Source organism: Streptomyces sp. NPDC093546, from assembly GCF_044765045.1.
Taxonomy (GTDB): domain Bacteria; phylum Actinomycetota; class Actinomycetes; order Streptomycetales; family Streptomycetaceae; genus Streptomyces.
Genome location: NZ_JBIWJG010000013.1, coordinates 1 through 110636, shown reverse-complemented (window position 1 = coordinate 110636; position 110636 = coordinate 1). Strand labels below are relative to the sequence as shown.

At 72.8% G+C, this 110636-nt stretch carries 105 protein-coding genes, 6 pseudogenes and 1 riboswitch; of the genes and pseudogenes, 61 read left to right on the top strand and 50 right to left on the bottom strand.

What is annotated here, in order from left to right:
• Nucleotides 1-128: 128 nt before the first annotated feature.
• Nucleotides 129-1640 carry a hopanoid C-3 methylase HpnR gene (gene hpnR, locus ACIRNI_RS25640; RefSeq protein WP_403554676.1) on the top strand — a complete coding sequence of 504 codons (1512 nt, stop codon included), beginning with the start codon at nt 129-131 and terminating at the stop codon, nt 1638-1640.
• Between the two features lie 23 nt (nt 1641-1663).
• Here the strand turns inward: hpnR and ACIRNI_RS25635 are convergent, their stop codons facing one another.
• The 4 genes from ACIRNI_RS25635 to ACIRNI_RS25620 all read right to left on the bottom strand — a co-directional run bounded on the left by ACIRNI_RS25635 (nt 1664) and on the right by ACIRNI_RS25620 (nt 5351).
• On the bottom strand, nt 1664-2680 hold the full coding sequence (locus ACIRNI_RS25635) for a PEP/pyruvate-binding domain-containing protein (RefSeq protein WP_403554674.1): 1017 nt from the start codon (nt 2678-2680) through the stop codon (nt 1664-1666).
• A gap of 16 nt (nt 2681-2696) precedes the next feature.
• Complete coding sequence (locus tag ACIRNI_RS25630; protein WP_403554672.1) at nt 2697-3512, bottom strand: universal stress protein; 816 nt, start codon at nt 3510-3512, stop codon at nt 2697-2699.
• A gap of 127 nt (nt 3513-3639) precedes the next feature.
• Entirely contained in the window at nt 3640-4269 is a 630-nt protein-coding gene (locus tag ACIRNI_RS25625) for an MBL fold metallo-hydrolase (protein WP_403554670.1), read from the bottom strand.
• Nucleotides 4266-5351 (bottom strand): S-(hydroxymethyl)mycothiol dehydrogenase, encoded by a 1086-nt coding sequence (locus ACIRNI_RS25620; protein WP_403554669.1) that lies wholly within the window; start codon nt 5349-5351, stop codon nt 4266-4268. The genes ACIRNI_RS25625 and ACIRNI_RS25620 overlap by 4 nt, the downstream gene beginning before the upstream one ends.
• Before the next feature lie 259 nt (nt 5352-5610).
• Here ACIRNI_RS25620 and ACIRNI_RS25615 point away from each other — a divergent pair, with 259 nt between their 5' ends.
• Nucleotides 5611-6309 (top strand): alpha/beta fold hydrolase, encoded by a 699-nt coding sequence (locus tag ACIRNI_RS25615; protein WP_403554667.1) that lies wholly within the window; start codon nt 5611-5613, stop codon nt 6307-6309.
• 77 nt (nt 6310-6386) lie between these two features.
• Here the strand turns inward: ACIRNI_RS25615 and ACIRNI_RS25610 are convergent, their stop codons facing one another.
• The 4 genes from ACIRNI_RS25610 to ACIRNI_RS25595 all read right to left on the bottom strand — a co-directional run bounded on the left by ACIRNI_RS25610 (nt 6387) and on the right by ACIRNI_RS25595 (nt 9827).
• Nucleotides 6387-7604: a glycosyltransferase gene (locus ACIRNI_RS25610; protein ID WP_403554665.1), complete on the bottom strand. Its 1218-nt coding sequence runs from the start codon at nt 7602-7604 to the stop codon at nt 6387-6389.
• Nucleotides 7605-7746: 142 nt separating this feature from the next.
• A complete protein-coding gene (locus tag ACIRNI_RS25605; RefSeq protein ID WP_403554818.1) occupies nt 7747-8112 on the bottom strand; it encodes an LUD domain-containing protein in 366 nt (121 codons plus the stop codon).
• Nucleotides 8113-8114: 2 nt separating this feature from the next.
• Nucleotides 8115-8348 carry a hypothetical protein gene (locus tag ACIRNI_RS25600; protein WP_403554663.1) on the bottom strand — a complete coding sequence of 78 codons (234 nt, stop codon included), beginning with the start codon at nt 8346-8348 and terminating at the stop codon, nt 8115-8117.
• A 99-nt stretch (nt 8349-8447) separates the two neighbouring features.
• Nucleotides 8448-9827 (bottom strand): condensation domain-containing protein, encoded by a 1380-nt coding sequence (locus ACIRNI_RS25595; protein ID WP_403554661.1) that lies wholly within the window; start codon nt 9825-9827, stop codon nt 8448-8450.
• A gap of 143 nt (nt 9828-9970) precedes the next feature.
• On the opposite strand from ACIRNI_RS25595, the gene ACIRNI_RS25590 reads away from it, so the two are divergent.
• Nucleotides 9971-10840, top strand: a complete 870-nt coding sequence (locus ACIRNI_RS25590) for an aldo/keto reductase (protein ID WP_403554659.1) — start codon at nt 9971-9973, stop codon at nt 10838-10840.
• A gap of 23 nt (nt 10841-10863) precedes the next feature.
• Here the strand turns inward: ACIRNI_RS25590 and ACIRNI_RS25585 are convergent, their stop codons facing one another.
• Entirely contained in the window at nt 10864-11376 is a 513-nt protein-coding gene (locus ACIRNI_RS25585; RefSeq protein WP_403554817.1) for a DUF2165 domain-containing protein, read from the bottom strand.
• A 197-nt stretch (nt 11377-11573) separates the two neighbouring features.
• On the opposite strand from ACIRNI_RS25585, the gene ACIRNI_RS25580 reads away from it, so the two are divergent.
• Nucleotides 11574-13184, top strand: coding sequence for an FAD-binding oxidoreductase (locus ACIRNI_RS25580; RefSeq protein WP_403554657.1), 1611 nt, complete (start codon nt 11574-11576; stop codon nt 13182-13184).
• Nucleotides 13185-13299: 115 nt separating this feature from the next.
• Complete coding sequence (locus ACIRNI_RS25575) at nt 13300-14094, top strand: VOC family protein (RefSeq protein WP_403554655.1); 795 nt, start codon at nt 13300-13302, stop codon at nt 14092-14094.
• Between the two features lie 54 nt (nt 14095-14148).
• On the opposite strand, the gene ACIRNI_RS25570 is transcribed toward ACIRNI_RS25575, so the two are convergent.
• The gene (locus ACIRNI_RS25570) at nt 14149-14742 is read right to left on the bottom strand and encodes an antibiotic biosynthesis monooxygenase (RefSeq protein WP_403554653.1); all 594 of its coding nucleotides are present in this window, start codon (nt 14740-14742) and stop codon (nt 14149-14151) included.
• A gap of 152 nt (nt 14743-14894) precedes the next feature.
• On the opposite strand from ACIRNI_RS25570, the pseudogene ACIRNI_RS25565 reads away from it, so the two are divergent.
• From ACIRNI_RS25565 to ACIRNI_RS25530, 8 genes and pseudogenes are all read left to right on the top strand, one after another.
• Nucleotides 14895-15224 (top strand): annotated as a pseudogene (locus ACIRNI_RS25565) (amino acid permease); the annotation flags it as partial.
• Nucleotides 15225-15446: 222 nt separating this feature from the next.
• Complete coding sequence (kdpF, locus tag ACIRNI_RS25560; RefSeq protein ID WP_403554815.1) at nt 15447-15536, top strand: K(+)-transporting ATPase subunit F; 90 nt, start codon at nt 15447-15449, stop codon at nt 15534-15536.
• Between the two features lie 8 nt (nt 15537-15544).
• Nucleotides 15545-17239, top strand: coding sequence for a potassium-transporting ATPase subunit KdpA (gene kdpA, locus ACIRNI_RS25555; RefSeq protein WP_403554651.1), 1695 nt, complete (start codon nt 15545-15547; stop codon nt 17237-17239).
• Entirely contained in the window at nt 17236-19383 is a 2148-nt protein-coding gene (gene kdpB / locus ACIRNI_RS25550) for a potassium-transporting ATPase subunit KdpB (RefSeq protein WP_403554649.1), read from the top strand. Before kdpA ends, kdpB begins: the two co-directional genes overlap by 4 nt.
• 8 nt (nt 19384-19391) lie before the next feature.
• Entirely contained in the window at nt 19392-20063 is a 672-nt protein-coding gene (locus ACIRNI_RS25545) for a potassium-transporting ATPase subunit C (RefSeq protein WP_403554647.1), read from the top strand.
• A 121-nt stretch (nt 20064-20184) separates the two neighbouring features.
• Nucleotides 20185-20868: a response regulator gene (locus ACIRNI_RS25540; RefSeq protein ID WP_403554645.1), complete on the top strand. Its 684-nt coding sequence runs from the start codon at nt 20185-20187 to the stop codon at nt 20866-20868.
• A gap of 31 nt (nt 20869-20899) precedes the next feature.
• Nucleotides 20900-21586, top strand: coding sequence for a response regulator (locus ACIRNI_RS25535; protein WP_403554644.1), 687 nt, complete (start codon nt 20900-20902; stop codon nt 21584-21586).
• 45 nt (nt 21587-21631) lie between these two features.
• Nucleotides 21632-24178 carry a DUF4118 domain-containing protein gene (locus tag ACIRNI_RS25530; RefSeq protein ID WP_403554643.1) on the top strand — a complete coding sequence of 849 codons (2547 nt, stop codon included), beginning with the start codon at nt 21632-21634 and terminating at the stop codon, nt 24176-24178.
• A gap of 189 nt (nt 24179-24367) precedes the next feature.
• Here ACIRNI_RS25530 and ACIRNI_RS25525 read toward each other — a convergent pair.
• Together ACIRNI_RS25525 and ACIRNI_RS25520 are read right to left on the bottom strand one after the other, a co-directional pair.
• A pseudogene (locus tag ACIRNI_RS25525) lies at nt 24368-24556 on the bottom strand (ATP-binding cassette domain-containing protein); the annotation flags it as partial.
• Between the two features lie 311 nt (nt 24557-24867).
• Entirely contained in the window at nt 24868-25179 is a 312-nt protein-coding gene (locus tag ACIRNI_RS25520; RefSeq protein ID WP_403554813.1) for a hypothetical protein, read from the bottom strand.
• Here ACIRNI_RS25520 and rpsA point away from each other — a divergent pair.
• The 3 pseudogenes from rpsA to ACIRNI_RS25505 all read left to right on the top strand — a co-directional run.
• Nucleotides 25132-25311, top strand: a pseudogene (gene rpsA, locus ACIRNI_RS25515) (30S ribosomal protein S1); the annotation flags it as partial. The gene ACIRNI_RS25520 and the pseudogene rpsA overlap by 48 nt on opposite strands.
• Before the next feature lie 32 nt (nt 25312-25343).
• A pseudogene (locus ACIRNI_RS25510) lies at nt 25344-25681 on the top strand (Imm21 family immunity protein); the annotation flags it as partial.
• Between the two features lie 46 nt (nt 25682-25727).
• Nucleotides 25728-25801: pseudogene (locus ACIRNI_RS25505) on the top strand (deaminase); the annotation flags it as partial.
• Between the two features lie 83 nt (nt 25802-25884).
• On the opposite strand, the pseudogene ACIRNI_RS25500 reads toward ACIRNI_RS25505, so the two are convergent.
• From ACIRNI_RS25500 to ACIRNI_RS25485, 4 genes and pseudogenes are all read right to left on the bottom strand, one after another.
• Nucleotides 25885-26028: pseudogene (locus tag ACIRNI_RS25500) on the bottom strand (AAA family ATPase); the annotation flags it as partial.
• Between the two features lie 29 nt (nt 26029-26057).
• Nucleotides 26058-26750: a DUF3618 domain-containing protein gene (locus tag ACIRNI_RS25495; protein WP_403554641.1), complete on the bottom strand. Its 693-nt coding sequence runs from the start codon at nt 26748-26750 to the stop codon at nt 26058-26060.
• A complete protein-coding gene (locus ACIRNI_RS25490; RefSeq protein ID WP_403554639.1) occupies nt 26726-27175 on the bottom strand; it encodes a phage holin family protein in 450 nt (149 codons plus the stop codon). The genes ACIRNI_RS25495 and ACIRNI_RS25490 overlap by 25 nt, the downstream gene beginning before the upstream one ends.
• A 3-nt stretch (nt 27176-27178) precedes the next feature.
• Complete coding sequence (locus tag ACIRNI_RS25485; protein WP_403554637.1) at nt 27179-27895, bottom strand: hypothetical protein; 717 nt, start codon at nt 27893-27895, stop codon at nt 27179-27181.
• Between the two features lie 1377 nt (nt 27896-29272).
• Here ACIRNI_RS25485 and dhaK point away from each other — a divergent pair.
• The 7 genes from dhaK (at nt 29273) to ACIRNI_RS25450 (ending at nt 34264) form a co-directional block, all read left to right on the top strand.
• Nucleotides 29273-30265, top strand: a complete 993-nt coding sequence (dhaK, locus tag ACIRNI_RS25480; protein ID WP_403554635.1) for a dihydroxyacetone kinase subunit DhaK — start codon at nt 29273-29275, stop codon at nt 30263-30265.
• Nucleotides 30253-30900 (top strand): dihydroxyacetone kinase subunit DhaL, encoded by a 648-nt coding sequence (gene dhaL, locus ACIRNI_RS25475; RefSeq protein ID WP_403554633.1) that lies wholly within the window; start codon nt 30253-30255, stop codon nt 30898-30900. Before dhaK ends, dhaL begins: the two co-directional genes overlap by 13 nt.
• On the top strand, nt 30897-31319 hold the full coding sequence (locus ACIRNI_RS25470; RefSeq protein ID WP_403554631.1) for a PTS-dependent dihydroxyacetone kinase phosphotransferase subunit DhaM: 423 nt from the start codon (nt 30897-30899) through the stop codon (nt 31317-31319). Before dhaL ends, ACIRNI_RS25470 begins: the two co-directional genes overlap by 4 nt.
• Nucleotides 31320-31330: 11 nt before the next feature.
• Nucleotides 31331-31567: riboswitch (cobalamin riboswitch) on the top strand.
• Nucleotides 31568-31596: 29 nt separating this feature from the next.
• Nucleotides 31597-32289 carry an energy-coupling factor ABC transporter permease gene (locus ACIRNI_RS25465; RefSeq protein ID WP_403554629.1) on the top strand — a complete coding sequence of 231 codons (693 nt, stop codon included), beginning with the start codon at nt 31597-31599 and terminating at the stop codon, nt 32287-32289.
• Entirely contained in the window at nt 32286-32666 is a 381-nt protein-coding gene (locus ACIRNI_RS25460) for an energy-coupling factor ABC transporter substrate-binding protein (RefSeq protein ID WP_403554627.1), read from the top strand. Before ACIRNI_RS25465 ends, ACIRNI_RS25460 begins: the two co-directional genes overlap by 4 nt.
• Nucleotides 32667-32672: 6 nt before the next feature.
• Nucleotides 32673-33422 carry a cobalt ECF transporter T component CbiQ gene (gene cbiQ, locus ACIRNI_RS25455; RefSeq protein WP_403554625.1) on the top strand — a complete coding sequence of 250 codons (750 nt, stop codon included), beginning with the start codon at nt 32673-32675 and terminating at the stop codon, nt 33420-33422.
• Nucleotides 33419-34264 (top strand): ATP-binding cassette domain-containing protein, encoded by an 846-nt coding sequence (locus tag ACIRNI_RS25450; protein ID WP_403554623.1) that lies wholly within the window; start codon nt 33419-33421, stop codon nt 34262-34264. The genes cbiQ and ACIRNI_RS25450 overlap by 4 nt, the downstream gene beginning before the upstream one ends.
• Nucleotides 34265-34316: 52 nt before the next feature.
• On the opposite strand, the gene ACIRNI_RS25445 is transcribed toward ACIRNI_RS25450, so the two are convergent.
• Nucleotides 34317-35183 carry an MBL fold metallo-hydrolase gene (locus ACIRNI_RS25445; RefSeq protein ID WP_403554621.1) on the bottom strand — a complete coding sequence of 289 codons (867 nt, stop codon included), beginning with the start codon at nt 35181-35183 and terminating at the stop codon, nt 34317-34319.
• Nucleotides 35184-35343: 160 nt separating this feature from the next.
• Between ACIRNI_RS25445 and ACIRNI_RS25440 the strand changes: the two genes are divergently transcribed.
• The 4 genes from ACIRNI_RS25440 (at nt 35344) to ACIRNI_RS25425 (ending at nt 39404) form a co-directional block, all read left to right on the top strand.
• Nucleotides 35344-37365, top strand: coding sequence for an FAD-dependent oxidoreductase (locus ACIRNI_RS25440; RefSeq protein ID WP_403554619.1), 2022 nt, complete (start codon nt 35344-35346; stop codon nt 37363-37365).
• A gap of 22 nt (nt 37366-37387) precedes the next feature.
• The gene (locus tag ACIRNI_RS25435; protein WP_403554617.1) at nt 37388-37927 is read left to right on the top strand and encodes a PadR family transcriptional regulator; all 540 of its coding nucleotides are present in this window, start codon (nt 37388-37390) and stop codon (nt 37925-37927) included.
• Between the two features lie 83 nt (nt 37928-38010).
• The gene (gene rpmF / locus ACIRNI_RS25430) at nt 38011-38181 is read left to right on the top strand and encodes a 50S ribosomal protein L32 (protein WP_355359412.1); all 171 of its coding nucleotides are present in this window, start codon (nt 38011-38013) and stop codon (nt 38179-38181) included.
• A 5-nt stretch (nt 38182-38186) separates the two neighbouring features.
• Complete coding sequence (locus tag ACIRNI_RS25425; RefSeq protein WP_403554615.1) at nt 38187-39404, top strand: GTP-binding protein; 1218 nt, start codon at nt 38187-38189, stop codon at nt 39402-39404.
• On the opposite strand, the gene ACIRNI_RS25420 is transcribed toward ACIRNI_RS25425, so the two are convergent.
• Entirely contained in the window at nt 39401-42658 is a 3258-nt protein-coding gene (locus ACIRNI_RS25420; RefSeq protein WP_403554613.1) for a BTAD domain-containing putative transcriptional regulator, read from the bottom strand. The genes ACIRNI_RS25425 and ACIRNI_RS25420 overlap by 4 nt on opposite strands.
• Before the next feature lie 75 nt (nt 42659-42733).
• On the opposite strand from ACIRNI_RS25420, the gene ACIRNI_RS25415 reads away from it, so the two are divergent.
• Nucleotides 42734-43651, top strand: a complete 918-nt coding sequence (locus ACIRNI_RS25415; RefSeq protein ID WP_403554611.1) for an NAD(P)-dependent oxidoreductase — start codon at nt 42734-42736, stop codon at nt 43649-43651.
• Between the two features lie 54 nt (nt 43652-43705).
• On the opposite strand, the gene ACIRNI_RS25410 is transcribed toward ACIRNI_RS25415, so the two are convergent.
• On the bottom strand, nt 43706-44068 hold the full coding sequence (locus tag ACIRNI_RS25410) for a YybH family protein (protein ID WP_403554609.1): 363 nt from the start codon (nt 44066-44068) through the stop codon (nt 43706-43708).
• A gap of 111 nt (nt 44069-44179) precedes the next feature.
• Between ACIRNI_RS25410 and ACIRNI_RS25405 the strand changes: the two genes are divergently transcribed.
• Nucleotides 44180-45079, top strand: coding sequence for a LysR family transcriptional regulator (locus ACIRNI_RS25405; protein WP_403554607.1), 900 nt, complete (start codon nt 44180-44182; stop codon nt 45077-45079).
• 9 nt (nt 45080-45088) lie between these two features.
• On the opposite strand, the gene ACIRNI_RS25400 is transcribed toward ACIRNI_RS25405, so the two are convergent.
• Together ACIRNI_RS25400 and ACIRNI_RS25395 are read right to left on the bottom strand one after the other, a co-directional pair.
• Nucleotides 45089-45325 (bottom strand): hypothetical protein, encoded by a 237-nt coding sequence (locus ACIRNI_RS25400; protein WP_403554605.1) that lies wholly within the window; start codon nt 45323-45325, stop codon nt 45089-45091.
• 45 nt (nt 45326-45370) lie between these two features.
• A complete protein-coding gene (locus ACIRNI_RS25395) occupies nt 45371-47347 on the bottom strand; it encodes a heavy metal translocating P-type ATPase (protein ID WP_403554603.1) in 1977 nt (658 codons plus the stop codon).
• A 119-nt stretch (nt 47348-47466) separates the two neighbouring features.
• On the opposite strand from ACIRNI_RS25395, the gene ACIRNI_RS25390 reads away from it, so the two are divergent.
• Together ACIRNI_RS25390 and ACIRNI_RS25385 are read left to right on the top strand one after the other, a co-directional pair.
• Nucleotides 47467-47844 carry an ArsR/SmtB family transcription factor gene (locus ACIRNI_RS25390; protein ID WP_403554601.1) on the top strand — a complete coding sequence of 126 codons (378 nt, stop codon included), beginning with the start codon at nt 47467-47469 and terminating at the stop codon, nt 47842-47844.
• Nucleotides 47845-47867: 23 nt separating this feature from the next.
• Nucleotides 47868-49283: an FAD-dependent oxidoreductase gene (locus tag ACIRNI_RS25385; protein WP_403554599.1), complete on the top strand. Its 1416-nt coding sequence runs from the start codon at nt 47868-47870 to the stop codon at nt 49281-49283.
• Between the two features lie 7 nt (nt 49284-49290).
• Here ACIRNI_RS25385 and ACIRNI_RS25380 read toward each other — a convergent pair whose 3' ends face one another.
• Nucleotides 49291-50481 (bottom strand): zinc-dependent alcohol dehydrogenase, encoded by a 1191-nt coding sequence (locus tag ACIRNI_RS25380; RefSeq protein WP_403554597.1) that lies wholly within the window; start codon nt 50479-50481, stop codon nt 49291-49293.
• 194 nt (nt 50482-50675) lie between these two features.
• Here ACIRNI_RS25380 and ACIRNI_RS25375 point away from each other — a divergent pair, with 194 nt between their 5' ends.
• Entirely contained in the window at nt 50676-51485 is an 810-nt protein-coding gene (locus ACIRNI_RS25375; protein WP_403554595.1) for a GntR family transcriptional regulator, read from the top strand.
• Nucleotides 51486-51507: 22 nt separating this feature from the next.
• Here ACIRNI_RS25375 and ACIRNI_RS25370 read toward each other — a convergent pair whose 3' ends face one another.
• Both ACIRNI_RS25370 and ACIRNI_RS25365 read right to left on the bottom strand, forming a co-directional pair.
• Nucleotides 51508-53034: an amino acid permease gene (locus tag ACIRNI_RS25370; protein ID WP_355359448.1), complete on the bottom strand. Its 1527-nt coding sequence runs from the start codon at nt 53032-53034 to the stop codon at nt 51508-51510.
• Nucleotides 53035-53125: 91 nt separating this feature from the next.
• A complete protein-coding gene (locus ACIRNI_RS25365; protein ID WP_403554593.1) occupies nt 53126-54124 on the bottom strand; it encodes a hypothetical protein in 999 nt (332 codons plus the stop codon).
• A 300-nt stretch (nt 54125-54424) separates the two neighbouring features.
• Between ACIRNI_RS25365 and ACIRNI_RS25360 the strand changes: the two genes are divergently transcribed.
• The 3 genes from ACIRNI_RS25360 to ACIRNI_RS25350 are packed head-to-tail and all read left to right on the top strand — an operon-like array spanning nt 54425 to nt 58490.
• Nucleotides 54425-55879, top strand: coding sequence for an FGGY family carbohydrate kinase (locus ACIRNI_RS25360; protein WP_403554591.1), 1455 nt, complete (start codon nt 54425-54427; stop codon nt 55877-55879).
• The gene (locus ACIRNI_RS25355) at nt 55876-57306 is read left to right on the top strand and encodes an FAD-dependent oxidoreductase (protein ID WP_403554589.1); all 1431 of its coding nucleotides are present in this window, start codon (nt 55876-55878) and stop codon (nt 57304-57306) included. Before ACIRNI_RS25360 ends, ACIRNI_RS25355 begins: the two co-directional genes overlap by 4 nt.
• Nucleotides 57303-58490 carry an oxidoreductase gene (locus ACIRNI_RS25350; RefSeq protein ID WP_403554587.1) on the top strand — a complete coding sequence of 396 codons (1188 nt, stop codon included), beginning with the start codon at nt 57303-57305 and terminating at the stop codon, nt 58488-58490. The genes ACIRNI_RS25355 and ACIRNI_RS25350 overlap by 4 nt, the downstream gene beginning before the upstream one ends.
• Here ACIRNI_RS25350 and ACIRNI_RS25345 read toward each other — a convergent pair.
• Nucleotides 58429-59184: a uracil-DNA glycosylase gene (locus ACIRNI_RS25345; RefSeq protein ID WP_403554585.1), complete on the bottom strand. Its 756-nt coding sequence runs from the start codon at nt 59182-59184 to the stop codon at nt 58429-58431. The genes ACIRNI_RS25350 and ACIRNI_RS25345 overlap by 62 nt on opposite strands.
• Nucleotides 59185-59284: 100 nt before the next feature.
• Here ACIRNI_RS25345 and ACIRNI_RS25340 point away from each other — a divergent pair, with 100 nt between their 5' ends.
• Nucleotides 59285-59755 (top strand): NUDIX domain-containing protein, encoded by a 471-nt coding sequence (locus tag ACIRNI_RS25340; RefSeq protein WP_403554583.1) that lies wholly within the window; start codon nt 59285-59287, stop codon nt 59753-59755.
• Between the two features lie 55 nt (nt 59756-59810).
• A complete protein-coding gene (locus ACIRNI_RS25335; protein WP_355359469.1) occupies nt 59811-60056 on the top strand; it encodes a hypothetical protein in 246 nt (81 codons plus the stop codon).
• A gap of 35 nt (nt 60057-60091) precedes the next feature.
• Here the strand turns inward: ACIRNI_RS25335 and ACIRNI_RS25330 are convergent, their stop codons facing one another.
• The 3 genes from ACIRNI_RS25330 to ACIRNI_RS25320 all read right to left on the bottom strand — a co-directional run bounded on the left by ACIRNI_RS25330 (nt 60092) and on the right by ACIRNI_RS25320 (nt 61270).
• A complete protein-coding gene (locus ACIRNI_RS25330) occupies nt 60092-60523 on the bottom strand; it encodes a cold-shock protein (RefSeq protein ID WP_403554812.1) in 432 nt (143 codons plus the stop codon).
• A gap of 186 nt (nt 60524-60709) precedes the next feature.
• Nucleotides 60710-60859 carry a hypothetical protein gene (locus ACIRNI_RS25325; protein WP_403554581.1) on the bottom strand — a complete coding sequence of 50 codons (150 nt, stop codon included), beginning with the start codon at nt 60857-60859 and terminating at the stop codon, nt 60710-60712.
• A 42-nt stretch (nt 60860-60901) separates the two neighbouring features.
• A complete protein-coding gene (locus ACIRNI_RS25320) occupies nt 60902-61270 on the bottom strand; it encodes an ATP-binding protein (protein WP_403554579.1) in 369 nt (122 codons plus the stop codon).
• 290 nt (nt 61271-61560) lie between these two features.
• Here ACIRNI_RS25320 and ACIRNI_RS25315 point away from each other — a divergent pair, with 290 nt between their 5' ends.
• The 3 genes from ACIRNI_RS25315 to ACIRNI_RS25305 are packed head-to-tail and all read left to right on the top strand — an operon-like array spanning nt 61561 to nt 63981.
• Entirely contained in the window at nt 61561-62403 is an 843-nt protein-coding gene (locus ACIRNI_RS25315; RefSeq protein WP_403554577.1) for an ABC transporter substrate-binding protein, read from the top strand.
• Nucleotides 62370-63200, top strand: coding sequence for an amino acid ABC transporter permease (locus ACIRNI_RS25310; protein WP_355359475.1), 831 nt, complete (start codon nt 62370-62372; stop codon nt 63198-63200). Before ACIRNI_RS25315 ends, ACIRNI_RS25310 begins: the two co-directional genes overlap by 34 nt.
• A gap of 10 nt (nt 63201-63210) precedes the next feature.
• Nucleotides 63211-63981 (top strand): amino acid ABC transporter ATP-binding protein, encoded by a 771-nt coding sequence (locus ACIRNI_RS25305; protein WP_403554574.1) that lies wholly within the window; start codon nt 63211-63213, stop codon nt 63979-63981.
• On the opposite strand, the gene ACIRNI_RS25300 is transcribed toward ACIRNI_RS25305, so the two are convergent.
• Entirely contained in the window at nt 63978-64589 is a 612-nt protein-coding gene (locus ACIRNI_RS25300) for a DUF6629 family protein (RefSeq protein WP_403554572.1), read from the bottom strand. The genes ACIRNI_RS25305 and ACIRNI_RS25300 overlap by 4 nt on opposite strands.
• Before the next feature lie 199 nt (nt 64590-64788).
• Between ACIRNI_RS25300 and ACIRNI_RS25295 the strand changes: the two genes are divergently transcribed.
• The 5 genes from ACIRNI_RS25295 to ACIRNI_RS25275 all read left to right on the top strand — a co-directional run bounded on the left by ACIRNI_RS25295 (nt 64789) and on the right by ACIRNI_RS25275 (nt 71789).
• On the top strand, nt 64789-68007 hold the full coding sequence (locus ACIRNI_RS25295; protein ID WP_403554570.1) for an NACHT domain-containing protein: 3219 nt from the start codon (nt 64789-64791) through the stop codon (nt 68005-68007).
• 72 nt (nt 68008-68079) lie between these two features.
• Entirely contained in the window at nt 68080-68835 is a 756-nt protein-coding gene (locus ACIRNI_RS25290) for a nucleotidyltransferase family protein (RefSeq protein ID WP_403554568.1), read from the top strand.
• Nucleotides 68832-69086, top strand: a complete 255-nt coding sequence (locus ACIRNI_RS25285) for a hypothetical protein (RefSeq protein WP_403554566.1) — start codon at nt 68832-68834, stop codon at nt 69084-69086. Before ACIRNI_RS25290 ends, ACIRNI_RS25285 begins: the two co-directional genes overlap by 4 nt.
• On the top strand, nt 69083-69862 hold the full coding sequence (locus ACIRNI_RS25280) for a metallophosphoesterase (protein WP_403554564.1): 780 nt from the start codon (nt 69083-69085) through the stop codon (nt 69860-69862). Before ACIRNI_RS25285 ends, ACIRNI_RS25280 begins: the two co-directional genes overlap by 4 nt.
• A gap of 268 nt (nt 69863-70130) precedes the next feature.
• Nucleotides 70131-71789 carry a catalase gene (locus tag ACIRNI_RS25275; RefSeq protein WP_403554562.1) on the top strand — a complete coding sequence of 553 codons (1659 nt, stop codon included), beginning with the start codon at nt 70131-70133 and terminating at the stop codon, nt 71787-71789.
• A gap of 108 nt (nt 71790-71897) precedes the next feature.
• On the opposite strand, the gene ACIRNI_RS25270 is transcribed toward ACIRNI_RS25275, so the two are convergent.
• The gene (locus tag ACIRNI_RS25270) at nt 71898-72716 is read right to left on the bottom strand and encodes an SDR family oxidoreductase (protein WP_403554560.1); all 819 of its coding nucleotides are present in this window, start codon (nt 72714-72716) and stop codon (nt 71898-71900) included.
• Nucleotides 72717-72866: 150 nt separating this feature from the next.
• On the opposite strand from ACIRNI_RS25270, the gene ACIRNI_RS25265 reads away from it, so the two are divergent.
• The 3 genes from ACIRNI_RS25265 (at nt 72867) to ACIRNI_RS25255 (ending at nt 76698) form a co-directional block, all read left to right on the top strand.
• Nucleotides 72867-74102 carry an aromatic acid exporter family protein gene (locus tag ACIRNI_RS25265; protein ID WP_403554558.1) on the top strand — a complete coding sequence of 412 codons (1236 nt, stop codon included), beginning with the start codon at nt 72867-72869 and terminating at the stop codon, nt 74100-74102.
• Between the two features lie 94 nt (nt 74103-74196).
• Nucleotides 74197-75396, top strand: coding sequence for a spore photoproduct lyase family protein (locus ACIRNI_RS25260; RefSeq protein WP_403554557.1), 1200 nt, complete (start codon nt 74197-74199; stop codon nt 75394-75396).
• Nucleotides 75397-75498: 102 nt separating this feature from the next.
• Complete coding sequence (locus tag ACIRNI_RS25255) at nt 75499-76698, top strand: amidohydrolase (RefSeq protein WP_403554555.1); 1200 nt, start codon at nt 75499-75501, stop codon at nt 76696-76698.
• 27 nt (nt 76699-76725) lie between these two features.
• On the opposite strand, the gene ACIRNI_RS25250 is transcribed toward ACIRNI_RS25255, so the two are convergent.
• The 4 genes from ACIRNI_RS25250 to ACIRNI_RS25235 all read right to left on the bottom strand — a co-directional run bounded on the left by ACIRNI_RS25250 (nt 76726) and on the right by ACIRNI_RS25235 (nt 80747).
• Nucleotides 76726-78192 carry an aminotransferase class I/II-fold pyridoxal phosphate-dependent enzyme gene (locus ACIRNI_RS25250; RefSeq protein WP_403554553.1) on the bottom strand — a complete coding sequence of 489 codons (1467 nt, stop codon included), beginning with the start codon at nt 78190-78192 and terminating at the stop codon, nt 76726-76728.
• Between the two features lie 52 nt (nt 78193-78244).
• Nucleotides 78245-78556, bottom strand: a complete 312-nt coding sequence (locus ACIRNI_RS25245; protein WP_403554551.1) for a hypothetical protein — start codon at nt 78554-78556, stop codon at nt 78245-78247.
• Nucleotides 78557-78563: 7 nt separating this feature from the next.
• On the bottom strand, nt 78564-78977 hold the full coding sequence (locus ACIRNI_RS25240; RefSeq protein WP_355359517.1) for an SRPBCC family protein: 414 nt from the start codon (nt 78975-78977) through the stop codon (nt 78564-78566).
• 264 nt (nt 78978-79241) lie between these two features.
• Nucleotides 79242-80747: an MFS transporter gene (locus tag ACIRNI_RS25235; protein ID WP_403554549.1), complete on the bottom strand. Its 1506-nt coding sequence runs from the start codon at nt 80745-80747 to the stop codon at nt 79242-79244.
• A gap of 98 nt (nt 80748-80845) precedes the next feature.
• Here ACIRNI_RS25235 and ACIRNI_RS25230 point away from each other — a divergent pair, with 98 nt between their 5' ends.
• Nucleotides 80846-81643, top strand: a complete 798-nt coding sequence (locus tag ACIRNI_RS25230; RefSeq protein WP_403554547.1) for an SDR family NAD(P)-dependent oxidoreductase — start codon at nt 80846-80848, stop codon at nt 81641-81643.
• A gap of 11 nt (nt 81644-81654) precedes the next feature.
• Here the strand turns inward: ACIRNI_RS25230 and ACIRNI_RS25225 are convergent, their stop codons facing one another.
• Nucleotides 81655-82395: an NIPSNAP family protein gene (locus ACIRNI_RS25225; RefSeq protein WP_403554545.1), complete on the bottom strand. Its 741-nt coding sequence runs from the start codon at nt 82393-82395 to the stop codon at nt 81655-81657.
• A gap of 136 nt (nt 82396-82531) precedes the next feature.
• Here ACIRNI_RS25225 and ACIRNI_RS25220 point away from each other — a divergent pair, with 136 nt between their 5' ends.
• Nucleotides 82532-83512, top strand: a complete 981-nt coding sequence (locus tag ACIRNI_RS25220) for a helix-turn-helix transcriptional regulator (RefSeq protein WP_403554543.1) — start codon at nt 82532-82534, stop codon at nt 83510-83512.
• Nucleotides 83513-83535: 23 nt separating this feature from the next.
• Here the strand turns inward: ACIRNI_RS25220 and ACIRNI_RS25215 are convergent, their stop codons facing one another.
• Nucleotides 83536-84024, bottom strand: coding sequence for a hypothetical protein (locus ACIRNI_RS25215; RefSeq protein ID WP_403554541.1), 489 nt, complete (start codon nt 84022-84024; stop codon nt 83536-83538).
• 12 nt (nt 84025-84036) lie between these two features.
• A complete protein-coding gene (locus ACIRNI_RS25210; protein WP_403554540.1) occupies nt 84037-84498 on the bottom strand; it encodes a YybH family protein in 462 nt (153 codons plus the stop codon).
• Nucleotides 84499-84678: 180 nt separating this feature from the next.
• On the opposite strand from ACIRNI_RS25210, the gene sigJ reads away from it, so the two are divergent.
• Nucleotides 84679-85623 (top strand): RNA polymerase sigma factor SigJ, encoded by a 945-nt coding sequence (gene sigJ, locus ACIRNI_RS25205; protein ID WP_403554538.1) that lies wholly within the window; start codon nt 84679-84681, stop codon nt 85621-85623.
• Between the two features lie 10 nt (nt 85624-85633).
• On the opposite strand, the gene ACIRNI_RS25200 is transcribed toward sigJ, so the two are convergent.
• Genes ACIRNI_RS25200 through ACIRNI_RS25185 form a run of 4 tightly spaced genes read right to left on the bottom strand, consistent with a single transcriptional unit; the run spans nt 85634 to nt 90322 of the window.
• A complete protein-coding gene (locus ACIRNI_RS25200; RefSeq protein ID WP_403554536.1) occupies nt 85634-86677 on the bottom strand; it encodes a 2-hydroxyacid dehydrogenase in 1044 nt (347 codons plus the stop codon).
• A gap of 21 nt (nt 86678-86698) precedes the next feature.
• Nucleotides 86699-87337: a histidine phosphatase family protein gene (locus ACIRNI_RS25195; RefSeq protein ID WP_403554534.1), complete on the bottom strand. Its 639-nt coding sequence runs from the start codon at nt 87335-87337 to the stop codon at nt 86699-86701.
• Nucleotides 87334-88818 (bottom strand): FGGY-family carbohydrate kinase, encoded by a 1485-nt coding sequence (locus ACIRNI_RS25190; protein WP_403554532.1) that lies wholly within the window; start codon nt 88816-88818, stop codon nt 87334-87336. The genes ACIRNI_RS25195 and ACIRNI_RS25190 overlap by 4 nt, the downstream gene beginning before the upstream one ends.
• A complete protein-coding gene (locus tag ACIRNI_RS25185; protein WP_403554530.1) occupies nt 88811-90322 on the bottom strand; it encodes an FGGY-family carbohydrate kinase in 1512 nt (503 codons plus the stop codon). The genes ACIRNI_RS25190 and ACIRNI_RS25185 overlap by 8 nt, the downstream gene beginning before the upstream one ends.
• Before the next feature lie 247 nt (nt 90323-90569).
• Between ACIRNI_RS25185 and ACIRNI_RS25180 the strand changes: the two genes are divergently transcribed.
• From ACIRNI_RS25180 to ACIRNI_RS25170, 3 genes are all read left to right on the top strand, one after another.
• Entirely contained in the window at nt 90570-91361 is a 792-nt protein-coding gene (locus ACIRNI_RS25180) for a DeoR/GlpR family DNA-binding transcription regulator (protein ID WP_403554528.1), read from the top strand.
• Between the two features lie 264 nt (nt 91362-91625).
• A complete protein-coding gene (locus ACIRNI_RS25175; RefSeq protein WP_403554526.1) occupies nt 91626-92990 on the top strand; it encodes an MFS transporter in 1365 nt (454 codons plus the stop codon).
• 2 nt (nt 92991-92992) lie between these two features.
• Nucleotides 92993-93169, top strand: coding sequence for a hypothetical protein (locus ACIRNI_RS25170; protein ID WP_403554524.1), 177 nt, complete (start codon nt 92993-92995; stop codon nt 93167-93169).
• Nucleotides 93170-93239: 70 nt separating this feature from the next.
• Here ACIRNI_RS25170 and ACIRNI_RS25165 read toward each other — a convergent pair whose 3' ends face one another.
• The 4 genes from ACIRNI_RS25165 to ACIRNI_RS25150 all read right to left on the bottom strand — a co-directional run bounded on the left by ACIRNI_RS25165 (nt 93240) and on the right by ACIRNI_RS25150 (nt 98353).
• Complete coding sequence (locus ACIRNI_RS25165; protein ID WP_403554522.1) at nt 93240-94520, bottom strand: JmjC domain-containing protein; 1281 nt, start codon at nt 94518-94520, stop codon at nt 93240-93242.
• On the bottom strand, nt 94517-95749 hold the full coding sequence (locus ACIRNI_RS25160) for a hypothetical protein (RefSeq protein ID WP_403554520.1): 1233 nt from the start codon (nt 95747-95749) through the stop codon (nt 94517-94519). Before ACIRNI_RS25160 ends, ACIRNI_RS25165 begins: the two co-directional genes overlap by 4 nt.
• Nucleotides 95746-98097 carry a DUF4135 domain-containing protein gene (locus tag ACIRNI_RS25155; RefSeq protein WP_403554518.1) on the bottom strand — a complete coding sequence of 784 codons (2352 nt, stop codon included), beginning with the start codon at nt 98095-98097 and terminating at the stop codon, nt 95746-95748. The genes ACIRNI_RS25160 and ACIRNI_RS25155 overlap by 4 nt, the downstream gene beginning before the upstream one ends.
• A 100-nt stretch (nt 98098-98197) precedes the next feature.
• Complete coding sequence (locus tag ACIRNI_RS25150) at nt 98198-98353, bottom strand: hypothetical protein (protein WP_403554516.1); 156 nt, start codon at nt 98351-98353, stop codon at nt 98198-98200.
• A 426-nt stretch (nt 98354-98779) separates the two neighbouring features.
• Between ACIRNI_RS25150 and ACIRNI_RS25145 the strand changes: the two genes are divergently transcribed.
• Nucleotides 98780-99217, top strand: a complete 438-nt coding sequence (locus ACIRNI_RS25145) for a cytidine deaminase (protein ID WP_403554514.1) — start codon at nt 98780-98782, stop codon at nt 99215-99217.
• Nucleotides 99218-99305: 88 nt separating this feature from the next.
• On the top strand, nt 99306-99716 hold the full coding sequence (locus ACIRNI_RS25140; RefSeq protein ID WP_403554809.1) for a hypothetical protein: 411 nt from the start codon (nt 99306-99308) through the stop codon (nt 99714-99716).
• Nucleotides 99717-99743: 27 nt separating this feature from the next.
• Here the strand turns inward: ACIRNI_RS25140 and ACIRNI_RS25135 are convergent, their stop codons facing one another.
• Nucleotides 99744-100655, bottom strand: a complete 912-nt coding sequence (locus tag ACIRNI_RS25135; protein ID WP_403554512.1) for a PaaX family transcriptional regulator C-terminal domain-containing protein — start codon at nt 100653-100655, stop codon at nt 99744-99746.
• Between ACIRNI_RS25135 and ACIRNI_RS25130 the strand changes: the two genes are divergently transcribed.
• A complete protein-coding gene (locus tag ACIRNI_RS25130; RefSeq protein ID WP_403554510.1) occupies nt 100654-101082 on the top strand; it encodes a hypothetical protein in 429 nt (142 codons plus the stop codon). The two genes, ACIRNI_RS25135 and ACIRNI_RS25130, sit on opposite strands and share 2 nt — an antisense overlap.
• A 136-nt stretch (nt 101083-101218) precedes the next feature.
• Here the strand turns inward: ACIRNI_RS25130 and ACIRNI_RS25125 are convergent, their stop codons facing one another.
• From ACIRNI_RS25125 to ACIRNI_RS25115, 3 genes are all read right to left on the bottom strand, one after another.
• Nucleotides 101219-101650 (bottom strand): hypothetical protein, encoded by a 432-nt coding sequence (locus ACIRNI_RS25125; protein ID WP_403554508.1) that lies wholly within the window; start codon nt 101648-101650, stop codon nt 101219-101221.
• Between the two features lie 154 nt (nt 101651-101804).
• Nucleotides 101805-103376 (bottom strand): arabinogalactan endo-beta-1,4-galactanase, encoded by a 1572-nt coding sequence (locus ACIRNI_RS25120; protein ID WP_403554506.1) that lies wholly within the window; start codon nt 103374-103376, stop codon nt 101805-101807.
• A 55-nt stretch (nt 103377-103431) separates the two neighbouring features.
• Complete coding sequence (locus tag ACIRNI_RS25115) at nt 103432-105474, bottom strand: beta-galactosidase (RefSeq protein WP_403554504.1); 2043 nt, start codon at nt 105472-105474, stop codon at nt 103432-103434.
• A gap of 220 nt (nt 105475-105694) precedes the next feature.
• On the opposite strand from ACIRNI_RS25115, the gene ACIRNI_RS25110 reads away from it, so the two are divergent.
• The 4 genes from ACIRNI_RS25110 to ACIRNI_RS25095 are packed head-to-tail and all read left to right on the top strand — an operon-like array spanning nt 105695 to nt 109869.
• Nucleotides 105695-107014 (top strand): ABC transporter substrate-binding protein, encoded by a 1320-nt coding sequence (locus tag ACIRNI_RS25110; RefSeq protein ID WP_403554502.1) that lies wholly within the window; start codon nt 105695-105697, stop codon nt 107012-107014.
• Nucleotides 107011-107949 carry a carbohydrate ABC transporter permease gene (locus ACIRNI_RS25105; RefSeq protein WP_403554501.1) on the top strand — a complete coding sequence of 313 codons (939 nt, stop codon included), beginning with the start codon at nt 107011-107013 and terminating at the stop codon, nt 107947-107949. The genes ACIRNI_RS25110 and ACIRNI_RS25105 overlap by 4 nt, the downstream gene beginning before the upstream one ends.
• Entirely contained in the window at nt 107946-108809 is an 864-nt protein-coding gene (locus tag ACIRNI_RS25100) for a carbohydrate ABC transporter permease (protein ID WP_403554499.1), read from the top strand. Before ACIRNI_RS25105 ends, ACIRNI_RS25100 begins: the two co-directional genes overlap by 4 nt.
• 28 nt (nt 108810-108837) lie before the next feature.
• The gene (locus ACIRNI_RS25095) at nt 108838-109869 is read left to right on the top strand and encodes a LacI family DNA-binding transcriptional regulator (protein WP_355359579.1); all 1032 of its coding nucleotides are present in this window, start codon (nt 108838-108840) and stop codon (nt 109867-109869) included.
• A 55-nt stretch (nt 109870-109924) separates the two neighbouring features.
• Here ACIRNI_RS25095 and ACIRNI_RS25090 read toward each other — a convergent pair whose 3' ends face one another.
• On the bottom strand, nt 109925-110530 hold the full coding sequence (locus tag ACIRNI_RS25090; protein WP_403554496.1) for a hypothetical protein: 606 nt from the start codon (nt 110528-110530) through the stop codon (nt 109925-109927).
• Nucleotides 110531-110636 lie beyond the last annotated feature (106 nt).

The following is a 110636-nucleotide window of genomic DNA, read 5'->3' as shown; positions in this document are numbered from 1 at the left end:
CCGGGCCGCGTGCCTGCGGCGTGCCTCCCGGGAGAAGGCGGGCCGACAAGGCAGAAATGTTCCAGGGAAACCAGCGGAAACCAGCAGAACCAGCTGAAACCTTCCATTGCCGGCGGCCGGAGATCCAGATGCGCGTCATGCTTGTCCATCCGAGTGCCCTCATGTACTCCGAGATCTTCCTGCGACTGGAGCCGTTGGGGCTGGAGCGGGTGGCGGCGGCGGCCCGGGAGGACGGTCACGAGGTGCGCGTGGTGGATCTCCAGGTCCTTTCCCGTGCGCTGCTCGACCGCGAGATGGTCTCGTTCGCACCGGAGGCGCTGGGAATCTCGCTGAATTATCTGGCCAACATTCCCGAGGCCATCGAGATCGCCCGGCAGGCGAAGGCCGCCTCTCCGGGATGTTTCGTCTTCCTCGGCGGCCACAGCGTCTCGTTCATCGCGGAGCACGTGCTGGAGCAGGCCGGTGGCGCGGTGGACGCGATCGTCCGCGGCGAGGGCGAGCCGGCCGTCGCCCCGCTGCTCGCGGCCGTCCGCGACGGCGGGCTCGGCACGGTCCCCGGCGTGGTGTCCGCGGACGGCCGCGGACCGGCCCCGCGGCTGCTGGACAGCCTGGACCGGCCGCGCCCGGCCCGTGATCTCATGCGCAAGCGCCACCGCTACTTCATCGGCGAGCTCGATCCGTGCGCGTCGATCGAGTTCACCCGCGGCTGTCCGTGGGACTGCTCGTTCTGTTCCGCGTGGACGTTCTACGGACGCAGTTACCGCAAGGCGACCCCGGAAGGGGCGGCCGAGGAAATGGCGTCGATCCGGGAACCGAATGTGTTCATCGTCGACGACGTGGCGTTCATCCGGCCGGAACACGGCGACGGAATCGCCGCCGAGCTGGAGCGGCGGAAAATCCGCAAGCGCTATTACCTCGAAACGCGCAGTGACGTCCTGCTGCGCAACCGGGAGGTGTTCGAGCGCTGGACCCGGCTCGGGCTGCGCTACATGTTCCTGGGTATGGAGGCGATCGACGCCGAGGGGCTGGACCTCTACCGGAAACGCGTGAGCCCGGACGACAATTTCCGGGCGCTGGAAGTGGCCCGCGAGATGGGGATCATGGTGGCGATCAACCTGATCGTCGACCCCGCCTGGGACAAGGAGCGATTCCGCGTCGTCCGGGAATTCGCCCTGGCGGTGCCGGAGATCGTGCACCTGACCGTGATGACGCCGTACCCCGGCACCGAGATCTGGCACACCGAGGCCCGCCAGCTGACGACACGCGACTACCGCCTCTTCGACATCCAGCACGCGGTCGTGCCGACGAAGCTGCCCTTGGAGGAGTTCTACCGCGAGCTCGTCCGCACCCAGGCGGTCATCAACCGCAAGCACCTGGGGTTGAGCAACGCCATCGGGGCCATGGGCGTGCTCGGCCGGAACCTGGCGCGCGGCCAGACCAACTTCGCCCGCATGCTGTGGAAGTTCGGCCGGGTCTACAACGCCGGCCGCCAGCTCGCCGACCACCGGCGCCCGGTGGAGTTCGAGCTGCCGCTCCCCCAGCGCCGGACGGCGCCGCCCGGGCACCAGGATCTGTTCATCCACACCCGGGCCCAGACGCACCCGGCCCGCCGACCGGACCCGGAGCCGGACGGGGTCTGAGCGGGACGGGGTCTGAGCACCCGCTACGGCAGGGGGCGTGCGCCGAGCAGCCACAGCGTGCCGCGCTCGATGGTGAACTGCACCTCGCACGGTCCCCCGTGGTGCGCCGCCAGCCGGTGCAGGCAGGCGGTCAGCCGGGCGTACGACGGCGGGTCGAGCTCCGCGAGCTCGCGCAGCGGCAGGGCCCGGCGGGCGCCCGAGACGACGTCCCGGCCCTGGGCGTTGGGCAGGTAGCGGCCCTCGAACTCGGCGCCCTCATCCCGCCGAGGCGCCGCGACGCCGCTGCCGGAGTCGGGGCCGAGGTTGCCGAACACCATGGTCTGAACGGTGACGGCGACACCGGGACTGCCGGGACTGCCGGGGCTACCAGGACTGCCGGGACTGCCGGGGCCTTCCTGGAGGCGCGCGAAGGCGGCGCGGACGGCGCGGCGGAGTTGTTCGGCGGGGTCATGGGGGAACTCCCGCCCCGTGGTCTCGGCGATGACGTCCTTGAAGGTCTCCACGGTCCGGATGAGGTCGCAGGCGTCCAGCCGGCTGTCGTCGGCCACCTGGTGCTGCCGCTCGATGCCGGTGAGGACGCGCGCGAAGCGGGCGGGGTCCACGCCCATCACGGTCGTACCGAACATCTGGACGAGGCGGCGGTAGGAGTCCCAGGCGAAGCGTTCGCGGTCGGCGGTCTTGCCCAGGCCCAGGACGGCGTAGTCGTTCAGCCCGAGGTCGAGGACGGTCTCCATCAGCCCCGCCGCGGGACGCTCGGCGCCGGCCCGGACCGAGAGCAGCAGCGGATCGTCGACCCGTCCGAGCCTCTTCCCGGTGGTCCGCTCCAGGGCGGCGAGGTGCTCGCCGATCTCCCGGTCCAGGCCGGGCGGCGGCTCGCCCGTGGCGAGGAAGACGCGGCAGGCTTCCGTGGTGACGGTGAAGCCGGGCGGGACGGGCAGGCCCATACGGGTCAGCTCGGCGAGCTCGGCGCCCTTCTCCCCGAGCAGCCCGGCCCCCTGCCGGCCGTCTTCGGTGAAGTCGTACACGTACCTGGTCGTCATTCGCCGCCTCCCCCGGTCAGCGGTGCGGGATGACGGCGACGGGGGCCGCCGCGTCGTGCAGCAGCGCGTGCAGGGCGGGGCCGAGGTGCGCGCGCCACCGCAGCCGACGCCTGCGCAGGCCCAGCACGACCAGCCGGGCGCCCCGCGACGCCTCGGCGAGGGTCCGGCCGGGCCGCCCCGGCCCGTACTCCCGCGCGACCGGCACGGCCGGGTACGTCCGCCTCCACGCCGCGAGGACGTCGTCGAGCACGTGCTCCCGCTCCTCCAGCTCCGCGACGTCGGTGACGAGCCGCAGCCCGCAGCCGTACCGGACGGCGCAGTCGAAGGCGAAGGCGGCCACGTCGTCGCGCGGCCGGTCGAGGCCCAGCCCGAGCACGACGTCACCGGCCGGGTCCCCCGCCCACCGCGCCGGCCGCCCTTCGGTGCGCACCAGGACCACAGGGCGGCGTACGCGGACGAGCACGGCCTGCGACACCGACCCGGCGACGAAGCCGGTCACGGTCCCGAGGCGACGCGAGCCGAGCACCAGCAGCTCCGCGTCCTCGCTCGCGTCGCACAGCCGGTCGACGGGGCTGCCGCTGAACGGCGCGGTTTCCACCGCCACCTCCGGATGGCGGCGGTGGACGTGTCCGGCGACGGCGTGCAGCAGCCGCTCGGCACCGCGGCGCCCGCTCCCCCGGTCCGGCACCGGCGTGACGGCGTCGGTGGCGGGGCTCCACACGTGCACGAGGCGCAGGGGGCGCCCCCGGGTCAGCGCCTCACCGGCGGCCCAGTCGGCCGCCACCATGCTCTCGCGCGTCTCGTCGACACCGACGGTGACGGTGCGCGCCATCTCGCCTCCTCCGGCGTCCGGTCGTCGTCCCCCGTACCTCCACTGTGCTGCATGAACACGGCGCGGCGGCGGCTGACGGGGGCCGGACGTGCACGGCGGGCGCGCGGCGGGCCCCGGTGGTGGCCGCTCAGTGGCCCCGCCTGATCCACTCCTCCAGGTGGGGCGCCTCGGCGCCGATCGTGGTGGGGTCGCCGTGGCCGGTGCGCACGACGGTGTCGGGCGGCAGGGTGAGCAGCCGGCCGCGGATCGACTCGATGATCGTCGGGAAGTGGGAGAAGGACCGGCCCGTGGCCCCGGGGCCGCCCGCGAACAGTGTGTCGCCGGTGAAGACGGTTCCCAGGCCGGGCGCGTACAGGCAGACGGCGCCGGGGGCGTGGCCCGGCGTGTGCAGGACGGTCAGGTCCGTGCCCGCGACGGTCAGGACCTGGCCGTCGCGCAGTTCGCCGTCCGGCTCGACGTCGGGGTGGGTCCGCTTCCACAGCGGCAGGTCGTCGGGGTGGAGCAGGACCGGCGCGCCGGTGGCGGCGGCGAGCGCGGGGGCGGCGCCGATGTGGTCGTCGTGGGCGTGGGTGCACACCACGGCCCGCAGGGTGCGGCCGTCGAGGGCGGTCAGGATGGCGTCGGCGTCGTGGGCGGCGTCGATGACGATCGCCTCCGAGCCGTCACCCACGATCCACACGTTGTTGTCGACGTCCCACGTACCGCCGTCGAGCGAGAAGGTGCCGGAGGTGACGAGGCGGTCGATGCGCGCGCTCACAGGACCACCACCGAGCGCAGCACGTCACCCTCGTGCATCCGGGCGAAGGCCTTCTCGACGTCGCCCAGGCCGATGGTCTCGGTGACGAACGCGCCGAGGTCGATACGGCCCTGCTGGTGCAGGTCGATGAGCATGGGGAAGTCCCGCGAGGGCAGGCAGTCGCCGTACCAGGACGACTTGAGCGCGCCGCCGCGCCCGAAGATGTCGAGCAGCGGCAGCTCCAGCTTCATCTCCGGGGTGGGTACGCCGACGAGGACCACCGTGCCGGCCAGATCGCGGGCGTAGAACGCCTGCTGGTACGTCTCGGGGCGGCCGACCGCCTCGATGACGACGTCCGCGCCGAAGCCGCCGGTGAGCTCCCGGATCGCCTCGACCGGGTCGGTGGAGCGGGAGTTGACGGTGTGCGTGGCTCCCATCGACGTCGCCGTCTCCAGCTTGCGGTCGTCGATGTCGACGGCGATGATCTTCGCCGCGCCGGCCAGCCGCGCGCCGACGATCGCCGCGTCACCGACGCCGCCGCAGCCGATGACGGCGACCGAGTCACCCCGTGAGACCTGTCCGGTATTGATCGCCGCGCCGATGCCGGCCATCACCCCGCAGCCCAGCAGCCCGGCGACCGCCGGGGCGACGGCCGGGTCGACCTTGGTGCACTGGCCCGCCGCCACCAGGGTCTTCTCGGCGAAGGCGCCGATGCCGAGCGCCGGCGCCAGCTCTCTGCCGTCGGCCAGGGTCATCCTCTGCCGGGCGTTGTGGGTGTCGAAGCAGTACCAGGGCCGGCCGCGCAGACACGCCCGGCACTTGCCGCACACCGCCCGCCAGTTGAGGATCACGAAGTCTCCGGCGGCCACCTCGGTGACGCCGTCGCCCACCGATTCGACGACGCCCGACGCCTCGTGGCCGAGGAGGAAGGGGAAGTCGTCGTTGATCCCGCCCTGCTTGTAGTGCAGGTCGGTGTGGCAGACCCCGCACGCCTGGATCCTGACGACCGCCTCGCCGGGGCCGGGGTCGGGGATGGTGATGGTCTCGACCCGCACGGGCTCGTTCCGCCCGGGGGCGACGACCCCCTGTACCTGCTGCGCCATGGTGACAGTCCTGTCCGCTGAAGTGAAGGGACGCGTTCTCGGTACCAGTTTCGGTACGGGGTCGCTCGGGAGGGCGATGGAACAGATCATTTCGGCCAGCGCGTCGGCGCCGCAGTCCGTCCGCCGGCCTGCTCGGCCGGGCTGATGGCGGCCTTCGACCTGGACCACCTGCACCGTGTCCACGACCTGGTCCAGCACCTTCTGCCCTTATCGAACGACCTTTCGGGTTGTTGTCAGACCCCTCCGCTACCGTGCGGCCATGTCGAACTTCGTACTGGTCGCAGGCGCGTGGCTCGGATCGTGGGCGTGGGACGAGGTGGTGCCCGCACTGCGGGAGGCGGGCCACGGCGCTCGCCCGTTGACGCTGTCGGGCCTCGCCGACAAGCAGTCCGTGCCCGCGGGGCGGCAGAGTCACGTGCGGGACATCGTCGAGGAGGTGGAGCGCCTCGATCTGCGCGATGTCGTGCTGGTCGGGCACAGTTACTCGGGCATCCCGGTCGGTCAGGCCGCCGGGCGGATCGGGGATCGGCTGGCCCATGTGGTCTTCGTCGACTCCAGCGTTCCCGCCGCCGGCGAGTCGTTCGTCTCCACCTGGTGGGAGGGCCCGGCGAAGCTGGAGGCCGCCCTCGCCGAGAACGGCGGCTTCTGGGCGCCGCCGGCCGCGGCGGACTTCGGCGGCCAGGGCCTCACCGATGAGCAGATCGCCCGGTTCGTGGCCGGAGCGACGCCGCACCCGGGTGTCTCGCTCGCCGATCCGGCGGTACTGGTCCGGCCGCTCGGCGAGCTTCCGGCGACGTACGTCAAGTGCCTGCTCGACGGCGCCGAGCCGACCGACGACGTGGCCGCCCTGTTGACCGGCGAGCGGTGGCGGCTGGTCGAGATGGGCACCGGCCACTGGCCGATGTTCTCCCAGCCGGGCGAACTGGCGCGGATCCTCCTCGAAGCCGCCGGGCGGTAACCGACTCGCCTCAGCACCGCACTGGCCCTGACGGGACGAGCCCGCGCGGTTCGCGCGGACTCGCCTCCCGGCCTTGCTCAGCCGGCGGTGTCGAGCAGCAGCTTCGCGGCCGCCATCGCCCCGTCGGTGCGGACCGCGCCGGCCACGGCCTTCGCCCGGGCGCCGGTTTCCGGGTCCAGCGCCGTCTTGAACGCGGCCGACAGGGACGCGACGGTCGGCACCGGACCGTCGTGGGCCACACCGATGCCCAAATCGGCCACCCGGCCGGCCCAGTACGGCTGGTCCGCCAACTGGGGCACCACCACCTGAGGAGCGCCGGCCCGAGCGGCCGTCGTCGTCGTACCCGCGCCGCCGTGGTGCACGACGGCCGCCACCCGTCCGAACAACTCCTGGTGGTTGACCTCGCCGACGGCGAAGCAGTCGTCCCGGTCGTCGATGAGCCCCAGATCCGCCCAGCCGCGCCCCACGAGCACCCGGCGGCCGCATCCGCGAACCGCCTCGATGGCCACCCGGGCCGCATCCTCCCCCGCACGCACGGCCATGCTGCCAAAGCCCACGTACACCGGCGGCGCGCCGGCGTCCAGGAAGGCCACCAGCTCGGCCGGGAGCGGCCGCTCGTCGGGCAGCACCCACGCGCCGGTCTGCACGACGTCGAGGTCCGGTGTCTGCAGCCACGGGTCCAGCACCGGGTCCGTCGCCAGCCACGGCCGCTCCCCGAAGGCGTAGTCGCGGACGTTGTCCACCGGCGGCAGCCCGATCGACGCCCGGTTGGTGTTGAGCGCCTCACCGAACAGCGCGTTGATGCTCTGGGCGTCCAAATCCCACAGCGCCCGGTTGTCGGTCACCTCCGGCGGGAACGGCCGCCCCGGGTACGCCAGCGGCGGGCGCTGCGGCGAGGGCAGGGTCAGCTGCTGGAAGATCGCCGACACGTAGCGGATGCCCAGCTTCTCGGCCACCGACCGCGCCCCCGCGATGGCCGGCATCGCGCCCGTCGCCACCAGCACGTCGCACCCCTCGGCCACCGCCGGTATCACCTCGAACTGACCGGCGATCAGATCGGCCGCGCGCCGCGGCAGATTGGCCTTCGACGGCGGCGGCGCCCCAGTCATCAGCGCGCGCGCCGACTGCCCCACCCCCACCACCGACACGCCCACCCCGGCCAGCCGCTCCGCGAAGACCTCGTCCGGCGGCGCACACACCCGCACCTCCGCACCCAGCTCCCGCAACCGCACCGCGAGACCCACCAGCGGTTCGACATCCCCGCGCGACCCATACGTCGACAACAACACACGCACTTCGTAAATCCCCCATGTCCGTTGATGCGCGGCCGGGCCGGCCCTTCCGGGGTACGGCCCGGTTCCCTACGCCGACCGCCTGGTCCTGCGGACGGAATGCGAGAAGATCTCCTCCGCGCTCTGGCCGTCACGGTACGGGAAGTCAGAATCCGGTGGCCTCGCGCAGCAACAGGACCGTGCCACGCCCGGGCTGTGGGTCGGCGTTGAGGACGAGCAGACGGTTGACCGCGCTCGGATGCCCGTAGATCGCCTGGGCGCGCACCGTCTCCAGCGGGAGGACGTGCTCCTCGACACGACGCAGTGCGGTGCTCAGGTCGGGTACCACCTTCTGCGCCCCGACGACCCAGATCGCCCGTGCGGCGCCGCCGGCGGAGGCGGGCAGTTGGCTGCCGCTGCCCGAGGCGATGACGAGCGACCCGGTCTCGGTGACGGCCGCGGCGCTGGCGAGGAACACGTCGGGGGCCGCTGTCAGCCGGCGGATCCGGTCGGAATCGGTGGCGCGGTCCATCTTCAGCACGCGCGGTCGGACGGCCTCGTAGCGGTCACTCGCCTCGATGTCTTCCCTGATGCCGGCGAGCCGAAGCGTCTCGCTGGCTCGACCGGGATGTTGGGCATGTGCAGGGCGCCGTCGGGGGTGAACAGCGCGGCGAGGCGGGCGCAGTCGCGCATCATCACCGCGTCGGTGAACTCGGCGCGCAGCGCCTCGATCTCGACGCGGTCGGCGGTCTTCTGGAAGTCGTTCATGCTGGGCGTCCCGTCCTGTGGGGATGGTGTGGGTGTCCTCACCAGTCCGACGACGCAGCCCCGTCGCATGTGAGGCCACCAAGCCCCTGGACCACCGGGTCACTGAAGGGTCGTGGTCACGGTGTGGGTGAGGGCCCGGAGAAGACCCGCGTGGGTGGTACGGGCCTGCGGGGTGTCGACGTGGATGGTGTTGACGTGGAGCCCGTCGTCGGCCTGGTGGAACCAGTGCAGGATTCCGTTGCACCCGGACACCCACACGTGCATCCGGGCCTGCTGGCCGGCGTGGTGCGCGGCGCCGGGCATCCGCCGGAAGTCGATGTAGGAGTAGAAGTTCACCGCGTGGGGCCAGTAATGCAGCCGGGAGTATTCGGCTGGGGCAAGCAGGCGCCAGGCTTGTACGAAGTGCACCTCCCGGTGGGCCTGCAGGTGCGCGTACGCGGTGTGGGCGGCGGCCAGAGTGCCGGCGAAGCTCTCGGCTCCGCCCACGGCGAACTCGATGGGGAGGGTGTTGATGAACCAGCCCATGGACTGCTCGTAGACGCCCTTGCCCCGTTCGTTGATCGGCATGAGACCTCGGTACACCGCAGGCCCTCCCTCCTCCCGTACGGCGGTGGCCAGCGCGGCGAGCAGCCCCATCGACAGCCTCCCGCCGAGGTCCCTGCACGCCGTTTCGAAGGCTTCGACGCCCCGTGCGTCCAGGAGCCGCTCGGTGGTGGTGACCGGCGCGTACAACCGGCCGGGCAAGGTGCCGAGATCGAGGGGGAAGCGGGGGAACAGGCCGCCGTTGCGCCGGGTGAAACCGCGCCAGTAGTCCAGTCGCGGGTCGTCGGAGTGCAGGTCCTGGTTTCTGCGGCGCTGGCTCCGGCTGAACTCCAGATAGCTGCCCGCCTCCGCCACCGGGAGGGCCTCGCCGGCTGTGAGAGCCCGGTACGCTCCGGCGATGTCGTTGACGGCGATGGCCGTGGACAGTCCGTCGGTGACCAGATGGTCGCATGAGAACCACACCGTGGCCGAGTCGCCCCGGACCACCGCGCCCATGGCGATGAGCGGCCAGGAGAGGGTCTCGACCTCCCTGACCGCCTGGTGGAGGTAGGCACCGGCCTGCTCCGAGGTGTCCAACTGGTCCGACTCGACATGCTTGAGGGCGACCTCGCCAGGTGCGAGGACCTTGCAGGAGAGGTCCTCGCCGAGCGGCTCGTAGAACGCGCGCAGCACCTCGTGGCGGCGTACCAGATGCAGCAGGGCCTCGCCCAGAGCGTCCAGGTCCACCGGACCGGTGATCTCGAACGTCGCGGCGACATAGGAGCGGACCGGCTCGTTCACGGTCCGTGCGTGCCGGGCGACTGCGAAGTGTTTCGCCTGGTTGTAGCCCGCCATCCGCGGCACGGCCGGCGGTCCGTCACCGGACACCGGCACGAGATGCCACCGGTGCGCCTTCCCGGGCCGGATCTTCGTGTCCTTCACCGAGACCTGCAGCATGCCGTCCTCTCCCGCCGTCCACCATCAACACGCCTCCTGTCAACGCCACCGCACCGTGAACGGCAACGGTGTCCTTCCTGGCGGTCCGTGCCGGCGCCGGCGATGGCACGCCCGGGTATCGTCGGGCGGCAAGGGGGAAACCGATGACTTCACGCACTTCGAACGCTCCGGACGTGGCAGGCACGTTCTCCATAGGAGCGGAATTCCCGGTACGCCGACTCGGGTTCGGCGCCATGCGCCTGCCGACCGGGCCGGGCTCCGAGCGGGATGGCGCCATCGCGGTGGCCCGGCGCGCTGTCGAACTGGGCGTCACGTTGATGGACACCGCCCATCTGTACGGATGGGGGGCCAACGAGGAACTCCTCGCCGAAGCCCTCCATCCGTACCCGAGTGACCTGCTGATCGCCACCAAGGTCGGTGTCACCCGGTCCGGGCCGGAGGGATGGGCGTACGACGGACGGCCGGAGAGCCTGCGCGAGCAGGTGGAGCAGAGCCTGCGCCGGCTGCGGACCGAGCGCGTCGGCCTCCTGCAGCTGCACCGGTTGGACCCGAAGGTTTCCGTCGCCGATCAGGTCGGCGCGCTCCGCGAGCTCCAGCTCGAAGGGAAGATCGGGCACATCGGACTGTCGGAAGTCACCACCGCGCAGCTCGCCGAGGCCCGGCAGACCGCTGAGATCGCGAGCGTGCAGAATCGCTACAGCCTTCTCGACCGGGACTACGAGCCGGTTCTGGAGGTATGTGAGGCCGACGGCATCGCCTTTCTTCCCTGGCGTCCCATCGGGGCGGAAACCGACTCGGGTCAGGCGGCCGTGCTCGCCACCGTCGCCACCGAACTCGGGGCCACCGTCCCGCAGGTGCTGCTCGCCTGGCTGCTCGCCCGGTCCCCGGTCGTCCTGCCGATCCCCGGAACCGGCTCGCTCGCCCATCTGGAGGAGAACCTCGCCGCGGCGGACCTCCGGCTCACCGACTCGCAGCGGCAGCGCCTCGACCGTACGGCCCTCCGCGTGGGGTAGTCCCGGACCGGCGAACCGGAGCGCTACCGCCTGTGGGGTGCTGCCGGGAGGTGGACCACGACGAGGGCGAAGGCCGCCAGGACGACGTAACGCAGGGCCGAGTCCAGGCCGTTCCAGTCGGAGGACTGCCACATGGCGAACCACTCTCCACCGATACCGAAGAAACCGCCCCCGAACAGCAGCAGCACCATCACCAGGCCGACGGTGCTCGCCCGGCGGGCACGGTCGTAGGTCTTACGGCGCAGCCCCACCGCCCAGAGCCAGGTGGCGAGCACCAGGGCGCCCGCGGTGAGGACCTCCCAGACGATGATGGCGAGGTACGCCGCGTTCTGGAGGGCGGGCGAGGTGATCGCCCGCCACATCAACTGCGAGTCCTTGAAGGTGGTGTCCATGGCCAGGACGTGCTGGACGAACTGCTGGTTGGTCCCGAAGTCGGTGATGTTACCGAAGGCCACCAGGACCATGGACAGGGCGACGGTCCCCGTCAGAGCGGCCGCCGCGCCGGGCAGGGTGCCCAGCCGGAGGAACCGGTCCAGCGGGGTGCCGGCGCGGCCGGTCGGTTCGGTGCGCTCGGTCGGTTCCGTGCGTTCGGTCGGTTCGGTGCGCTCGGCGCGTTCGGCCTTGCCTGTCACGTTGCATCCCCCTCAACACCCTGACGGTTGCGGGCAACCTCACTCCGCTTCCTTTCATCATCCCTCCTGCGACAGGTCAACACAGCAGTGGGGAACGGACGATGAACCAGACGACGACACCCGGAAGCGGCACGCGAGCGGAAGCGGGCCGTGGGCCGAGCCGGCGGCGCCTGTTGGGCGCGGGCGCCGCCGCTGCCGTGTCCGGGGCGTTCCTGACCGGCGTCGCCGGCACGCGCGCGTCCGGGGCGGGAGCGGGCGGGGCGGGCAAGGCACCGAAGGCGCCGCGCGCCGCGGACTGGGCGGCGCTGGCCAAGGGGCTGGACGGGACGCTGGTCCGGCCGGGCGATCGGGACTACGACACGGCCCGTACGCTGTTCAACCCCCGCTTCGACGCCGTGCGCCCGGCCGGGATCGCGTACTGCGCGCGGCCCGAGGACGTCCGCGGCTGCCTGGCGTTCGCCCGCCGTCACGGGGTGCCGGTCGCGGTGCGCAGCGGTGGCCACTCGTACGCGGGCTGGTCGTCCGGGCCGGGGCTGATCGTCGACGTACAGAGGATGGCGTCCGTCTCGCTGAGCGGCGGCACCGCGACGATCGGGGCGGGGGCGAAACTCATCGACGTCTACGACCGGTTGACCGCCCGCGGCCGGACGGTGCCGGCCGGGTCCTGCCCGACCGTGGGCGTGGCGGGTCTGGCGCTCGGCGGGGGCATCGGCGTCGTCACCCGTGCCTACGGGCTGACCAGCGACAGCGTGACGGGAGCCAGGATCGTGACGGCCGACGGCCGGATACGCGACGTCGACGCCAAGCGTGACGCCGACCTGTTCTGGGCGCTGCGCGGTGGCGGCAACGCGCAGTTCGGTGTCGTCACGGAGCTGCGCATGCGGACGCACGCGGCTCCGGAGTGCACGACGTTCTTCCTGAGCTGGCCCTGGTCGCGTGCCGCCGCCGTGGTGCGCGAGTGGCAGCGCTGGGCTCCGACCGCGCCGGACGAGATCTGGGCGAACCTGCACCTGGCGGCTCCGGTGGGCGGACGGCCCGGGTCGGTCCGGGTCGGCGGGCTCGCCCTCTCGGGCCGGGCGGACCTGGAGAACCGGCTGGACCGGCTGGCCGACGCCATCGGCGCGGCGCCCAAGTCCGCGTCGATCCGTACCCGTCCGTTCATGGACGCGATGAAGGTGATGGGCGGGGTGTCCGGCTGGACCATCGCGCAGGCCCATCAGAAGGGGTCCCTGCCGGGCCGCAACCCGCAGGGCCGGGTGGCGCGCGAGTCGTACACCGCGCGCTCCGACTTCTACACGCGCCCCATCCCGGCCGCGGGCATCAAGGCGCTGATCGCCCGGGTGGAGCAGCTGGCGCGGCTCAGCGGCGGCGGGGCGGGCAGCATCGCGCTGGACGCGATGGGCGGCGCGGCCAACCGGGTACGGGCCGCCGACACCGCGTTCGTCCACCGTGACGCGCTCTTCCTCGCCCAGTACATCGTCTCCTGGCCCGACCGGGCCCCCGCCGCCACGGTGGCACGGCACCGGGCCTGGCTGGACGCCACGCACGACGTGATGCGGCCGTGGGCGAGCGGCCAGGCGTACCAGAACTACACCGATCCGGCCCTGCGGGACTGGCGTCGCGCCTACTACGGCGGGAACATCGACCGCCTGGTGAAGGTGAAGGCGGCGTACGATCCCGGCCGGCTCTTCCGCCACCCGCAGACCTTCTGAGGCCGGCCCGGCCGCCGTCACCGGTTCGTCCCTTCCGGAGGGCGGATGTCAGTGGTGGGTGTCACGCTTCTGCCGTACGCGATCGCCGTGACACCCGCGAAACGAGGCATGTGCCGTGATCACCACCGACTTCGTCCCCGGTTCCCCCTGCTGGCTCGACCTCGGCGCACCCGACATCCCGGCGGCGGTCGATTTCTACGGCGCGGTGTTCGGCTGGGAGTTCCAGCCGTTCAGCCCCGAGGAAGGGGACTACGGCTCCTTCAAGCTGGACGGCAAGACGGTCGCCGGGCTCGGGAAGCTCACCGAGGAGGGTGCCCGTTCGGCCTGGATGATCTACTTCAGCACGCCGGACGCCGATGCCACCACCGAGGCCGTGCAGCGGTCGGGCGGTACGGTCCGGGTCGCCCCGATGGACGCCGACGGCGAGGGCCGGATGGCCCAGTACACCGACCCGCAGGGGGGCCAGTTCGCCGTGTGGCAGCCGGGGTCGTACAAGGGTGTGGAGGCGGTGGACGGGCCGGGGAGCCTGGGGTGGATCGAGCTGTACACGACGGACGCGGCCGCTGCCAAGGAGTTCTACGGGAACCTGTTCGGCTGGCAGACGCAGGACATGGACCTCCCGGGCGGTGGCGGGACGTATGCGCTGATCACCCCGTCCGGGCAGCCTCCCGAGCGCATGCACGGCGGTCTGATGCAGCTCCCGGCCGACGCGCTCACGCTGACCGGCGGCCGCGCCTACTGGCATCCGGTCTTCGGTTCGACCGACTGCGACGCGACGGTCGCCAAGGTCAGGGAGAAGGGCGGCACCGTCCAGATGGGTCCCGAGGACGCGGAGGGCGTCGGCCGGCTCGCCGTCTGCGTCGACCCGTCCGGCGCGGACTTCGTGGTCCTCACCCCTGTCGAGGGGTGAACCGGCCCCCGGACCGAGCGGTCGGGGGCGCGGGCCGCCGCGGGCCAGGCCGGTCTACCGTCCGCCCTTGCCCCGCTGACCGCTGAGCCACCCGCGCAGCAGCCGGCTCACCGCCGGCATCGCCGCATACGTCATCAGGACGTTGTACACCCCGGCGATGACGACGCTGGAGAGGACCACCGGCAGCATGGTCAGGTGCGGCACCAGCAGGTAGCTGCCGAGCAGCGTGATCGGATAGATCGCCAGGGTGGCGCTGATCGCCATCTTCCACCGTGGGGGCGCGGGGCGTGTCGATCCGGGCTTGGCGAACCAGGTCTCCATGCCGGTCAGCGTCCGCCGGGCGATCTCCGTGTGGTGGTGCCCTTCGCAGTTCGCGAACCATGCCGCCCGTTCCGGCGACTCCTGCCATGCCCTGCACGCCTCCGCGTCACGGAAGCGGTGCACGAGGAACCAGGGTGCCCCGTCCCCGGAGGACCGGAACAGCCCGTAGCCGAGATGGCCCGGAAAGCGGGACGCACTGTCCAGAATGCCTCTCGCCCACTGCTCGAAAACGGCCTCGTGGCCCGGCTCGACCTGGCGGGCTATCAGCAGCGTCACCTCACCGGCGTCGGCGGGGACAGTCGCATGCTCAAGGCTCGGCGCAGTCACTCGTTGCTCCTCGTCATCGCGCCGCGCCCACACCCACCATACGGGCCTCCGCAACCGAGCCCGGATCCGGGCCGCTGGATCAGGGGCGTCATCCGCCGGTGCCGCCACCGCCAGGCACCCGGGTCGGCGATGTCGGCCCGCCGCCGGGCGCTGGGAGTTTTGCCGCCGCCGTTGAGGTGCCCCCGCTGCCCGTCTTCTCCGGCGGTGACACCAACACCCTGGTCGCACTCTTCGCGATCACCGTCTTCGTCGGCTTCGCGCTTGCCCAGGCCGGGATGGTCCTCCACTGGTGCGAGGCGAAGGGTCCCGGGTGGCGCGGCAAGGCGGCGCTGGGCGGCCTGGGCGCCGTGCTCACCGGCGTCAGCGCGGTCGTCGTCACGGCCACCGAGTTCCACGACGGGGCCTGGCTGATCGTCGTCGCTCTGCCGCTGCTGGTCGCGGCCCTCGGCGTGACGTCGGGCGTCGGCCGCCGCCCACGGCCGGGGTCCGCCCGCGAAGCGTTAGGAAGTCGTCAAAGACAGGCTTGCGGGCGTAAGAGAGGCGTCAACAGAAGGCAGTACCTGGCCAGAGACGCGTTTTCCTCTAGAAGTCCGACTTTCATCCGAACCTCTTCAGGAGCTCTCGATGGCCGACGTGGCCTTCGTTGTCACCACGGTCGCGGTCTTCGCGCTGGTGGCGTTCATCGCCAAGGGGGTGGCGAAGCTGTGACTGCCGAGAACATCGTCGGTCTTATCGTGGCCGTCGCCCTGCTGGGTTACCTCATCCTCGCCCTCGTCAAGCCGGAGAGGTTCTGAGCACCAGTATGAGCCCCCTCCTCGCGGCTGTACTCCAGCTGCTCGCTTTGATCGCCGCGCTCGCCCTCGCGTACCGCCCGCTCGGCGACTACATGGCCCGCGTCTACTCCTCCGACCGCCATCTGCGGGTCGAGAAGTGGATCTACAAGGCCATCGGCGCCCACCCCGGCGTCGGGATGCGCTGGCCGGCTTATCTGCGCGGCGTCCTGGTCTTCTCGGCGGTGAGCGTCCTCTTCCTGTACGCCTTGCAGCGGCTCCAGGGCTCGCTGCCCGGCTCTCTCGGCTTCGCCTCCATCGATCCGGACCAGGCGTTCAACACGGCCGCGTCGTTCGTGTCGAACACCAACTGGCAGTCGTACTACGGCGAACAGGCCATGGGCCACGTCGTCCAGACCGGCGGCCTGGCGGTGCAGAACTTCGTCTCCGCCGCCGTCGGCATGGCTGTCGCGGTGGCGCTCGTACGGGGCTTCGCCCTCCCCCGAGCTCTTCGAGCAGGGGGCACCCCCACCCGCACCGGTGAGCTGGGCAACTTCTGGGCCGACCTGGTCCGAGGCGTGGTCCGGATCCTGCTGCCCCTCGCCGTCGTCGGCGCGATCATCCTGGTGGCCTGCGGCGCGATCCAGAACTTCTCCGGCATCCACGAGGTCGGCCGGTTCACGGGCGGCACACAGCAGTGGAACGGCGGTGCGGTGGCCTCCCAGGAGGTCATCAAGGAGCTGGGGACGAACGGCGGCGGCTACTTCAACGCCAACTCCGCCCACCCCTTCGAGAACCCCAACGCCTTCACCAACCTCTTCGAGGTCTTCCTGATCCTGCTGATCCCGTTCTCGCTGACCAGGACGTTCGGCCGGATGGTCGGGAGCGTGAAGCAGGGGTACGCGATCCTCGGCACGATGGCGACCGTCTGGGTCGGGTTCGTGTTGCTGATGTGGGCCACGGAATTCGCCGGTCACGGCCCGGCGTTCGAGGCCGCGGGCGGCGCGATGGAGGGCAAGGAGGTCCGCTTCGGGATCGGCGCCTCCTCGATCTTCGCGGTGTCGACCACCCTCACGTCGACCGGCGCGGTGGACTCCTTCCACTCCTCGTACACGGGGCTGGGCGGCGGCATCACCCTGCTCGGCATGATGCTGGGCGAGATCGCGCCCGGCGGCGTCGGCTCCGGCCTGTACGGCATGCTGATCATGGCGGTCATCGCGGTGTTCATCGCGGGCCTCATGGTCGGCCGGACCCCCGAGTACCTGGGCAAGAAGATCTCCACCCGGGAGATCAAGTTCGCCGCCTGCTACATCCTGGTCACCCCGGCGCTGGTGCTCTGCTTCACCGCCGCCGCGATGGCGCTGGACGGCACCGCGGACTCCATGACCAACAGCGGTGCGCATGGCTTCTCCGAGGTCCTGTACGCCTACACCTCCGGTGCCAACAACAACGGCTCCGCCTTCGCGGGCCTCAACGCCGACACCCCGTGGTTCAACACCACCATCGGCCTGGCGATGCTCCTCGGCCGGTTCGTCCCGATGGCGTTCGTCCTGGCGCTCGCCGGCTCGCTCGCCGAGCAGACGCCGGTCCCGGAGACCGCCGGCACGCTCCGTACCGACAAGCCGCTCTACGCGGGCCTGCTGATCGGCACCATCGTGATCATCACCGGGCTGACCTACTTCCCGGCGCTCGCGCTGGGCCCGCTCGCCGAAGGGCTGGCGTCATGACCGTCAACGTGAACAAGCAAGAGGACGCCGTGTCCACCGCCACCTCGACCAAGGCGCCGCACAGCGATCTGCCGCCCCGGCACAAGCCCGACGCGGGGCGTGTCACCGGGGGGCTGTTCGACCCCCGGCAGCTGATCAAGTCGCTCCCGGACGCGGTCCGCAAGCTCGACCCGCGCGTGATGATCACGTCGCCGGTCATGTTCGTGGTGCTCGTCGGCTCGGTGGCCACCACCGTGCTGGCGCTGAACGATCCGACGGACTGGTTCGGCTGGGCCATCACCGGGTGGCTGTGGCTGACCACGATCTTCGCCAACCTGGCGGAGGCCGTGGCCGAGGGCCGCGGCAAGGCGCAGGCCGACACCCTGCGCAAGGCGAAGACCGACACGGTCGCCCGGCGGCTGGCCAAGGAGGGGACGTGCGAGGAGCGGGTGCCGGGCACGGAGCTGCGGATCGGAGACCTCGTGGTCTGCGAGGCCGGCGACATCATCCCCGGCGACGGGGATGTGGTGGAAGGCGTGGCGTCGGTGGACGAGTCCGCCATCACCGGCGAGTCCGCGCCGGTCATCCGCGAGTCCGGCGGCGACCGATCGGCCGTCACCGGCGGTACGAAGGTGCTCTCCGACCGGATCGTCGTGAAGATCACGACGAAGCCCGGGGAGACGTTCATCGACCGGATGATCAACCTCGTGGAGGGCGCGGCGCGGCAGAAGACGCCCAACGAGACCGCCCTCAACATCCTGCTCGCCTCGCTCACCATTGTCTTCCTGCTCGCCGTCGTGACGCTGAAGCCGTTCGCCCTCTACGCGGGTGCCGATGAGCAGACGTCGATGATCGTCCTGGTCGCGCTGCTGGTCTGCCTGATCCCGACCACGATCGGCGCGCTGCTCTCCGCGATCGGCATCGCGGGCATGGACCGCCTCGTCCAGCGCAACGTGCTCGCCATGTCGGGGCGCGCGGTGGAGGCGGCGGGTGACGTCTCCACGCTGCTGCTGGACAAGACCGGCACCATCACCCTCGGCAACCGGCAGGCCGCCGAGTTCGTCCCCGTCAAGGGCACGACATCCGCCGAGGTCGCGGACGCCGCCCAGCTCTCCTCGCTCGCCGACGAGACGCCCGAGGGACGCTCCATCGTCGTCCTCGCGAAGGAGGAGTACGGGCTGCGCGAACGCCACCAGGGCGAACTGGCCCACGCCGAGTGGGTGCCCTTCACGGCCCAGACCCGCATGTCGGGCGTGGACGTCGACGGACGCAAGGTCCGCAAGGGTGCGACGGCCTCGGTCATCGCGTGGGTGAAGGAGCGCGGCGGCCAGGTGGCCCAGGACGCCGACGAGATCGCGCACCGCATCTCGGGGGCCGGTGGTACGCCGCTCCTCGTCGCCGTCGAGGACGACAAGGGCGCCCGGATCCTGGGCGTCATCCACCTCAAGGACGTGGTGAAGGAGGGCATGCGGGAGCGGTTCGAGGAGCTGCGCCGCATGGGCATCAAGACCGTCATGATCACGGGCGACAACCCGCTCACGGCCAAGGCCATCGCGGACGAAGCCGGCGTGGACGACTTCCTCGCCGAGGCCACGCCCGAGGACAAGATGGCGCTCATCAAGCGGGAGCAGGCGGGCGGCAAGCTCGTCGCGATGACCGGCGACGGTACGAACGACGCCCCCGCCCTGGCACAGGCGGACGTGGGGGTGGCGATGAACACCGGCACCTCGGCCGCCAAGGAGGCCGGGAACATGGTGGACCTCGACTCCAACCCGACCAAGCTCATCGAGATCGTCGAGATCGGCAAACAGCTCCTCATCACCCGCGGCGCGTTGACGACCTTCTCGATCGCCAACGACGTGGCCAAGTACTTCGCCATCATCCCGGCGATGTTCGCGGTCGCCTATCCGGGCCTGGACAAGCTCAACATCATGGGTCTGGCATCTCCCGAGTCCGCGATCCTGTCCGCCGTCGTCTTCAACGCGCTGATCATCGTCGCGCTCGTGCCGCTCGCCCTGAAGGGCGTGCAGTACCGACCGATGAACGCGGACAGGATGCTCCGCCGCAACCTCGGCGTCTACGGGCTCGGCGGTCTCGTCGCCCCGTTCATCGGCATCAAGCTCATCGACCTGCTCCTCTCCCTCCTCATCCCTGGCATCGGGTGACGACCACCATGACCAACTCCGTACGCAACACCGTCCGACTCGTCGGTGCGGGCCTGCGGGCCCTGCTCGTCCTGACCGTCGTCTGCGGGGTGCTCTACCCGCTCGCCGTGACCGGCGTCGCCCAGGGGCTGTTCCCCGACAAGGCGAACGGCTCCGAGACCACCGACCACGACGGCAAGGCCGTCGGCTCCGAACTCATCGGCCAGCGCTACGACCTGCCTCTGAAGAAGGGCGAGGAAACCCCGGCACCGGACCTGAAGTGGTTCCAGCCGCGCCCCGCCAACGGCCTCGGTACCAACACCGTCAACACCCAGTACACGCTGATCCTGTCCGGCGCTACCAACCGCTCCGGCGACAACGCCGAGCTGGTCACGTGGGTCGAGGACGCCAAGGCCGCCGTCGTCAGGGACAACTCCACCGCCGACCACAAGGTGCAGCCGTCGGACGTGCCGGCCGACGCCGTCACCTCCTCCGGCTCCGGTCTGGACCCGCACATCTCACCCGAGTACGCCAGGCTCCAGGTCCATCGGGTCGCCGCCCGGAACGACCTCCCCGTCGATCAGGTGGAGAATCTGGTCGACGCACACACGGACGGCCGGATCCTCGGCTTCATGGGTGAGCCCCGGGTGAACGTCCTCAAGCTCAACATCGCGCTCAAGGAACTGATCGAGAAGGACTGATGGCTTTACCGACAGCAGCCGGGAGCCGACGAGCCGTGGAATCCCCGCGGCCCGGCGGCTCCCGCTGCCCCGACCACAGCAAGCGCACTGACCGCATATCCGACAGGAAGGCCGCACACCGATGACTCGGGTGCTGGTGGTGGAGGACGATCCGCAGCTCGTCCGGGCCCTCGTGCTCAATCTGCAGGCGCGCGCGTACGGGGCGGACGCCGCGCCCGACGGGGCCACCGCTCTGAGGCTCGCGGCCACCCGCCGACCGGACGTGGTCGTGCTCGACCTCGGACTGCCCGACATGGACGGCCTGGAGGTGATCAAGGGCCTGCGCGGCTGGACCCGCGTACCGATCATCGTGCTCTCCGCCCGCCACACCTCCGACGAGAAGGTCGAGGCGCTGGACGCCGGCGCCGACGACTTCATCACCAAGCCGTTCAGCATGGACGAACTCATGGCCCGTCTCCGGGCAGCGGTACGCCGTACGGAACCCGCACCCCCCGCCGACGACACACCGCTGGTCACGACGGACGACTTCGCCATCGACCTCGTCGCCAGGAAGGTCACCCGTGGCGGGCGCACCGTACGGCTGACTCCGACAGAATGGCATCTGCTGGAAATCCTGATCAGCAACCCCGGCCGGCTCGTCACGCAGAAGCAGTTGCTGCACGACGTATGGGGCCCGTCCTCCGGCGACAGGACGAACTACCTCCGGGTCTACATGGCGCAGCTGCGGCGCAAACTCGAGTCGGACCCCTCCCATCCCCGCTACCTGATCACCGAGCCCGGCATGGGATACCGCTTTGAGGCATGACGACCGACCGATACACAGAAGGCAGGAGCTCATGACGCGGGTTCTGGTGGTGGAGGACGAGCCGCAGATCGTGCGCGCCCTCGTGATCAACCTGAAGGCGCGCAAGTACGAGGTCGACGCCGCGCCCGACGGTGCCACGGCGCTCGACCTGGCCGCCGCGCGCCACCCCGACGTGGTCGTCCTCGACCTGGGACTGCCGGACATGGACGGCGTCGACGTCATCAAGGGCCTGCGCGGCTGGACCCGCGTACCGATCATCGTGCTCTCCGCCCGCCATACCTCCGACGAGAAGGTCGGGGCGCTGGACGCCGGGGCGGACGACTACGTCACCAAGCCCTTCGGCATGGACGAGCTCCTGGCGCGGCTGCGCGCCGCCGTCCGCAGAGCGGAGCCGGCCGCTCCCGGGCTGGACGACGTGGTGGTGGTCGAGTCCGCCGCGTTCACCATCGACCTGGCGGCGAAGAAGGTCAACCGCGACGGCCGGGACGTCCGGCTCACCCCGACGGAATGGCACCTGCTGGAAGTGCTCGTACGCAACAAGGGCCGGCTCGTGACCCAGAAGCAGCTCCTCCAGGAGGTCTGGGGCCCGTCGTACGGCACGGAGACCAACTACCTGCGGGTCTACATGGCGCAGCTGCGCCGCAAGCTGGAGCCGGATCCCTCCCATCCGCGGCACTTCACCACGGAGCCTGGTATGGGCTACCGCTTCGAGGCGTAAGCACGCGAACGATCCGTATCGGTCATCAAACGTAAAGTCGGAATCATGGGACGCGGGAAACTACGGATCTACCTCGGCGCGGCGCCGGGCGTCGGCAAGACGTACGCCATGCTCTCCGAGGGCCACCGCCGGGTGGAGCGGGGCACGGACTGCGTGGTGGCCTTCGTGGAGCACCACGGCCGGCCGCGTACCGAGGTGATGCTGCACGGGCTGGAGCAGGTGCCGCGCCGGGAGATCGAGTACCGCGGCACCGTCTTCCCCGAGATGGACGTGGAAGCCGTGCTGGAGCGCCGGCCCGCCGTCGCTCTGGTGGACGAGCTCGCGCACACGAACGTCCCCGGGTCGCGCAACGCGAAGCGCTGGCAGGACGTGGAGGAGCTCCTCGCCGCCGGCATCAACGTCATATCCACGGTCAACATCCAGCACCTGGAGTCCTTGGGTGACGTCGTGGAGTCCATCACCGGCGTACGGCAGCGGGAGACCGTTCCCGACGAGGTGGTGCGCCGCGCCGACCAGATCGAGCTGGTCGACATGTCCCCGCAGGCGCTGCGCCGCCGTATGGCGCACGGCAACATCTACCGGCCGGACAAGGTCGACGCCGCCCTGTCGAACTACTTCCGGCCCGGCAACCTGACCGCCCTGCGCGAGCTGGCGCTGCTGTGGACGGCCGACCGGGTCGACGAATACCTCCAGGAGTACCGGACGGAGCACCGGGTCTCGAAGATCTGGGGGTCCCGCGAACGCGTCGTCGTCGGTCTGACCGGCGGGCCCGAGGGGCGTACGCTCATCCGCCGGGCGGCCCGTCTGGCGGAGAAGGGGGCGGGCGGCGAGGTCCTCGCCGTCTACATCGCCCGCAGTGACGGTCTGACCTCCGCCTCCCCGAAGGAGCTGGCAGTCCAGCGCACCCTGGTCGAGGACCTCGGGGGTACCTTCCACCACGTCATAGGCGACGACGTGCCCTCCTCGCTGCTGGCGTTCGCGCGCGGCGTGAACGCCACTCAGATCGTGCTGGGGGTCAGCCGCCGGCGCTCGTGGCAGAACGTCTTCGGGCCGGGCGTCAGCGCGACCGTCGCCCGGGAGTCAGGACCCGACCTCGACGTCCACATCGTCACCCACGATGAGGCGGCCAAGGGGCGCCGGCTTCCCGTGTCCGGCCGCGCGCGGCTCGGCCGGTCCCGCCTTGTCTGGGGCTGGACCGTCGGTGTCGCCGGACCCGCCCTGCTCACTTTTCTCCTCAGCAGGGTGCTGCCGGACGTCGGCCTCGCCAACGACATGCTGCTGTTCCTGTGCCTGACGGTGGCGGCGGCTCTGCTCGGCGGGCTGTTCCCGGCCCTCGCCTCGGCCGCGGCCGGCTCCTTCCTGCTGAACTGGTTCTTCACCCCGCCCTTCCACACGCTCACCATCTCCGACCCCAGGAACATCGTGGCGATGGCGGTCTTCTTCGCCGTGGCCGTCTCGGTGGCGTCGGTGGTGGATGTGGCGGCGCGCCGCACCCACCAGGCGGCCCGGCTGCGGGCCGAGTCCGAGATCCTCTCCTTCCTGGCCGGCAGCGTGCTGCGCGGGGAGACCGCGCTCGACGCCCTGCTGGAACGCGTCCGCGAAACGTTCGCCATGGAGTCGGTGGCGCTGCTGGAGCGGGCGAGCGATGTGGACCCGTGGACGTGTGCGGGCAGCGTCGGCCCCACGCCGGTGGCCCGTCCCGAGGAGGCCGATGTGGACATGCCCGTAGGCGACCACATGGCCCTCGCCCTCACCGGCCGGCCGCTGCCGGCCGAGGACCGCCGGGTGCTGGGCGCCTTCGCCGCCCAGGCCGCCGTCGTACTGGACCGCCAGCGCCTGGTCGGTCAGGCCGAGGAGGCCCGCAAGCTCGCCGAGGGCAACAAGATCCGCACCTCGCTGCTGGCGGCCGTCAGCCACGACCTGCGCACCCCCCTCGCCGGCATCAAGGCCGCCGTCACCTCCCTGCGCGCCGACGACGTCGAATGGTCGGAGGAGGACCAGGCGGAGCTTCTCGCCGGCATCGAGGAGGGCGCGGACCGCCTCGACCACCTCGTCGGCAACCTCCTGGACATGTCCCGCCTCCAGACCGGCACGGTCACCCCGCTCATCCGGCCCGTCGACCTCGACGAGGTCATCCCGATGGCGCTGCGCGGAATCCCGGACGGCAGCGTCGAGCTGGACATCCCCGAAACCCTTCCGATGGTGGCTGTCGACAAGGGGCTGCTGGAGCGGGCCGTCGCCAACGTCGTCGAGAACGCCGTCAAGTACAGCCCTGACACCGCACCGGTGCTCGTGTCGGCCAGCGCGCTCGGCGACCGCGTCGAGGTGCGCGTCATCGACCGCGGACCCGGCGTCCCCGACGAAGCGAAGGACCGCATCTTCGAGCCCTTCCAGCGCTACGGCGACGCACCCCGCGGTGCGGGCGTCGGTCTCGGTCTCGCGGTCGCCCGCGGCTTCGTCGAGTCGATGGCCGGCATCCTCACCGCCGAGGACACCCCCGGCGGCGGCCTCACCATGGTCCTCACCCTCAAGACCGCCGCGACTGTCTCCGCTCCCCTCGGCCCCGGACTCCCCGCCTGCGCGACCTCGTAGTGGGGCGAGGCGTTCAGCCGCCGACGTGGATGCCCGGCCGGCGGCCGGGGTCGGGTTCTTGTTTCCGGACGATCTCGCGGGTGACGGGTGCGGTGTCGCCGCGGCCGACTAGGAAGTAGCGGAACATGTGCTTCAGCGGACTGCCCTCGGCCCGGGCGAAGTAGCAGTGCGGTTGGACACCGGTGGTGTGCCGCCGACCGTCACCGTTCCGATCACCAGCCGGTGCAGTCCAAGCACGGCGCGCAGCAGTGTGGTCTTCCCCGAGCCATTGGTCCCGCTCAGCGCGACACACTCACCGGCGGCGATCTCCAGATCCACCCCGGCCACGGCCTCGAACCCGGCCGTGCCGCCCCGCAGGCGCACATCCAGCCCGCCCATCACACGCCCTTCGCGCTCCCAGGTCACCACGAGCAGAAAGCCCGCTCGCGCTTACAGGGCAGTAGTCGGGCGGCGGGGCGAGTGATTCCCGCGGCCGCGAGACTCACCCCTGCGGCTCGGTTCCGTGGAGCGGAGTCACTCCGGAGGGAAGGCGGAGGGCCCTGGTGTGTCCACGAGCGGGTGCTGGGGGCCGAAGGCTACACGGGGCTGAAGAGCCTGCCGGCCGGGTGGCTCATCACCGACTTCGTCCGGTTCGACCGGGGCTCCCCGGCCCACCGCCTGCCGACCGGAACCGGAGGGGTGGCGAGGGTTCACGTCGTGCCGATGGACGCGAGGATGCCAACCGGTAGCAGCAGCATCCGCTGCGGGAGCTGGAGGAGCGGCCGTGGCCAGTCGGCGGCCCGAGCGACGACGAGGAACACCACCGCGTACGTGACGTATTGGCCGGCGATGAACAGCACGAGCGCGGTACTGGGTGCGGCCGCGAAGGCGCGGGACAGCAAGACGATGGAGCTGAGCAGCAGGTCGGCGGTGACCATGTGCCACACGACGTGCAGGGTGCGCTTGGGCTCGGCGGCTTCGACCCGGAGACCAACGACTGGCTGCCGGGCTACGAGGCCCAGCGCGAGGCGTGGGAGACCCAGTACGCCGAGGCGCAGCAGCGCTTCGAGCAGCACCAGGCCCAGGTCATCGAGTCCCGCGAGGCCGACGAGGCCGCCGCCGAGGGGGGAGCACGCCAGGGGGCAGCACCGGCCATCTTTGACGCGGGAACACCCCCGCGTCGCTTATGGCGGGAGACGCCACCGCCCCGGACGACTGTGACCGGGCCTGCGCGGTGGACGATCTGGCCGGCGCGATCCCCGTCGACGAGAACGGAGCGCAGGCGCTGGTGCTGGCGGACAAGCCGGCGACCAGCTGCTACCTGCCCCAGCACCGAGCGTTCCTGCGATGGCTCGCCGCCGAACCGAGGCCGGGCTGAGCGCCGCAGCAGATGCTGTCCTCGCAGACCCGGCCACGGTGTGGGAGAAGTGCGGTACCTGGGTCTCGGACGGTCCGGCGGTGCTCATGGACTCCGCCGAAGCGGGTTCCGGCTCGGGCATCGAGTACCCCGAAGGCGGGATGGCTACCGAGGCATCGGTCCCGCTGCCCGCCGACCGCTGGAGGGTCCGCGCTCGACCGGTTCCACCTGGAGGGGTCGTGCCCAGCCCGAGCGGCGTGACGCACCACCTGTTCTGGCGCAAGTGACCGGACCTCAGGGCTGGCCCCAGCCGGCTGTTCTGCCTCCCGGGGCTGCCCTGAGGCGGGCCGTCGAGTCGCGCCTCGGGCGGTCAGCCGGCCTTGGCGGATTCCTCGGCTCGTGCCCGGGTGGAGGCGAGCCGGTGGGAGTCGGTGCCGGTCTCGATGACCGCGCCGTTGAACGTCAGGCGGTCGACGACAGCCGCGCAGAGGCGGGGATCGGTGAACGTCTTCGTCCGTAAGACACCCGTGGATGACCGGTATGTCACGTATTCGGTTGTCCTGGGCGGCCGGTCTGGTCACGCACCTCGTGCGCGGCGTCCCGGCCCACCTCGCGCAGCCCCTGCGCAGTGTCCTGCCCGGCACTCTGAGCCTGTTCCTTCGTAGTCTGCGCCGCGTCCTGAGCCGTGGACTTCACGGCTTCCACCGCTTCGGCAGCCGGCTGGCGCAGCTCTTCCTTGACGTCCTGTGCTGCGTGAATGGCCTGCTGCTTCACGGGTTCGACAAGCTCCTGGGAGTGTTCGCGCAGCTGCTGGCCGGCCCGTTCCTCCGCCTTGGTGGTCGGCAGGAGGGCGGCGGTCAGCATGCCGGCACCGAAGGCGATGAGACCGGCCGCGAGCGGGCTGCCCTGGGTCTGCTGTTTGACCTGGGAGGGCGCCTGCTGGATGGCTTCGCCGACCTGACCGGTCGTTTCCCTGGCGGATTCGGCAAGGCTCCCTGCCGCCTGGCCTGCGGAGTCCGCGACCCCGCGCGCGGTGTCCGTCATTCCCCCGGTGGTGTCGCGGGCCGTGCCCATCACACGCTCCTTGATGCCGGTAAGCCGGTTACGGGCCGCGCCCGCTTTCCGCTGGGCCACCCGGCGGGGGGTGACCTTGTCGGCCAGGAGGTCGACGTTGCGAGCGAGGTGGGCGCGGCGGTATTCCACGTCGGTCCTCAGCTCGTCGGGTGTCGTGCCCATTGGGCGTCCTCCTTCAGGGTTTCCACGGTCTGTTCGGGCTTGAGATTGACGGTGCGCAGGCGTTTGCGGCCAGTGCTGTACAACACCGCTGCGGCCACGGCCCACACGGCGGTGACGATCAGTGCGGCCCAGGCGATGTCCATGACGTTGGCAAGGGCGAAGATGACGGTCAGGCTGCCCAGGAGCAGGACGAGGTGGCCGGCGTAGCCGGCTCCGCCCAGCATGCCGACGGCCTTGCCGGCCTTCGTCGACTCCTGCTTGATCTCCGCCTTGGCCAGTTCGATCTCGTCGCGGACCAGCTGCGACAGGTCGGTGCTGATTTCGCTGAGCAGATCACCGATCGATGGGTCCCCTGACTTCGGGGAGCGCGGGGTCGGCGGATGCTGGGCGCCCGTCTCGGCGGGTTCGGAGAACTGCGTGGCCACCGCTCAGCTCCCCTGGGTCGGGGCCTGGCCCGGGTAGGGCGGTGGGGCCGCGGGCGCTGGCGGCGGAGGCGCCGTAGGGGGCGCTGCCGCAGGGGGCTGCCCGTAACCAGGCGCGACAGGCGGCTGGAACTGAGCCTGGGTCTCATACCCTGCCTGCGAACTTGAGGGAATCTGGTGCTGCCCGCCCTCAGCTCCCGAACCGGAGGTTGCCGACGAGCCCGCAGCGCTGATTCCCTTTCCGGCCCGCGCGACGACGAACCCCGCCAGCGCCGCCCCCGCCAGGAATACTCCCGGTCGGCGCCGCGCGAAGTCCTGCAGATCACTGATGAGGCCGTCCGGCCCGCGCTGCTCCAGACGGGAAGCCACCTGATGACCGCCGTCGGCTATCTGGCGCACCACGCCCGAGGCGCTGGAATCCGGCTTGCCGCTCTCGCTCATTTCCCGCAGTTCGTCCGCCAGTCGGCGCACGTTCTCCGCCAGACGGTGTGTCTGGGACTGCGCTTGGCCTTGGAGTTGGTCACGCAGCTCTCCCATCAGGTCGCGGGCCTGGGTAGTGGCCTGATGAGCGACTTCTGCTGCGTGTTCCTTCGCGGTGCCGACCACCTCGGTGGCCTTCTCGCCCACCAGCCCGGCACCCTCACTCGCTTTGTCCTGAGCCGTTTTCGCTACTGCCGCAGACCTGTCCTGGCCCGAGCTGCTCGTACCCTGGAAGTCGCTCAAAGCTCCTCCTGGTCATTCGAAGCGATCGGTTGTCTGGCACCCGTCGCGTACCCCGATCCAAGCCACGCACCGCTCTGGACTGTGCGGGAGGACCACTGATCACATCACCGGGGCCGTGCAGCAGCAGGCCCGCCCGGTCACGGTGCAACCTCTCTTGGCAGGCTTCGCGCAGTGCTCCAGTTCCCACGGTGCCCCAAGCGCGCCACCTGCGCATGTCGGCAGCGGCAGCACGTTGCCCCGAGCAGTCCGCCGGCAGTGTGATCACCACTGCCCCGGGTAGCCGGGGGCGCATGTTCACACATCGACGTGTACGACTTGCCTGCGTGCTGCTGATCGGCTGGGCAGCGCTGACTGCCGTGGAACGGTGGGCGGAGCAGGCGCCCTGGCTGACAGCGGTGGTGAACGGATTGTTGTGGTCATGTGTGGTGGCGGGCACTTGGTGGTTCGCCGAGATGACGCAGGGGCGTTCGTCACGAGCAGACACGGATCGCGAAGCGGTCAGGCAATCTGGAAGCATCGAACCGAAGAAGAGGCAAAGGTCCACACGTCACCACGATGTGACCGGCCGCCGCTGAGGCCCAGGCCGGGCAGGCCGAGCCGAGGCCGAGACGTTGATCGCGGTTGCGACGAGCTCGCAGAAACCCAGGTCGCGTGATCGGACGACAACCGAGGACGACCCCGCTCTGCACGGCAAGGGCACGAACCGCCGGCCACTCACGGAAGGCTCCTGCCGGGACGGGCCGTCCAGACACGCATGACACGACCGTGCTCCTCCCCCGACACTATGCGTAGCCGCCTTCTCGGAGCCGAGAACTAGCCTTGACCGGGGGCGATGCTCCTACCGAAGCAGTGCCGGCTGGGGAGAATCCGGGGAGAATCAAGCCGCCTCGGGGAGCGTCTGGGCAGAATCGACCGCATGGCGGCGCTCAGCCCCTGCAGCAGAAGCCCGGCGAGTTCGCGCAACGCCAATTGCGCACGTGGGTGGATTTCACTTTCACCCTCATCCCCATGGACACCACCACTTGCCGCTTCGCCGCCGTCCGGCCACCGGCTCGGCGACGTCGACTTGCCCACCAAGGTGAATATTCATCGCATGACGCGTGCAGGATGGCCTGCAGGGCTGCAACCAGCCCTCGGTCGCTGGTGAAGCGGAACCATCACATGCCACACCCGTGACGTCGCACTTCGAGTGGCCCGGCGCCGCTCACACCGACAGCCGACACATCATCAGTAAAGTCGGCATCGAGTCAGCACCAGCCCCGCCGGAAGGCGCCGCAGGGTGCCGTGGAGAGCCAAGGTCGACATCTCGTAGAGCGGCACCTGAGCTGCAAAGAAGCCGCTCGCGAGCCGTCCTGACAACCCGTCTGGGAGAAACCATTGAAAATGCTGATCAATGTGCCCGAGACCGTCGTCTCCGACGCGCTGCGCGGGATCGCGGCCGCGCATCCCGAGCTGACCGTGGACGTGGAGAACCGGATCGTCGTACGGCGTGACGCCCCGGTCGAGGGGAAGGTGGCGCTGGTGTCGGGGGGCGGGTCCGGGCATGAGCCGTTGCATGCCGGGTTCGTCGGGGCGGGGATGCTGGCGGCGGCCGCCGCCGGCGAGGTGTTCACGAGTCCCGTGCCCGAGCAGATGGTGCGGGCCGCGGCGGCCGTGGACAGCGGGCGCGGCGTGCTGTTCGTCGTCAAGAACTACACCGGTGACGTACTGAACTTCGAGATGGCGGCCGAACTCGCCGAGGACGAGGGCGTACAGGTCGCCAAGGTGCTGGTCGACGACGATGTCGCGGTGGCCGACAGTACGTACACGGCCGGGCGGCGCGGGACCGGGGCCACGCTGTTCGTGGAGAAGATCGCGGGCGCGGCCGCCGAGGAGGGGGCGCCGCTGGAGCGTGTGGAGGCGATCGCGCGCCGGGTGAACGCCGCGTCGCGCAGCTTCGGGGTGGCGCTCAGCGCGTGCAGTACGCCGGCGAAGGGCGGGCCCACGTTCGATCTGCCGCCGGGCGAGTTGGAGCTGGGCGTCGGCATCCACGGCGAGCCGGGGCGCGAGCGGCGGGCCATGATGACCTCCCGGGAGATCGCCGACTTCGCCGTCGACGCCGTCCTGGAGGACCTGCGGCCCGGCGGGCCGGTGCTGCTGCTGGTGAACGGCATGGGGGCGACTCCGTTGCTGGAGTTGTACGGGTTCAACGCCGAGGTGCACCGGGTGCTGCGCGAGCGCGGCGTGCCGGTGGCTCGTACCCTCGTCGGGAACTACGTGACGTCGCTGGACATGGCGGGCTGCTCGGTCACGCTGTGCGAGGCCGACGAGGAGATGCTGCGGCTGTGGGACGCGCCGGTGCGGACGGCCGCTCTGCGATGGGGGATGTGAGGACCGTGACGCCCGTGACGCTCGACAGGGACTTCTTCCGGCGCTGGATGGCGGCCGCCGCGGCCGCCGTGGAGCGCGAGGCGGACCGGCTCACCGAACTGGACTCGGCCATCGGCGACGCCGACCACGGGGCCAACCTGCGGCGCGGGTTCGCGGCGGTGGCCGAGGTGCTGGACAAAGAGCCGCCCGCGACTCCCGGCGCGGTGCTCGTGCTCGCCGGGCGGCAGCTGATCTCGACCGTGGGCGGGGCGTCGGGGCCGCTGTACGGGACGCTGCTGCGGCGCGCCGGAAAGGCGCTGGGCGACGCCGCCGAGGTGACTCCCGCCGCGCTGGCCGAGGCGCTGCGCGCGGGCGTGGCCGCGGTGGCGCAGCTCGGCGGGGCGAAGGCCGGGGACAAGACGATGCTCGACGCGCTGGAGCCGGCCGTCGAGGCGCTCGGCGCCGCCCCGCCGGGCGAGGCGTTCGCCGCGGCGGCGCGGGCGGCCGAGGAGGGCGCCCTCGGGACCGTACCGATGCAGGCCCGCAAGGGCAGGGCCAGCTATCTCGGGGAGCGCAGCATCGGGCACCAGGACCCGGGGGCGGCGTCCTCGGCGCTGCTGATCGCGGCGCTGCGGGAAGCGGAGGCCGCCCGGTGAGCGGGGGCGCGGGCGCGGGCGGGCGCGTGGGCATCGTCCTGGTGTCGCACAGCGCGGCGGTCGCGTCGTCGGTGGCCGAGCTGGCGAAGGGCCTCGCGGGCGGCGGCGGGACCGCGCCCGTGGCCGCCGCGGGCGGCACCGCGGACGGCGGGCTCGGCACCAGCGCCGAGCTGATCGCCGAGGCGGCGGCGTCGGTCGACGCCGGGGCGGGCGTGGCCGTCCTGGTCGACCTCGGCAGTGCCGTGCTGACGGTGAAGGCGCTGCTGGCGGAGGGCGACGAGCTTCCCGAGGGCACGCGGCTGGTCGACGCGCCGTTCGTGGAGGGCGCGGTGGCGGTCGTGGTCACCGCCTCGGCGGGCGGCGACCTGGAGGCCGTGGTGGCGGCCGCGTCGGAGGCGTACGGCTATCGCAAGGAGTGACCGCGTGCGGGACGGGTTGTGATGTACCTGGTCAACGCACTAGTGTCGCAGGGCCTTGGTGTACGGGAAACCGGTGCGGTACCGGTGCGGCCCTCGCCACTGTGATCGGGAAGTCCGGCTCCACTTCCGGGGAAACCACCCCGGGAAGCCACTGGAACCCCACGGGAGACCGTGGTGTCCGGGAAGGCGGAGCCGCGGCGTTGCATGACCCGTCAGCCAGGAGACCGGCCAGGGCGCGTTGTCCATCCACGAGGTGCTGGAGAGGGTCTCCCACATCATGCATATCGCCGAGGGGTACCTGCCCCCTGTGCACGCGGTCGCCTGGACCGTCGCCGCCGCCCCTTTCGTCGCCCATGGCGTCCGGGCCCTGACCCGCGAGGTCAAGGCCCATCCCGAATCGACTCTCCTGCTCGGCGCGTCCGGCGCCTTCACCTTCGTCCTGTCCGCCCTGAAGCTGCCCTCCGTGACGGGCAGTTGCTCCCACCCGACCGGGACGGGGCTGGGCGCGATCCTGTTCCGGCCGCCGATCATGGCGGTGCTCGGCACCATCACGCTCCTCTTCCAGGCGCTGCTGCTGGCGCACGGCGGGCTCACCACGCTGGGCGCCAACGCCTTCTCGATGGCGGTCGTCGGGCCGTGGGCCGGTTTCGCGACGTACTGGCTGCTGCGCCGCTTCGACGTGCCGCTGATGGTGAGCGTGTTCTTCGGGGCGTTCGTCGCCGACCTGTCCACGTACTGCGTCACCAGCGTGCAGCTGGCGCTGGCGTTCCCCGACCCGGCGAGCGGCTTCGCCGGGGCGCTGGCGAAGTTCGGCGGGATCTTCGCCGTCACGCAGCTTCCGCTGGCCGTGAGCGAGGGCCTGCTCACCGTGCTGGTGATGCGGCTGCTGACGCAGTCCAGCAAGGGCGATCTGGCCCGCCTCGGTGTGCTGCCGACGCACCCCGTGAAGAAGGAGGCCGTGGCGCGATGAGCCGTAACGCCAGGATCAACACGCTGCTGCTGCTCGTCGTCGTGGCGCTCGCCGTGCTCCCGCTCGCGCTGGGCATGGGCGACCACAAGGAGGAGCCGTTCACGGGCGCGGACGGCCAGGCCGAGACCGCCATCACCGAGCTGAAGCCGGACTACGAGCCGTGGTTCAGCCCGCTGTACGAGCCGCCGTCCGGTGAGATCGAGTCGGCGCTCTTCTCGCTCCAGGCCGCGATCGGCGCGGGCGTGCTGGCGTACTACTTCGGGCTGCGGCGCGGCCGCAGGCAGGGTGAGGCGCGGGCGCTGGACCGGACCGCCGGTACCGCCGACACGGCCCGCACGGCCGAAGACGCCGAAGTCTCCCGGACGACGGTCGAGTAGCCGCCCGTGCTGCCGATCGACGCGGCGGCGCACAGCAGTCGCTGGCGCCGCCGTCACCCGTGCGAGAAGGCCGTGCTCGGCTTCGGTCTGACGGTCCTCGCGATCTGTCTGCCGCCGTGGCCGGGGGCCGTGCTGGTGGCCGCCGCCACCCTCGCCGTGCTGCTGGGCCCGGCCGGTGTCGGCCGCCGGCAGCTGTGGCGGGCGTTCCGCGTGCCGCTGCGCTTCTGCGTCACGGGCGCGGTACCGCTGCTGTTCCAGGTCGGCGGCCCGGAAGGGTGGGTGGCGCTCGCGCCGGACGGTCCCGTGCACGCCGGGCAGCTGCTGCTGCGGACGTCGGCGGCGTCGCTCGGGGTGCTGCTGTTCGCGTTCACGACGCCGGTCTCGGACGTGCTGCCCCGGCTGGTGCGGGCGGGAGTGCCGGCGCCGGTGGTGGATGTGGCGCTGGTGATGTACCGGATCAGTTTCCTGCTGCTGGACGCCGTGCGGCGGATCCGGGAGGCGCAGGCGGCGCGGCTCGGGCTGACCAGCCGGGCGGCCGCCTGGCGGTCGCTGGCGGGGCTCGGCGCGACGGCGTTCGTCCGCGCCTTCGACCGGGCGGCGCGGCTCCAGACCGGGCTGGCCGGGCGTGGTTACGACGGCACGCTGCGCGTGCTGGTGCCGGAGGCGGCGGTCTCCCGGCGGTTCCTGGCCGCGACGGGCGCCCTGCTGGCGGGGCTCGTCGCCGTCACCCTCGTACTCGAAAGGTTCCTGCCATGAAGCGTGACGCCGTCGTGGAACTGGTCGGTGCGGGATTCGCCTACGACCACGGGCCCGCCGTGCTGTCGGGCATCGACTTCGCCGTGCCGGAGCGGCGCGCGATCGCGCTGCTCGGCCGCAACGGCAGCGGCAAGACCACGATGCTGCGGCTGCTGAGCGGCGGCCTGCGGTGTGCGAGCGGGCGGCTGCTGCTGGCGGGCGAGGACGTGTCGTACGACAGGAAGGGGCTGACCCGGCTGCGGACGACCGTGCAGCTGGTGGTGCAGGACCCGGACGACCAGCTGTTCGCGGCGTCGGTGGGGCAGGACGTGTCGTTCGGGCCGATGAACCTGGGCCTGGCGGAGGCGGAGGTGCGCGCCCGGGTGCGCGAGGCCCTGGAGGCGCTGGACATCACGGCGCTGGAGGACCGGCCGACGCATCTGCTGTCGTACGGGCAGCGCAAGCGGGCGGCGATCGCGGGCGCGGTCGCGATGCGCCCCCGGGTGCTGATCCTCGACGAGCCGACGGCGGGCCTGGACCCGCACGGCCAGGAGCGGCTGCTGGAGGTGCTGGACCGGCTGCGGGCGTCCGGGACGACGGTCGTGATGGCCACGCACGACGTGGACCTGGCGCTGCGCTGGGCGGACGACGCGGCGGTGCTCACCCCGGACGGCCTGCGCACCGGCCCGGTGGCCGAGCTCCTCGCGGACGCCGCCCTGCTGGACGCGGCCCGGCTGCGCCGCCCGTGGGGCATGGCGGTGGCCCGGGTGCTCCGGGACCGGGGCCTGCTGGGCGCGGACGCGCCGGGGCCGCGCACGCCGGAGGAGCTGGAGGAGTGGGCGGCGGCGGTACGGGGCGCGTAGGCGGTACGGGCGCGTGGGGGCACGGGGCGCGTAGGCGTCCGGGGCCGCGTGCTCAGGTGGGCGGGCCCGGTACGGGGGTCGCGGCGGCGGCTTCGGCGGGGTCGCCCCGGGCCGCCGCTCCGGACGGCTCGAAGCCCGCGAGCATCCGCTCCAGCGCCTGCTGGTCCGGCCCGATGAACGGGTCCGCGCCCGGTGCGCCGCTGATCGTGTCGATCATCAGGGGGGTGAGTCCGGTCGCCGGCGGCAGGTGCGTGCTGAGCACCACCTCCGGGTCCATCTCCCGCACCGGCCGGATCGTCGCGAGGTACTTGTCGACGTCCAGGTTGTGCACCCAGGGGCTGTCGGCGGTCGCCCACAGCAGCTGCCCGGCGCGCAGGTCCTCGGGGGCGACCGCCTCGGCGGTGCCGCCGTCGGCGAGGTCCGCGTCCGGCATCGGCGCGCCGAAGCAGTCGGACGTGAAGCAGGTGCGCGAGCGGTCGTCGTAGAAGCCCACCGTCACGGGGCTGTCGTAGAGCGGCGGCCGGAACGCCGCGAGCGTGCGGTCGCCGACGTCCAGGGACTGTCCGGGGTTCAGCAGGAAGACCCGGTCGAGGGGCAGCGGGCGCTCGGTGGACATGATCCCCGCACCGACGAAGGTGGTGACGACCCGCGCCCGCGGGGCGGCCTCCAGCAGGGCGAACAGTCCTCCGGTGTGGTCGCGGTCGGGGTGCGTCAGCCAGATCCACCGCACGTCGGCCGGGTCGACGGCCGAGCCGAGCCGCTCCAGGAAATCGCGGTCGGGCAGGCCGAGGCCGGTGTCCACGACGACCGGCTCCTGGGCGTGCAGCACGAACGCGTTGACCGGCAGGAAGCCGATCCCGGGTACTTCGAGGCAGTCCGCGAGGACGGTGACATCGCGGCCGGCTTTCAGATTGGTCATGGCGGAGCTCCGATGCTCCTGGGGTATGGGGCGTCCTCCTTCCATGGTGGTACGCGGGGGTACGTAGCGCAGGTCACGCCCGGAGCCTTATGCAACTTGTTGCACAAGGCGCCCGGCGTCGTCTACAACTGGTGCGACGACACCCCGCCGAGGAGGCCCCATGACCCCGAGCCCGTACCCGCATCTGCTCAGCCCGCTGGACCTCGGGTTCACCACCCTGCCCAACCGCGTCCTCATGGGGTCGATGCACGTCGGCCTGGAGGAGGCGGAGAACGGCTTCGCGCGCATGGCCGCCTTCTACGCGGCCCGCGCGCGCGGGGGCGTCGGGCTGATGGTGACGGGCGGGATCGCGCCGAACGACGCGGGGCGGCCGTACGAGGGCGGGGCCAAGCTCACCACCGAGGAGGAGGCGGCGCAGCACCGGGTCGTGACGGACGCGGTGCACGCGGCCGGCGGGCGCATCGCGATGCAGATCCTGCACTTCGGGCGGTACGCCTACCACCGCGACCTCGTCGCGCCCAGCGCCCTCCAGGCGCCGATCAGCCCCTTCGTGCCGAACGAGCTGACCGACGCCGAGGTCGAGCAGACGATCGAGGACTACGTGCGCGCCGCCGAGCTGGCGAAGTCGGCGGGGTACGACGGCGTCGAGATCATGGGCTCCGAGGGCTACCTGATCAACGAGTTCATCGCCGCCGCGACCAACCACCGCACCGACCGGTGGGGAGGCTCGTACGAGAACCGGGTGCGCTTCCCGCTGGAGATCGTCCGGCGGACGCGCGAGCGGCTCGGCGAGGACTTCATCGTCATCTACCGACTCTCCATGCTGGACCTCGTGCCGGGCGGCTCGTCTCTGGAGGAGGTCGTGGCGCTCGCCAAGGAGATCGAGGCGGCCGGCGCGACGATGATCAACACGGGCATCGGCTGGCACGAGGCCCGGATCCCGACCATCGCCACCTCCGTGCCGCGCGGCGCGTACACCTGGGTGACGCAGAGGCTGATGGGCTCGGTCTCCGTGCCGCTGATCACCAGCAACCGCGTCAACACCCCGGAGGTCGCCGAACGCATCCTGGCGGAGGGGCGCGCGGACATGGTGTCGATGGCCCGGCCCTTCCTCGCCGACCCGGACTTCGTCGCCAAGGCGGCGGAGGGCCGGCCGGAGGCCATCAACACCTGCATCGGCTGCAACCAGGCCTGCCTGGACCACACCTTCAGCGGGAAGATCACGTCCTGCCTGGTCAACCCGCGCGCCTGCCACGAGACCGAGCTGGTCCTCTCCCCCACCCGGCTGCGCAAGCGCGTCGCGGTGGTCGGCGCCGGCCCGGCCGGGCTCGCGTGCGCGGTGAGCGCCGCCGAACGCGGCCACGACGTCACGCTGTTCGACGCCGCGGACGAGATCGGCGGACAGCTCAACATCGCCAAGCGGGTGCCGGGCAAGGAGGAGTTCGACGAGACGCTCCGCTACTTCCGTACGCGGCTGGCCGAGCACGGCGTGGACGTACGCCTGGGCACGTACGCCACCGCCGAGTCGCTCGCCGGTTACGACGACGTCGTCGTCGCGACCGGCGTGACCCCGCGCACGCCCGCCATCGACGGCGTCGACCACGCGTCCGTGGTCAGCTACCTGGACGTGCTGCGCGACGGCGCGCCGGTCGGCGAGCGCGTGGCGATCATCGGGGCGGGCGGCATCGGCTTCGACGTGGCGGAGTTCCTGACGGACGGCGGCGAGGGCGCGAGCCGTGACCCGGAGACGTACTTCCGGCAGTGGGGCGTCGACACGTCGTACGCCGGGCGCGGCGGGCTGCGCGCCCCCGAGCGTCCGAAGCCGCCGCGCACCGTGCACCTGCTGCAGCGCAAGACGTCCAAGGTCGGCGCGGGGCTGGGCAAGACGACCGGCTGGATCCACCGCACCGAGCTCAAGCACCGGGGCGTGACCATGGTCGCGGGCGCCACGTACGAGCGGATCGACGACGAGGGCCTGCACATCACCGTGGACGGCGAGGCCCGTACCGTGCCGGTCGACACGGTCGTGCTGTGCACGGGGCAGGAGCCGCGGCGCGAGCTGTACGAGGAGCTCGTGGCGGCCGGGGTGTCCGCGCACCTGATCGGCGGCGCCGACGTGGCCGCCGAGCTGGACGCCAAGCGCGCGATCGACCAGGGGACGCGGCTGGCGGCCACGCTGTAGCAGCCGTCTCTAGGATGCGGTCATGTCACTCCCGCACGCGATCCTCACCGCTCTGCTCGAGAAGCCGTCCTCGGGTCTGGAGCTGACCCGCCGGTTCGACCGGTCGATCGGCTACTTCTGGTCGGCCACGCACCAGCAGATCTATCGCGAGCTGGGAAAACTGGAGCAGGCGGGGCACATCCGGGCCCTGCCCGCGCAGGCTCCGGCCCGTGGGCAGAAGAAGGAGTACGAGGTCCTGCCCGCGGGCCGCGAGGCGCTGACCGCGTGGGTGCGCAGGAGCGAGGACCCCAAGCCCATCCGGGACGCCCTGCTGCTGCGGCTGCGCGCCGCGGCGGTGGTGGGGACGGAAGGCTTCGCCGACGAGCTGCGCCGCCATCTCGCGCTGCACCAGGCGCAGTTGGAGGAGTACCTCGGGATGGAGGAGCGGCAGTTCCCGCCGGAGCGCCGCGCCGCCGAGGCGGACCGGCTGCGCCATCTGGTGCTGCGCGGGGGCATCGAGCTGGAGCGGTTCTGGACGGCGTGGCTGACGGAGGCGCTGTCCGAGTTCGACCGCGATCACTGACGGGACTCCCGCCGAGTTTGTTAACGGTAATCATTTCCATGTAGCGTGACCGCCACCGTACCGACGATGGAGGTCTCGCAGTCATGGCCGTACCCAAGCGGAAGATGTCCCGCTCCAACACCCGCCACCGCCGCGCCCAGTGGAAGGCGTCGACACCCCAGCTGGTGCCCGTGACGGTCGACGGTTCCGTCTACCAGGTGCCGCAGCGCCTGGTGAAGGCGTACGAGCGCGGCCTGATCCAGCCGGAGGGCTGAGCACGATGACGACGGCCACGGCGACCGCGTCCGACGCCCGCCTGCCGGTCACGGTCCTCTCCGGCTTCCTCGGCGCGGGCAAGACGACGCTGCTCAACCACGTCCTGGGCAACCGGGAGGGCCTGCGGGTCGCCGTGATCGTCAACGACATGAGCGAGGTCAACATCGACGCCGCCCTGGTGCGCGGCGGTGAGGCGGCCCTCTCCCGCACCGAGGAGCGGCTGGTCGAGATGACCAACGGGTGCATCTGCTGCACCCTGCGCGACGACCTCCTGGAGGAAGTGGACCGGCTGGCCCGCGAGGGCCGCTTCGACTACCTCCTCATCGAGTCCAGCGGCATCTCGGAGCCGATGCCCGTCGCCGCGACCTTCGCCTTCCCCCGCGACGACGGCGCCACGCTGGGCGACCTGGCCCGGCTCGACACCATGGTCACGGTCGTCGACGCGGCGAACTTCCTGCCCGAGCTGGCGGGCGGCGACGGGCTCGCCGAGCGGGACCTCGCCCCGTACGAGGACGACGAGCGCACGGTCAGCGATCTGCTGATGGACCAGATCGAGTTCGCGGACGTCATCGTCCTGAACAAGCTGGACCTCGTCGGGGAGGCGGACGCGGCCCGGCTGGTGGCCACGCTCACCCGGCTCAACCCGGCCGCCCGGATCCTGACCGCCGAGCGCGGCCGGGTGGAGCTCAAGGACATCCTCGGCACCGGTCTGTTCGACCTGGAGCGCGCCCAGCAGGCGCCCGGCTGGGTCATGGAGCTCAACGGCGACCACATCCCCGAGACCGAGGAGTACGGCATCTCCTCCACGGTCTTCCGGGCGGACCGCGCCTTCCACCCCGAGCGGCTGTGGCGGTTCGTCACCGAGGGCATGGACAGCGGGGCCTACGGGCACATCCTGCGCTCCAAGGGCTTCTTCCGGCTCGCCGGCCGCGACCACGTGACCGGGCTGTGGTCCCAGGCCGGCGCCGTCGCCCGCTTCGAGCCGTCCGGCGCCCGCGAGGACGGCGCCCCGGGCGGCCAGGAGCTGGTCTTCATCGGGACGGAGCTGCGCGCCGACGCGCTGCACACCGCCCTGGGGGCCTGTCTGGTGACGGAGCGCGAGAGCGGCCCGTGGGAGGACTCGTTCCCCGCGTGGGACGTCCACGGGGCGGACGACGCCTGCGACCTCGACGAAGGCCCCGGGCACCGGCACGACCACCCGCGCGCGGCCGTCGGCGTTTAGGGCATCTCGGGGCCCGCGCACGCGGGGAAGTCCGCCGCGCCCTGCGCGAAGGCGCGATCGTACGCCTCCGGCGCCAGGCCCGCGCGGACGCGATCGGTGATGCGGTCGACGTCGCCGCGCTCCGCCTTGGGCAGCGGCGTGCCGACCGCGTCGCGGGCGGCGGCCGCCGCGCCGAGCAGGCGGGCGGCCCGCACCGGCTCGCCGGCCAGGGCCTCCGCTCCGGCGAGGCCCTCGAAGGCGAGGGCGAGGGCGCGCGGGTCGCCGGTGCGGCGGGCGTGGCCGAGGCCTTCCCGGTGGAGCTCCCGTGCTGCGGCGGCGTCACCGCGCTGTTCGGCGATGAACCCGAGTTCGGCGAGGATGAACGCCACGCCGTGGTCTCCTTCCCACCGGCGGCACCAGTCGAGCCAGGCGTGGAAGTGCGCCGCGGCGTCGTCGAGCCTGCCCTGGCGGCGCGCCACGATCCCCAGCCCCACCTCGGCGAACTCCTCGCCCCGCTGGTAGGCGTGTGCGGCGGCCAGCCGCCTGGCGCGTTCGTGGAGGTCCTCGGCGCGGTCGAGGTCACCGGTGAGCACGGCGGTGCGGCCCAGCCGTGCCAGCATCCTGGACGCGTCGTTCCACAGGTCGAGCGCGCTCGCGAGCCGATGGCCCTCCTCGCGCAGGCGCTCCGCCGCGCCGTAGTCGCCCGCCATCTCGGCCAGGTCCCCGAGGGTGTACGCGGCCTGGAGCCGGCCCCACCCGTCGCCGAGCTCCTCGAAGGCGACCCGCGCCCGCCGGGCGTCGGCCCGCGCCTCGTCCAGCCTGCCCTGGTAGAGGAGCACTTCGGCGCGGACCGCCAGCGCCGCGGCGGCACCCCAGCGATCGCCCACCTCCTCGAACCCGGCATGCGCCCGTTCGGCGAGGTGGCAGGTCACCGCCGCATCACCGAACCCGGTCCTGCTCAACGCGAGGAACCACCGCGCACGGGCCCGGCCCGCCGGGTCGTCGACGGTGTCGTACGACGTCACCGCCGCCTGGTCGTGGGTCTCGTACCGCGTGTCGAGCAGGAGCAGCGACATGCCGGCGCGCCATGCGCGGGCGGCGGCCTTCCGTTCGGGGGCGCCGTCGCCCGACAGCGCGAGGTCGAAGGAGCGCCGCGCCTCGGCGAACCGGCCGCGCAGGAACCAGTACCACGCCATGGAGCCGGCCAGCCGCAGGGCCGCGTCCCCGAGGCCGTGGCGTACCGCGTGGTCGAGCGCGGCGCGGACGTTGGCGGTCTCGGCCTCCAGCCGGCGCAGCCACAGGCGCTGCTCGGGGCCCCGGAGGCGGGCGTCGGCGTGTGCGGCGAACTCGGTGTAGTGGGCGACGTGGCGGTCGCGCGCGCCCCGGACCTCGTCGTCCCCGGCTTCGGCCAGCCGCTCGGCGCAGTAGGCCGCGACCGACTCCAGCAGCCGGTAGCGGCCGTTGTGCCGGGCGACCAGCGAGCGGTCGACCAGCCGGCTCAGCAGGTCGAGGACGTCGGCGCGGCGCACCCGGCCGCCGGCGCAGACCTCCTCGGCGGCCTCCAGCGTGCATCCGTCGGCGCACACCGCCAGGCGGCGCAGCACGATCCGCTCCTGCTCGCCGAGCAGGCCCCAGCTCCAGTCGAGGGCGGCGCGCAGCGTCCGCTGCCGCGTCGGCGCGGAGCGGAGGGTGGCGGTGAGCACCCGGAAGCGGTCGTCGAGCCGGGCGGCGAGCTCGGCCACCGGCATGTGGCGCACTCGGGCGGCGGCCATCTCCAGCGCGAGGGGGATGCCGTCCAGGCGGCGGCAGATGGTGGCGACGGCCTGCGCGTCGCCCGGTTCGAGCCGGAAGTCGGGGGCGGCGGCGGTGGCGCGTGAGACGAAGAGCCGTACGGCGCTGGAGCGGAGCATCCTGTCCGTGTCGGGCTCGTCGGTGCCGTATGCGTCCCGTGCGTCCCGTGCGTCGGGGTGGCCGTACGCGTCGGCGCCGGCGTCCGGGAGGTCCAAGGGCGCCACGGGCCACAGGCGTTCGCCGACGACCGACAGCGGCTCCTGGCTGGTGGCCAGGACCCGCAGGGCGGGCGCGGCCCGCAGGAGCTGTGCGGTCAGCTCGGCGACCGGCTCGACGACGTGTTCGCAGTTGTCCAGAACCAGCAGCGTGTCGCGGCCCCGGAGGGCGTCGGCGAGCTGGTCGGCCACCGGCCGCGCGGGCACGCGGGGGTCGTCCCGCAGGCCGAGTACCGCCGCGACGGCCTCGTGCACCTCCGCGGCGGTGCGTGTCGTGGTGAGCTCCACCAGCCAGGCCCCGTCGGGAAGTTCGCGGGCGCGGCGTGCGGCCGCCTCCAGTGCGAGCCGCGTCTTGCCGACCCCGCCGGCGCCGGTCAGCGTCACCAGCCGCTCGCTCGTCAGCAGCGCCTCGAGCCGCCGTACGTCCTCGTCGCGGCCGATCAGGTCGGTCAGCGGGGCGGGCAGGTTGCCGTGCGGCCGTACCCCGTGCGACGCCGTGGCGGCGGCCGCGGGGGCGAGGCCGGCGTCCTGCCGCAGAATCGCCTCGTGCAGTGCGGCCAGCCGGGGGCCGGGGTCGAGGCCGAGGTCGTCGCGCAGGCGGTCGCGCAGCTCGGCGAGGCTCGCCAGCGCTTCGTCCTGCCGGCCCGCGAGGTAGAGGGCGCGGACGTGGGCGGCCCGCAGCCGCTCGCGCAGCGGGTGCGCGGCGACGAGTTCGCCCAGCTCGCCGGCGAGCAGCGCGTGCTCGCCCAGTTCGAGCCGTGCCTCGGCGAGTTCCTCCAGCGCGGCCAGCCGCTGTTCCTCCAGCCGCCGGGCTTCGGCGCGTACGAAATCGGCGTCGGCGTGGTCGGCGAACGCCGTCTCGCCCCGCCACAGCTCCGCGGCCTCGCGGAGCAGGCGGGCCCTGGCACGCGGGTCGTCGGTGGACGCCTGCGCCCGGCGCAGCAGCGCCTCGAAGCGTCCGGCGTCGACCGCGCCGTCGTCGGCCCGCAGCAGGTAGCCGGGCGGCCGGGACTCGATGAGGTCGCGGCCGCCCGGCTCGGCGTCCTCCAGGGTGCGCCGCAGCAGCGAGACCTTGGACCGCAGGGTGCGCACGTCGTTCGCCGGGGGCGCGTCGCCCCACAGGGCGTCGATGAGCCGGTCGACGGAGACGGCCCGGCCCCGGTGCACCAGGAGCGCGGTCAGCAGGGCGCGGACCCTCGCCTCACGGACCCGTACCGGCCGCCCGTCCGACGTCCGCACCTCCAGGGGACCCAGCACTCCGAAACGCACCCCGTCACGTTACCCGCAACCTCACCGGAACGTTTCCGGAGACGGACCGGAACCCCGCTCGCGCACAGTCGTGCCATGACGAACACACCGAATGCCGTACACACCAATGTTTCTGACGCCGCATCGCACGCCGACCGGGGCGGCGAGGCCGTCACCGTCATCGGCCTGGGTCTGATGGGCAGGGCCCTCGCCGGAGCCTTCCTCGACGCGGGTCACCCGACCACCGTGTGGAACCGGTCCGCGGGCAAGGCGGACGAACTGGTCGCCCGCGGGGCCGTGTTCACGCCTTCCCTCGCCGATGCCCTCCGGGCGAGCTCCCTGGTCGTCGTCTGCCTCAGCGACGCCACCGCGGTACGCGACGCGCTCGGCCCGTACCGGGACGACCTCGCGGGACGTACCCTCGTCAACCTCACCTCCGGGACCTCCGAGGAGGCCCGCGAGCTGGCGGAGTGGACCGCCGACTACGTGGACGGGGCGATCATGGCCATCCCCGAGGTGATCGGCAGCCCGGACGCGTTCCTGCTGTTCAGCGGGGCGCCGGAGGCCTTCGAGAGGCACCGCGAGAGCCTCGGCCGGCTCGGCAAGGCGACCTTCTTCGGCGAGGACCCCGGGCTCGCCTCCCTGTACGACGTGGCGCTCCTCGGTGTCATGTGGGGCACGCTCAACGCGTTCCTGCACGGAGCCGCGCTGCTCGGCGCGGCGAAGGTCGACGCGAGCACGTTCGCGCCCTTCGCCAACCAGTGGGTGGGCAGCGTGACCGGGTTCATCAGCGCGTACGCCGGCCAGATCGACCGCGGCGCCTACCCGGCCGAGGACGCCGCTCTGGAGACCCATCTGGCCACCATGAAGCACCTGGTGCGGGAGAGCGCGGCCGTCGGTGTCGACACGGACTGGCCGGCCCGCATCCAGGCTCTCACCGAGCGCGCCATCGACGCGGGCCACGCCGGTGCGAGCTATGCCGCCCTCGTCGAGGTCTTCCGGGGCCGGGCGTAGCCGCCGGCCTGGAGGCGCCCGGCCGGGACATCCGGCCGGGCGCCTCCCCGTATGTCAGGGCAGCGGGACGAACTCGGGCTGGTCGAGCAGGCGCAGCCAGCTTCCGTCCGGCTGGCGCCTGACCACCTGCGCGCGAGCGCCGGCTCCGTCCTTCGGCGGGGTCGAGGTGAGGGCGATGTCGCCGCTGATCAGCGTCGGGAGGGGCTCTTCCGGCTCGAACCGCGCCCCGCCCGCGAGCACCTTCTCCCACAGGGTGCGGATCGCCTCACGGCCCACCGTCTGCCGGCCGGGGGGATAGGCCAGCACGGCGTCCTCCTCGTAGAGCGCGGCGACTCCGGCCGCGTCGCCGGCGTTGGAGCGTTCGACGAGCAGGCGGGTGATGTCCTCGGGGCGCATGGCCTTCTCGTACTCCGGCATGGATTCCTCCTGGAGGCGGGGTTGGTGTCGGTCTTTCAGCGCTTCCGATCCTCGCGACCTCCCGATCAGAAGTCCAACAGATGGTTCTTCTGAGAACTAGAATCCTCAGTCATGGAATTGAGGCAGCTGGAGTACTTCGTCGCCGTCGCCGAGGAGCGCAACTTCACCCGGGCCGCGGAGCGGGTGCGCATCAGCCAGTCCGGCGTCAGCGCGCAGATCCGGCAGTTGGAACGGGAGCTCGGAGCCGAGCTGTTCGACCGTTCCGCGCGGACCGTCACCCTCACCGTCGCGGGGAAGGCGGCCCTCGAACCGGCCCGCGCCGCTCTCGCCGCCGCCCGGGCCGTCGGCCAGGCGGTGGGCGAGGTGACGGACCTGATCCGCGGCCGCGTGACCGTCGGGATGGTCAGCGGCTGCACCGTCACGCCGCTGTTCGACGCGCTCGCCATGTTCCGCGGAGCGCATCCCGGGGTGGAGCTCTCACTGCTGGAGGACCGCTCCGACCGGCTCGCCGAGGCGGTGCGCGCGGGCACCCTCGATCTGGCCCTGATCGGGGCCGCGGCCGCCGTCCCGGAGGGGCTGGACGCGCTGACCCTCATCGACGAGCGGCTCTGCGTCGCGGTCCCGGCCGGGCACCCCCTGGCGCGGCGCCGGCGCGTCACCCTGCGCGACGCGTGCTCCCACCCGCTGGTCTGCATGCCGCCCGGCACCGGCCTGCGCGCGGTGTTCGACGACGCCTGCGCGGCCCAGGGCGTCCGGCCCCCGATCGCCCTGGAGGCCAGCGCCCCGGACGCCATCGCCGACCTCGCCGCCCGCGGTCTGGGCGTCGCCGTCCTCAGCGATTCGATGGCCCGGCACTACGGCGACCGCCTCACCGCCCTCCCCCTCGACGACATCACGACCCCCGCACTGCTCGCCCTCGTCTGGCGGAGCACGCACAACCCGGCGGTACGCGAGCTGCTGCGGCACTGCCGACGGGCGTTCACCGGCGGGGCGGACGGTCCACGTGCGTGAGGGGCCTGCTCATCGGTCTCCGGCTGCCCGGCTCCGCCCGCTCAGCCGCTCATACCTGCGGCCGGTCCAGCCGACGGCGACCCACGCGGCGAAGAGGACCGCCGCGGCGCCCAAGCCCGCGGCGGTGTCGGTGAAGAGGAGCGTGAGCAGGGCCACGATCAGCGTGATCGTGCCGGGGGTGGAGGTGGTGAAGGCGTCGGCGCGCAGGACGAGGCGCAGGAAGCGGGAGGGTGTGGTGCCGGTCATGCCTCCGCATTCTGCCGAAGGGCCGGTCCTCGGCGCACGCGGGCCTCAGCTGGAGGGCGTGCCCAGTGCCTTCCGCCACGCCGACTCCCGCAGCAGGCGCAGGCCGTTGAGGCCGACGAGGACCGTGGAACCCTCGTGGCCGGCGACGCCGAGCGGGAGCGGCAGGTGGCCGGCGAGGTCCCAGACGACGAGGGCGCCGATGCAGACGCCCGCGATGACGAGGTTCTGCACGACCAGGGTGCGGGCGCGCCGGGAGAGGGCAACGACCGCGGGGACCGTGGCCAGTTCGTCGCGCACGACGACGGCGTCGGCGGTCTCCAGGGCCAGGTCCGAGCCGGCGCGGCCCATCGCGACACCGCTGTGCGCGGCCGCGAGGGCCGGGGCGTCGTTGACGCCGTCGCCGACGACGAGGGTGCGCTGCCCGGCGCTCTCCCACGCGCGGACGGCCGCGACCTTGTCCTCGGGCAGCAGCCCGGCCCGTACGTCGCCGATTCCGGCCTCGGCGGCGACGCGGCGCGCGGCGGCCTCGTTGTCGCCGGTCAGCAGGGCGGGCGCGGTGCCGCTGAGCCGGGCGAGGGCGGCGACGGCGGCCGGGGCGCCGTCGCGCAGCCGGTCGGCGACGCCGAGGACGGCGACGGGGATGGAGTCGACGGTGACGACGACGGCGGTGCGGCCTTCGGCCTCGACCTCGCGCACGGTGTCGGACGGGGCGTCCGGGCGGCCGACCGTGACCTCCCGCCCCTCGACGACGGCCCGGACCCCGACGCCCGGGGTGGAGGCGAAGCCGGTGGCCTCGGGCACCGGCAGGTCGCGCTCGCGCGCGGCCGCGACGACCGCGCGGGCCAGGGGGTGTTCGCTGGGGAGCTCGGCCGCGGCGGCGAGGGACAGGACCTCCGACTCGGTGACGGCGTCGGTGACGGTGTCGTGGTCGGTGAGCAGCCGGATGTCGGTGACGCGCGGCGCCCCCTCGGTGAGGGTGCCGGTCTTGTCCAGGGCCACGCGGTCGACCTGGCCGAGGCGCTCCATCACGACGGCCGACTTGACGAGGACGCCGTGGCGCCCGGCGTTGGCGATGGCGGACAGCAGCGGCGGCATGGTGGCGAGGACGACCGCGCACGGTGAGGCCACGATCATGAAGGTCATGGCCCGCAGCAGCGTTTCGGTGAAGTCCGCGCCGAGGGCGAGCGGCACGGCGAACAGCGCCAGGGTCGCGACGACCACGCCCACCGAGTAGCGCTGCTCGATCTTCTCGATGAACAGCTGGGTCGGGGCCTTCGTCGCGCTGGCCTCCTCGACCATGGCGACGATCCGGGCGATGACCGACTCGGAGGCGTCCTTGTCGACGCGGACGCGCAGGGCGCCGGTGCCGTTCAGGGTGCCCGCGAAGACCTCGTCACCGGGAGCCTTGGCGGCGGGCAGCGGTTCGCCGGTGATGGTGGCCTGGTCGACGTCGCTCGCGCCGTCGAGGACCGTGCCGTCGGCGGGGAGCCGCTCCCCCGGCCGTACGAGGACGAGGTCGCCGACCCGCAGGTCGGCCACGTCCACCGGTTCCTCCCCGGTGTCCGCCAGCCGTACGGCCTTGGCGGGGGCGAGGTCGAGCAGTCCGCGCACCGAGTCGGCGGTACGCCGGGTCGCGAGGGCCTCCAGCGCGCCGGAGACGGCGAAGATGACGATGAGCAGCCCGCCGTCCAGGAACTGGCCGATCGAGGCGGCGCCGAGGGCCGCGACGACCATGAGCAGGTCGACGTCGAGGGACTTCTCGCGCAGCGCCTGGAGTCCGGCCCAGCCCGGCTCCCAGCCGCCGGCGGCGTAGCAGAGGGCGTAGAGCGGGCCCCAGGCCCACGCCGGAGCCCCGGCCAGGTCGAGCGGGAACGCCGCCAGGAAGGCGACGGCGGACAGGGCCGCCCAGCGCACTTCGGGCAGGGCGAGCAGCCGGGTCCGGCGGGCGGGGGGCGCGGGAGCGGCGGCAGGAGCCGCGGACCGGGAAGCGGACCGGTCGGTGTCGAGCACCGGGGAAGCCATCGGGGCACACCTCTCCAGGGGACGCACGGGGCGGGGGACGGGGAGTACGGCCCCACCATACCCGAACACATGAAGAGGTCTTCATTTGTACGTGCGGACACGCGGTTACGATGACCTGCATGGGACACGGAGTGCATGGCGAGACGACCCCCGCAGCCCGCCTCGACGCGGAGTCCGCGGCCACCATCGCCGCCACGCTGCAGGCCCTCGCCACGCCGTCCCGGCTGATGATCCTGACCCGGCTGCGCCAGGGCCCCTGCGGGGTGACAGAGCTCGCGGAGTCGGTCGCCATGGAGCAGTCCGCCGTCTCGCACCAGCTGCGCCTGCTGCGGGCGCTGGGCCTGGTCACCGGCGTCCGCCAGGGCCGCCGGATCGAGTACAGCCTCTACGACAACCACGTGGCCCAACTGCTGGACGAGGCCGTGTACCACATCGAGCACCTTCGGCTGGGCGCGCGTGATCTGCCCCACTCCGCCGTGGATACTGGGCAGTCCTAGACGGACGACCCGAAGGGGCGGGCATGGCCGACGAGTTGGAGACGGCGCACGACGTGCGGCACGCGGTGGTCATCGGCGGAAGTCTCGCCGGACTCCTCGCGGCCCGGGTGCTGGCGGACCACGCGGAGCGCGTGACCATCGTCGAGCGGGACCGCTTCCCCGACGGGCCGGAGCCGCGCGCGGGCGTGCCGCAGGGACGGCACATCCACGTCCTGCTGGACAGCGGCCGGCGAGCCCTGGACGAGCTGCTGCCCGGCGTGGTGGACGAGCTGTGCGCCCAGGGGGCGCCCCGGGTCGGCATGCCCGAGGACCTCGTGCAGTGGCAGGACGGGCACTGGTACCGCCGCACGCCCGCGAGCGCGTACCTGCTCACCGGCTCCCGGCCGCACCTGGAGCACGTCGTGCGCCGCCGCGTGCTGGCCGACCCCAGGATCAGCACCGTCGAGGGCACGGAGGTCGTCGGACTGGTCGGCGACGCCGCGCGCGTGAGGGGCGTACTGCTGCGGGAGCGCGGCGCGGCCCAGGGCGCCGAGCGGGAGGCACGGCCCCTCGCGGCGGACCTGGTCGTGGACGCGTCCGGGCGCGGCTCGCGCGCGCCCGCCTGGCTGTCGGCGATCGGCGCGGAGCCGCCGCACGAGGAGACGCTGGACACGGGCCTCGCCTACGCGACGAGGGTGTACCGCGACGGCTCGGCGGGTGACGGCACCGACGGGCTGGGCCAGTACATCGTCCCCAACCCGCACCAGACGCGCGGCGCCGTGGTGCTTCCCACCGAAGACGGCCGCCACCTGGTGACGCTCTCCGGGCTGCGCGGCGACGAACCGCCCACGGACGCCGAGGCGTTCGAGGAGTACGCGGCCGGCCTGCCGCACCCGCTGGTGAGCGAGTGGCTGGCCAAGGCCGAGCCCGAGGGGCCGGTCCACGGCTTCCGCCGGACGGCGAACGTGCGGCGGCGCTACGACCGTCCGGGCCGCCGCCCGGCCGGGTTCCTCGCCACCGGCGACGCGCTGTGCACGTTCAACCCGATCTACGGGCAGGGCATGTCGGTCGCCGCGCTCGCCGCGGTGGCGCTGCGCGACGCGCTCGCCCACCCGCGGCGTACGCCGACGACCCGGCGTGTGCAGCGCGCGCTGTTCGACGCCTCCCGGCAGGCGTGGGACGTCTCGGCGGGCGCCGACCGGAGCATGCCGGGCGCCCGCGGCGACGCGGCGCGGACGCGGGCCGCCGACCGGGCCGTCGCCTGGTACCTCCAGCGGGTCCAGGCGCGGGCGGTGGGCGATCCGGAGGTGGGCGCGGCCTTCCGCTCCGTCCTGTCGCTGGTGGAGCCGCCGACCGCGCTGTTCGCGCCGCGGATCGCGCGGGCGGTGCTGTTCGGCCCGGTCCGCGAGGCGCCCACCGAGCCGCAGATGTGGCGGGAGTCCACGGGCACGGGCGTCTGACCCGGGGTCAGGGCCGCATGACCACCTTCACGACGCCGTCGTCCTTGTGCTGGAACATCCGGTACGCGTGCGGGGCGTCGGCCAGCGGGAGGTGGTGGGTGGCGAAGCCGTCCACGCCGAGCGGGTCGTCGTCGGTGAGCAGGGGCAGGATGTCGTCGACCCAGCGGCGGACGTTGGCCTGGCCCATGCGCAGCTGGATCTGCTTGTCGAACAGCGTCATCATCGGCAGCGGGTCGGCGGCGCCGCCGTAGACGCCGCTGAGGGAGATCGTGCCGCCGCGCCGCACCAGGTCGATGGCGAGGTACAGGGCGGCGAGCCGGTCGGTTCCGGCCTTCTGATGGAGCCTGGCCGCCCACGACTTGGGCAGCAGACCGGCGGCCTGCTGCTGGGTGCGGGCCAGAGGGCTGCCGTGCGCCTCGGTGCCGACGGCGTCGATGACGGCGTCGGGGCCGCGGCCCCGGGTGTGGGCCTTGACCGCGTCCACCAGCTCCTCCTGGCTGTCGTGGCCGCTCAGGTCGAACACCTCGACCCCGCGCGCCTTCGCGCGCTGGAGGCGGTCCCCCACCAGGTCGACGCCGATGACCTGCGCGGCGCCCTGGTGGAGGGCGATGCGGCAGCACATGTCGCCGATGGGGCCGAGCCCGAGGACGGCGACCGAGCCGCCGGGCGGGATGTCGGCGTACCGCACGGCCTGCCAGGCGGTCGGCAGGACGTCGGAGAGGTAGAGATAGCGGTCGTCGGGCGGGCCCTCGGGGACCTTGATGGGGCCGAACTGCGCCTGCGGCACGCGGAGGTACTCGGCCTGGCCGCCGGGCACGGAGCCGTACAGCCGCGAGTAGCCGAACAGGGCGGCGCCCATGCCCTCCTCCCGCACCTGGGTGGTCTCGCACTGGGTGGGGAGCCCGGAGACGCACATCCAGCAGTGGCCGCAGGCGATCTGGAAGGGGACGACGACCCGGTCACCGGGCTTGAGGTCCGGCACCTCGGCGCCGACCTCCTCCACGATGCCCATCGGCTCGTGCCCGAGGACGTCGCCGGGGGTCATGAACGGCGTGAGCACCTCGTACAGGTGCAGGTCCGAGCCGCACAGCCCGGTGGAGGTGACCTTGATGACCGCGTCCGTCGGATGTTCGATCCTGGGGTCGGGCACCGTCTCCACCCGTACGTCGCGCTTGCCCTGCCATGTCACGGCCCTCATCGTGCGTGTCCCTTCACCGGCTCCTGCGGGGGCGCGCCACGGGTACCCGGGCGCGTCGCCGGTGAATCCGTTTTCGGCCAGAGTGCGGGGGACGGGCCAGACCCCCCTTCCGTGAAGGTTTAGACCAATGATAAGGATTCCTCACGCAAACAGCACGCTCCGCTACGCTGAGCGAAGGAAATTGAGGGTTGAACATGGCTGAGCCTCAGGCCCCCGCACTTCCGCTCTACCTCCAGGTCGCCGCCGCGCTGCGCGACGACCTCATCCACCGCCGGATAGCGCCGGGCACCCGGCTGCCGTCCGAGCGCTCCCTGGTGCAGCGCTTCCGGGTGAACCGCCAGACCGTCCGCAGCGCCCTGCGCCTGCTGCGCGACGAGCGCCTCGTCGTCACCGAGCGGCGCGGCACCTTCGCCGCCACCGGCGGCGGCACGCAGGCGCCCAAGCCGGTCCTCGCGCCCGGGCTGCTCCAGTTCCCCTGCGGGCCGGGAGCCCCGGACGCGCTCGCCGAAGTGGGCCTCGCCTGGGAGCCCGCACCGCCGGAGCTGGCCGAGCGGCTCGGGCTGCTGCCCGGAGAGCCGGCGCTGGTCCACCGCCACCGGGTGCTGGGGGCGGGGACCGGGGGCTCCGCGCCCGTACGGCAGTGGGCCCTGACCCGGTTCTCCCGGTACGCGCTGGCCGAGGTGCCCGAACTGGCCCGCTACCGGCGCCCGCAGGCCCGGCCCGCCAGGCCGGACCTGCGGCTGCTGTACCACTGGATGCACCGGGCCGGGCTGCGGCTGACGCGGCGCGAGTCCATCGGCGTCGACCGCGCGGCGGGCGCCTTCGCGTGCCTGGCCGTGCACCGGGAGGTGAGCGACCAGCACGGGCACGTGCTGGAGGTGACGGACATCCGGTTCGCGCCGGAACCTCCGCGCTCCCCCGAGTCCCAGGAGTCGCAAGAGTCCCCGGAGTCGCGGGAGTCCACCTCCTGGACGTACACCTGGACGTACGAGTTCACCAGCTGAGCCACGGGCGCGCGGGGCGGCGTCAGACGATGCCCTCGGCGATCTCCGCCTGTTCGCGGGCGTTGCCGTACGGCGAGGGCGTGCCGTACGAGCGGCGGGCGACGTACCACCACACGCTCGCCAGGATCAGCACCACGGCGAGCGCGATCACGGCGTAGTTCATCGAATCGATGGTCACCGGTGCCTTCTGGGGCAGGCAGAAGAGCACGGTGACCGCGGCGACCCAGACGACGGCGGTCCATCCGATGGGCTTGGACCAGCGGCCCAGCGACCAGGGCCCCGGCTGGAAGCGGTCTCCCGCGCGCAGCCGCAGGAAGATCGGGATGGCGTAGGCGGGGGTGATCCCGATGACGTTGATGGCGGTGACGGCGCCGTAGGCGGTCGCCGAGTACAGCGAGGGAACGGCGAGCACGCCCGCGACGGCGACCGACAGCCACACCGCGTTGGCCGGGGTCTGCGTGCGGCTGCTGACCTTGCGCCAGAGCGCCGAGCCGGGCAGGGCGTTGTCCCGGCTGAAGGCGAACACCATGCGGCTGGCGGCGGCGACCTCGGCGTTGCCGCAGAAGAGCTGCGCCACGATGACCACCAGGAGCAGGGCGGTGGCGCCGGCGGTGCCCAGCGCGTCGATGAGGATCTGCGCGGGCGGTACGCCGGTCGCGCTGTTCTGCGTGCCCGCGTAGTCCTGGATGGCGAAGGTCAGCCCGGCGAGCAGCGCGAAACCGGCGATCCAGGAGACCCAGATGGCCCGGACGATGCCCTTGGCGGCGGAGACGGACGCGTTGGAGGTCTCCTCGGAGAGGTGGGCCGAGGCGTCGTAGCCGGAGAAGGTGTACTGGGCGAGGAGCAGGCCGATGGCCGCCACGTAGAAGGGGTTGGCCCAGCCCGTGTCGTTGACGAACTCCGTGAAGACGAACTCGACCGACTGGTGGCGGTCGGGCACGAGCGCGAGCGCGCCGACGATGACGGCGACGCCGGTCAGGTGCCACCAGACGCTGATGGAGTTGAGGACGCTGACGAGGCGGACGCCGAAGAGGTTGAGCACGGCGTGCAGCAGCAGGATGCAGAGGAAGATCGCGAAGGTGGAACCGGGGGTGGGCACGAAGCCGAACTGCAGGTTGAGGAACGCGCCGGTGAAGAGGGCGGCGCCGTAGTCGATGCCGGCGATCGCACCGAGCAGTCCGAGCAGGTTGAGCCAGCCGGTGTACCAGCCCCAGCGGCGGCCGCCGAGCCGGTCGGCCATGTAGTACAGCGCCCCGGAGGTGGGGTACGCGCTGGTGACCTCGGCGAGCGCCATGCCGACGCACAGCACGAACAGGCCGACGCCCGCCCAGCCCCAGAGCATCACGGCGGGGCCGCCGGTGCCGAGGCCGAAGCCGTACAGGGTCATGCAGCCGGAGAGGATGGAGATGACGGAGAAGCTGATGGCGAAGTTGCCGAAGCTGCCCATGCGGCGGGCCAGGACCGGCTGGTAGCCGAGCTCTCTGAGCCGCTGCTCGTCGTCCAGGGGCGGAGCCTGCCGCTCCGGGCGGGCCCACAGGGTGCGGGACATGGCGGTACCTCCGAGTGTGGTGGCAGGGGGGCGTCAGGGGTGGCGGTAGGGGCGGGGGCGCCGCGCGGGTCCGGCGGTCCCGGGAGGCGGGTCAGCCGTCGCGGGCCGCGCCGAGGCACCGGGTGCGGGCACGCCGGAACACCTCCTCGGCGAGCGCCCGGTCGCCCGGGGCGTCCGTGCGGTACGCCCACGGATGCGGCGTGTAGTACGGCCCGAGGGCCTCGAAGACGGGGACGGCCTCGGTGAAGCGGAGCGCCCCCCACAGGGCGTGCGCCAGGTGGTTGAGGTCGAGCAGCGACGCGGTGGCGGGCACGGCGTGGTCGAACCAGGCGAGCAGCGCGCGCAGTGCGTCGCGGGTGGCGTCCTCGGCGACCCAGTGCAGGTCGAGCGCCTTCTCCTGGCCGCGCTCGCGGCGGTAGCGCTCGACCCGCACGTACAGCGGCAGGACGTGCAGGGCGGAGCCGGGCGGGGCGGAACCGGCCGCCCACTGGACGAAGTTCACGGCCTCGGACAGCGACCCGGACGTGGGCTCGGGGCGGCGGGCGTAGAGGAACTGGAGCATCCGGTGGTACGCCTCGCGGTTGTGCGGGTCGCGCTTGTCGGCCTCCGCCAGCAGGCCCCACGGACCGGGCGGCAGCATCGGGCCGGGCGGGCGCATGCGGTGCTCCTCCATGCGCTGGCCCTCGTCCAGTACGGCGAGGGCCAGCAGGCACACCCACGGCACCGGGTCCGCCGGGGAGACCCGGGCGGCGGTGTGGCACGCCTGCCAGGCGAGCTGCCACAGCTCCTGGGTGCGCGGGTGCCGCTCGCGGTGGGCGCGCACGGCGCGCTCGACCGCGACCCGGGCGTGCATCACGGTGGCGGCGACGCTGTACGGATCCTCCGCCCGCCAGGCCTGTACGACGTCGGAACCGGCGGCGACGGCCGCGAGCACCTGGGTGCGCTGGGTCCACAGCGCCCAGTCCGTGGTGCCGGCGAGGAGCTGGGCCATGGAGAGCCAGCGTCCGGTCCGCAGGTCCTGGACCACCGCGCGCAGGGCGGCGTCGTGTCCCGCGGGGTGGTACACCGGCCGGAAGTCGTGGCCGGGCATCACCTCGTCCCCGGTGGCGGACAGGCCGGACGAGCGGCCGGGGATGGTGTGGTGGTCATGGATCCTCTGTGCGGGGGGTGGCGTGGAACACGGAACGGACGGCCGAACTGTCGGCCGATTACGGGGCGTTGATCGGCGATCACTATAGAGTGTGCTGGACGATTGCGATCCACTTTCGACAAAGGTCGCAACCATTCGGCCAAACAAGGAACTTGGCGAGAAGCCGATGAGAAGTCGGAGGAGCCCTATGCCTGTTTCCGGCCCCGCGAGGGCGTGTGCGACGAGCGGAGGGGAGGGACGATGACGGGCCCCGTACTCGCCGTCGACCAGGGCACCTCGGGCACCAAGGCGCTGGTGGTCTGCCCCGAGCGGGGCGTGATCGGCTCCGGTACGGCCCCGGTGCGGCCGCGAGGGCTGCCGGGCGGGCGGGCCGAGGTCGATCCGCGCGAGCTGCTCGGTTCGGTCGTCGCCGCCGGGCGCGCGGCGCTGGCCGACGCCGGCGAACCGGTCGCGGCGGTGGGCCTCGCCAACCAGGGCGAGACCGTCCTGGCCTGGGACCCGCGGACGGGCGAGCCGCTCACCGACGCGATCGTCTGGCACGACAAGCGGGCGCGGGACGTCTGCGAGGAGCTCGCACCGCACGCCGACGCGCTGCGCGAGACGACCGGGCTGCCGCTCGACCCGTACTTCGCCGCGCCGAAGATGGCCTGGATACGTCGCCGGCTCACGCGCGAGGGCGTGGTGACCACCAGCGACGTCTGGCTGACGCACCGGCTCACGGGCGGTGGGGCGTTCGTCACCGACGCGGCCACGGCCGGACGCACCCAGCTCCTCGACCTGGACACCGTCGACTGGTCGCCGTACGCGCTGGAGGCCTACGGGCTGGCCGGCGAGCGGCTGCCCGCCCTCGTGGACGCGGCGGGACCCGTGGGCACCACGTCGCTCTTCGGCGGGCCCGGCGGCGCGGAGGTGCCGCTGACCGGCCTGCTCGTCGACCAGCAGGCGGCGCTCCTCGCGCAGGGCGCGACCGGGCCCGGCGCGGCCAAGTGCACGTACGGCACGGGGGCGTTCCTGCTGGCGCACACCGGCGACCGGCCCCGGCGCGGCGCCTCGGGCCTGGTCAGCTGCGTGGCGTGGCGGCTGCGCGGGCGGACCGCCTACTGCCTGGACGGGCAGGTGTACGCGGCCGCCTCGGCGGTGCGCTGGCTCACCGACCTCGGGGTCGTCGGCGGCGCGGCGGACCTCGACCCGGTGGGGTCCTCCGTGCCGGACGCGGGCGGCGTCACCTTCGTACCGGCGCTGGCGGGGCTCGCGGCGCCGTGGTGGCGGGACGACGTGCGCGGGTCCGTGACCGGGCTCGGTCTCGACACGACGGCCGGACACCTGGTGCGGGCGCTGTGCGAGGGCATCGCGGCGCAGGTCGTGGAGCTGGCGGCCGCGACGGGCGCCGAGCTGGGCGCGCCGCTGGACGTGCTGCGCGTCGACGGCGGGCTGACCCGGTCGGCCCTGCTGATGCAGACGCAGGCGGATCTGCTGCAGCGCCCCGTCGAGGTCTCGGCGCTGCCCGACGCCACCGCCCTCGGCGCGGCCGTGCTGGCGCGGCTGGGCCTGGACTCCTCGCTCTCCGTGGAGCGGGCGCTGCCGGAGTGGAAGCCGTCCGCCGTCTACGAGCCGCGGGTGTCGGCGGCTGAGGCCGCCGAGCGGATGGGAGCCTTCCGGTCGGCGGTGGCGGCGCTCGTGGACGGCTCGCGATGAGGGGGGCCGGGGCCGGGAGCGGCGCCGGGACCGTGACGCGGGGCGGGCCGCTGCCGTCGGAGCCGTACGACGTGGTCGTCGTCGGCGCGGGGGTGGTGGGCTGCGCGATCGCGCGCGAACTGGCCCGGTTCCGACTGCGTACGGCGGTCGTGGAAGCCGCCGCCGATGTCGGCGAGGGCACGTCGAAGGCGAACACCGCGATCCTGCACACCGGGTTCGACGCCGTGCCCGGGTCACTGGAGGCGCGGCTCGTCCGGGAGGGCTACCGGCGGCTCACCGCGTACGCCGCCGAGACCGGCATCCCGGTGGAGCGGATCGGGGCGCTGCTCGTGGCCTGGGACGAGGAGCAGCTCGCCGCGCTGCCCGCGCTCGCGGCGAAGGCGGAGCGGAACGGCTACCGCCGGGCGCGGATCGTCGGCGCCGACGAGCTCTACGCCCGCGAGCCGCGTCTGGGACCCGGCGCGCTCGGCGCGCTCGACGTGCCGGACGAGAGCATCGTCTGCCCGTGGACGACGACGCTGGCGTACGCCACGCAGGCCGTGCGCGCCGGGGTCGATCTCCATCTGGGGTGCCGGGTCGAGTCCGTCAGCCCGGGCAGCGCGGGCCACGAGCTGGTGACCGGGCGGGGCGTGCTGCGCACCCGCCACCTCGTCAACGCCGCCGGGCTGTACGCGGACGAGCTCGACGGGCACCTGGGGCACCACGACTTCACCGTACGGCCGCGGCGCGGGCAGCTCGTCGTCTTCGACGCGTTCGCGCGCGGACTGGTCCGGCACATCCTGCTGCCGGTGCCCACCGCGCTCGGCAAGGGCGTGCTGGTCTCCCCCACCGTGCACGGCAAGGTGCTGCTCGGGCCGACCGCCGAGGACCTGGACGACAAGAGCGCGACCGGCTCGACGGCCGAGGGGCTCGCGTTCCTGCGCGCGCACGGCCGCCGGATCCTGCCGGAACTGCTCGACGAGGAGGTCACGGCGGTCTACGCGGGGCTGCGCGCCGCCACCGAGGAGGACGACTACCGCATCGCCTGCCACCCCGGGCAGTGGTACGTGACGGTCGGCGGCATCCGCTCGACCGGGCTGTCCGCGTCCATGGCGATCGCCGCGCATGTGGTGGAGCTGCTGAGGGAGGCGGGGTTGGAGCCGGGTGCTGTGCGCGAGCTGCCCGAGGTGCGGATGCCGAACGTGGGCGAGGCGTTCCCGCGGCCGTACCTGGACGCGGAGCTGATCGCGGCGGACCCGGAGTACGGGACGATCGTGTGCCACTGCGAGCGCGTGACGCGCGGCGAGATCCGCGACGCGCTCGCCGCGACGATCCCGCCCGCCTCGCTGGACGGGCTGCGGCGCCGGACGCGGGCGCGGGCCGGCCGGTGCCAGGGCTCCGCGTGCGGGGCGGCGGTGCGCGCGCTGTTCGAGGAGGCCCGGCCATGAGCCGTCGTACGCGCACGGTCGACGTCCTGGTGGTCGGCGCGGGACCGGCGGGGCGCGCCGCGGCCGCCCGGCTGGCCGCCGCGGGCGCGGGCACGGTCGAGGTGCTGGAGCGCGCGCCGTCCCGCGGCCTGAAGGAGCCGGGGGGCGCGGTGCTGCGCGCGGGCGTCACCGCCACGGGGTGGGCGGGCCCGCGCACGCTCGACACGACGGGCCCCGGCGGGCTGGAGCGGATCACCGCGCGGGCGGTGGTGCTGGCGACCGGCGCCCGGGAGCGGCCGCGCGCCGCGCGCCTGGTGCCGGGGACCCGGGCGGCCGGGGTGCTGACGGCGGGCGAACTGCTGCGGACGGTGTACGCGTACGGGGGCGGGCACGGGATCGGCACCCGGGCGGTGCTCGTCGGGCCCGACGAGCCGATCGCCCGCCAAGCGGTGCGGGCGCTGCGGCGCGCGGGCGTGGAGGTGGCCGCGCTGGTCACGGAGGAGCCGCGGGACCGGCCGGCGGTCTGCGGGCCCGGGTACGGGCGCGTCCTGGTGCTCGGCGAGACGGCGGTGACCGAACTGCTGGGCCGCGGGCGCCTGTCGGGCGTGCGGCTGCGCCACCGCGACGGGCGGACCGCGACGGTGGCGTGCGACACCGTGGTCTTCGGCGGCGACTGGATTCCGGAGCACGAACTCGCGCGGTACGGCGGCCTCGTGCTCGACCCCGGCACGCGCGGCCCGGCGGTGGACGGCGCGTTCCGTACGTCGGAGGCGGGCGTGTTCGCGGCGGGCGACGTGCTGCACGCCGTGGAGGGCCCCGGGCGGGCGGCCGCCGAGGGCCGGGCGGTGGCGACGGCGGTCCTGGCGTACCTGGCGGGGCGTGCCCCCTGGCCGGAGCGGCCGGTTCCGGTGGTGGTGGACGCGCCGCTGCGGTGGGTGACGCCCAACCGGATCGGCGGACCGGACGACGGCGGCTTCCTGCTGCGGGCGCGGGAACACTTGGTGCGGCCGGTGGTGTCGGTCCGTCAGGACGGGCGGGTGCTGTACCGGCGGCGGCTGTGGCGCGTGGCCACGCCGTCCCGGTCGGTGGTGCTGCCGGGCGGCTGGACGGACCGGGTCGACCCGGACGGCGGACCGGTACGGATCAGCGCAGCCCCGCCGCCTGGGCGGCGCGGCCGAGGACGTCGCTCAGCATGGCCGGGGTGAGGCGCCCGGTGAAGGTGTTGCGCTGGCTGACGTGGTAGCAGCCGAAGAGTTCGAGGCCCGGGCCGCCGTCCGTGGCCTCCAGGGTGAGGTGCGCGCCGTGCGCGAAGGCGGGGCGGGGGCGGGGCACCGACCAGCCGGCGGCGGTCAGCGCGGGCAGGACCGCCTGCCAGCCGAAGGCGCCGAGGACGACGAGCGCGCGAAGGGTGGGGCGCACCAGCCGCAGCTCCCCGGCGAGCCAGGGGCGGCAGGTGTCGCGCTCACCGGGCGTCGGCTTGTTGGCGGGCGGGGCGCAGTGGACCGGTGCGGTGACGCGCACGCCGTGGAGGCGCAGCCCGTCGTCGCGATGGGTCGCCTCGGCCTGGCTGGCCAGTCCGAGGCCGTGCAGCGCGGCGTAGAGCACGTCGCCGGAACGATCGCCGGTGAACATCCGGCCGGTGCGGTTGCCGCCGTGGGCGGCGGGGGCGAGGCCGACGACGAGCAGCGCGGCGTCGTCGGGGCCGAAGCCCGGGACGGGTCGGGCCCAGTAGTCCCAGCCCGCGTAGGCGCGGCGGCCCTCGCGGGCGATCTGCTCGCGCCAGGCGACCAGGCGCGGGCAGGCGCGGCAGTGGGTGACGCGCTCGTCGAGCCCGGGGACGGATGCGGCGCGGGCGGCCTCGTACACGGGGAAGTCCGCGTCGTCGGGCGTCAAGGGCATCGCGCTCCTTCCCTGTCGGTCTTTCGGGTCTTTCGGTCCGGTTCGACGCTAGCGCTTGTCTTCCGGGTCTTGCCGGGCTGGTGTGGGGACACTGTGCGGCATGACGGTGAAACGAAGCGCGGGTCTGCTGCTGTTCCGTACCTCCGGCGGGCGCCTGGAGGTGCTCATCGCCCATATGGGCGGGCCGCTGTGGGCCTCGCGCGACACCGGGGCCTGGTCGGTCCCGAAGGGCGAGTACGAGGCGGACGAGTCGCCCGAGGGGGCGGCGCGCCGGGAGTTCGTGGAGGAGCTGGGACTGCCGGCGCCGGGCGGGGACGCGGTGCCGCTGGGTGAGGTGCGGCAGGCGAGCGGCAAGGTCGTCACGGTGTGGGCGGTGGAGGGCGACCTCGACCCGGAGGCGGTGGTGCCCGGCACCTTCACCATGGAGTGGCCGCGCGGCTCGGGCGTGACGCGGGAGTTCCCGGAGGTGGACCGCGTCGCGTGGTTCACGCCCGAAGAGGCGGCGCCCCGGCTGGTGTCGGCGCAGCGGGAGTTCCTGGAGCGGCTGGAACGGTACCTGCGCGAACGCTGATTGTCAGTGCCGTGCGGGAGAGTGGAACTCCCAACCGGTCGACGAGGAGCGAGAGATGACCAGCACCACCTTCGACATGCGCGAACGTGCGGCGGCCCAGGCGTACCTACGGCTCGTGGAGGCCGCGCAGGCGGTCCTCGGCGACCCGGCGCTCGCGCCGATGGCCGGGGTGTACCTGTCGTCGTCGCTGGCGGAGGCCGACGAGGCGCTCGCCCGCGCGGGCCTGCGGGGCAACGAGACCCGCCTGCTGCGGCTGGCCTCGGCCCTGCGCACGGCGCCGCCGAGCCGGGCCCCGGAGTAGCCGGCGCGGACGCCGGCGGCCCGGGGGCCGGGCGGTCAGGCGTCGAGCCAACCGTGGGAGCGGGCCAGGTCGGTGATGCTGGCGCGGACGCGCTTGAGCTGGGCGGCGGTCAGGGTGCCGTCCGCGTCGAGGAGCGCCTCGGTCAGTTCGGCCTGGAACTCCGCCGTGGTGAGCACGTCCAGCGTGTCGTCGTCCGGGTCGTCGTCCGGGCCGTCGCCCAGAGCGGCCGCGGGCGCGGGCACCGTCGGGCGGCGCACGGGCTGGTCGACGAGGCGGATCTCCGACGCCTTGGGGCCCTTGTCGCCCATCTCCAGGTAGAACTCCACCTCGCGCCCCGCCCGGTACAGGTACTTGTCGTCCACCAGGTCGTTCGCGTGCATGAACACGTCTTCGCCCCCTTCCCTGGGGACGATGAACCCATAACCGCGGACCTCGTCGAACCGCAGGATCTTGCCCACCATCAACACAGCCGTTACCTCCACGCCAGCACCGCTTCTGCGGCGTGAATCTACAGGCGTCGGCCACCGACGGGCACGGTCCGGGGAGCGAAGTCACCGAAGGGGCGGGTCACGGGCATGAGGACGGGCCCGGGGATCCCGGGCCCGTGGTGGTCACGTGTGCGCGAAGGGGCGCGCTGGTCGAAGGGGCGCTGGTCAGCAGTGCGGGGGTTCGCAGCCCTTCTTGCGCTGCTGGGATCTGGCCCACGGTATGCCGACCACCGCCGCGAGCGCGGTGAGTGCGGCCAGGGTCCTGGTCAGGGTGGCGGTCCTGGCCAGGGTGGTGCCGGAGCGGGTGCGGGTCATGCCGGACTCCCATCGATTTCGCTGGTGCGGTGCCCCCGTCCCTCACGAGTCTGGGCGGGCCCCTGCCCCAGGCGCATGGGGCTCCTGTCCCATCGTGGTCCCGGGCACCGCCGGGAGCGTCGCGTGGACGACCGTGCCCTCGGCGGTGCTGCTGAGGGTGAAGCGGCCGCCGAGCTCCTCGGCCCGCTCCGCCATGAAGCGCAGCCCGACCCCGGGGCCGTGCCGGTGCGCGGCGAAGCCGTCGCCGTCGTCGGCGACCCGGACGGACACCGTGCCGTCGGCGACGGTGACGGTGTCCTGGGCGCGGTCGGCGCGCGAGTGGCGTACGGCGTTGTCGAGGGCCTCGGCGGTGATGCGGTACACCGCGACCTCCAGGGCGGCGGGCAGCGGGGGCAGCGGGTCGGGCCGCACGGTCAGACCGATGGCCAGGGTCCGGACCCGTCCCCCGCCCGGGTGTGCCCGGGACAAGCGGGGGCCGGGAGTGGGACAGGCCGTCCGTGACGCCCCGGGGCCCGGGCCCCGCCCGCCCCCGGGGGCGCGGCACCCGGGAAACCGGGCACGCCGTCCGCCCGGAAGCCCGCACGGGCCCGCACTGGTGTCCGCAAACGCCGCGACGTTCCCGGCCCGGGTGGCATACGATCATGGTCGGCGGTCGCCTCACCCGGTACCGCCCGCCGTCCCCCCGGCCATGGAGGTCAACCGTGCTCAGGACAACCGTCGGCAAGCGCGCCCCTCGTCCCCGTACCGTCCTCACCGCCTGCGCCACGGTGGCCGGGCTGGTGCTGGTCGCCGGGTGCGGCAACGGCAAGGAGAAGCCCGGTGAGGCCGCGGGCGGGGTGCCCGTCGTCGAGAAGGGCAAGCTGACTGTCTGCACCCATCTGCCTTACCCGCCCTTCCAGTTCGAGCGGAACGGCGAGATCGTCGGCTTCGACGTGGCGCTGGTCGACCTCGCGGCGAAGAACCTCAAGGTCGAACAGAAGATCCTCGACACGCCGTTCGAGAACTTCAAGACGGGCGCGTTCCTCAACTCCGGCAAGTGCGACCTCGCCGCCGCCGGGATGACGATCACCGACGAGCGCAAGAAGAACGTCGACTTCTCCGTCCCCTACTTCGACGCCACCCAGGCCCTCCTGGCGAGCAAGAAGAGCGGCGCCACCACCCTCGCGGACGTCAAGGCGAAGAAGCTGAAGCTGGGCGCGCAGGCGGAGACCACCGGGGAGAGCTACGCCAAGAGCCAGGGCTTCGACCCGGTGGCGTTCGAGAGCTCCGACGCCGTGCTCAACGGGCTGCGCACCGGTCAGGTCGACGCGGTCGTCATCGACTACCCGGTCGTGCAGGGCTGGCTGAAGGAGAAGGCCACCGCCGACGCGTTCGCGCTCGGCCAGAACATCGAGACCGGTGAGCAGTACGGCTTCTCGGTGAAGAAGGGCAACGACAAGCTGCGCGCGGCGATCGACAAGGCGATCACGGACGCCAAGGCCGACGGCACGTACAAGAAGATCTACGAGGAGTGGATCGGCCCGATGCCCAAGGGCGTGTCGTGACCTCACGGCTGACGCGGCGCCAGCGGCGGCGGGTATCGCAGGGCCTGCAGTACGCGGTCTTCGTCGCCGCCCTCGTCCTGCTCGGCGTCCTGGCCGACTGGGACCGCCTGCAGAACCAGTTCGCGCAGGCGGACCTGGCCACGCGGCTCTTCCCCGACATCATCACCACCGCGCTGCGCAACACGGTGGTGTACACCCTCTCCGGGTTCGTCTTCGGTCTCGTCCTGGGCCTGGTCATCGCCCTGATGCGGCTGTCGTCGGTGGCGCCGTACCGGTGGGCCGCGAGCATCTACATCGAGATCTTCCGGGGGCTGCCCGCCCTGCTGATCTTCATCTTCGTCGGGGTCGCCGTGCCACTGGCGTTCCCCGGTACGGAGATCCCCGGGGGCACGTACGGCAACGTCGCCCTCGGCCTCGGGCTGGTGGCCGCGGCGTACATGGCGGAAACGATTCGGGCGGGCATCCAGGCCGTGCCGAAGGGGCAGATGGAGGCGGCGCGTTCGCTGGGCTTCTCGCACGCCCGCGCCATGGTGTCGGTGATCCTGCCGCAGGCGTACCGGATCATCATTCCCCCGCTGACCAACCAGCTGGTGCTGCTGTTCAAGGACTCCTCGCTGGTGCTGTTCCTCGGGGTGACGCTCCAGGAGCGGGAGCTCACCAAGTTCGGGCGGGACCTGGCCAGCCAGACCGCCAACTCCACGCCCATCCTCGTCGCCGGGCTGTGCTACCTGCTGGTGACGATTCCGCTGAGCCTGGTGGCCCGACGCCTCGAGGCCCGTGCCGCCAGGGCGAAGTGAGGGACGTTCGATGCCAGAGAACGAGATCGAGATCCGGGGCCTGTACAAGTCCTTCGGCGACAACGAGGTGCTGCGCGGCATCGACCTGGACGTGGCCACCGGTGAGGTGGTGTGCGTCATCGGGCCGTCCGGGTCCGGGAAGTCGACGCTGCTGCGCTGCGTGAACCTGCTGGAGGAGCCCACCAAGGGCCAGGTGTTCGTGGGCGGTACGGAGGTCACGGACCTGGACGTCGACATCGACGCCGTACGCCGCCGGATCGGCATGGTGTTCCAGCAGTTCAACCTCTTCCCGCACGTGACGGTCACCGAGAACCTCACGCTGCCGCAGCGGCGGGTGCTGAAGCGCGGCAAGGAGCACGCGGCGAAGGTCGCCCGGGAGAACCTGAAGCGCGTCGGACTCGCCGACAAGGCGGACGCCTACCCTGCGCAGCTGTCGGGCGGGCAGCAGCAGCGGGTGGCGATCGCCCGGGCGCTGGCGATGGGCCCCGAGGTGATGCTCTTCGACGAGCCGACGTCCGCGCTCGACCCGGAGCTCGTCGGCGACGTGCTGTCGGTCATGCGGATGCTGGCGTCGGAGGGCATGACGATGATGGTCGTCACGCACGAGATGAGCTTCGCCCGGGAGGTCGCCGACCGGGTGGTGTTCATGGACGGCGGCGTGATCGTCGAGGAGGGCCCGGCCGCGCAGGTGGTCGGCGCCCCGCGCCACGAGCGCACCCGCCACTTCCTGACCCGCATCCTGGACCCGGCCGCGGCGCCCGGCCCCGAGGAGCCGTCCTAGGGGGCCGTCCGGACGGCCCGGACCAGCAGCAGCGCCGACGCCGCGGCGGCGAAGGCGCACCAGGTGGAGACGAACTCCAGCCGCCACATCAGGAGGCAGAGCACCGCGCCCGCCGCGACGACCGCGCCGAGCAGCCGCAGCAGCCGGTCCGGCGCGAGCAGCAGCGCGCCGACCGTCGCCACCAGGTAACCGGCGATCAGCAGCGGCGCGTACGGCAGGTCGAGGACGTACCCGACGGTGCGGCCGCGGATCTCGGCGGTGACGGGCCGGGTGGCGAGGCAGTACGCCAGGGCGGCGGCCGTCACGACTCCGGTGGCGGCCGGGGCGGCGAGGCGCCGGCGGCCGCCCGGCGGCGAGGCGGCCAGCACGCCGAGCGGCACCCACACCGGCAGCAGCGGCAGCGAGATCACCGCCCAGGCGAGGGTCGCCGGGCCGCTGCCGCCGCCCGCGCGCCACACGGCGGCCTCGACGATCTGGTGGGCGCCGAGGAGCAACGGGAGCGCGGCGAGCGGCAGTTCGCGGGCCCGGCGCGCCCGCGCCGTACAGGCCACGCCGATCGCGGCGACGACCGTGCCCGCCGCGAGATCGGCCGTGGCGCTCCAGCACATGGTGGGTAGCGTACGGGGGCGGCCGGTCAACGGTCCGGAGGCGAACCGGACCGGTACGCCGTCCTCGGCTTCCGCCCGGTCCGCCCGGGCCTGCGCGGGGTGAGGGACGCGGTGGCGCGCCGGCGGGCCCGTTCACCTGGTCGGCTGACGCGCCCGCTCCTCGCCGACGCGGCCGGGGCCCCGCTGCCACGCTGACGGCATGTCGTGGTTTCCGGGCCGCCTGCGGCGGCAGCGCGTGCGGCGCACCGTGCTCGTCCTCCTCCTGGGTCTGGTCAGTCTCGGGCTGGTCGTGGCCATGCTGGTGGCCGGGCTGGACACGGGCGATCCGCTGGCGAGCGTCCTCGGTCTGTTCGTCGGGCTCGCCGGGCTCGCGCTCTCCGCCGCCGACTTCCTGCGCGGGCAGGAGGCCCCGCCGCCCGACCCCGGGGAGCTCGCCGACGACCTGGCGCGGATCCTGCGGGCGCAGTGGCTGGAGGAGGCCGAGTCCCGCCGGCTGCGCGATCCGCGAGTGCTGCCGCTGGTGTGGAGCGCCACCCGGCGCGACGTCGGCGACCGGGCCGAGGCCGTCGTACGGGCCGGAGGCGGCGGGGGGCCTCTGTCTGCCGGTGACCGGGTGCCCGGGCAGGGCGCGGGGCCCCGGGTCGTACGGCTGCGGCTGGACGGCCGGCTCGACGGGCGGTTCGAGGAGGCGGTCGCCGGGCTCGCGGCCGGGTACCGGCAGATCGGCAGCGGGCGGCTGGTGGTCCTCGGCGAGCCCGGCGCCGGGAAGACCGTGCTCGCCCTGCTGCTCACCCTCGGGCTGCTGGAGCCCCGCGAGTCCGGCGGGCCGGTGCCGGCGCTGCTGCCCGTGTCGTCCTGGGACCCGATCTGCGAGTCGCTGGACGACTGGCTGGTGCGGCGCCTGGCGGAGTCGTACTACGCGGGCCGCACCGAGATCCCGCGCTCCCTGCTGCTGCACGGGCTGCTGCTGCCCGTCCTGGACGGGCTGGACGAGATCCCCGAGTCCGCGCGGCGCAGCGCGGTGCGCGCCCTGAACCGCGCGCTGGGCCGGGAGCGGCCGGTCGTGGTGACCTGCCGGTCGGCGGAGTACGAGGACGTCGTCAAGGCGGGGTCGCCCGCGCTGCACCGCGCGCCCGTCGTGGAGATCAGCCCGGTCGCCCCACGGGACGCCATCCCGTATCTGGCGGACGTGGCCTGGCCGGAGGAGTCCGACTGGTCGACGGTGTACGAGCGGCTGCGTACGCGCCCGGACAGCCCGGTGGCCGGGGCCCTGTCCACCCCGCTGATCATCTCGATGGCCCGCACGGTGTACGAGCGGTGCGGCGGGCAGCCGGCGGAGCTCGTCGACGAGGAGCGGTTCCCCAGCCGGCACGCGGTGGAGGACCACCTCATCGAACGGTTCGTGGACGCGGCGTACGCACCGGGCGCCGTGCCCGCCGAGGGCGAGGGCGGCTCCGTGGCCCCGGATCCCGCGAAGGCGCGGGAGTGGCTGACGTTCCTCGCCCGGTATCTGCACCGGTACGGCGAGCGCGATCTGGCGTGGTGGCTGATGAGCCCGCGGCTGCTGTCGGCGTGGGCGGCGCCGGGGGTCGGGCTGGGGTTCGGGGTGCTGTTGGCGGTGCTCGTGGGGCTCGGCGTGACCTGGTTCGCGCCCGTGGAGGAGGAGGGCGGCTACCTGATCGCCACGTGCGTCTCGCTCGGCGCCGCCTTCGCGGTCCTGACCATGCTGATCTGGTACGCGACGGCGGGCCGTCCGCCGGGCCGCCCGTCGTTCGCCGTGCGCGGCACGGGGCCCCGGCTGCGCCGGGGGTTGTGGACCGGCCTCGCGATGACCGCCGTGCCGACCGTGGCGGTCATCGCGGCCATGACCGTGGTCGGCGTGGTCGACGGGCTCACTCGGGTGGAGGCGGCGGCGCTCCTCGACGCGGGAACCCTCGCCGGCGCCCTGATGGTCGTCGTCGGCGCCGGTGTCGCCGTACACGAGTGCCTGAACGCGCCGCCCGGCCACGCCGCCCGCGCCGAGCCGGGCGCCTCGCTCCGTGACGACCGCCGCTCGGCCGTCCTGGGAGCGCTGGCCACCGGGGCGGTGGTGGGGCTCGGCGCGTTTCCGGTCCTGGCCGTGACGAGACTGACGGCGTCGCTCCTCGCGACCGTCCTGCACGGATGGCGGGGCGAACCTCCGCTCACGGACGAACTCCTCGCACGGATCCATGAGCTGGCCGCGTGGTTCGGCCGGTACGGGGGTGGCGAGTGGGACGTGGCCATGTTCATCGCGGAGTGCTTCGTGCTGCCGGGCCTGGTGACCGCCCTGCTGATCCTGCTGTCCCGGGCGTGGACCCGGTTCCTGCTGTGGCGGCTGATCGCCGCGGCGCGCGGCCGGCTGCCCTGGCGGTTCATGGGCTTCCTCGCCGACGCCCATGGCAGGGGTGTCCTGCGCGGGTCGGGCGGTCTGTACCAGTTCCGGCACATCCGTCTCCAGGAGACGCTGGTGGCCCGGTCGGCGGCGGGCGTGGCCCGGGAGCCCGGCCGGGACGCCGCGCCCGTGCGCTCCGCGCGGCGTGCGAAGGCAGCCGCCGCTGTGGGGGCGCTGACGGTCGTCGCCGCCTCGCTGTACGCCTTCCCGGACGACACCTCCACCGCCAGGTGGATCCCCCCGCACCCGGTCGGCACGCTGGAGTTCCGGCACGGCGTGGTGCTGGCGCGCGACGGCGACCGGGTGACCCGGTGGGACGCGGTCACCGCCGAGTCGCTGCCTTCGCGCTCCCTGCGCCGGGACGAGCTGATCGACGTCGGGAAGGCGGTCGGCTCCCCCACGCTGTCGCGACCGCTGCGGGGGCTGGACAGGACGGAGTACGGGAACCTCGTGATCAGGGACCTCCACAGCGGGCGGTATCCCGAGGACGGGTTCCTGGCCAGGACCGGCGGCCGCCCACGGATGCTGGTCGGGTACTGCGGCGGCCCGCTCCTCGTGTGGGACCTGGACGAGCGGCGGGTGGTCGCGCGGACCGCCGCCCCGCGCGGCGGTCTCAACTGCCATGAGCCCATGCCGCTCAGCGGAGACTTCGGCACGCTCGCCGGTGTCAGCGACGACGAGTGCACCGTCGCGGTGTGGAACGCCGCGTCCGGCACGCTCCGAGCGGCCTTCGACGTATGCCGGCAGCCGGAGGGGGACGAGCCCGCTCCGTTCGTCGAAGCGGTGGCCCTGAGCCATGACGGCCGGACCTTGGCCATCGGCGACAGTCGTGGCACCGTCCGCCTCTGGGACACCCGCACGCGCGAGGAACGGGCACCGCTCACCGGCCATGACGTCCGCAGCGCCATCACCCGCATCGCCTTCGACGCGGCCGGCACCCGCCTGGCCACGTACGGCAGCGGCGGCTCGGTCCGGCTGTGGTCCCTCGACAAGGGGACCGGCTGAGGGGGATCGTTCCGCGCGATCCGGGTACCCGAACCCCCTCCCGCAGCCGAGGAAAGGGGAGGACCGAGCACCGTGAGGAACCATTCGCACGACGCCACCCGGCCCGAGCAGGGGCCGGAGGAACCGGCCGGGCTGCGGCTGGCCGGGGGCCAAGCGGTGGAGGGCGACCCCACCGCCGTGCCGTTGGACGCCGCCATGGGCGGCGGCGGGGCGGCCGGGGACGCCTGGCTGCCGCGGGACAGGATGCAGGCGATCCTGGAGGCCACCAAACAGGTCGCGGGGCTGCTCAAGGCCGCCGGGCTCCGGTTCGCGCTGGCGGGCAGTGTCGCGGCGTACGCGCACGGCGTGCCGGGCAACCTCCAGCACGACACCGACTTCGCGATCCTGCGCGAGGACGCGGGCGACGTGGCCCGGGTGCTGGAGAGCGCCGGGATCCCGGTGCGCAAGCCGCCGGAGGACTGGCTGATCAAGGCGACGGCGCACGGCGAGAACATCGATCTGATCTTCGAGCTGGCCCGGCATCCGGTGACGCCCGATCTGCTGGAGCGTGCGGACGTCCTGCCGGTGGACTCGGTGCGGATGCCGGTCCTCGCCCCGACGGACCTCGTGGGCAGCCTGCTGGCCGCCTTCTCCGAGCACCACTGCGACTTCGGAGCCGTGCTGCCGATCGCCAGGACCCTTCGGGAGAAGATCGACTGGGAGCTGCTGCGGCACGAGAGCCGGGGGTCCGCGATGCCCGAGGCGTTCCTGTTCCTGCTGGAGCGCCTGAACGTGATCGAACCGGTCACCGAGCGAACGCTCACCGAACGACGGGAGGGACCGTCATGAGCGCGGCCGACACCGCCGAATACCGCATCGCCCACCTGCGGGACCGGCTGGCCAGCGAGGACATCGCCGAGCTCGGCGTACGCATCGAGCAGCGGGGGACGAGCGTGATGCTGTACGGCACCGTCTCCAGCTCCGCCTGCCGCACCGAGATCCTGCGGATCGCCGCGGAGGAACTGGCCGGGCTCCCGCTGCGCGAGGACCTGGTCGTGGCCTCCGCGAATCCGCCCGACCACTCCGAGGAGCTGACGTGATCCGAGTAGCAGCCGTCGGCGACATCCATCTGGGCCCGGACAGCGCCGGAACGCTGCGGCCCGCCTTCGAGACGCTCCGCGAGTGCGCGGATCTGCTGCTCCTGGCGGGCGACCTGACGCGGCACGGCACGGCCCGGGAGGCGGAGGTGGTCGCCGGGGAGGTGGCCGGTCTGGGTGTGCCGGTCGTGGCGGTCCTCGGCAACCACGACTACCAGAGCGACCAGGAGGCGGAAGTGACGGCGGCGCTGGACGGCGCCGGTGTGACGGTGCTGGAGGGCGAGGGCACCGTGCTGAGCATCGACGGCGTGCGGGTCGGCGTGGCCGGGACCAAGGGGTTCGGCGGCGGTTTCGCCGGGCGCAGCGGTGGCGAGTTCGGCGAGCCGGAGATGAAGTCGTTCATCCGGTACACCCGGCGCTGCGCGGACGGGCTGCGGGGGTCGCTGAACACCCTGAAGGACGCGGGCTGCGCGGTGCGGATCGCCCTGACGCACTACTCCCCCGTGGCGGACACGCTGGCGGGCGAGCCGCTGGAGATCTATCCGTTCCTGGGCAGCTATCTGCTGGCCGAGGCGGTGGACGAGGCGGGCGCGGACCTGGCGGTGCACGGTCACGCGCACATGGGCGTCGAGCACGGCATGACCAGCGAGGGGATCCGGGTGCGCAACGTCGCCCAGCCGGTGATCGGCCGGGCCTTCGCCGTCTACCACCTGTCCGTGCACGCGGACGCCGACGGTCAGGACAAGTGGGCACGGGAGCGGGCGGCCGCGGTGCGCTAGGGCCTGTCTTCCGGATCTTGCCGGGCTCGCGTCGCCTGGCACCGCACCTCGCCGCGTTGTCGTCGGTCGCCAATGCTCCGCAGTGACTCCCTCCTCCGCCTTGCGATGTACGGCACCAGACCCCGCTCCCTGATCCGGCCTGATCCGAAAGACAGGCCCTAGTCACACCGACCGGTCGCGTTACTCCTCCCCGAAGCGGGGGTAACGGAGGATACTGCGACACATCGGACCAAACCGCAGAAAGACGGCATCGAAGGAGCCGAGGATCGTGACGGACGTATCGAGCCGGGGTCCCGCGCCCGGCGACGACCGGAAGGTGCTCACCAACCGCCAGGGGCACCCGGTCTACGACAACCAGAACCAGCGCACCGTCGGCGCCCGCGGCCCGGCGACGCTGGAGAACTACCAGTTCCTGGAGAAGATCAGCCACTTCGACCGGGAGCGCATCCCCGAGCGTGTCGTCCACGCCCGCGGCGTCACCGCGTACGGCTACTTCGAGGCGTACGGCGCCTGGGGCGACGAGCCGATCAGCCGTTACACCCGCGCCAAGATCTTCCAGGAGCGCGGCAAGCGCACCGACCTGGCCGTGCGCTTCTCGACGGTGATCGGCGGCCGCGACTCCTCGGAGGCAGCCCGCGACCCGCGCGGGTTCGCCGTGAAGTTCTACACCGAGGACGGCAACTGGGACCTGGTCGGCAACAACCTGGGCGTGTTCTTCATCCGGGACGCGATCAAGTTCCCGGACGTGATCCACGCGCTCAAGCCCGACCCGGTCACCTTCCAGCAGCAGCCGCGCCGGATCTTCGACTTCATGTCGCAGACCCCGGAGTCCATGCACATGCTGGTCAACCTCTTCAGCCCGCGCGGCATCCCGGCCGACTACCGCCACATGCAGGGCTTCGGCGTCAACACGTACAAGTGGGTCAACCAGGAGGGCAAGACCGTCCTGGTCAAGTACCACTGGATGCCCAAGCAGGGCGTGCGCAGCATGACCGAGGAGGACGCGGCCAACGTGCAGGCCGAGAACCTCGGGCACGCCACCAAGGACCTGTACGAGGCGGTCGGGCGCGGCGACCACCCCGAGTGGGAGCTGCTGGTCCAGATGATGGAGGACCACGACCACCCGGAGCTCGACTTCGACCCGCTGGACGACACCAAGACCTGGCCGGAGCAGGACTTCCCGCCCAAGCCGGTCGGCAAGATGGTGCTCAACCGGATGCCGGAGAACTTCTTCGCCGAGAACGAGCAGATCTCCTTCGGTACGGGCGTGCTGGTGGACGGCCTGGACTTCTCGGACGACAAGATGCTGGTCGGCCGGACGTTCTCGTACAGCGACACCCAGCGCTACCGGGTCGGCCCGAACTACCTCCAGCTCCCGGTCAACCAGGCCAAGAACGCCGACGTGCGCACCAACCAGCGCGACGGCTTCATGACGTACCGCCAGGACGGCCACGGCGAGAACCCCGACGTCAACTACGAGCCGTCGATCCGGGGCGGGCTGCGCGAGGGCGCGTACCCCACGCACGACGAGCAGGGCCCGGAGATCCGGGGGCGGCTCACCCGCAAGCGGATCCCGCGCACCAACGACTACCTGCAGGCCGGGCAGCGGTACCTGCTGATGGAGCAGTGGGAGCGCGACGACCTGGTGCGCAACTTCGTCAACGCGCTGAAGGAGTGCGACCGGCCCGTCCAGGAGCGGATGGTCTGGCACTTCCTGCTGGTCGAGAACGACCTCGGGCTCCGGGTCGGCGAGGGCCTGGGCATCAGCCCGCAGGACGTCGCCCACCTCGAACCCCTCGCGAGCCAGGACCTCACGGAGGAGGACCGCAAGCGGCTGGCGAACCTCGGGGAGAACCCGCCCCGGGACGTGGACGGCCTCACGATGACGCACTGCGTGCCGGACGAGCGGCATGTGGTGACGCGCTGACGGCACCGGCCGCAGGGCCCCACCCCACCGGGTGGGGCCCTTGCCATGCGCCGCCCTCCCCTGCGCCGCCCTGCCCTGCGCCGCCCTGCCCTGCGCCGCGCTCGGTGCTCAGGGGCGGCGCCAGGCGTCGCTCTCCAGGTGGGACCCGGCCTGCGGGCCCATGCGGAGCATCCCGCCGTCCACGACCCAGGACGCACCGGTGACGTACGAGGCCCCCTCCCCCGCCAGGAACGCGATGACCGCGGCGACCTCGCGGGCGTCGCCCGGCCGGCCCAGCGGCACGCCCGGCCGGGACGTCCGCGTCACGTCCTCGTCCTCCTGGCCCGTCATGGGCGTGGCGATCTCGCCGGGCGCGACGGCGTTCACGGTGATGCCGTACTCGGCCAGCTCCAGCGCCATCACCTGGGTGAGCAGCCCGAGGCCGCCCTTGGCCGCGCAGTAGGGCGCGGCGCCGACGCGCGGCTGATGCTCGTGCACGGAGGTGACGTTGACGATCCGGCCGCCGGCGCCCTGCCGGATCATGCGGCGCGCGGCGATCTGGCCGCAGAGGAACGGCCCGATCAGGTCGACGTCGAGGACGCCGCGTACGGTCGCGTACTCCATGTCCAGGAAGGGCGTGGCGGTGCCGGTGCCGGCGTTGTTGACCAGGACGTCGACGCGGCCGAGCTCCTCCGCGAGCCGGTCCACGGCGTCGGCGGCGTCCGGCAGCTTGGTCAGGTCCATGTGGGTGAGGGCGGCCCGGCGCCCGTGCGCCCGTACCTCCTCGGCGGTCCGCCGGGCGCCCTCCTCGTCGGTGTGCCAGGTGATGCCGACGTCCATGCCGTCGGCGGCGAGCCGGACGGCGGTGGCGCGGCCGATGCCCGAGTCGGACCCGGTGACGACGGCGACGGGGGTACGGGCGGCGCGGTCGCGGGCGGGTGAGTTCATCGCTCCTCCTGGACGGTGGTCACTCGATGGACGGTCACGTTGGTCAGGAGCTTTGGCGGTACCACGTCGCCCGGATGGCAAACGCGGGCGTCCGGGCGGTTACTGGGACGGGTGTGTACTGAGTGACTGATGATCGGGCAGGGGAATGAGATGCCAGAAGTATCAGCTCCTGTGATCAAACTGGTGCGGCGGACGACCGAACCCGTCGCGGTACAGACCATTCGCTCGACCGCGGCGGCCGTCATCTCGTTCGTCGTCGCGCTGGCCGTGCTGCCCGACCAGCCCTCTCCCCTGACGGCGCCGCTCACGGCGCTGCTGGTCGTGCAGGTCACTCTCTACTCGACCCTGACCACCGGCATCCGGCGGGTGAACTCGGTCGTCGTCGGCGTGCTCCTCGCCGTCGGCTTCAGCGCGCTCGTGGGACTGACCTGGTGGAGCCTCGGGCTGACCATCTTCACCGCGCTGATCGTCGGCCGCTTCGTACGGGTGGACGAGTTCGTGCCGGAGGTGGCGATCAGCGCCATGCTGGTCCTCGGCGTCTCGCAGGCCGCGTCGGTGGCCTGGCACCGGGTGCTGGAGACGCTGATCGGCGCCGGGGTGGGCCTGCTGTTCAACCTGCTGTTCGCGCCGCCCGTGTGGGTGCAGAGCGCCGGGGCCTCCATCGACGGGCTGGCGCGGGGCATGGGCCGGATGTTCCGGACCATGGGCGCCGAGATCGGCGAGGGGCACATCCCCTTCCCGCACGCGGCCGCCCGGCTGCACGAGGCGCGGCGGCTGGACCACGACATCGTGGAGGTCGACGCCTCGCTGCGGCAGGCGGAGGAGAGCCTCATGTTCAACCCCAGGGTGCGGGAGGGGCTGCTGTCGCGGATCGTGCTGCGCACCGGCCTGGACACGCTGGAGATCTGCGCCGTGGTGCTGCGGGTGCTGACCCGCAGCCTGACCGACCTGGCGAAGTTCCGCACCGAGGAGTCGCTGTTCCCGCCGGACGTGGCGGCCGGGCTCAAGGAGCTGTTCGGGCAGATGGCCGACGCCATCGAGAGCTTCGCCCGGCTGATCACCACGCAGGTGGCGGCCAACGCCGAGCGCGCCGAGGAGCAGCTGACCGAGGCGCTCGCCGCCAGCCGGGCCACCCGTGACCGGGTCGCCGACATGCTCCTGGAGGACGTGCAGGAGCACCCCCGGCAGTGGCAGCTGCACGGGGCGCTGCTCGCGGAGATCGACCGCATCCTCGACGAGCTGGACCTCGACAAGCGCAGTGAGCGCCTCATGGAGGAGCTGGACCGCCGCTCGGCCGAGCTCGGCGAGCGCCACCCGCGGTTCCACGCCCTGAGCCGCCGGCTGCGCGGCCGCCGCGCGGAGCGCCGCCCCCGGGTCGAGGCGTAGGGCCTGTCTTCCGGCCGGCTCGGGTCGGCGGCGCGGCCGCTGTCGGACCCGGGTGGCAAGCTGGAGGGACTGCCGCCGCCGCAGGGAGAAACCGATGCACCGCCCGCCCCCGCCCCCTCCTTCACCGCCGCCCGACGGGCCCGACGCCCTGTTCGGCCTCCAGGAGCTGCTGGGCGCCTCCGAAGCGCCGGAGCGCGGGCCGGAGCCGGAGCCGGGGTCCGCCGGAGCGGACGCCGCCGCCGGGCTGCTCGACGTGACCGAGATCCAGGCCGAGCCGGCGGCCGCGCTCTCCCCGCGCGGCCGCGCCATCATCGGGCGGTTTCCCGGCGCTCGGCTCATCGAGGTGGGCTCCCACTGGAACATCCCGCACCTGCACGGCAACGAGGGCAACGCGGACCGCTGGGTGCGCGTCAAGCGGCAGACGCTCGTGCTGGGCGTGCGCAAGTCGTTCGAGGTCCGCCCGAACGGCCGCTCCGCCGACTGGATCGCCCCCGGCGCCTCCAACGGGTGCGCCATGGCGTGCGCGTACTGCTACGTGCCACGCCGCAAGGGCTACGCCAACCCGATCACGCTGTTCACCAACGTCGAGGACATCATCGGGGCCCTCGACCGCCACATCCGCGGCCTCGGTCCCAAGCCGGAGCCCAACCAGTGCGATGCCGACCGCTGGGTGTACGACATCGGCGAGAACGGCGACTGCTCCGTGGACGCGCTGATCGGCGACGGCACCGCCGCGCTCGTCCACGCCTTCCGGCGGTGGCCCACCGCCAAGGCGTCCTTCGCCACCAAGTACGTCAACCGGGCGCTCCTCGGCCTCGACCCGCGCGGCGCCACCCGTATCCGCTTCTCCGTCATGCCGTCGGCCGACTCACGCCTCCTGGACATCCGCACGAGCCCGGTGGCCGACCGGATCGCGGCCGCGGGCGACTTCGTCGCCGCCGGATACGAAGTCCACTTCAACCTCTCCCCCGTGGTGATCCGGCCCGGCTGGGAAGCCGACTGGGCCGAGCTGCTGCGCCACATGGACGACGTCCTCCCGCCCGCCGTGAAACGGCAGGCGGCGGCCGAGGTCATCATGCTCACCCACAACCGCGAGCTGCACGAGGTGAACCGGACCTGGCACCCGCGGGCCGAGGACGTCCTGTGGCAGCCCGGTCTGCAACAGGCCAAGCGCTCGCAGAACGGCGCCCGCAACGTCCGCTACCGCGACGACGTCAAGCGCGAGTCCGTCGCGCGCCTCACGGCGCTGATCGGGACCCACGCGCCCTGGCTGCGGGTGCGGTACGCGTTCTGACCGGCGTACGACCACCAGGGCATCGGGCGGCGGAGGCGTGGAACACGTCCGCAAGGCCGGGCGGAAGCGCCGGCCCCAAAACCGCCGACCCGAGGAGGCCCTGTGTCCGACGACGCCCTCGCCCCTGTGTACGCCCGTATCCGGGAGGAGGTCGCCGCACGCGCCGACCGGCTGTGGGACGTCGCCCTGGCGCTGCACCGCGATCCGGAGACCGCCTTCGAGGAGCACCGGGCGGCGCGGCTGCTCTCCGGTGAGCTGGAGGCCGCCGGGTTCGCGGTGGAGCGGGGGGTCGCCGACCTGCCGACGGCGTTCACCGGCCGCACCGGCGGCGGTGGGCGGCCGTGCGCGGCGCTGCTGCTGGAGTACGACGCGCTGCCCGGCCTCGGTCACGCGTGCGGCCACAACCTGATCGCGGCGGCTGGTCTGGGCGCGGCCCTCGCCGCGCGGGCGGCGCTCGGCCCGGTCGAGGGCTCGCTGCTGGCCGTCGGCACGCCGGCCGAGGAGCACGGCGGCGGCAAGGTCGTCGAGGTGGAGGCGGGGCTCTTCGACGGGGTCGACGCCGCGCTGATGGTGCATCCGGGCGTGTACGACTGGACGTGGGCGCCGCTGACGGCCAGCGCGCAGCTGCGGGTCGGTTTCCACGGCCGCGCGGCGCACCCGACGGGCAACCCGACGGAGGGCATCGACGCGCTGGCCGCGCTGATCCAGCTCTTCAACACCCTGCCGGTGCTGAGCAGGAGGCTGCCGCCCGGCTCGCACGTGCAGGGCATCGTGTCGGACGGAGGCCGCGCCACGAACATCGTCCCGGAGTACGCGGAGGGCCTCTTCGGGCTGCGCGGGGGCACCACGGCGGCCCGGGAGGAGCTGGAGGCGGAGCTGCGCTCCTGCGCGCAGGGCATCGCGCTGGCCACCCGTACGACGGTGGACGTGGACCGGGTGGGCGAGGGCTACGAGCACTTCCGCGACAACGACGTGCTGTCCGGCCGGTTCGCGGACCACATCGCGCGGGCGGGGCTGCGGCTCTCGGACCCGGTGCCGGGCATCTACCTCGGCTCGTCCGACATCGGGAACGTCAGCAATCGGGTGCCCGCGATCCACCCCTGGGTGTCGATCATGGATCCGGAGGACGGCGCGGACCACACCCCGCGCTTCGCGGCCGCCGCGGCCTCCCCACGGGCGCGGCGGGCCATGCTCGCGGCCGCCGAGGCGCTGGCCTGTACGGCGGCGGACGTCCTGCTGCGCACGGAGGTGCAGGAGCGGGCGTGGGCCTGCCTGCGGGACAAGGCCGCGGCCGGGCTGTGACGCCCGTTGCCGGGCGCGTGCGGCACGTCAGTCCTCGATGGCCACGCGGATGCTCTTGACCTCCGTGTCCGCCGCGTCCGGCACGACCATGCCCGCGTCGACGCCGGTGCGCAGATAGCGAAGGACCTCCGCGTTGAGGCGCTCGCCGGGCAGGGCCGCCGGGATGCCGGGCGGGTACGGGGTGAGCATCTCGGCGGTGATCCGGCCGACCGCCTTCTCCCACGGGACCTGCTCGGTCCTGCCGAAGAACGCGTCACGCGGGAGGATCACCTGCTCCAGCCGCAGCTCGGCCGGGTCGGGCACCTCGATCCGGGGCGCGGGGCGCAGCTCGTCGGCGTGGGCGGCGGCCTCCGCCAGGGCGGTGACGAGGGCGTCCGCGCTCGCTTCGTCGTCCGCGTGGGTGAGCTGGGCGCTGCTGCGGCGGTGGTCGGAGAGGTGCAGGTTGATGCGGTGTTTCTCGCGCAGCCGGTCGGCGACGCGGTACCCGGTCGTGCCGAGGGCGGAGATGTCGACGATGACCTGGAGGGGGTCCATGTCGGAGGCGCGGCCGGGCCCGCAGAAGTCGTCGCGGCCGTGCACGTGCAGGCCGTCGATCTCGGCGATCCGCGCCCGTACCGACTTGGCGAGGGCGAGCGCGTCGTCGTAGAGGGCGTGGCCGTGTTCGACCATCTGGCGGCGCCAGCCGTCGAGGGCCGCGTAGACGAGTACGGAGGGGCTGGTGGTGCCGAGCAGGTCCTCGCGGTTCTTGAGGACCTGGGGATCGATGAGGTCGCCCTGGAGGTGGAAGACCGAGCCCTGCTCCAGCCCGGAGCCCATCTTGTGGACGGAGGTGACGCACACGTCCGCCCCGGCGTCCATGGCCCAGGTCGGCAGGTCCGGGTGGAAGGGCAGATGGGCGCCCCACGCCTCGTCGACGATGAGGGGTACGCCGTGCTCGTGGCAGACGCGCGCGATGCCGGGCAGGTCGGAGCAGGTGCCGTACGGCGTCGGCGTCGTCACCAGCGCACCGCGCGCGTCGGGGTGCTCGGCGAACGCGGCGCGGAAGGCGTCGGCGGACGGCGGGTGCGCGAGGTGCAGGTCGGCGTCCCACTGGGGGTCGACCCAGATGGGCACGATGCCGGCGAGGACCAGGCCGGAGACCACCGCCTTGTGCGCGTCGCGGCCCACGAGCAGCTTCTCGTGCGGGCCCGCGACCGACAGCATCGCCGCCTTCACGGACAGGGAGCTGCCGCAGGTGGAGAAGAAGGTGTGCTCCGCGCCCACCGCGTCGGCCATCAGCTCCTGCGCGTGCTCGATGATGCCCTGGGACGACATCCGGTCGTCGAGGCCGCTGGTGGCCAGGACGTCGGAGAGGAACACGGCGTCGCCGAGCACCGCGCGGACGCGGGGATCGGCACCGCGCCCCTGCTTGTGCCCGGGCGGGGTGAAGGGGGTCTGGTTCTCGGCGTGGTACGCCTTCAGGGCGTCGAGTACGGGTGCCTTCGAGTGGTCCATGTCCTCGCGGGTGCCCTCGCGCCCCGGTCGGAAACGGGGCCGCTCGGGGCCCTCAGGGCCGCGGGTTGGTGCGCTGCCAGCGCGGGCGGGCGTCGCCGCCGCGGTGCCCGGCGACGGAGGCGCAGCGCGGGCAGAGGCGCTGGACGCGGTCGGCGGCGCCGCCCGACTCCGGGAAGGTGTCGGTCCACGTCACGTGGGGGAAGCGGGCCAGCTGGGAGCGGCTGAGGGAGAGCCCGCAGACCGTCTGGTTGAGGCCCGGTTCCCAGGCGTGGACCTCGCCGGCGGGCAGCCGGCGGCGGCCCTCCTCCTCGTCGGTCCACTGCCCCGAGGCGGCGACCGCGTACCGCTTGGCGCGCGGGACCATGGGCGGCTCAGCCGGCGGCGTTGTCGACGCGCAGCCGCACCTGCTGCTCCAGCCGCTCCAGGCTGCGGTCGAGGGCGTCGGAGACGGCCTTGTCGCCCGGGTCGTGGCTCTCGTCGAAGAAGGACAGGTGCACGGTCACCTCGCTGGTGCCGGTGTCCATGCCGGCGACCTGGAGCCAGCCGGTGTAGCTGCCCTGCTCCCGGGTGCCCCATTCGAGCCGCATCTGGTCCCGTTCGGCGCGCAGCAGGGCGGGCGTGTCCTCGTCGGTGCGGTCCTCGTGGACGGTGACGGCGGGCAGGTCCTGGGCGTGTACGTGCAGCTCGGCGGGGAGCCAGGTGTCCAGCTGGTCGATGTTGGCCACCTGGTCGAAGACGTGCTCGGGCAGCGCGGGCATGGTGCGGGAGCGTTCGTACTCGGTCATCGCTGTGTACCGTCCTCGGCTCGGGGTCGGTCGTTCCCCGCACGGGTTCCCGGCAGGCGGCGGCTGAAGCGGGGCGAGGGCCAAGCGGGCAAAAAGAGAGCCCCGGCTGGACGGGGGAACCAGCCGGGGCAGTCAGGGGGCGGTTGTGAAGGCGTCTTCACAACCGACTGAATGAACGATAAACCATTCCTGCGCGACGGCGCCAATCGCCTCCGGGCAGGACTTTCCCCCGTCCGCGTCTCACCGCCTCACCGCCTCACCGCCTCACAGCGCCGACTGCGGAGCCGTACGCCCCGGGGCGGTCGTGGCCGTGGCCGCCGCCTGCGCCGACAGCGGCGTCGCGATGTCCTCCAGCGACCTGCGCTCCGCCGGGACGGCGAGGAACAGGGCCACCAGACCACCCAGGACCATCACGGTGGCGCCGATGCAGAAGGCCAGCACGGTGTCGGCGGGCGCGCCGCTCTCCGTGAGGCCCGCGAAGATCAGCGGCCCCGAGATGCCGCCGGCGGCGGTGCCGATGGCGTAGAAGAAGGCGATGGCCATGGCCCGGGTCTCCATCGGGAAGATCTCGCTGACGGTGAGGTACGCGGAGCTCGCGCCCGCCGAGGCGAAGAAGAGGACCACGCACCAGCAGGCCGTCAGGGTGGTCGCCGTGAGCCGGCCGTCGCCGAAGAGCCAGGCGGTGGCGAAGAGCAGGACCCCCGAGAGCAGGTACGTACCGGCGATCATGGGCCGACGCCCCCAGGTGTCGAAGAGGCGCCCGAGCAGCAGCGGCCCGAGGAAGTTCCCGGCCGCGATGACCGCGAAGAAGTAGCCGGTGGAGCCGCTCGGCACGTCGTAGAAGGTCACCAGGATGGCGCCGAAGCCGAAGGTGATGGCGTTGTAGAGGAACGCCTGCCCGACGAAGAGCGCGAAGCCCAGCACCGCCCGCCGGGGGTAGGTCCGGATCAGGGTCCGGGCGATCTCTACGAAGCCGACGCTGTGCCGCTGCTTGATGGTGATCGCGCCGGCGGGCTCAGGCAGCGGCTTGCCCTTCTCGCGCTCGATCTCGCGTTCGACGCCGGAAACGAGCTCCTCGGCGCCCTCGGCGCGGCCGTGGATGAACATCCAGCGGGGCGATTCCGGGACGTGCCGGCGTACCAGCAGGATCACCAGACCGAGGACCACACCGAGGCCGAAGGAGATCCGCCAGCCGAGGTCCTTCGGGAAGAGGGCGGTGTCCAGGAAGACGACGGACAGCAGGGCGCCACCCATGGCACCGAGCCAGAAGCTGCCGTTGATGATCAGGTCCACCCGGCCGCGGTACTTGCTCGGGATCAGCTCGTCGATGGCGGAGTTGATGGCCGCGTACTCCCCGCCGATGCCGAAGCCGGTGAGGAAGCGGAAGAGGAAGAACCACCAGGACGAGTACGACAGCGCGGTCAGCGCCGTCGCGGCGAGGTAGACGGCCAGGGTGATGAGGAAGAGCTTCTTGCGGCCGAAGCGATCGGTCAGCCAGCCGAAGAACAGCGCGCCGGAACAGGCGCCGGCGACGTACAGGGCGGCGGCGACACCGGTGACCTGGGTGCTGCTGATGGCGAGGCCGCTGCCCTCCTCGGACAGGCGGCTGGCCATGCTGCCCACGATGGTGACCTCGAGGCCGTCGAGGATCCAGACGGTGCCCAGGCCGATCACGATCATCCAGTGCCACCGGGACCACGGCAGCCGGTCCAATCTGGCGGGGACCTGCGTGGTGACGGTCCCGTTCGTCGACTGACCGAGCTCGCTCATGGGTCACCTCCGGGGGGTGTCGTGGCGCGACGCGTGTACCCCATGATCAATCCAGGGAAACGGGCCTGCACGCCGGGCGAGCGGGTACCCCGGCGGTCATGGACGCCATGAGACCCCTGGCCGTGGTGACCGGAGCCTCCAGCGGCATCGGCCGTGAGCTGGCCCGGACGTTCGCCGCGAACGGCTTCGACCTGGTCGTCTGCGCGGAGGACGCCGCGCTGGCGGCCGTGGCCGAGGAGCTGCGCGGCCGCGGCACCGACGTCACGGCCGTCACCGCGGACCTCGCCACGTACGACGGCGTCGAGCAGCTCCACGCCGCGGTGCTCGCCACCCGGCGCCCGGTCGCCGCCGCCGCGCTGAACGCGGGCGTCGGCGCGGGCGGGGCCTTCGTCGACACCGACCTCGCGGACCACGCCCGCGTCATCGACCTCAACATCAACGGGACGGTGCACCTCGCCCACCGGCTGCTGCGCGCGATGGTCGACGCGGACGAGGGCCGGCTGCTGATCACCTCCTCGGTGGCCTCGATGGCGCCGGGGCCGTTCCAGTCCGTCTACAGCGCCTCCAAGTCGTTCCTCCAGTCCTTCGCGCAGGCGCTGCGGGAGGAGCTCAAGGACACCGGGGTCACCGTCACCTCGCTGATGCCGGGGGCCACGGAGACGGACTTCTTCCACCGCGCGGGCATGGACGACACGCGCCTGGGCCGCCTGCGCCACAAGGACGACCCGGCGCAGGTCGCCGAGGACGCCTTCGAGGCCCTGATGCGCGGCCGGACCCGGGTGGTCGCGGGCTCGGTGAAAACCCGGGTCCTCGGCGCCGCCGTCAAAGCCGTACCCGACCGGGTGAAGGCGGCGGGGCAGCGGTACTGGTCGAAGCCGCGCGCGGCACGGCGCTAGGAAGTGCCGCTTCAGGAGAGGAGCGAGCGGCCGGTGGGCGCCAGGCGGAGCGTTCGGGGAGCCGCCGTCTGTGCTCGTGCGATGCCCGGCAGGATCTCGTCCCGCGCGAGGGGGTGGGCCTGGACGGCGGCGAGGTGGCGGAGGTACGCGCGCTCGTCGGGGTACGAGGCGACGAGCACGGCGACGTTCTCCCCGGTGCGCACCGGCAGCCTGGAGAACGTGTTGGGCGCGGGCTCGGTGGCCAGCAGGGCGAGGGGCGCGGGTCCCGTCTCCGACAGCACGGGGAGGAGGCCGTCCCGGATCAGTGCGACACCGCTGTCGTCTCCGGGGCGGAAGGACCACACGGTGGCGGCCACGAAACGGTCCGGCGCCGGAGCGCCGACCGCGGGCCGGTCGGCGGAAGGGGCGGCGAAGCCGGTCCCGTCCGACGCGGGGCGCAGGAGGAGGACATCGTCCGAGTCGACCATGGTGTCGTTGGCGCGGGGACCGTGTTCGGCCCAGACGGGGCCGCCGTAGAAGGCCGTGAGCGCGCGATGGCGCGTCGTCATGTCCCGGAAACCGCGCAGCCAGACGAAGCGGTCCGGATCGTCGAGGTCCCGGAACTGTCCCAGCACGCTCATTCCCGCTTCTTCCTGAGGTTCGACGAACTCCCGGTCGAACAGCTCGATGAGCTCGTCGCGTCGGCCGGGGCGCAGCGTGTACTGGCGGAGCTCGATGACGGCGGCGGGGCCGGAGGCGCGGCTATCGGACATGGGTGGACTCCTGCTCGGTGCTCTTGACGGAAAAGGGGGACTTCCGCGCCGACGGTAGGAGAGCCGTGTGTCAGGGGCTGTCAGGGTTTCCGGGAGAGGTTTCCCGGGAGGGTGCGGGTGCGGGGAGAATGCGTCCATGTCCGCCGGTCGACTGCTGTCAGTGCTGCTGTTGCTGCAAGCGCGGGGCCGCGTGTCCGCACGCGGGGTCGCCGACGAACTGAACGTCTCCGTGCGTACCGCCTACCGCGACCTGGCACGCCTCCAGGCCGCCGGATTCCCGGTCTACGCCGAGCCGGGTCGCGGAGGCGGCTACCGGCTGCTCGACGGCTACCGGACCCGGCTGACCGGGGTGAGCGAGGGCGAGGCACGGGCGTTGTTCCTCGCCGGGCTGCCCGGACCCGCCGCCGACCTGGGGCTCGCGGCCGAGGTGGCGGCGGCGCGCCTGAAGCTGCTGGCCGCGCTGCCGGCGGGGCCGCGCGAGGAGGCGGCCCGGACCGCGGCGGTGTTCCACCTCGACGCTCCCGGCTGGTACCGGGAGCACGAAGAGGCACCGCACCTGCCCCTGTTCGTCGACGCGGTGCTCACCCAGCGGGTGGTGGACGTGCGCTACCGCCGATGGCGGGCGCCGCAGGAGGTGGAGCGCCGCCTCCGTCCCTACGGCCTGGTCCTCAAGTCCGGGACCTGGTACGTCGTGGCCGCCGCGGAGAGCGGGACGGCGACCACCTACCGCGTCTCCCAGGTCCTCGACGCGGTCCTGGGCGACGAGCGGTTCGACCGTCCGCGCGACTTCGACCTGGGCGCGTACTGGGCCTCCTACCTCGACGATTTCCAGGCACGCCGCTACACCGGAACAGCCACCGTCCGCCTGTCCCCTCAAGGGCGCCGGCGCCTGCCCGACAACGTCCCTCCGGAGGTGGTGCGGGCGGTCGACTCCACCGCGGTCCCCGTCGGCGACCGCGGATGGGTCGAGGCGGTCATCCCGACCGAGAGCACCGACCACGCCTGCGGCGAGCTGCTGCGCCTCGGCGCGGACGTCGAGGTCGTCGCCCCGCCCGAACTGCGCCGAGCCATGGCGACGACCGTGGCGGTGCTCGCCCGGGCGTACACACTCCCCTGACGCTGGAGCACGCCGTCGTGCACTCAGCGCAGAATCTCGAGCCGCGCCCTCTCGTTCGGCGTCGCGATGTCCCAGAAGCGGGCGATGCCCCGCGCATTGCTGTACACGCCCGTGCCGCCGGTGATGGCCATGTCGAGGGGGCCCTGCTCTCCCTTCGTCCACAACGACTGCATCGTCAGGGAACCCCGCGCGACCTGCATCGTGATCAGGCACTGCGACGTGAGTTCTGCGTCCTTCACCTGGACGACCTGGCAGGTTCCGCCCCCGCGTCCGACATCGCGCCCGTCCTTCACGGCCGTGCCGGAGTAGACGTCCATGTCGCCCAGGCTCGGCCCCGCGGGGCCGAGATCGACAGCCGTGTACTGATCGTTCCGGACCTTGAGTTCGAGGACTTCGGCACGCCCCTTCTCCGGGGTGCCGGCATGCGCGCCGTCAACGGCCCACACCCCGAACGCGGCTGCGGCGAGCGATGCGGCGGCGAACCTCTTGAGCGTCGAAGCGGTGATGATCACGGCGGGTGCTCCTCACTGTGCGTTCGCTGCGTGTCCGGCGGGCTGGTCCTTGTCGGACGGCAGCCAGACGGTCATGGTCGCCGGGTCGATCGGGATCGAGACGTGCTCGTGAGTGATCGACCATGTTCCGTTTGTGCGCTGGAGGCAGACGCTCTCGCGTACCCAAATCGACGCCTGGAGCCCGCCTTTGCGCTCTCCCGAGTCCAGGTGGAGCATGTGCGCGAACGCGGTGTCGCCGTCGGCCGCGAGCGTGAGGTCGTGCGTCTCCAGGCTGATGGGGCCGACGTATCCGTCGAACCAGCGCAGGAAGTTGCGGCGGATCTCGTCGGTCCCCGTGAACCGCAGCGGGGGGACGACGTCGTAGTAGACGGCGTCGGGTGCGTAGAACGACATGAGCCGGTCGATGTCCTTCGTCTGCTGGGCGTCGGCTCGGTGCGCCAGGAGCGCCCGGATCTCGGACTCGTGGGTGGTCATCGCGTACTCCTTCGGTTGCGGGGCGTGCCGCGGGAGGGAAGGCGTTCGCTTCCGTCCCGTGCCGCTGCCCGTACGACGAGATGGCGCGGCGGAATGTGACGCGGGGCGCCGATCTCACATTTCGGGGCGCTGTCCCGTCAGAGAGGTGAGGGAAGATCCGACCAAGGGAGCCGCGAGACCATGACGACCAGTTCGACCGCGCCACGGGACGGCCGACTCGACCCGATGGCGACCGTGGTCACCGGTGAACGCCGCAGGCTGATCAACGTCGCCTACCGGATGCTGGGCTCCGTGGCCGAGGCCGAGGACGTCGTCCAGGAGACGTACGCCCGCTGGTACGCGATGTCTCCGCGGCAGCAGGAGGCGGTGGTGTCACCCGGCGGCTGGCTGACCAAGGTCGCCGGCCGCATCTGCCTCGACGTGCTCCGGTCGGCACGGGCCAGGCGCGAGCGTTACGTGGGGCAGTGGGTGCCCGAGCCGGTGCCCGCGCGCACCGAGTGGTCCGCCGGCGCGGTGGACGACGGCACGGCCGATCCGGCCGACCGCATCACGCTCGACGAGTCGGTCGGCATGGCCTTCCTCGTCGTCCTGGAAACGATGACCCCGGCGGAGCGCGTGGCGTTCGTCCTCCACGACGTCTTCCGCTATCCCTTCTCCGAAGTGGCCGACATCGTCGGCCGCACCCCGGCGGCCTGCCGCCAGTTGGCGTCCTCGGCCCGCCGCCGCGTCGAGTCCTCGCGGGTCCCCTCGTCGCCGATGGGCCAACAGGCCCGTGTCGTCAAGGAGTTCAAGCGGGCGTGGGAGGCCAGGGACATCAACGCCCTCATCGGCCTGCTCGACGCCGACGCCACCGCCGTCGGGGACGGTGGCGGACTCGTCACGGCCCGGCCCCACCCGATCGAGGGCGCCGAGCACATCGCCCGCTTCTTCACCGCCCGGGCCCACCCCGGCGGGCTGACGATCCGCGAGTGCACGGTCAACGGTCAGCCCGGTCTCGCGGCCCACCTGGACGGCACCGTCGTGTCGGTGTACGCCTTCGACATCGCGAACGGCAGGATCCGCCGGATCTGGGCCGTCCTCAACCCCGAGAAGCTCCGGCCCTGGAAGAGGGACCCCAGGCCCTAGGGAACGCCTCCTAGGGGCGCCGGAGCACGTCCGGGTTGGCGCAGTGGGCGAGGGGCTCGCCGCGGAGGAAGCGGGCGGCTTCCGTCGCGACGATGCGGGCCGCCTTGTGGGCGACCTCGCGGCTACCGCCCGCGATGTGCGGGGTCAGGACGACGCCCGGCGTGGACAGCAGGCGGGCGCCGGCCGGGACCGGTTCGGCGGGGAAGACGTCGAAGCCGGCGCCCGCCAGGTGGCCGGTGTCGAGGGCGTCGCAGACGGCGTCGTAGTCGAGGAGCGCGCCGCGCGCGCAGTTGACCAGGACGGAGCCGGGCGGCATGGCGGCGATCTGGTCGCGTCCGATCATGCCCCGGGTCTCGTCGGTCACGCGCGCGTGGAGGGAGACGATCCGGGAGCGGCTCAGCAGCTCGTCGAGGGGGACGAGTTCGGCGATGCCCTCCACCGCCTCGGGCTTGACGTACGGGTCGTGGACGAGCACCTCGGCGCCCATGGCGACCAGGACGCGGGCGACGCGCGAGCCGATCGCGCCGAAGCCGACGAGTCCGACGACGGAGCCGTCGATCTCGATGCCGCAGGTGTCGTAGTCGTAGTAGTCGCCGCGCCAGGTGCCGTGCTTGAGGCCGGTGTGGACGTCGCCGATGCCGCGGGCGGCGGCGAGGATCAGGGCGAGGGTGTGCTCGGCGGTGGCGACGGCGTTGCGGCCGGGGGCGTAGCAGACGGCGACGCCGTGGCGGGTGGCGGCCTCCAGGTTGGCGTTGACGGGGCCGCCGCGGCTGACGCAGAAAAGCTCCAGGTCGGGGCAGGCGGCCAGCACGCGCTCGGTGAGCGGCGCCATCTGGGTGAGGCAGATCCGTACGCCGCGCAGCGCCTCGATCAGCTCGTCCTCGGTGCCGGACGCCTCGTCGACCTCGGCGACCGCGCCGAAGGGGGTGTGCGGCCAGGGCAGTTGGAGCTCGCGTACATCCAGGTCGGCGGTCGGCGCGGCGGCGCGCAGTTCCTCGGTCAGCAGGCGGGGCAGGACGAAGTGGTCGCCGGCGGCGAGGACGGTGGTGGTCACGGCGGTGCTCCAGACGGGGGTTCAGTGGGCGGTGGTCGTGGCGGTGGTGGCGGCGGTGGCGGGTGCGTTGAGCCGCAGCAGGGACGCCTGTCCCCCGGGCGGCAGCCGCAGTTCGGTCAGGGCGCCGTTCTCCAGGGCCGGGAAGACCTGGCGGTAGCGGGAGAGGGGGATGCCGAGGAGTTTGCACAGCACGAGGCGTACGAGGGTGGAGTGGGCGACGACGAGGACGCGGCCGTCGGGGAGCTCGCGGGCAGCCTCCTCCAGGCAGTCGATCGCCCGGTCGGCCGCCGCCGCGGGGTCCTCGCCGCCGGGCAGGTGGTGGGCGACGGGGTCGGCGAGGAAGGCGGCGAGCGCGTCCGGGAACTCCTCGGCCATCTCGGCGCGGGTCAGCCCGTCGCCGCGCCCGAAGTCGACCTCGTACAGCCGCTCGTCGACGCGCGGGGTGAGGCCGAGGGCGGTGGCCGCGGGTTCGGCGGTGAGACGGGCACGGGACAGGGGGGAGCAGAGCACGGCGTCGAGCCGCTGTCCGGCGGCCCAGGCGGCGAGCGTGGCGGCCTGCTGGTGGCCGAGCTCGGTGAGTGGCACGTCGGTGCGGCCGGCGTAGCGGTTCTCCGCGTGCCATTGCGTCTCGCCGTGGCGTACGAGGATGAAGTCGGTCATTGCGCGGCCTTTCTGCGGGCGTGCGCCGCCATGGACGGGTCCAGCCGGCCGCGTCGGGTCAGTTCGTCGACGAACGCGAGGTAGACGGGGGTCAGCCGGGCCGTACGGGAGGGGTCGGGGGTCAGTTGCTCGCGGACGCGCACCATGGCGGCCGCGGCCTGTTCCAGCGTGGCGCCCGAGGCGGTCGCGGCGAGGACCGCCATGCCGGTGGCACTCTCGGCGTGTTCGGGCAGGGCGACCGTACGGCCGAGGAGGTCGGCGCGCAGCTGCGACCAGTAGCGGTTGCGGGCGCCGCCGCCGGTGAGGGTGAGCGGGCCGCCGACGGGGGCGCCGAGGTGGTCGAGGTAGTCGAAGCAGAGGCGTTCGACGCAGGCCACGCCGAGGAGGAGGGCGTGGAACTCCTCCGCGTCGCCGACCGGGTCGCCCAGGACGAAGGGGGTGGCGTCGGGTGCGCGGAAGGGGAAGCGTTCGCCGGCGGCGCCGGTGAGGGGGTAGGCGACGGCGGTGGAGCCGGTGGCGGCGGCCTGCCTCGTCAGCGCGTCGAGGTCGGCCCCGGGGAAGCGCTGCGCGAGGGCGCCCGCGCCGCTGCTGGACGCGCCGCCCGGCAGCCAGGTGGAGCCGGGGCCGCGGTGGCAGTAGACCACTCCCCCGGGGTCGCGTACGAGGTGGGGGCTCGCGCCCTTGAGGACGAGGGTGGTGCCGAGGACGGAGTTCCAGGCGCCGGGGGTGAGGGCTCCGGCGCCGATCTGGGCGGCGCAGCCGTCGGTCATGCCGGCGACGATGGGCGTTCCGGCGGGGATCGCGGTCGCGGTCGCGGCGTCGGCGCAGACGGTGCCGAGGACGGTGCCGGGGCGTACGACGTCGGGGAGGAGGCCGGGCGGGACGCCGAGCGCGCCCAGTTCCTCGTCGGGCCAGCGGTCGTCGACGAGGTGGTAGCCGGTCTTGAGGGCGTGGCTGGCGTCGCTCGGCAGCTGCCGTCCGGCCAGCCGCCAGGTGATCAGGTCGGCCTGGTGCAGCAGCCGGGCGTCGGGGAAGTCGGTGTTGTCCAGGAGCCAGAGCACTTTGGGCAGGGCCCAGGACGGCTGCATGGTGCGGTAGCCGAGCTCCTGCCACACCTCGGCGCCCGCCTGGTTGACGCGTGCGGTGTACGCGCGGGCGCGCCCGTCGTCGTACATCAGGCCGGGGGTGAGGGGCGTGCCGCGCTCGTCGGCGAGGAGGACGGTGCCGGAGGTGGCGTCGACGGCCAGGCCCCGGACGCGGCGCGGGTCGATGCCGGTCAGCGCCTCGCGGCAGGCGGCGGCGAGGGCGGACCACCACTGCTCGGGGTCCTGCTCGTGGCGGGGTCCGTCACGGCGGCCGGTCAGCGGGCGGGACGCGGCCGCGAGCAGCCGGCCGGTGCCGTCGACGGCGACCGCGCGGGCGCTCTGGGTGCCGAGGTCGAGGCCGAGGTGGACGGCGTCGGCGGTGAGGGCGTCAGGCATGGGGGGCTTTCTGTGGTGTCGGGAGAACGGGTGCCCAGCCGAGGGAGCGGGCGGCGCCGCGCCAGGCCAGGAACGCCTCGTACAGCTCGTCGTAGAGCGCGGCGCGCCCGGGGTCGGGCTCCCAGCGGGAGCGCATCCGGACGTACTTCTCCGCGGCTGCGCGCATGCCGGGCTCGGCTCCGCTGAGCACGAGCCCGGTCAGGAACGCGCCCTTGGCGCCGAGTTCGGTGTCGGTGCTGCGGGCGGTGGGGACGCCGGTGACGTCGGCGATCAGCCGGCACCACTCGTCACTGGCGGAACCGCCGCCGCACAGGCGCAGTTCGCGGACGTCGGTCCGGGACGCCCGCAGGCAGTCGCGTACGACGAGGGACAGCCCCTCGAAGACGGCCCGGGCGAGGTGCGCGGGCGTGTGGTCGAGGGACAGGCCCCAGAAGGTGCCGCGCGCCCGCGGGTCGAGGAAGGGGGCGCGCTCCCCGGCGGGCGAGAGGTACGGCAGGAAGGCCAGGCCGCCCGCGCCCGGTTCGGTCGCGAAGGCCAGCTTCCCGAGGGCGGCGGGGCCGTCGACGGCGAGGGTGCGGGAGGCCCAGTCGAGGACCTCGGTGCCGGAGAGGGTGGGGAAGGCGCGCAGGAGGCGTGCGCGGCCGCGGTAGGCGATGTTGATGCCGCAGGGTTCGCCGGAGGTGTCGGCCTCGCGGGTGACGATCTCCGTGCAGAGGGTGGTGCCGAGGATGGCGCACGCCTGTCCGGGGTCGACGGCGCCCGCGCCGCGCGCGGTGGCGGCGATGTCGTACGGGGCCATGACGACGGGCAGGCCTGCGGGGAGGCCGAGTTCGCCCGCCGTGCGGTGGGTGATCTCGGCGATGCGCTCGTGCTCGCCGAGGACCCGGGGCAGCAGCCGGGCGTGCTCCTCGAACCCGAAGAGGGTGAGGATGGCCGGGTCGTAGGCCCCGGTGGTGTGGTCGAGGAAGGGCGCCGACGCGTCGGACTCGTCGATCGCGGTGACGCCGGTGAGCTTGAGGAAGAGCCAGCCGGCCGCGGTCAGGGCCGTACGGGAGCGGGCCAGGCGGTCCGGGTCGTGGGCGGCGAGCCAGCCGATCACGGCGTTGGGCATGCCGCTGCAGGTCAGGGAGCCGTTGCGGCGGTAGGCCTCCTCCAGGACGCCGTCGGCGGCCCAGCGGGTGAGGAGGTCGCCCGCGCGTCCGTCGGACCAGAGGACGGCGGGGCCGGTGGGGCGGCCGTCGGCGTCGACGAGCCAGCAGCCGTCGCCCTGGGCGGTGAAGGACACCAGCCACACCGGGTCGTGGCCGGGGCCGAGCTGGGAGAGGGCGCTGCGGACGGTGAAGACCACCCCGTTCCACACGGCGTCCATGTCCTGCTCCGCCCAGCCGGGGCGGGGGCGCAGCACTTCGGTCCCGATGCGGGAAAGCGCCATTTCCTGCCCCTGGTCGTCGAACACGACCGATTTGATGACCGACGTGCCGACGTCGATGGTGAGAACCGACATGGAATACCTGCCCCTTCGCACTTGCGGCCGTCAGGGAAACGTGCCGTCGGGCGGTGCGTCAATCGGCTGGGAAAACCTCCCGTGACCGGCCGGGGCCGCCGTGTGAAATCGCGGGGGCGGTCCCGTCGGCCGGGCGGCGCCTCACTCCGGTCGTGTTAACTTCACGTGAGATTCCCATCCCTCACCCCATCCCTCCCCCACCCTTCCCGGCGCGCCGGTGGAGTGAACCGGAAAGGAGCCGGACGCCGTGACCCGTATGGACGCCCAGGAGGAGCGGCGGCGCCGGCTGCGCGATCTGGTGACCGCCAAGGGGTTCGTCCGCACCGCGGACCTGGCGGAGGAGTTCGACGTGAGTGTGATGACCGTGCACCGCGACCTGGACGCGCTCCAGTCGCAGGGCTGGCTGCGGAAGGTGCGGGGCGGGGCGAGCTGCCTGCCGTCGACGCAGTTCCACGGCAGCGTCGGCGAGCGCATGACGACGATGGCGCAGACCAAGCACCGGCTGGCGCGGGCGGCCGCCGGGCTGCTCGCGCCCGGGCAGATCGTGATGCTGGACGACTCGACCACCTGCCTGAGCCTGGCGCAGCAGATGTCCGGCCACACGCCGCTGACGGTCATCACCAACTCGCTGCCGGCCATCTCGGCGCTGGCCCGGGAGCCGGGCGTGTCGCTGATCGCGCTGGGCGGCACGTACTTCCCGGCGTACGACGCCTTCATGGGGCTGCACACGGCGCACAGTGTGGAGGCGTTCCGCGCCGATGTGCTGTTCATGTCGACGACGGCCGTGACGGGGGGCCGCTGCTACCACATGTCGCCGGAGACGGTGCAGGTCAAGCGGGCGATGATGGCGTCGGCGGCGCGGCGGGTGCTGCTGATCGACCACACGAAGTTCGCCAACCAGGGGCTGTACGCGCTGGCGCCGCTCACCGACTTCGACCTGGTGCTGGTGGACGACGCGGCGCCGGCGGGCGAGGTGCGGCGGCTGCGGGACATAGGCGTCGACGTCCGCACGGTCGACGCGTCCGGTACGCCGGACTGAACGGACTGAGCGGACTGACCGCCGCCCGGTCACGTGAACATCACACGCACTTCACTCGGGCCGCGGGGCCGGGCCGCCCCTCGGTCACCGCGCTGAGCTGGGAGAACCCCCGTCTGCGCGAGGCGGGGCCCGGGCGCGCGCTTCCCGATTTCACGCCACGGCGTACGCGCACGGCGAGGTTTTCTCCCCGCGCATTGACCGTCATCCCGTGCGGCCGTTTCATCGTGACGCCTTAGGCACCCCACCCCCCGCTCCCCCGTCCCCGTGGAAAAGGTGTTTCTCGTGGCCGTCGTTCTGGATCCCTCCTCATCCCCCGCCGAAGAAACGCCCCCGAAGCATTGGCTGGACAGGATCGGCATTCCCCGGCCCCTCGCCTGGGGATTTCTCGGTGTTCTCATTTTCATGATCGGTGACGGAGTCGAATCCGGATATCTGTCGCCGTACCTCCTGGACGAGGGCATGTCCAAGGAGCGGGTGGCGTTGCTGTTCACCGTCTACGGCGTGACGGCGAGCGTCGCGGCGTGGTTCTCCGGCGCGCTGTCCGACCTGTGGGGCCCGCGTCGGGTCATGATGCTCGGCCTGGCCGTCTGGGCGGTGTTCCAGGTGGTGTTCCTCGCCTTCGCGCTGCCGACGGGCGACTTCGGGCTGCTGCTGGCCGGTTACGGCCTGCGGGGCTTCGGCTATCCCCTCTTCGCGTACGGCTTCCTGGTGTGGGTCACGGCGGTGACGCCGCAGCGGCGCCTCGGCTCGGCGGTGGGCTGGTTCTGGTTCGCCTTCACCGGCGGCCTGCCGACGCTGGGCTCGCTGGTCGCCAGCTTCGCGGTGCCCGCGGTCGGCGCGTACGGCACCCTGTGGTTCTCGCTCGGCCTGGTGCTGGTGGGCGGGCTGATCGCGCTGCTGCTGGTGCGCGAGCCCACGGGCGCCCGCCGCCTCGCGCCCGCCGGGGAGCGCCCGGTCGCCACGCTGCTCGGCTCGCTCGCCATCGTCTGGCGCAACCCCCGGATCGGCACGGGAGCGGTGGTGCGGGCGATCAACACGGCGCCGCAGTTCGGGTTCCTGGTCTTCCTGCCGGTGTTCTTCACCGACACGCTGGGCTTCTCGCTGAGCGAGTGGCTCCAGCTGCTGTCGGCGATGTTCGCCACCAACATCTTCTTCAACCTGATCTTCGGGGTGGTCGGCGACCGCATCGGCTGGCAGCGCACCGTCGCCTGGTGCGGCGGCGTCGGCTGCGCGGTCACCACGCTGTTGCTCTACTACGGCACGGTCTCGGCGGGCGGCAACTACGCCGTCGCCATGGTGCTGGTCGGCCTCTTCGGCGCGACCCTCGCCGGCTACGTACCGCTGTCGGCCCTCATGCCGTCGCTCGACCCGGCCCACAAGGGCCAGGCGATGTCGGCCCTCAACCTCGGCGCGGGCGCCAGCACCTTCCTGGGCCCGGCGCTGGTGGGACTCTTCCTCGGCCCGCTCGGCGTCCAGGGCGTCATGTGGATCTTCGCCCTGCTGTACCTGGCGAGCGCCGTGATGACCCTCTTCCTGAAGCTGCCGCGGGCGGTATCACCGGCGGCCTCGGGGTACTCGTCGGCTCCCGCCCCGGCAGCCAGGGCGCGGAACGAACCCCCGGAGGCGTAGCCATGAGTGATCCGTACGGCTACCCGACGCCGTCCCAGGCGGAGGGCGAGCGGGAACCGGAGCCGGGCAACGATCAGCATCCCGACGTGGCCCGCTCGACGCCCTCGCAGGCGGAGGGCGAGCGCACCGCCGAGACGGAGGAGGTCGCGGGCGAGGCGAAAGGCAAGGACGAGGACTGAGCACCGCGGGCCGCGGGCCGCACCGGATGCTTCCGGATGCGGCCGGCGACCGGTCGCGCCGGGCGTGGCGTCAGGGCTCTCGGGTCAGCGCCCTGAAGCTCTCCAGCAGCTCCAGCAGCTCGCGGCCGTCGCGCCGCGCGCCCGGCCCGGCGGCCGCCAGGAGCTGCCCCACGCGCGTCGGCCTCGGTGCCGACAGGGCGCGGATCAGGCGGAGCACCTCGTGCGCGCCGAGCGGGGTGCGGGTGTCGTGCCCGTTGGCCGCGCAGAGTGTGCCGCCGTCGTCGTACGGCGTCCACAGGACCGGCGATCCGGGGTCGGCCCGCAGAAGGTCCCCGTCTGCCAGCGGGCGCGCCGGGGCCGGGGCGGGTACGGGTTCGAAACCGCCGGCCGTCCAGCGGCGCAGGGACAGGGCGGCGACGCGGCGGCGCATCCGGTCCGGATCGCCGTACGCGCCGAGGGCCCGGGCCGTGGCGGTGAGCGCCTCCGGCAGGGTCGGTGCGAGGAGCCCGCCGGCGCCGGGGCCCGGCGCGGTGAGGGGCGCGTCAGGGGCGGGCAGCAGGGAGTCCACCCCGCCGCGGCCGGCCAGCCGGGCCGGGTCGAGGTCGGCGAGCAGGTCCTCCAGTTCGTACCCGGCGTGGTGCTCGTCCCGGGGCACCCCTACGTTGACGCTGGTCGCGGGCGCGTCGCCGGCGCTCTCCCCGACGTGGTAGTAGTCGGCCGGCCAGTACAGCAGGTCGCCGGGGCCGACTTCGGCGGCGAACGACGCGGCCGTGTGGCGCGCGTAGTCGACCTTGGTGGACACCGGATCGTCCCACGGCCTGCGCGGCCAGAACCGCATGCGCTTGCGGCCTCGCAGCCCGAACATGAACGTGGCGAAGCGGTCCTTGTGGACGCCGACCGGACTGTGCTCGTACGTGCCGTGGAACAGCGTCGTGATCGCCCCCGTCAGCGGCAGGCCGACCGCCTCCCACAGCCCGCCGAAGAACGCCCGTTCCCGGTGCCAGAGCGCCGGATCGAAGGCGTGGAAGCCGTTGACGACGAGTGCGTACCGGCGGCCCTGAAGTCGCGAGGCGAGCCGTGTGTCGTACGCGTCGAAGGAGCCGTCCTCGGCGGCGGGCAGCAACGCAACGGGGGCGTCGCGCTGGACGCGCTCGACGGTGAGCTGGACGTTCGGCGGCATCCGGCCGTCGAGGCCCTCGGGGGCCCCGGCTCGTACCGCCGCACGGAACGCGTCGGCCGCCTTGAACGGCACCGGCGCCACGGCACGGAACAGCACCGGCCGCCGGTCCCAGTACCGCTGCGTGAACACGCTCCAGGAGAACGTGGTCTCCACCGCCACCGGCCCGCTCACCGCTCCTCCTTCCGTCCGGCCACGTCCACGGCCCGCAAGGCGTACAGCTTCTCCAGCAGCGCCACGACGCCCGCCTCCCGGCCGGGGCCGGCCTCGGCGCACAACTCCCGTACGCTCGGCGCGCCGTCGCGCCCGAGCCGGTCCAGGACGCGCTCGCCGAGCGTGCCGCGCAGCGAGAAGGCGTGCCCGTCGACGGCCCACACCCACGACCGCTCGTCCTCCAGCGGCATGCGTACGACGGGCGATCCCGGCCGCACCCGATCGTCGGGCGAGAGACGCACCGCGGGCCTGGGGCCCGGTACGGGTTCCAGGCCCGCGGCGCTGGCCCTCCGCGCCCACAGGATGCGCAGCACGCGGTCGAGCCGGTCTTCCCCGGCCATCTCGCGCAATGCCGCACCGGTGGCCGCGAGTTCGGGGACGTCGGGTGCCCCGTCCTCCGTGGCAGGCGGGTACGCGAGGTACGGCACGCGGTCATCGCCACGGCGCTGGTGCAGCATCCCGGCGACGACGTCCTTGACCGCCTCGGTCAGCAGGCGCGGGTCGCCCGGGACGAGCAGCCGCAGTGCCAGGGTGCGCGCTCCGTAGCGCAGGGCGTACGGCCGCCCGGCCGGCCAGTGCAGCAGGTCCCCGGCCCCGGCGGTGAGTGCCACCCCGCCGGCCGGGCCCGGCGGGGTGGCGGTCAGGGTGCCGTGCAGCACCCAGACGAGGGTGGAGTGGACGGGCTCCCGGTTCAGGCCGTCGCGGTCGGTGCCTCCGTCGCCGAGGGCGAGTTCGCTGACGACCGGCAGCACCGGGTGTCCGACGCGCTCCCACAGCGGTGTGACCAGTTCCCGCACCCCGTTCCACAGCGCGTGGTCGAGCACGAGCGGTTGCTCCACCGCGAGCAGCCGTCCACGCCCCTCCATCCGCGTGTCGAGCCGGGCGGCGTACCGGGCGGCCGTCGTGTCCCCGGGGCCGGGCAGCAGATCGCCCGGGGCCCGGATCCGGCCGCCGTCGACGAGGAACCGCACGTCGGGCAGGGCCCGGAAGCGGGTCCCGGCGCGGAAGGGCCGTGCGGCCTCCGCCATGACCGCGTACGCCGGGCGCACCGCCACGCGCCCTGTCCCGCCCGGCGCGGGCAGGACGACGGGCTCCCGCTCCCAGTGGCGGGCGGCGAACTCGTCCCAGGCGATGCCCGCGTCGGGTGTGGCTCCCGGGCGCGAGGGGGCGGCCGTGTCCGGGCCCGTCAAGACGTCCGCGGCTGGTAGCGGCGGCGCAGCCGGGCGGCGTACCGGGCGAGGGGTTCCATCCCCAGGTCGCGTCGGCGCTCGTCCACCAGGTCGGGCTGCTCCATGGGGCATGGCTCCAACCTCCCTTCCCTCATCCGGAACTTGGTCCCGTACAGCTGCGGCCTGCCTTCCTGGACGCGCAGTGCGTCGGTCACGTACGCCACCTGCCGCCAGGGCAGGTCGCCGTCGCGGGCGGCCTCCTCGACGAGCCGGAGGCACTCGCGCTGGAAGGGAAGCGGTCCCTCGGCGTGCTGGACGAGCCGGCAGGCGGCCGCCGCCGCGGCCGGCCCGACGAGGGCGTGCCCCGGCCAGCCGTGGTGGTCCACCACGTCCCGCAGCCAGTTCATCGCGGGGACCGTCAACGCGCGCAGCCGCTCCTCGACGTGCCCGTCGGTGAAGCCGGAGGCGACCCAGCGGGCGCGCAGCTCCGCGTCCAGCCGGTCGACGCGCAGGAGCCGGCCCCGCACGTCCGGCGCAGGGGCGGGCCGGGCGAGCGGCTCGGCGCGGACGTGGACGGTGCTTCGGCTCCAGGCGTACGTGATCCGGCGCCCCACCTCCGGCCAGTCGAAGCGGGCCTCGCCGGTGCGCCGGTCGGTCAGCCGGACGAGGACGCCGTCGCCGTGCAGGGTGCGCGGTCCCACGGTGTCGTACGCGTACTCCGCCGCGTCGCGCAGCGCCACGCCCAGCCCCGCCAGGTCACGGCCCCGCTCGTCGCGCACGGCGGCGGAGGGCGGCCACTCGGGCTGCGGCTCGGCAGGGACGGGGGTGTGCGGCGGCCCGGCGCTGAGCAGCGGGCCGCCGCGGGCGGAGCGGAAGAAGTAGGGCACGTCGAGGCCGTCGAGCTGCGCGGTCTCGGCGGGGCCGAAGTCGTCCCGTTCCGGCGCGCCGTACTCCTGGCCGGAGGCCGTTCGGGTGAGGCGGTCGGCGAGGAACTCCGTGTACGCCGCCGTCGGTTTCACCAGCACGCGCACGTACCGGTCCCGCGCCGCGCCGTCGACGAAGGCGCGGATCGTCCCGTGGTGACGGGACATCAGCGTCCACGCGTCGAACATGCCACGCAGGAAGGCGGGGAGGTAGGGCCCGTACCCGGTGCGGCCCTCCGTGTCGGCGACGACCGTGCGCGTCTCGGCACGGGCACAGGGCCGGCGCCGGCGCACCAGCCGGAGGCGGCCGCCGGGGCCCTCGGTGAAATGGGCGACGGGCCCGTCCACGGTGCACCAGCGGGCCCTGTCCTCCAGGCCGGGGTGGTGGTGGTCGCCCGCATCGGTGTCCGCGACGAGCCCGGTGTCGTACAACCGCCGCAGGGGGGTGAGGAAGACCTCCACGTCGACGGGGTGCAGTAGGGGCTCCGGTTCATCGGGACGGGTGCCGGCCAGGACGTTGCCCTCGCCCAGGTCGGCGATGCCGAAACGGAACGCGGCGGCGGCGAGCGCACCCGCCCGGTGCCAGAACCGCCGGGCCTGACGGCGGCCGAGCCGGGTTCCGGACAGCCGCAGCCCCGGCGAGCGGCGGACGACGCCCCACTGGACGGGCGGTTCCAGCCACTCCTGCCAGGTGTACTCCCGCCCGTCGGGTCCGGACCCGGGAGTGCAGCGCAGGACGGGCAGGCGTATGGCGCCGGACGCGGGCGGCAGGGTGTTGAGCAGCGCGAACACGGAGTCGTGCGGGTCGAGGAAGAGCGGTTCGCCGCCCGCCGGGCGTGGCTTGTACGCGATGCTCCCGCCACCGCTCATGCGGACGCGCACCACCCTGCGGCGGCCGTTGTGGGTCTCCCCGTCCTGCGCTTCCAGTCCGGTCACGGGCAGGCGCAGGGACGGCTGGTCGAACCAGGGCCCGGCGGCGTCGCGGGCCAGGCGCTCGAGGAGCCGGTCGAGGAAGGCCGTCCAGCGGGCGCACTGCGTCTCGGAGTCGTACGGGGTGCCCGCCGCACAGGCGGTGAACGCCTCGGTCACGAGCGGGCCGAAGAGGGCGCCGTCGGTGACGTCGGGGAGGCCGGGCGCGAGCAGGTCGCCGTACCGTGCGGCGGTGTCGCGGCACCAGTCGTCGAGGGTGTCGAGGAGCGCGGTGAGCGGGGCGAAGCGGGGCCGGGCGAGGGCCGCGGCGAGCGTGGCCGCGTCCGTCTCGCCCGCCGGGAAGCGGCCGTGTGCGAGCACGCCGTCGTCCGTCGGCCGCAGGACTGGGGGGAACAACCGCCCGGCGGTACCGGCCCGTACGGCCTCCACCGCCTTCCGTACGGCGGGTGAGGCGTGCGGCGGCGGCGCGTCCTTCGGGCCGGACGGCGGTTCCGCCTCCCACAGCACCTCGGTCATGGTGCCTCCCGTGGGGCGTGCCGCCCCGCCCGGCGCGGGGCCGGGCGGGGCGGCAGCCGTGTCCGGTGCCTTGGCGCCCGGGACGGCCACGGACGCGCTGTCAGATGCAGTAGATGCGGATGCAGGTGCCGGGCGCCGCGTTGGTGCGGGCGGGGATCTCCTGCTCCAGCTCGCCGATGACGAGGTCGAGCTCCTCCTCGCTGGAGGAGCGCGCTTCGAGGCGGGACTGGCCTTCGTGGGTGGTGGCCTGGTTCACGATGGTCCTCCTGGGTCGACAAGAGACGATCGGAAGCGTGCTGCGGCAGCGTGACCGAGCTTAGGTCGATACGGGAGGAGCGGAACAGAGGTTCGAACCGATGAGTTCAGGCCATGTAGCCATGGTGTCCACGGGCACACAGGGAAGGAGCCCTTCCGCCGGCGCCCACCGCCCCGCGCTCAGAAGGGGGGCACGACGCTACTGGTGCCGAAGCGCAACTCCTCGAGACCGGACAGCCGACGGGGATCCTCGTCCGGTTCGCGGTCGTCCCACGACGTTCACGAGGGCCCGGTTCCCTTACTGGTGTACGCGCCCGTCCGCCAGTGGCTGCCCGGTCGGCCGGTGGGCGGGAGCGCCGATACTCGCTTGCGCACTCATCGTCATCCGCGTCACTGTCGCCTGGCACCCTAGGGAAAAGCGGAGAAAATGAACGGGCAGTCCCCTCACGTCGACCACGAACTCGTCCAGGCCGCGGCCGACGTCGCCCGCACGCGCTGCCGGGGCGACAACCACACCATGGCGGCGGCGGCCCGCGCCCGGGACGGCAGGATCGTCACCGCGGTGAACGCCTACCACTTCACGGGAGGCCCCTGCGCCGAGCTGGTCCTCATCGGCGCGGCTGCCGCGCAGGGCGCCTACGAGCTGGACACGATCGTCGCCGTGGGCGACCGCGACCGAGGGGTCGTTCCCCCGTGCGGGCGCTGCCGCCAGGTCCTCCTCGACTACTTCCCGGCTCTCCGGGTCATCGTCGGCGCGGGCGAGCGCATCCGGAGCGTCCTCATCACCGACCTGCTGCCGGAGACGTACGTCTGGGCGGACCACCAGCTGGAGGCCGGGCAGGCCGTGCCCCAGAGCACGGGCTGACGTCAGGAGGTGGACGGAGCCGTACGCGGCCGATCTCGGCGCAGGGCAGGACTTGTCCGTCCTGTCGCATAGGATGACCGGCGTGGAGATGCGGACGGTCATCGAGGACCTGGCAGAGGAAGCGGAACGGCTGATTCGCGAGGACGTGTGGGTCCTGACACCCGCCGACCGTACCGTCGCGGCCAAGGCCGCCGCCGATCTGCACGCCGCCGTGGGCACCCCGCAGACCCAGCAGGCCCTGTCCGAAGTCGACCGGCTGGAACACCTGCGAGAAGCACTCGCCGCTGTGGCCATCGCCCTGGCCCACGTCCACGGACGCCTGGCCTGGTTCCTCGGCGCAGCTGCCACCGCACTCACGCCCATCCTGCACTGGCGCGCCGTGCCGGCCGAAGACGGCCCCACCTTCGGTGCCGTCCCGCCGACGCCCCAGCAGTACACGGACGCGGAAGACGCGATCCGCCGGCTCCAAAGCACCCTCGCCGGCATCACCACCGCCTGACATCACCGACCGGGTCAGCCGGGAGCGTCAGCGCTCGGCGAGGTCTGCCGCTTCACGCGTGATGTCGGCATAGAGGCGGAAGAGGACAGGGCCGGCTTCGCCGCGTTCTCGTTCCTGCAGGGCCGCCCAGCACCGGGCGATGAGCTGCCGGGCCTGCGTGCCGGGCCAGGGTTGGGGCAGGAGCTGAGGTGGCAGCAGGGGGTCGGGCTCTCGGGCGCAGGTGAGTTCGGCGGCCAGCTCGACCGCGATGGTGAGAAGTGCGGAGGGGGAGAGTCCGCCAGGGCCGGTGAGCCGGTCGAGGCGGGGCTGGGCGATGCCGCTGAGCCGGTGGTAACGGTCGGCGATCTCCTGTAGGGGCCATAGGCGGCGGACCAGTTCGGCGGGCTCTTTGGTGTCGCCCTTGCGCAGGTCGGTCGTGGTGAGCAGGGTGAGCGCGTCGTGGGCGCCGAGGCGGTGGGCCGCGTCTTCGACGTACGGTTCCCAGGCGTTGGCGCAGACGTACAGTCCACCCTGGAGCGGGGCGCCGCCGAGGTGGACGAGCGTTTCGCGCAGGGAGTCCCGGGCGGTGCGCGCCGATTCGGGTACGGCGAAGGCGGCCAGGTGCCAGATGCCGTCCCAGGGGGCGAGCCCGGCGTCCTGTTGGAATGCGTGCCGGAGGAAGTCGGCGTTGGGGGCGAGGGTACGCGTGGTGTCCTCGGTGGCGTGCAGCTTAGCCTTGCGGCCGCGGCCCTCGTGGGTGAACCGGCCTTCGGCCACGAGGCGCTTGATGCACAGCCGTACCTGCTGGTCGCTCATGCCGAGGGTGTTGGCGACGGTGTACAGCTCGTCCGCGGCGACGGTGCCGTCCTCACGGATCAGTGCGTGGACGAGCATGCGGGTGGGGACCTCGACGTGGTCCGTCTCGGTGGTCACGGCTTCGTCGGCTACGGTGCAGGCCATGGACAGCCGCGTGTACGTGCCCTGGTTCTCAGTAGGTGAAGCCGACGAGGACGCGTTCGAGACGCTGGACGGTGCACGGCGCAGGTTCGTGTCCGTACTACGCGAGCGCGCCGTCACCTGGCCGTGCGACCCGGACGACACCCTTGTCCTCCGCCCCGAGGAGACAGGGTTCGCGCATCTGCTGGCCGTGCTCTACGCAGTGACGCCGGGAACCCATGTCATTTCCCATGTCTTCGGTGCGTTCTTCGACGGGCAGGGCGTGCTCGGCAGCGAACTCCACGACCAGATGTACATCCCTCTCCAGGGGCCTGCGGTGGGGATACTCCGCGTGGCCGGTTCACCTGGCCGCTGCGCAGAACTGACCGCAGACTGGTTCGAACGCATCCTGCGAGGCCAGGCCGGCAAGCTGGCCGCCCCAACGTCGTGATCTTCATGTCCGAGTTGCGATCAACGCATCAGAACGCCAACTGTTTCGGAGACGGATCAGTACCCCAGGCTCTCCACGGATGTGAAAGACCCTGACTGCCGAAAAGACAGCCAGGGTCGAATTCCAGCGGGGGAAATCAGGTGTTGAGACAGGGAGTCTTGACGAGCTGCGACTGGTTCACGTCCGCGGGGTCGGGATAGATGACCTGCACCACGGCCCGGTAGCACTGAGTACCGGGCTTGTCCTTGGTGGTCGTCTCGAAGCCCCCGAAGCCCTTGTCCTTGGTAATGATCTTCACACCGGCACTCTTCTTCGCCACGCCGTGAGTTCCGTCGACGTCGAAGCTGATGTAGGGCGTGATGAGGTTGTCACCCTTGTCGCAGCCGAAGTGCGCCTGGGCGCGGATCTTGCCGGGGTACTGGTGGTCGTCCACGTACACCTTGATGGTGCAGTTCGGGTTGATCTTCATCTTCACCCAGCCCGACTGCTGGGACGTCGCCGAGGCGTTCGGCGCGCTGAGCACGACCACACCGAGGGCGGCAGCACCGGCCATGGCAAGCCTCTTCATTTTGGTACGCAAGAAAATCCCCTTATCCCCGTAGGTGAAGCCTTCTACAGAAGTCTTCTGGTCACCTACGATCTTGGCACCCTCCCATGGCCGGCACAACCGATCGGTGAATGCGTTGAGCTGGATTTGAGCTTGAGGAAATCCGTACGGCAATTCACCGGTGCTTCAGCCAGGCCGCCGCCGGAAGCAGCCGGTCGTCGTAGTCGAACAGCGCCTGGTTCTCCCAGGCGTTGCCGGACGCCGGGTCGGCCGGGTCCCAGCCGTTGCCCTGGACGGCGGTCCAGGTGGGGTCCCAGTAGACGACGCCCAGGCCGCGGCCGTTCGGGACCGCCTCGACGACGTTCATCACGTCGCGCAGCCACGCCGCCTGCCCGGCCGGGGTCGCCGGGTAGCCGGGGACGAGTTCGCCGGGGAGGTCGATGATGTTCTCGTGGGCGTCCTCGCCGTCCAGGCGGAAGGGGTACGCGGTCTCCGCGACCAGGACCGGCTTGCCGTAGCGGGCGGAGATGTCGTCGAGGTTCGCCTGGAGGTCGGACAGGGGGCCGTGCCAGTAGCCGTAGAAGGACAGGGCGATGACGTCGAAGGGCACGCCCTGCGCGGTGGCGTTGTCGAACCACCAGCGGTACCGGCCGTTGTCGCCGCCGTGGGCGAGGTGGAGGGCGATCTTCGTGGACGGGGAGACGGCCTTGGCCGCCGAGATCCCGGACTTGAGGAGCCCCGCCGTCCGCTGCCAGTCGTCCGTCGAGCCCTCGGGCCAGAGCAGGCCGCCGTTGATCTCGTTGCCGATCTGCACCATGTCGGCGGGAGTGCCCTGCGCCTTGAGGGCGTTCAGCACGTCGTAGGTGTGGTCGTACACGTCCGTCGTCAGCCGGCTGTACGGGTGCGCGGCCCAGGCCGCCGGCTTGGTCTGGGCGCCGGGGTCGGCCCAGGTGTCGGAGTAGTGGAAGTCGACCAGCAGCTTCATGCCCCGGGCCTTGATCCGCTGCGCCATCCCGAGGACGCGCGCCTTGGTGTTGTAGCCGTCGGCCGGGTTCACCCAGACCTTCAGGCGTCCGCAGTCCGCGCCCGCCGACCTGAGGATGGTGAGGGCGTCGCCGGCGGCGCCCGTACTGGTGCGGTAGGTGCCGCCGTGGTCCTCGCTCTTCTTCAGCATCGACACGTCGACGCCCCGGACGGCGAGCCCGGTCGAGCCCGGTGTGAAGGTCACGTCGTCGACGTTGAGCCAGTTGCCCGCCTTGGCGTCGGAGTTGACGCTGAGGGTGCACTGGCCGCCGGTCACCTTGACGGAGGTGACCAGGCGGATCCACTTCCCGTTGGGCGTGGGCGGCAGATCGGTGCGCTGCTCGGCCGAGCCGCAGTTGCGCAGGGCCAGGTACGCGGCGTTCTGGCCGCCGCTGGAGCGGACCCAGGCGCTGAGCGTGTAGCTGCCGTTGGTCAGCCCCGACAGATACTGGTACGTCTCCACCTTGTACGCGGACGGCGACCAGTGCGTGAGGCGGCTGCTTCCGCTGCGTCCGCCCGCCTCGGCGAAGGACGCCGCGTCCTGGCCCGCGGCCGAGTAGGTGGACCAGCCCGACGTCCCGGACTCGAAGCCCGCGTTGGTGAGGGTGGCCGCCGCCGTGGCCTGGCTGCCGGGGAGGCCGGTGAGCAGCAGGGCGACGCCGAGCGCCGTGGCGGCCGCGGCCCTCCAGGGTGTGCGGGTGGCGCGTGGTGCGGTGGGGTGCATCGTCGCTGTCCCTTCGACGGTGTGGGGTGGTGCCGTGTGCGGGGGGTGCGGTGCCTTACTCCGCGTCGAGGCGTACGACCCTCACCGCGCCCGCCGGAACCGTGAGGTGTCCCGCCGCGCGCTCGCCGCCCAGCAGCTCGGTGCCGGAGCGCTCCAGCGGCACCTTGGCGTCGCGGTCGGTGTGGTTGAGCGCGAAGAGGTACGCGCCGTTCTCGCCCGAGCGGCGCACCACCTCCACGTCGGTGGGCAGGTCGCTGCGGGGCTCGATGGCGGCGTCCGCGCAGGCCGCGTCGATGACGGGGGCCAGCGCTTCGGCGTCGAGGCGGGTGGAGACGTACCAGGCGGTGCCGCGGCCCAGGCGGTGGCGGGTGACGGCCGGGCCGCCCGCGGCGGGGCCGTCGGCGTACGTCCAGACGGTCTCGGCGCCGCGCGGCACGACGAACTCGGTCCAGACGTCACCGCCGAGTTCGGCCCCGCCAGGGCCGGACAGGCGGACTGTCTCGCCGGGGAGGAGGGGTGACCACTCCTCGACCGTCAGGCCCAGGACGTCGCGCAGCGCGCCCGGGTAGGGGCCGGGGTGCACGGCGTCGTGTTCGTCGACGATGCCGGAGAAGCAGGAGACGACGAGGGTGCCGCCGTTCTCGACGTACGCGCGCAGATTGCGGCCCGCGGCCTCGGTGGCGAGGTAGAGGGCGGGGACGACGACCAGCGGGTAGGCGGAGAGGTCGGCCTCGGGGTGGGCGAAGTCGACGGTGAGGTGCCGGTCGTAGAGCGACGCGTAGAAGGCGTCGGCCCGCTCCCGGGCGTCGAGGTCCTGGCTGGGGCGCCACTCGAGGCTCTGGGCCCACCAGGACTGCCAGTCCCAGACCATGGCGACGTCGGGGACGGTGCGGGTGCCGCGGATCTCCGCGAGCGCGCCCACATCCGCGCCGAGGGCGACCACTTCGCGCCAGACACGGGAGTCGGTGCCCGCGTGCGGCACCATCGAGGAGTGGAACTTCTCGGCGCCGCGCCGGGACTGGCGCCACTGGAAGAACATGGCGCCCTCGGAGCCGCGGGCCACGTGGGCGAGGGAGTTGCGGGCCATCTCGCCGGGGCGTTTCGCGGGGTTGCGGGGCTGCCAGTTGACGCCGGACGGGGAGTGCTCCAGGAGCAGCCAGGGGGCGCCGCCCGCGACGGAGCGGGTGAGGTCGGCGGCCATGGCGAGGTTGACGTGGGTGCGGCGGCCGTCGGTGATCAGGTAGTGGTCGTTGGTGACGAGGTCGACCTCGCGGCCCCACGCCCAGTAGTCGACGGAGTCGCACTGGCTCAGCGCCGTCATGAAGTTGGTGGTCACCGGGGCGCCGGGGGCGAGCGCGTGCAGGATGTCCCGCTCGTGGACGAAGTTCTCGCGCATCGTGGCGTCGGCGAAGCGGCGGTAGTCGAGCTGCTGGGCCGGGTTGCCGACCGTGGGGGTCAGCCGGGGCGGGTCGATCTCGTCGAAGGACGCGTACCGCTGGCTCCAGAAGGCGGTGCCCCACGCTTCGTTCACCGCCTCCACGGAGGTGTAGCGGGTCTGGAGCCAACGGCGGAAGTGCGCGGCGCAGCCGTCGCAGTAGCAGGCGGAGACCGGTACGCCGTACTCGTTGTGGACGTGCCACAGGGCGAGCGCCGGGTGGCCGCCGTAGCGGCGGGCGAGCTGCTCGGTGATCCGGGCGGCGGCCGCGCGGTAGGCGGGGTGGCTGTGGCAGATCGCCGCGCGCGAGCCGAACGCGTACCGCACGCCTTCGCGTGTGACGGGCAGCGCGTCGGGATGGGCCCGGTAGAACCAGGCGGGCGGCGCGGCGGTGGGCGTACCGAGGTCGACGCGGATGCCGTTCTCGTGCAGCAGGTCGAGGACCCGGTCCAGCCAGCCGAAGTCGTACGAGCCCGGTGAGGGTTCCAGCAGCGCCCAAGAGAAGATGCCGACGCTCACCAGGGTGACGCCGGCCTCGCGCATGAGCCGGACGTCCTCCTGCCAGACGCTCTCCGGCCACTGCTCGGGGTTGTAGTCCCCGCCGAAGGCGAGCCGGTGCGGGCTCGGGACGGTGTGGTCCGGCGTGAGTCTGCGGTCCGGCATGAGTCTCTCCTGAAGGGGTCTCAAGGGGCTGGGGGTGAGCGGGATGTGAGGCGGTGTGGGAACGTGCACACACTCAGTTCCTCGCCGCAAGGCAACATAACCGCACGAGATCAACCATTGACAAGTGTCCGGAACGTTTCTCTACTGTGAACGCTCACAGATGCATGGCCGGCCGGCGCGTCCGAGCGCCAGGCCCCCTTCGGTCAGGGAGAACTCCCCCATGTCGTACACGCCACTGCGCCGCCGCCTCGCGGCCACCGCCACGGCCGTCGCCCTCGGCGCGACCGCACTCACCGCCTGCGGATCGGGGTCGTCCGGCGACGACTCGGCCGCCGGGTCCGGCCCCGTCTCGCTCAGTTACTGGGCCTGGGCGCCCGGCATGGACAAGGTGGCGGCGCTCTGGAACGCGAAGCACCCCGACATCAAGGTCACCGTGCACAAGCAGGCGTCGGGGGACGACCTGGTCACCAAGATCATCACCGCGGCGAAGGCGGGGCAGGCTCCCGACCTCGTCCAGGCCGAGTACCAGGCGCTGCCGACGCTGGTCAGCAACGACACCCTCGCCGACATCTCCAAGGAAGTCGGCGGTGTCAAGGACAAGTTCGCCCCGGGCGTCTGGCAGCAGACGACGCTCGGCACGGACGCCGTCTACGCGGTGCCCCAGGACTCGGGGCCGATGATGTTCTACTACCGCGCCGACCTGTTCCAGCAGTACGGGCTCAGCGTCCCCGCCACCTGGGACGAGTTCGCCCAGGCCGCCCGCGCCCTGAAGGAGAAGGCACCGGACAAGGCGCTGACCACGTTCTCCGCCAACGACTCCGGCCTCTTCGCCGGTCTCGCCCAGCAGGCCGGCGCCAAGTGGTGGACCGTCGAGGGCGACAAGTGGAAGGTCGCCATCGACGACCCGGCCACCCGCAAGGTCGCCGACTTCTGGGGGGACCTGGTCGCCGAGGGCGCGATCGACAACCAGCCGATGTACACCCCCGCCTGGAACAAGGCGCTCAACACCGGCAAGCAGCTGGCCTGGGTGAGCGCCGTCTGGGCGCCGGGCACGCTGACCACCGCCGCCCCCGACACCAAGGGCAAGTGGGCCATGGCCCCGCTCCCCCAGTGGAGCGAGGGCGAGCGCGTCACCGGCAGCTGGGGCGGCTCCACCACGGCCGTCACCGCCGACTCGAAGCACAAGGCGGCCGCCGCCGAGTTCGCCACCTGGCTGAACACCGACCCGGAGGCGCTCGCCGCCCTGGTGAAGGAGAGCGGCATCTACCCCGCCGCCACCGCCGCCCAGACCAGCGGCGCCCTCGCCAAGGCCCCCGACTTCTTCAGCAACCAGCCGGACTTCTACGCCCGCGCCGCCGAGATCGCCCAGACCACCGCCCCCGCCGCCTGGGGCCCCAACGTCAACGTCGCGTACGCCGCCTTCAAGGACCGGTTCGGCACGGCCGCCAAGGCGAAGTCCGGTTTCGACGCGGCGCTCGCCGGCATGCAGGACGCCACCGTGGCGGACCTGAAGAAGCAGGGCTTCGAGGTCGCTCCGTGAGTGTGAAGCACCCCCGGGCCGGGCGCGCGGGAGCGTACGGGGTCAAGGCCGCCCCGTACGGCTTCCTCGCCCCGGCCGCCGTCCTCTTCCTCCTCTTCTTCGCCCTCCCCATCGGCTACGCCCTCTGGCTCAGCCTCCACAAGGTCGAGATCAGCGGCCTGGGCCTGGGCAAGGGGGCCCGCCGGGAGGTGTGGGCGGGCCTGGAGAACTACGCCGCCGCCCTCACCGACGGCGAGCTCGGCCACGGCGCGCTGCGCGTCCTCGGGTACGGAGCGATCGTCGTGCCCGTCATGCTCGGTCTGGCGCTGCTGTTCGCTCTGCTCCTGGACGCCGAGCGGGTGCGCGCCCGCTCCTTCTCCCGGTTGGCGATCTTCCTGCCGTACGCGATCCCCGGCGTCATCGCGGCGCTGCTGTGGGGCTTCCTCTACCTGCCCGACGTCAGCCCCTTCCACTACGCCCTGGACCGGCTGGGACTCCCCCGGCCGGACCTCCTCGACGGCGGGCCGCTCTTCCTCGCGCTCGCCAACATCGCGGTCTGGGGCGGCACCGGCTTCAACATGATCGTGATCTACACCTCGCTGCGGTCCATCCCGGCCGAGGTGTACGAGGCGGCGAAGCTGGACGGCGCCTCGCCGCTGCAGATCGCCCTGCGGATCAAGATCCCGATGGTGGCGCCGTCGCTGGTGCTGACCTTCTTCTTCTCTGTCATCGCCACCCTCCAGGTCTTCAGCGAGCCGACCACCCTCAAGCCGCTGACCAACGGCATCTCCACCACCTGGAGCCCGCTGATGAAGGTGTACAGCGACGCGTTCGTGAACGGGAACGTGTACGCGGCCTCGGCCACGGCCGTGGTCCTCTCCGTCGCCACCTTCGTCCTCTCGTTCGCGCTGCTGCGGTTGTCGAACTCCCGTACCGCACAAGGAGGTACCCGATGAGCGGCACCATCCTGGGAGCGCCGCGCGCGCGGCGCCGGACCGCCCTGCTGCCCACCGCCGCCCTCCTGCTGGGCGCGCTGTACTGCCTGCTGCCGGTCGTCTGGGTGGTGGTGGCCGCCACCAAGTCGGGCACGGAGCTGTTCTCCACCTTCAGCCTGCTGCCCGGCACCGGTTTCGCCGGCAACCTCGCGGACCTGAGCGCCTACCGCGAGGGCGTGTACTGGCGGTGGATGGCCAACTCCCTCCTCTACGCCGGCCTGGGCGCGGCCTTGTCCACCGCGGTCTCGGCGTGCGCCGGCTACGCGCTCGCCGTCTACCGCTTCCGCGGGCGGGAGGCGGTGTTCCACACCCTTCTCGCGGGTGTGCTGGTGCCGCCGGTGATCCTCGCCATCCCGCAGTACCTGCTGATGGCGCAGGCCGGCATGACGGACACGTACCTCTCGGTGCTGCTGCCGCTGATCCTGTCGCCGTACGGCGTCTACCTCGGCCGCATCTACGCCCAGGCGGCCGTCCCGGCGGAGCTGATCGAGGCGGGCCGGATGGACGGCGCCGGGGAGGGACGGATCTTCCTGCGGATCGCGGTCCCGATGATGGCGCCGGGTCTGGTGACGATCTTCCTCTTCCAGTTCGTGGCGATCTGGAACAACTTCCTGCTGCCGTACATCATGCTCGGTGACGACACCAAGTTCCCCATGACGGTCGGGCTGTTCACGCTGCTCGCGCAGGGCTCCAGCACCCCCGCCCTCTACACGCTGGTGATCACCGGCGCGCTGCTGGCGATCGTGCCGCTCATCGCCCTCTTCCTCGTCATCCAGCGGTTCTGGAGCCTCGACCTGCTCTCCGGCGCCGTAAAGTCCTGAAGCGGCAGGGGAAGAGGAGACGCGATACATGAACCGCGGTAGTACGGACGGCAAGCGGCGTTCGGTGACGATCCACGACGTGGCGCGCGAGGCGGGTGTCTCGCGCGGGACCGTCTCGCGCGTGCTCAACGGCGGCCACTACGTGAGCCCTTCGGCGCAGGCGGCCGTCAACGCCGCGATCCGCAGGACGGGTTACGTCGTCAACCGGCACGCCCGCTCGCTGATCACCGGCCGCTCAGATTCGGTGGCCTTCCTGCTGACGGAGCCGCAGGAGCGGTTCTTCGAGGACCCGAACTTCAACGTCCTGCTGCGCGCCTGCACCCAGGCGCTCGCCGCGCAGGACATCCCGCTGCTGCTGATGATCGCGGGCACCGAGGCCGAACGGCGCCGCAACCTGCGCTACATCCGCGCCGGGCACGTCGACGGGGTGCTGCTCGTCTCCAGCCACTCCGGCGACCCGGTGGGCAGCGAGCTCGACGCGGCGGGCGTCCCCGTGGTCGCCTGCGGCAAGCCGCTCGGGCAGAGCGCGCGGATCAGCTACGTCGCGGCCGACGACCGGGACGGCGCCCGGTCGATGGTGCGCTACCTGTACGAGTCCGGGCGCCGGCGCATCGCCACGGTCACGGGGCCGCCGGACACGCCGGGCGGGGTCGAGCGGCTCGCGGGCTACCGCGACGTGCTGGCCGAGTGCGGGCTGCCCGCCGACGAGTCGCTCGTCGTGGCCGGCGACTACAGCCGCGCGAGCGGCGAGACGGCGGCCGAGCTGCTGCTGGAGCGGGCGCCGGACGTGGACGCGGTGTTCGTGGCGTCGGACCTGATGGCGCAGGGCGTCCTGGACGCGCTGCGCCGCGCCGGGCGGCGGGTGCCGGAGGACGTCGCCGTCGGCGGGTTCGACGACTCGCCCGCGGCCCTGTCGGCCCGTCCGGCCCTCACCACGGTCAGGCAGCCCTGGGAGCGGATCAGCGGCGAGATGGTCCGGATGCTGCTCGCCCGGATCGGCGGCGAGGACCCGGCGGCCGTGATCCTCCCGACGGAGCTGGTGCGGCGGGACTCGGCCTGAGGGGCGCGCGGCCGCTCGGCGGGGGTCCGGTTCCTCCCCCGGCTGCGGCGCGCGCTCAGCCGAACCAGACCACCAGGCGGACGTTCTCGTCGCCGTACTCGGCCGCCAGCGCGCGCATCGACGCCCAGACCGGAGCCCAACGGCCGTCCGGCGGCACGATGATCCGAGCCGTGTAGACCAGCGGGCGGTACACCGCGCCGTTCAGACGGACCTCGCCGCCCGGCGGCCATTCGTACAGGTGCAGGTCCTCTCCGAAGAGCTCCTCCGCCGCGTCGAGCACCTCGACCGGCGCCCAGACCACGTGGTCCAGGACGAGCTCGCCGTCCGACCCCGGCAGCCACACGCCCACGCGGTTGCCGTCGGGCCGGTCGCACAGCGGCGCGTCCCAGTCGACCGCCGCGATCTCCGCCCACGTCGCGTACGAGTGGCTGTGGTTCAGTTCGTCGTACTCCTCCGGCTTCGGCACCTCGTCGCAGGAGTCCTCCGGCCACCCCCGCTGGTCGAACAGGGGCCGGTCCACTCCGAGGGACCCGCCGTAGCCGAAGAGGCACTCGCGGGCCTCCCGCGCCTTCCAGAGGTCGAAGTCGAGCAGATCGACCTTCATCTCCCACGCCCCGCCCGCCGCGCGGGCCTCGATCAATCCGTCGATGTACGTCCCCATGGACGCCGATGCTAGGCCGTGTCCGGAAAGTCGATCGCTCGTTGCTCTGTTCGTGGTACGTCGGCATGAATTGACGGATGAGTCGTGGGCGTTGATCGCTCCGTTG

Coding starts and splice junctions, on each gene's coding strand:
- ACIRNI_RS25465 (WP_403554629.1), top strand. CDS start 31,597: ATGCATATCGCCGAGGGGTACCTGCCCCCTGTGCACGCGGTCGCCTGG.
- ACIRNI_RS25380 (WP_403554597.1), bottom strand. CDS start 50,481: ATGAGGGCCGTGACATGGCAGGGCAAGCGCGACGTACGGGTGGAGACG.
- ACIRNI_RS25395 (WP_403554603.1), bottom strand. CDS start 47,347: ATGGCTTCCCCGGTGCTCGACACCGACCGGTCCGCTTCCCGGTCCGCG.
- ACIRNI_RS25300 (WP_403554572.1), bottom strand. CDS start 64,589: ATGTGCTGGAGCGCCACGGCCGATCTCGCGGCGGGCACGGTCGTCGCC.
- ACIRNI_RS25110 (WP_403554502.1), top strand. CDS start 105,695: ATGTCGTACACGCCACTGCGCCGCCGCCTCGCGGCCACCGCCACGGCC.
- ACIRNI_RS25100 (WP_403554499.1), top strand. CDS start 107,946: ATGAGCGGCACCATCCTGGGAGCGCCGCGCGCGCGGCGCCGGACCGCC.
- ACIRNI_RS25225 (WP_403554545.1), bottom strand. CDS start 82,395: ATGTCCGATAGCCGCGCCTCCGGCCCCGCCGCCGTCATCGAGCTCCGC.
- ACIRNI_RS25090 (WP_403554496.1), bottom strand. CDS start 110,530: ATGGGGACGTACATCGACGGATTGATCGAGGCCCGCGCGGCGGGCGGG.
- ACIRNI_RS25140 (WP_403554809.1), top strand. CDS start 99,306: ATGCGGACGGTCATCGAGGACCTGGCAGAGGAAGCGGAACGGCTGATT.
- ACIRNI_RS25210 (WP_403554540.1), bottom strand. CDS start 84,498: ATGACCACCCACGAGTCCGAGATCCGGGCGCTCCTGGCGCACCGAGCC.
- kdpB (WP_403554649.1), top strand. CDS start 17,236: ATGACCGTCAACGTGAACAAGCAAGAGGACGCCGTGTCCACCGCCACC.
- ACIRNI_RS25540 (WP_403554645.1), top strand. CDS start 20,185: ATGACTCGGGTGCTGGTGGTGGAGGACGATCCGCAGCTCGTCCGGGCC.
- ACIRNI_RS25245 (WP_403554551.1), bottom strand. CDS start 78,556: ATGGTCCCGCGCGCCAAGCGGTACGCGGTCGCCGCCTCGGGGCAGTGG.
- ACIRNI_RS25630 (WP_403554672.1), bottom strand. CDS start 3,512: ATGGCGCGCACCGTCACCGTCGGTGTCGACGAGACGCGCGAGAGCATG.
- ACIRNI_RS25400 (WP_403554605.1), bottom strand. CDS start 45,325: ATGACCGGCACCACACCCTCCCGCTTCCTGCGCCTCGTCCTGCGCGCC.
- ACIRNI_RS25440 (WP_403554619.1), top strand. CDS start 35,344: ATGACCCCGAGCCCGTACCCGCATCTGCTCAGCCCGCTGGACCTCGGG.
- ACIRNI_RS25355 (WP_403554589.1), top strand. CDS start 55,876: ATGAGGGGGGCCGGGGCCGGGAGCGGCGCCGGGACCGTGACGCGGGGC.
- ACIRNI_RS25170 (WP_403554524.1), top strand. CDS start 92,993: ATGAGTGATCCGTACGGCTACCCGACGCCGTCCCAGGCGGAGGGCGAG.
- ACIRNI_RS25220 (WP_403554543.1), top strand. CDS start 82,532: ATGTCCGCCGGTCGACTGCTGTCAGTGCTGCTGTTGCTGCAAGCGCGG.
- sigJ (WP_403554538.1), top strand. CDS start 84,679: ATGACGACCAGTTCGACCGCGCCACGGGACGGCCGACTCGACCCGATG.
- ACIRNI_RS25535 (WP_403554644.1), top strand. CDS start 20,900: ATGACGCGGGTTCTGGTGGTGGAGGACGAGCCGCAGATCGTGCGCGCC.
- kdpA (WP_403554651.1), top strand. CDS start 15,545: ATGAGCCCCCTCCTCGCGGCTGTACTCCAGCTGCTCGCTTTGATCGCC.
- ACIRNI_RS25120 (WP_403554506.1), bottom strand. CDS start 103,376: ATGCACCCCACCGCACCACGCGCCACCCGCACACCCTGGAGGGCCGCG.
- ACIRNI_RS25545 (WP_403554647.1), top strand. CDS start 19,392: ATGACCAACTCCGTACGCAACACCGTCCGACTCGTCGGTGCGGGCCTG.
- ACIRNI_RS25270 (WP_403554560.1), bottom strand. CDS start 72,716: ATGAACTCACCCGCCCGCGACCGCGCCGCCCGTACCCCCGTCGCCGTC.
- ACIRNI_RS25495 (WP_403554641.1), bottom strand. CDS start 26,750: ATGGGCACGACACCCGACGAGCTGAGGACCGACGTGGAATACCGCCGC.
- ACIRNI_RS25415 (WP_403554611.1), top strand. CDS start 42,734: ATGACGAACACACCGAATGCCGTACACACCAATGTTTCTGACGCCGCA.
- ACIRNI_RS25605 (WP_403554818.1), bottom strand. CDS start 8,112: ATGGACCGCGCCACCGATTCCGACCGGATCCGCCGGCTGACAGCGGCC.
- ACIRNI_RS25095 (WP_355359579.1), top strand. CDS start 108,838: ATGAACCGCGGTAGTACGGACGGCAAGCGGCGTTCGGTGACGATCCAC.
- ACIRNI_RS25410 (WP_403554609.1), bottom strand. CDS start 44,068: ATGCCGGAGTACGAGAAGGCCATGCGCCCCGAGGACATCACCCGCCTG.
- ACIRNI_RS25445 (WP_403554621.1), bottom strand. CDS start 35,183: ATGACCAATCTGAAAGCCGGCCGCGATGTCACCGTCCTCGCGGACTGC.
- ACIRNI_RS25145 (WP_403554514.1), top strand. CDS start 98,780: ATGAACGGGCAGTCCCCTCACGTCGACCACGAACTCGTCCAGGCCGCG.
- ACIRNI_RS25285 (WP_403554566.1), top strand. CDS start 68,832: ATGAGCGCGGCCGACACCGCCGAATACCGCATCGCCCACCTGCGGGAC.
- ACIRNI_RS25350 (WP_403554587.1), top strand. CDS start 57,303: ATGAGCCGTCGTACGCGCACGGTCGACGTCCTGGTGGTCGGCGCGGGA.
- ACIRNI_RS25620 (WP_403554669.1), bottom strand. CDS start 5,351: ATGGCGCAGCAGGTACAGGGGGTCGTCGCCCCCGGGCGGAACGAGCCC.
- rpmF (WP_355359412.1), top strand. CDS start 38,011: ATGGCCGTACCCAAGCGGAAGATGTCCCGCTCCAACACCCGCCACCGC.
- ACIRNI_RS25125 (WP_403554508.1), bottom strand. CDS start 101,650: ATGAAGAGGCTTGCCATGGCCGGTGCTGCCGCCCTCGGTGTGGTCGTG.
- ACIRNI_RS25460 (WP_403554627.1), top strand. CDS start 32,286: ATGAGCCGTAACGCCAGGATCAACACGCTGCTGCTGCTCGTCGTCGTG.
- ACIRNI_RS25370 (WP_355359448.1), bottom strand. CDS start 53,034: ATGTCCCGCACCCTGTGGGCCCGCCCGGAGCGGCAGGCTCCGCCCCTG.
- ACIRNI_RS25405 (WP_403554607.1), top strand. CDS start 44,180: ATGGAATTGAGGCAGCTGGAGTACTTCGTCGCCGTCGCCGAGGAGCGC.
- ACIRNI_RS25335 (WP_355359469.1), top strand. CDS start 59,811: ATGACCAGCACCACCTTCGACATGCGCGAACGTGCGGCGGCCCAGGCG.
- ACIRNI_RS25580 (WP_403554657.1), top strand. CDS start 11,574: ATGAACCAGACGACGACACCCGGAAGCGGCACGCGAGCGGAAGCGGGC.
- ACIRNI_RS25390 (WP_403554601.1), top strand. CDS start 47,467: ATGGGACACGGAGTGCATGGCGAGACGACCCCCGCAGCCCGCCTCGAC.
- ACIRNI_RS25185 (WP_403554530.1), bottom strand. CDS start 90,322: ATGTCGGTTCTCACCATCGACGTCGGCACGTCGGTCATCAAATCGGTC.
- ACIRNI_RS25240 (WP_355359517.1), bottom strand. CDS start 78,977: ATGACCGAGTACGAACGCTCCCGCACCATGCCCGCGCTGCCCGAGCAC.
- ACIRNI_RS25340 (WP_403554583.1), top strand. CDS start 59,285: ATGACGGTGAAACGAAGCGCGGGTCTGCTGCTGTTCCGTACCTCCGGC.
- ACIRNI_RS25130 (WP_403554510.1), top strand. CDS start 100,654: ATGGACAGCCGCGTGTACGTGCCCTGGTTCTCAGTAGGTGAAGCCGAC.
- ACIRNI_RS25450 (WP_403554623.1), top strand. CDS start 33,419: ATGAAGCGTGACGCCGTCGTGGAACTGGTCGGTGCGGGATTCGCCTAC.
- ACIRNI_RS25600 (WP_403554663.1), bottom strand. CDS start 8,348: ATGAACGACTTCCAGAAGACCGCCGACCGCGTCGAGATCGAGGCGCTG.
- ACIRNI_RS25235 (WP_403554549.1), bottom strand. CDS start 80,747: ATGAGCGAGCTCGGTCAGTCGACGAACGGGACCGTCACCACGCAGGTC.
- ACIRNI_RS25155 (WP_403554518.1), bottom strand. CDS start 98,097: ATGACCGAGGTGCTGTGGGAGGCGGAACCGCCGTCCGGCCCGAAGGAC.
- dhaL (WP_403554633.1), top strand. CDS start 30,253: ATGGGGGATGTGAGGACCGTGACGCCCGTGACGCTCGACAGGGACTTC.
- ACIRNI_RS25425 (WP_403554615.1), top strand. CDS start 38,187: ATGACGACGGCCACGGCGACCGCGTCCGACGCCCGCCTGCCGGTCACG.
- ACIRNI_RS25115 (WP_403554504.1), bottom strand. CDS start 105,474: ATGCCGGACCGCAGACTCACGCCGGACCACACCGTCCCGAGCCCGCAC.
- ACIRNI_RS25530 (WP_403554643.1), top strand. CDS start 21,632: ATGGGACGCGGGAAACTACGGATCTACCTCGGCGCGGCGCCGGGCGTC.
- ACIRNI_RS25365 (WP_403554593.1), bottom strand. CDS start 54,124: ATGCCCGGCCACGACTTCCGGCCGGTGTACCACCCCGCGGGACACGAC.
- ACIRNI_RS25305 (WP_403554574.1), top strand. CDS start 63,211: ATGCCAGAGAACGAGATCGAGATCCGGGGCCTGTACAAGTCCTTCGGC.
- ACIRNI_RS25295 (WP_403554570.1), top strand. CDS start 64,789: ATGTCGTGGTTTCCGGGCCGCCTGCGGCGGCAGCGCGTGCGGCGCACC.
- hpnR (WP_403554676.1), top strand. CDS start 129: ATGCGCGTCATGCTTGTCCATCCGAGTGCCCTCATGTACTCCGAGATC.
- ACIRNI_RS25135 (WP_403554512.1), bottom strand. CDS start 100,655: ATGGCCTGCACCGTAGCCGACGAAGCCGTGACCACCGAGACGGACCAC.
- ACIRNI_RS25325 (WP_403554581.1), bottom strand. CDS start 60,859: ATGACCCGCACCCGCTCCGGCACCACCCTGGCCAGGACCGCCACCCTG.
- ACIRNI_RS25635 (WP_403554674.1), bottom strand. CDS start 2,680: ATGACGACCAGGTACGTGTACGACTTCACCGAAGACGGCCGGCAGGGG.
- ACIRNI_RS25265 (WP_403554558.1), top strand. CDS start 72,867: ATGCCAGAAGTATCAGCTCCTGTGATCAAACTGGTGCGGCGGACGACC.
- ACIRNI_RS25195 (WP_403554534.1), bottom strand. CDS start 87,337: ATGACCGACTTCATCCTCGTACGCCACGGCGAGACGCAATGGCACGCG.
- ACIRNI_RS25375 (WP_403554595.1), top strand. CDS start 50,676: ATGGCTGAGCCTCAGGCCCCCGCACTTCCGCTCTACCTCCAGGTCGCC.
- ACIRNI_RS25385 (WP_403554599.1), top strand. CDS start 47,868: ATGGCCGACGAGTTGGAGACGGCGCACGACGTGCGGCACGCGGTGGTC.
- ACIRNI_RS25595 (WP_403554661.1), bottom strand. CDS start 9,827: ATGCTGCAGGTCTCGGTGAAGGACACGAAGATCCGGCCCGGGAAGGCG.
- ACIRNI_RS25435 (WP_403554617.1), top strand. CDS start 37,388: ATGTCACTCCCGCACGCGATCCTCACCGCTCTGCTCGAGAAGCCGTCC.
- ACIRNI_RS25230 (WP_403554547.1), top strand. CDS start 80,846: ATGGACGCCATGAGACCCCTGGCCGTGGTGACCGGAGCCTCCAGCGGC.
- ACIRNI_RS25260 (WP_403554557.1), top strand. CDS start 74,197: ATGCACCGCCCGCCCCCGCCCCCTCCTTCACCGCCGCCCGACGGGCCC.
- ACIRNI_RS25345 (WP_403554585.1), bottom strand. CDS start 59,184: ATGCCCTTGACGCCCGACGACGCGGACTTCCCCGTGTACGAGGCCGCC.
- ACIRNI_RS25250 (WP_403554553.1), bottom strand. CDS start 78,192: ATGGACCACTCGAAGGCACCCGTACTCGACGCCCTGAAGGCGTACCAC.
- ACIRNI_RS25360 (WP_403554591.1), top strand. CDS start 54,425: ATGACGGGCCCCGTACTCGCCGTCGACCAGGGCACCTCGGGCACCAAG.
- ACIRNI_RS25190 (WP_403554532.1), bottom strand. CDS start 88,818: ATGCCTGACGCCCTCACCGCCGACGCCGTCCACCTCGGCCTCGACCTC.
- ACIRNI_RS25615 (WP_403554667.1), top strand. CDS start 5,611: ATGTCGAACTTCGTACTGGTCGCAGGCGCGTGGCTCGGATCGTGGGCG.
- ACIRNI_RS25590 (WP_403554659.1), top strand. CDS start 9,971: ATGACTTCACGCACTTCGAACGCTCCGGACGTGGCAGGCACGTTCTCC.